Origin of the sequence: Larkinella knui, from assembly GCF_003858645.1 — a bacterium.
GTDB classification, from domain to species: domain Bacteria; phylum Bacteroidota; class Bacteroidia; order Cytophagales; family Spirosomataceae; genus Larkinella; species Larkinella knui.
This window is the reverse complement of sequence record NZ_RQJP01000001.1, coordinates 1,765,158-1,880,500: the sequence shown is the minus strand read 5'-3', so window position 1 is coordinate 1,880,500 and position 115,343 is coordinate 1,765,158. Positions and strand designations below refer to the sequence as shown.

Annotated in this window: 98 protein-coding genes (2 of these 98 cut by a window edge); 51 read left to right on the top strand and 47 right to left on the bottom strand. The window is 54.2% G+C overall.

The genetic code is table 11. The features are described from left to right. The 4 genes from EHT87_RS07655 to EHT87_RS07640 all read right to left on the bottom strand — a co-directional run. A protein-coding gene (locus EHT87_RS07655; RefSeq protein WP_124905434.1) for an alpha-amylase family glycosyl hydrolase crosses the window boundary here: on the bottom strand, positions 1-1,121 show its 5' portion. 487 nt of this gene lie to the left of the window's left edge; the window shows 1,121 of its 1,608 coding nt (coding positions 1-1,121); it begins with the start codon at positions 1,119-1,121; its stop codon lies off the left edge, out of view. A gap of 56 nt (positions 1,122-1,177) precedes the next feature. Further along, positions 1,178-1,483, bottom strand: coding sequence for a plasmid stabilization protein (locus tag EHT87_RS07650; RefSeq protein ID WP_124905432.1), 306 nt, complete (start codon positions 1,481-1,483; stop codon positions 1,178-1,180). A 375-nt stretch (positions 1,484-1,858) separates the two neighbouring features. Further along, positions 1,859-3,322: a RagB/SusD family nutrient uptake outer membrane protein gene (locus EHT87_RS07645; RefSeq protein ID WP_124905430.1), complete on the bottom strand. Its 1,464-nt coding sequence runs from the start codon at positions 3,320-3,322 to the stop codon at positions 1,859-1,861. A 13-nt stretch (positions 3,323-3,335) separates the two neighbouring features. Next, complete coding sequence (locus EHT87_RS07640; protein ID WP_124905428.1) at positions 3,336-6,449, bottom strand: SusC/RagA family TonB-linked outer membrane protein; 3,114 nt, start codon at positions 6,447-6,449, stop codon at positions 3,336-3,338. A gap of 321 nt (positions 6,450-6,770) precedes the next feature. On the opposite strand from EHT87_RS07640, the gene EHT87_RS07635 reads away from it, so the two are divergent. Continuing rightward, positions 6,771-7,745 carry a glycosyltransferase family 4 protein gene (locus EHT87_RS07635; protein WP_124905426.1) on the top strand — a complete coding sequence of 325 codons (975 nt, stop codon included), beginning with the start codon at positions 6,771-6,773 and terminating at the stop codon, positions 7,743-7,745. Here EHT87_RS07635 and EHT87_RS07630 read toward each other — a convergent pair. The 6 genes from EHT87_RS07630 to EHT87_RS07605 are packed head-to-tail and all read right to left on the bottom strand — an operon-like array spanning position 7,651 to position 14,644. Beyond that, on the bottom strand, positions 7,651-8,724 hold the full coding sequence (locus tag EHT87_RS07630) for a glycosyltransferase family 9 protein (RefSeq protein ID WP_124905424.1): 1,074 nt from the start codon (positions 8,722-8,724) through the stop codon (positions 7,651-7,653). The genes EHT87_RS07635 and EHT87_RS07630 overlap by 95 nt on opposite strands. A gap of 58 nt (positions 8,725-8,782) precedes the next feature. Then, positions 8,783-9,757 carry a glycosyltransferase family 2 protein gene (locus EHT87_RS07625; RefSeq protein ID WP_124905422.1) on the bottom strand — a complete coding sequence of 325 codons (975 nt, stop codon included), beginning with the start codon at positions 9,755-9,757 and terminating at the stop codon, positions 8,783-8,785. Continuing rightward, positions 9,754-11,553, bottom strand: a complete 1,800-nt coding sequence (locus EHT87_RS07620; RefSeq protein WP_124905420.1) for a carbamoyltransferase family protein — start codon at positions 11,551-11,553, stop codon at positions 9,754-9,756. The genes EHT87_RS07625 and EHT87_RS07620 overlap by 4 nt, the downstream gene beginning before the upstream one ends. Positions 11,554-11,563: 10 nt before the next feature. After that, a complete protein-coding gene (locus EHT87_RS07615; RefSeq protein WP_124905418.1) occupies positions 11,564-12,739 on the bottom strand; it encodes a glycosyltransferase family 9 protein in 1,176 nt (391 codons plus the stop codon). 15 nt (positions 12,740-12,754) lie between these two features. After that, a complete protein-coding gene (locus EHT87_RS07610) occupies positions 12,755-13,333 on the bottom strand; it encodes a D-glycero-alpha-D-manno-heptose-1,7-bisphosphate 7-phosphatase (protein WP_124905416.1) in 579 nt (192 codons plus the stop codon). A 3-nt stretch (positions 13,334-13,336) separates the two neighbouring features. Then, positions 13,337-14,644 carry a glycosyltransferase family 4 protein gene (locus EHT87_RS07605; RefSeq protein ID WP_124905414.1) on the bottom strand — a complete coding sequence of 436 codons (1,308 nt, stop codon included), beginning with the start codon at positions 14,642-14,644 and terminating at the stop codon, positions 13,337-13,339. Between EHT87_RS07605 and EHT87_RS07600 the strand changes: the two genes are divergently transcribed. Further along, positions 14,644-14,895: a hypothetical protein gene (locus EHT87_RS07600; protein WP_124905412.1), complete on the top strand. Its 252-nt coding sequence runs from the start codon at positions 14,644-14,646 to the stop codon at positions 14,893-14,895. The genes EHT87_RS07605 and EHT87_RS07600 overlap by 1 nt on opposite strands. Before the next feature lie 87 nt (positions 14,896-14,982). Here the strand turns inward: EHT87_RS07600 and EHT87_RS07595 are convergent, their stop codons facing one another. The 3 genes from EHT87_RS07595 to EHT87_RS07585 form a co-directional block, all read right to left on the bottom strand. Beyond that, positions 14,983-16,212: a sialidase family protein gene (locus EHT87_RS07595; RefSeq protein WP_124905410.1), complete on the bottom strand. Its 1,230-nt coding sequence runs from the start codon at positions 16,210-16,212 to the stop codon at positions 14,983-14,985. Positions 16,213-16,306: 94 nt separating this feature from the next. Beyond that, positions 16,307-17,830: a RagB/SusD family nutrient uptake outer membrane protein gene (locus tag EHT87_RS07590; RefSeq protein ID WP_124905408.1), complete on the bottom strand. Its 1,524-nt coding sequence runs from the start codon at positions 17,828-17,830 to the stop codon at positions 16,307-16,309. Between the two features lie 24 nt (positions 17,831-17,854). Next, entirely contained in the window at positions 17,855-20,992 is a 3,138-nt protein-coding gene (locus tag EHT87_RS07585; protein WP_124905406.1) for a SusC/RagA family TonB-linked outer membrane protein, read from the bottom strand. Positions 20,993-21,476: 484 nt separating this feature from the next. Between EHT87_RS07585 and EHT87_RS07580 the strand changes: the two genes are divergently transcribed. Beyond that, on the top strand, positions 21,477-22,229 hold the full coding sequence (locus EHT87_RS07580) for a succinate dehydrogenase/fumarate reductase iron-sulfur subunit (protein WP_124905404.1): 753 nt from the start codon (positions 21,477-21,479) through the stop codon (positions 22,227-22,229). Next, positions 22,222-23,001 carry an OBAP family protein gene (locus tag EHT87_RS07575; RefSeq protein WP_124905402.1) on the top strand — a complete coding sequence of 260 codons (780 nt, stop codon included), beginning with the start codon at positions 22,222-22,224 and terminating at the stop codon, positions 22,999-23,001. Before EHT87_RS07580 ends, EHT87_RS07575 begins: the two co-directional genes overlap by 8 nt. Positions 23,002-23,011: 10 nt before the next feature. On the opposite strand, the gene EHT87_RS07570 is transcribed toward EHT87_RS07575, so the two are convergent. Beyond that, positions 23,012-23,485, bottom strand: a complete 474-nt coding sequence (locus EHT87_RS07570; RefSeq protein ID WP_124905400.1) for a response regulator — start codon at positions 23,483-23,485, stop codon at positions 23,012-23,014. A 212-nt stretch (positions 23,486-23,697) separates the two neighbouring features. Between EHT87_RS07570 and EHT87_RS07565 the strand changes: the two genes are divergently transcribed. The 8 genes from EHT87_RS07565 to EHT87_RS07530 all read left to right on the top strand — a co-directional run bounded on the left by EHT87_RS07565 (position 23,698) and on the right by EHT87_RS07530 (position 30,953). Further along, on the top strand, positions 23,698-24,219 hold the full coding sequence (locus EHT87_RS07565) for a hypothetical protein (RefSeq protein ID WP_124905398.1): 522 nt from the start codon (positions 23,698-23,700) through the stop codon (positions 24,217-24,219). Positions 24,220-24,306: 87 nt separating this feature from the next. Continuing rightward, positions 24,307-24,990 carry an NUDIX hydrolase gene (locus EHT87_RS07560; RefSeq protein ID WP_124905396.1) on the top strand — a complete coding sequence of 228 codons (684 nt, stop codon included), beginning with the start codon at positions 24,307-24,309 and terminating at the stop codon, positions 24,988-24,990. Between the two features lie 35 nt (positions 24,991-25,025). Continuing rightward, on the top strand, positions 25,026-25,820 hold the full coding sequence (locus EHT87_RS07555; protein ID WP_124905394.1) for an FRG domain-containing protein: 795 nt from the start codon (positions 25,026-25,028) through the stop codon (positions 25,818-25,820). A 177-nt stretch (positions 25,821-25,997) separates the two neighbouring features. Beyond that, positions 25,998-27,032 (top strand): SDR family oxidoreductase, encoded by a 1,035-nt coding sequence (locus EHT87_RS07550; protein WP_124905392.1) that lies wholly within the window; start codon positions 25,998-26,000, stop codon positions 27,030-27,032. Positions 27,033-27,077: 45 nt separating this feature from the next. After that, complete coding sequence (locus EHT87_RS07545; RefSeq protein ID WP_124905390.1) at positions 27,078-27,566, top strand: ferritin-like domain-containing protein; 489 nt, start codon at positions 27,078-27,080, stop codon at positions 27,564-27,566. A 99-nt stretch (positions 27,567-27,665) separates the two neighbouring features. Next, a complete protein-coding gene (locus EHT87_RS07540; protein WP_124905388.1) occupies positions 27,666-28,031 on the top strand; it encodes an SPW repeat protein in 366 nt (121 codons plus the stop codon). 37 nt (positions 28,032-28,068) lie between these two features. Next, positions 28,069-29,994: a glycoside hydrolase family 2 protein gene (locus EHT87_RS07535; protein WP_124905386.1), complete on the top strand. Its 1,926-nt coding sequence runs from the start codon at positions 28,069-28,071 to the stop codon at positions 29,992-29,994. A 38-nt stretch (positions 29,995-30,032) separates the two neighbouring features. Next, positions 30,033-30,953 (top strand): isoaspartyl peptidase/L-asparaginase family protein, encoded by a 921-nt coding sequence (locus EHT87_RS07530; RefSeq protein WP_124905384.1) that lies wholly within the window; start codon positions 30,033-30,035, stop codon positions 30,951-30,953. Between the two features lie 3 nt (positions 30,954-30,956). On the opposite strand, the gene EHT87_RS07525 is transcribed toward EHT87_RS07530, so the two are convergent. After that, entirely contained in the window at positions 30,957-31,796 is an 840-nt protein-coding gene (locus EHT87_RS07525; RefSeq protein WP_124905382.1) for a cyanophycinase, read from the bottom strand. Positions 31,797-31,935: 139 nt separating this feature from the next. On the opposite strand from EHT87_RS07525, the gene EHT87_RS07520 reads away from it, so the two are divergent. Then, entirely contained in the window at positions 31,936-32,808 is an 873-nt protein-coding gene (locus EHT87_RS07520; RefSeq protein ID WP_124905380.1) for a cyanophycinase, read from the top strand. A 132-nt stretch (positions 32,809-32,940) separates the two neighbouring features. Here the strand turns inward: EHT87_RS07520 and cphA are convergent, their stop codons facing one another. Together cphA and EHT87_RS07510 are read right to left on the bottom strand one after the other, a co-directional pair. Next, entirely contained in the window at positions 32,941-35,607 is a 2,667-nt protein-coding gene (cphA, locus tag EHT87_RS07515; protein ID WP_124905378.1) for a cyanophycin synthetase, read from the bottom strand. Between the two features lie 143 nt (positions 35,608-35,750). Beyond that, on the bottom strand, positions 35,751-36,218 hold the full coding sequence (locus tag EHT87_RS07510; RefSeq protein WP_124905376.1) for a hypothetical protein: 468 nt from the start codon (positions 36,216-36,218) through the stop codon (positions 35,751-35,753). A 340-nt stretch (positions 36,219-36,558) separates the two neighbouring features. Here EHT87_RS07510 and EHT87_RS07505 point away from each other — a divergent pair, with 340 nt between their 5' ends. Beyond that, entirely contained in the window at positions 36,559-37,656 is a 1,098-nt protein-coding gene (locus EHT87_RS07505) for an alpha/beta fold hydrolase (RefSeq protein WP_124905374.1), read from the top strand. Between the two features lie 108 nt (positions 37,657-37,764). Here the strand turns inward: EHT87_RS07505 and EHT87_RS07500 are convergent, their stop codons facing one another. The 4 genes from EHT87_RS07500 to EHT87_RS07485 all read right to left on the bottom strand — a co-directional run bounded on the left by EHT87_RS07500 (position 37,765) and on the right by EHT87_RS07485 (position 41,473). Continuing rightward, on the bottom strand, positions 37,765-38,280 hold the full coding sequence (locus tag EHT87_RS07500) for a hypothetical protein (protein WP_124905372.1): 516 nt from the start codon (positions 38,278-38,280) through the stop codon (positions 37,765-37,767). A gap of 12 nt (positions 38,281-38,292) precedes the next feature. Beyond that, complete coding sequence (locus EHT87_RS07495; RefSeq protein ID WP_124905371.1) at positions 38,293-39,447, bottom strand: zinc-dependent alcohol dehydrogenase; 1,155 nt, start codon at positions 39,445-39,447, stop codon at positions 38,293-38,295. Between the two features lie 105 nt (positions 39,448-39,552). Further along, positions 39,553-40,353 (bottom strand): hypothetical protein, encoded by an 801-nt coding sequence (locus tag EHT87_RS07490; RefSeq protein ID WP_124905369.1) that lies wholly within the window; start codon positions 40,351-40,353, stop codon positions 39,553-39,555. Positions 40,354-40,486: 133 nt separating this feature from the next. Further along, positions 40,487-41,473 carry a chemotaxis protein CheB gene (locus EHT87_RS07485; RefSeq protein WP_124905367.1) on the bottom strand — a complete coding sequence of 329 codons (987 nt, stop codon included), beginning with the start codon at positions 41,471-41,473 and terminating at the stop codon, positions 40,487-40,489. Between the two features lie 363 nt (positions 41,474-41,836). Between EHT87_RS07485 and EHT87_RS07480 the strand changes: the two genes are divergently transcribed. Further along, positions 41,837-42,523, top strand: coding sequence for a ferritin-like domain-containing protein (locus tag EHT87_RS07480; RefSeq protein ID WP_229320887.1), 687 nt, complete (start codon positions 41,837-41,839; stop codon positions 42,521-42,523). Between the two features lie 11 nt (positions 42,524-42,534). Continuing rightward, entirely contained in the window at positions 42,535-43,347 is an 813-nt protein-coding gene (locus EHT87_RS07475; protein WP_124905363.1) for a ferritin-like domain-containing protein, read from the top strand. A gap of 291 nt (positions 43,348-43,638) precedes the next feature. Here the strand turns inward: EHT87_RS07475 and EHT87_RS07470 are convergent, their stop codons facing one another. Next, a complete protein-coding gene (locus EHT87_RS07470) occupies positions 43,639-45,846 on the bottom strand; it encodes a bifunctional alpha,alpha-trehalose-phosphate synthase (UDP-forming)/trehalose-phosphatase (protein ID WP_124905361.1) in 2,208 nt (735 codons plus the stop codon). Between the two features lie 44 nt (positions 45,847-45,890). Then, a complete protein-coding gene (locus tag EHT87_RS07465; protein WP_124905359.1) occupies positions 45,891-46,487 on the bottom strand; it encodes a DUF4136 domain-containing protein in 597 nt (198 codons plus the stop codon). Between the two features lie 344 nt (positions 46,488-46,831). Here EHT87_RS07465 and EHT87_RS07460 point away from each other — a divergent pair, with 344 nt between their 5' ends. From EHT87_RS07460 to glf, 3 genes are all read left to right on the top strand, one after another. Continuing rightward, entirely contained in the window at positions 46,832-48,067 is a 1,236-nt protein-coding gene (locus EHT87_RS07460) for a glycosyltransferase family 1 protein (protein ID WP_124905357.1), read from the top strand. Beyond that, the gene (locus EHT87_RS07455; protein WP_124905355.1) at positions 48,064-49,389 is read left to right on the top strand and encodes a family 1 glycosylhydrolase; all 1,326 of its coding nucleotides are present in this window, start codon (positions 48,064-48,066) and stop codon (positions 49,387-49,389) included. The genes EHT87_RS07460 and EHT87_RS07455 overlap by 4 nt, the downstream gene beginning before the upstream one ends. Positions 49,390-49,467: 78 nt before the next feature. Continuing rightward, positions 49,468-50,592, top strand: a complete 1,125-nt coding sequence (gene glf / locus EHT87_RS07450; protein WP_124905353.1) for a UDP-galactopyranose mutase — start codon at positions 49,468-49,470, stop codon at positions 50,590-50,592. A 53-nt stretch (positions 50,593-50,645) separates the two neighbouring features. Here the strand turns inward: glf and EHT87_RS07445 are convergent, their stop codons facing one another. Then, positions 50,646-51,617 carry a TIGR03885 family FMN-dependent LLM class oxidoreductase gene (locus EHT87_RS07445; protein WP_124905351.1) on the bottom strand — a complete coding sequence of 324 codons (972 nt, stop codon included), beginning with the start codon at positions 51,615-51,617 and terminating at the stop codon, positions 50,646-50,648. Between the two features lie 26 nt (positions 51,618-51,643). Then, positions 51,644-53,509 carry a malto-oligosyltrehalose trehalohydrolase gene (gene treZ, locus EHT87_RS07440; RefSeq protein ID WP_124905349.1) on the bottom strand — a complete coding sequence of 622 codons (1,866 nt, stop codon included), beginning with the start codon at positions 53,507-53,509 and terminating at the stop codon, positions 51,644-51,646. 293 nt (positions 53,510-53,802) lie between these two features. On the opposite strand from treZ, the gene EHT87_RS07435 reads away from it, so the two are divergent. Continuing rightward, complete coding sequence (locus EHT87_RS07435) at positions 53,803-54,243, top strand: response regulator (RefSeq protein WP_124905347.1); 441 nt, start codon at positions 53,803-53,805, stop codon at positions 54,241-54,243. A gap of 20 nt (positions 54,244-54,263) precedes the next feature. On the opposite strand, the gene EHT87_RS07430 is transcribed toward EHT87_RS07435, so the two are convergent. Further along, the gene (locus tag EHT87_RS07430) at positions 54,264-55,076 is read right to left on the bottom strand and encodes a response regulator transcription factor (RefSeq protein WP_124905345.1); all 813 of its coding nucleotides are present in this window, start codon (positions 55,074-55,076) and stop codon (positions 54,264-54,266) included. Positions 55,077-55,398: 322 nt separating this feature from the next. Between EHT87_RS07430 and EHT87_RS07425 the strand changes: the two genes are divergently transcribed. The 3 genes from EHT87_RS07425 (at position 55,399) to EHT87_RS07415 (ending at position 57,220) form a co-directional block, all read left to right on the top strand. Continuing rightward, positions 55,399-56,403 carry a GRP family sugar transporter gene (locus EHT87_RS07425; protein ID WP_124905343.1) on the top strand — a complete coding sequence of 335 codons (1,005 nt, stop codon included), beginning with the start codon at positions 55,399-55,401 and terminating at the stop codon, positions 56,401-56,403. A gap of 143 nt (positions 56,404-56,546) precedes the next feature. Further along, positions 56,547-56,942 carry a response regulator gene (locus tag EHT87_RS07420; RefSeq protein WP_124905341.1) on the top strand — a complete coding sequence of 132 codons (396 nt, stop codon included), beginning with the start codon at positions 56,547-56,549 and terminating at the stop codon, positions 56,940-56,942. A gap of 29 nt (positions 56,943-56,971) precedes the next feature. Continuing rightward, positions 56,972-57,220, top strand: a complete 249-nt coding sequence (locus tag EHT87_RS07415; protein ID WP_124905339.1) for a hypothetical protein — start codon at positions 56,972-56,974, stop codon at positions 57,218-57,220. Between the two features lie 116 nt (positions 57,221-57,336). On the opposite strand, the gene EHT87_RS07410 is transcribed toward EHT87_RS07415, so the two are convergent. From EHT87_RS07410 to EHT87_RS07395, 4 genes are all read right to left on the bottom strand, one after another. Further along, the gene (locus tag EHT87_RS07410) at positions 57,337-58,185 is read right to left on the bottom strand and encodes a DUF4142 domain-containing protein (protein ID WP_229320885.1); all 849 of its coding nucleotides are present in this window, start codon (positions 58,183-58,185) and stop codon (positions 57,337-57,339) included. A gap of 196 nt (positions 58,186-58,381) precedes the next feature. Continuing rightward, complete coding sequence (locus EHT87_RS07405) at positions 58,382-58,591, bottom strand: hypothetical protein (protein ID WP_124905337.1); 210 nt, start codon at positions 58,589-58,591, stop codon at positions 58,382-58,384. Between the two features lie 477 nt (positions 58,592-59,068). Beyond that, positions 59,069-59,596, bottom strand: a complete 528-nt coding sequence (locus tag EHT87_RS07400) for a YceI family protein (RefSeq protein WP_124905335.1) — start codon at positions 59,594-59,596, stop codon at positions 59,069-59,071. A gap of 2 nt (positions 59,597-59,598) precedes the next feature. Beyond that, positions 59,599-61,155 (bottom strand): hypothetical protein, encoded by a 1,557-nt coding sequence (locus EHT87_RS07395; RefSeq protein WP_229320883.1) that lies wholly within the window; start codon positions 61,153-61,155, stop codon positions 59,599-59,601. 142 nt (positions 61,156-61,297) lie between these two features. Here EHT87_RS07395 and EHT87_RS07390 point away from each other — a divergent pair, with 142 nt between their 5' ends. Continuing rightward, a complete protein-coding gene (locus EHT87_RS07390) occupies positions 61,298-62,197 on the top strand; it encodes an alpha/beta fold hydrolase (RefSeq protein WP_124905333.1) in 900 nt (299 codons plus the stop codon). Positions 62,198-62,333: 136 nt separating this feature from the next. Beyond that, positions 62,334-63,137 carry an NIPSNAP family protein gene (locus tag EHT87_RS07385; protein ID WP_124905331.1) on the top strand — a complete coding sequence of 268 codons (804 nt, stop codon included), beginning with the start codon at positions 62,334-62,336 and terminating at the stop codon, positions 63,135-63,137. A gap of 33 nt (positions 63,138-63,170) precedes the next feature. Here the strand turns inward: EHT87_RS07385 and EHT87_RS07380 are convergent, their stop codons facing one another. Further along, positions 63,171-63,359 carry a hypothetical protein gene (locus tag EHT87_RS07380; protein WP_124905329.1) on the bottom strand — a complete coding sequence of 63 codons (189 nt, stop codon included), beginning with the start codon at positions 63,357-63,359 and terminating at the stop codon, positions 63,171-63,173. Between the two features lie 441 nt (positions 63,360-63,800). On the opposite strand from EHT87_RS07380, the gene EHT87_RS07375 reads away from it, so the two are divergent. The 5 genes from EHT87_RS07375 to EHT87_RS07350 all read left to right on the top strand — a co-directional run bounded on the left by EHT87_RS07375 (position 63,801) and on the right by EHT87_RS07350 (position 72,773). Next, positions 63,801-64,190, top strand: a complete 390-nt coding sequence (locus EHT87_RS07375; RefSeq protein WP_185716158.1) for a YopX family protein — start codon at positions 63,801-63,803, stop codon at positions 64,188-64,190. A 199-nt stretch (positions 64,191-64,389) separates the two neighbouring features. Continuing rightward, entirely contained in the window at positions 64,390-64,776 is a 387-nt protein-coding gene (locus tag EHT87_RS07370) for a hypothetical protein (protein ID WP_124905325.1), read from the top strand. A gap of 205 nt (positions 64,777-64,981) precedes the next feature. Continuing rightward, entirely contained in the window at positions 64,982-69,424 is a 4,443-nt protein-coding gene (locus EHT87_RS07365) for a CusA/CzcA family heavy metal efflux RND transporter (RefSeq protein WP_124905323.1), read from the top strand. A gap of 720 nt (positions 69,425-70,144) precedes the next feature. Next, on the top strand, positions 70,145-70,354 hold the full coding sequence (locus tag EHT87_RS07355) for a hypothetical protein (RefSeq protein ID WP_124905319.1): 210 nt from the start codon (positions 70,145-70,147) through the stop codon (positions 70,352-70,354). Positions 70,355-70,679: 325 nt separating this feature from the next. Next, positions 70,680-72,773, top strand: coding sequence for an acylase (locus tag EHT87_RS07350; protein ID WP_124905317.1), 2,094 nt, complete (start codon positions 70,680-70,682; stop codon positions 72,771-72,773). A gap of 73 nt (positions 72,774-72,846) precedes the next feature. Here the strand turns inward: EHT87_RS07350 and EHT87_RS07345 are convergent, their stop codons facing one another. The 4 genes from EHT87_RS07345 to EHT87_RS31245 all read right to left on the bottom strand — a co-directional run bounded on the left by EHT87_RS07345 (position 72,847) and on the right by EHT87_RS31245 (position 76,267). Continuing rightward, positions 72,847-74,619, bottom strand: coding sequence for a peroxidase family protein (locus EHT87_RS07345; RefSeq protein ID WP_124905315.1), 1,773 nt, complete (start codon positions 74,617-74,619; stop codon positions 72,847-72,849). Between the two features lie 139 nt (positions 74,620-74,758). Further along, a complete protein-coding gene (locus tag EHT87_RS07340) occupies positions 74,759-75,616 on the bottom strand; it encodes a hypothetical protein (protein WP_124905313.1) in 858 nt (285 codons plus the stop codon). 142 nt (positions 75,617-75,758) lie between these two features. After that, a complete protein-coding gene (locus tag EHT87_RS07335) occupies positions 75,759-76,106 on the bottom strand; it encodes a hypothetical protein (protein ID WP_124905311.1) in 348 nt (115 codons plus the stop codon). After that, the gene (locus tag EHT87_RS31245; protein ID WP_185716157.1) at positions 76,103-76,267 is read right to left on the bottom strand and encodes a hypothetical protein; all 165 of its coding nucleotides are present in this window, start codon (positions 76,265-76,267) and stop codon (positions 76,103-76,105) included. The genes EHT87_RS07335 and EHT87_RS31245 overlap by 4 nt, the downstream gene beginning before the upstream one ends. Before the next feature lie 205 nt (positions 76,268-76,472). Between EHT87_RS31245 and EHT87_RS07330 the strand changes: the two genes are divergently transcribed. After that, positions 76,473-78,440: an ATP-binding protein gene (locus EHT87_RS07330; RefSeq protein ID WP_124905309.1), complete on the top strand. Its 1,968-nt coding sequence runs from the start codon at positions 76,473-76,475 to the stop codon at positions 78,438-78,440. 23 nt (positions 78,441-78,463) lie between these two features. On the opposite strand, the gene EHT87_RS07325 is transcribed toward EHT87_RS07330, so the two are convergent. The 4 genes from EHT87_RS07325 to EHT87_RS07310 form a co-directional block, all read right to left on the bottom strand. After that, complete coding sequence (locus tag EHT87_RS07325; protein WP_124905307.1) at positions 78,464-78,805, bottom strand: hypothetical protein; 342 nt, start codon at positions 78,803-78,805, stop codon at positions 78,464-78,466. Positions 78,806-78,838: 33 nt separating this feature from the next. Next, positions 78,839-79,480 carry a response regulator transcription factor gene (locus EHT87_RS07320; RefSeq protein WP_124905305.1) on the bottom strand — a complete coding sequence of 214 codons (642 nt, stop codon included), beginning with the start codon at positions 79,478-79,480 and terminating at the stop codon, positions 78,839-78,841. A gap of 251 nt (positions 79,481-79,731) precedes the next feature. Continuing rightward, positions 79,732-82,392, bottom strand: a complete 2,661-nt coding sequence (locus EHT87_RS07315) for a vWA domain-containing protein (protein WP_124905303.1) — start codon at positions 82,390-82,392, stop codon at positions 79,732-79,734. Between the two features lie 235 nt (positions 82,393-82,627). Further along, positions 82,628-83,584: an L-threonylcarbamoyladenylate synthase gene (locus EHT87_RS07310; RefSeq protein WP_124905301.1), complete on the bottom strand. Its 957-nt coding sequence runs from the start codon at positions 83,582-83,584 to the stop codon at positions 82,628-82,630. A gap of 308 nt (positions 83,585-83,892) precedes the next feature. Here EHT87_RS07310 and EHT87_RS07305 point away from each other — a divergent pair, with 308 nt between their 5' ends. From EHT87_RS07305 to EHT87_RS07280, 6 genes are all read left to right on the top strand, one after another. After that, a complete protein-coding gene (locus EHT87_RS07305) occupies positions 83,893-84,246 on the top strand; it encodes a YciI family protein (protein ID WP_124905299.1) in 354 nt (117 codons plus the stop codon). 91 nt (positions 84,247-84,337) lie between these two features. Next, positions 84,338-85,576 carry an RNA polymerase sigma factor gene (locus tag EHT87_RS07300; protein WP_124905297.1) on the top strand — a complete coding sequence of 413 codons (1,239 nt, stop codon included), beginning with the start codon at positions 84,338-84,340 and terminating at the stop codon, positions 85,574-85,576. Between the two features lie 141 nt (positions 85,577-85,717). Then, positions 85,718-87,460: a GMC oxidoreductase gene (locus tag EHT87_RS07295; RefSeq protein ID WP_124905295.1), complete on the top strand. Its 1,743-nt coding sequence runs from the start codon at positions 85,718-85,720 to the stop codon at positions 87,458-87,460. A gap of 107 nt (positions 87,461-87,567) precedes the next feature. Continuing rightward, positions 87,568-88,194 carry a gluconate 2-dehydrogenase subunit 3 family protein gene (locus tag EHT87_RS07290; RefSeq protein WP_124905293.1) on the top strand — a complete coding sequence of 209 codons (627 nt, stop codon included), beginning with the start codon at positions 87,568-87,570 and terminating at the stop codon, positions 88,192-88,194. A 94-nt stretch (positions 88,195-88,288) separates the two neighbouring features. Then, positions 88,289-89,380: a Gfo/Idh/MocA family protein gene (locus EHT87_RS07285; protein ID WP_124905291.1), complete on the top strand. Its 1,092-nt coding sequence runs from the start codon at positions 88,289-88,291 to the stop codon at positions 89,378-89,380. 17 nt (positions 89,381-89,397) lie between these two features. Beyond that, the gene (locus tag EHT87_RS07280; RefSeq protein ID WP_124905289.1) at positions 89,398-90,582 is read left to right on the top strand and encodes a T9SS type B sorting domain-containing protein; all 1,185 of its coding nucleotides are present in this window, start codon (positions 89,398-89,400) and stop codon (positions 90,580-90,582) included. Here the strand turns inward: EHT87_RS07280 and EHT87_RS07275 are convergent, their stop codons facing one another. The 6 genes from EHT87_RS07275 to EHT87_RS07250 all read right to left on the bottom strand — a co-directional run bounded on the left by EHT87_RS07275 (position 90,583) and on the right by EHT87_RS07250 (position 94,779). Next, positions 90,583-91,140, bottom strand: a complete 558-nt coding sequence (locus EHT87_RS07275) for a pyridoxamine 5'-phosphate oxidase family protein (RefSeq protein ID WP_124905287.1) — start codon at positions 91,138-91,140, stop codon at positions 90,583-90,585. Between the two features lie 8 nt (positions 91,141-91,148). Continuing rightward, positions 91,149-91,730 carry a Uma2 family endonuclease gene (locus tag EHT87_RS07270; RefSeq protein ID WP_124905285.1) on the bottom strand — a complete coding sequence of 194 codons (582 nt, stop codon included), beginning with the start codon at positions 91,728-91,730 and terminating at the stop codon, positions 91,149-91,151. A 43-nt stretch (positions 91,731-91,773) separates the two neighbouring features. Continuing rightward, the gene (locus EHT87_RS07265) at positions 91,774-93,723 is read right to left on the bottom strand and encodes a tetratricopeptide repeat protein (protein ID WP_124905283.1); all 1,950 of its coding nucleotides are present in this window, start codon (positions 93,721-93,723) and stop codon (positions 91,774-91,776) included. 60 nt (positions 93,724-93,783) lie between these two features. Further along, entirely contained in the window at positions 93,784-94,221 is a 438-nt protein-coding gene (locus EHT87_RS07260; RefSeq protein WP_124905281.1) for a hypothetical protein, read from the bottom strand. Continuing rightward, positions 94,218-94,472: a hypothetical protein gene (locus EHT87_RS07255; RefSeq protein ID WP_124905279.1), complete on the bottom strand. Its 255-nt coding sequence runs from the start codon at positions 94,470-94,472 to the stop codon at positions 94,218-94,220. Before EHT87_RS07255 ends, EHT87_RS07260 begins: the two co-directional genes overlap by 4 nt. A gap of 190 nt (positions 94,473-94,662) precedes the next feature. Beyond that, positions 94,663-94,779 (bottom strand): 30S ribosomal protein THX, encoded by a 117-nt coding sequence (locus EHT87_RS07250; protein WP_124905277.1) that lies wholly within the window; start codon positions 94,777-94,779, stop codon positions 94,663-94,665. Between the two features lie 225 nt (positions 94,780-95,004). On the opposite strand from EHT87_RS07250, the gene EHT87_RS07245 reads away from it, so the two are divergent. From EHT87_RS07245 to EHT87_RS07235, 3 genes are all read left to right on the top strand, one after another. Further along, on the top strand, positions 95,005-95,850 hold the full coding sequence (locus tag EHT87_RS07245) for an SRPBCC family protein (RefSeq protein ID WP_124905275.1): 846 nt from the start codon (positions 95,005-95,007) through the stop codon (positions 95,848-95,850). Continuing rightward, the gene (locus tag EHT87_RS07240) at positions 95,831-97,006 is read left to right on the top strand and encodes a zinc-dependent alcohol dehydrogenase (RefSeq protein ID WP_124905273.1); all 1,176 of its coding nucleotides are present in this window, start codon (positions 95,831-95,833) and stop codon (positions 97,004-97,006) included. Before EHT87_RS07245 ends, EHT87_RS07240 begins: the two co-directional genes overlap by 20 nt. A gap of 130 nt (positions 97,007-97,136) precedes the next feature. Beyond that, the gene (locus EHT87_RS07235) at positions 97,137-97,964 is read left to right on the top strand and encodes a sterol desaturase family protein (RefSeq protein ID WP_124905271.1); all 828 of its coding nucleotides are present in this window, start codon (positions 97,137-97,139) and stop codon (positions 97,962-97,964) included. A gap of 5 nt (positions 97,965-97,969) precedes the next feature. Here EHT87_RS07235 and EHT87_RS07230 read toward each other — a convergent pair whose 3' ends face one another. Together EHT87_RS07230 and EHT87_RS07225 are read right to left on the bottom strand one after the other, a co-directional pair. After that, on the bottom strand, positions 97,970-99,547 hold the full coding sequence (locus tag EHT87_RS07230; protein ID WP_124905269.1) for a glycoside hydrolase: 1,578 nt from the start codon (positions 99,545-99,547) through the stop codon (positions 97,970-97,972). Positions 99,548-99,576: 29 nt separating this feature from the next. Continuing rightward, positions 99,577-100,485 carry a sugar phosphate isomerase/epimerase family protein gene (locus tag EHT87_RS07225; protein ID WP_124905267.1) on the bottom strand — a complete coding sequence of 303 codons (909 nt, stop codon included), beginning with the start codon at positions 100,483-100,485 and terminating at the stop codon, positions 99,577-99,579. Between the two features lie 244 nt (positions 100,486-100,729). On the opposite strand from EHT87_RS07225, the gene EHT87_RS07220 reads away from it, so the two are divergent. The 11 genes from EHT87_RS07220 to EHT87_RS07170 form a co-directional block, all read left to right on the top strand. Next, complete coding sequence (locus tag EHT87_RS07220; protein WP_124905265.1) at positions 100,730-101,368, top strand: GntR family transcriptional regulator; 639 nt, start codon at positions 100,730-100,732, stop codon at positions 101,366-101,368. Positions 101,369-101,913: 545 nt separating this feature from the next. Beyond that, positions 101,914-105,105, top strand: a complete 3,192-nt coding sequence (locus EHT87_RS07215; protein ID WP_124905263.1) for a SusC/RagA family TonB-linked outer membrane protein — start codon at positions 101,914-101,916, stop codon at positions 105,103-105,105. Positions 105,106-105,116: 11 nt separating this feature from the next. Next, on the top strand, positions 105,117-106,703 hold the full coding sequence (locus tag EHT87_RS07210; RefSeq protein ID WP_124905261.1) for a SusD/RagB family nutrient-binding outer membrane lipoprotein: 1,587 nt from the start codon (positions 105,117-105,119) through the stop codon (positions 106,701-106,703). A 75-nt stretch (positions 106,704-106,778) separates the two neighbouring features. Continuing rightward, the gene (locus EHT87_RS07205) at positions 106,779-108,683 is read left to right on the top strand and encodes a heparinase II/III domain-containing protein (RefSeq protein ID WP_124905259.1); all 1,905 of its coding nucleotides are present in this window, start codon (positions 106,779-106,781) and stop codon (positions 108,681-108,683) included. A 13-nt stretch (positions 108,684-108,696) separates the two neighbouring features. Further along, the gene (locus EHT87_RS07200) at positions 108,697-110,781 is read left to right on the top strand and encodes a beta-N-acetylhexosaminidase (RefSeq protein ID WP_229320882.1); all 2,085 of its coding nucleotides are present in this window, start codon (positions 108,697-108,699) and stop codon (positions 110,779-110,781) included. 106 nt (positions 110,782-110,887) lie between these two features. Next, a complete protein-coding gene (locus tag EHT87_RS07195) occupies positions 110,888-111,685 on the top strand; it encodes a creatininase family protein (protein ID WP_124905257.1) in 798 nt (265 codons plus the stop codon). Next, positions 111,682-112,074, top strand: coding sequence for a RidA family protein (locus EHT87_RS07190; RefSeq protein WP_124905255.1), 393 nt, complete (start codon positions 111,682-111,684; stop codon positions 112,072-112,074). The genes EHT87_RS07195 and EHT87_RS07190 overlap by 4 nt, the downstream gene beginning before the upstream one ends. After that, positions 112,071-113,033 (top strand): 3-hydroxyacyl-CoA dehydrogenase family protein, encoded by a 963-nt coding sequence (locus tag EHT87_RS07185; RefSeq protein WP_124905253.1) that lies wholly within the window; start codon positions 112,071-112,073, stop codon positions 113,031-113,033. The genes EHT87_RS07190 and EHT87_RS07185 overlap by 4 nt, the downstream gene beginning before the upstream one ends. Beyond that, a complete protein-coding gene (locus tag EHT87_RS07180) occupies positions 113,030-114,163 on the top strand; it encodes a mandelate racemase/muconate lactonizing enzyme family protein (RefSeq protein ID WP_124905251.1) in 1,134 nt (377 codons plus the stop codon). The genes EHT87_RS07185 and EHT87_RS07180 overlap by 4 nt, the downstream gene beginning before the upstream one ends. Further along, positions 114,160-115,095: a DMT family transporter gene (locus EHT87_RS07175; RefSeq protein WP_124905249.1), complete on the top strand. Its 936-nt coding sequence runs from the start codon at positions 114,160-114,162 to the stop codon at positions 115,093-115,095. The genes EHT87_RS07180 and EHT87_RS07175 overlap by 4 nt, the downstream gene beginning before the upstream one ends. A gap of 2 nt (positions 115,096-115,097) precedes the next feature. Continuing rightward, positions 115,098-115,343: the start of a dihydrodipicolinate synthase family protein gene (locus EHT87_RS07170; RefSeq protein WP_124905247.1), read on the top strand. It continues 708 nt past the right edge of the window; the window shows 246 of its 954 coding nt (coding positions 1-246); its start codon is at positions 115,098-115,100; its stop codon lies off the right edge, out of view.

Sequence of the window (115,343 nt, the reverse complement as noted above, 5' to 3'; positions counted from 1 at the left end):
AACGGAATGGGCACATCGCGCATCCCAATTTCATCGCCGTAGTAGATGGTTGGAGTGCCTCGCAGGGTCAACAGCAACAGAGCCGCCACCCGGGCCTGTTCCCGACCCACGCGGCTGGTAATCCGGGGCTGATCGTGGTTGCCCAGCACCCAGTTGGGCCAGCCGTCTGCCGGTAAAAGCGCTTCGTACTGGGCAACGGCTGCTCCAATCTGGCGGGCTTCCCACGGCAGGAGCAGCAATTGAAAATTGAACGGCAGATGGGCACCTTTTCCATTGATCCCGTAATAGGCCACCAGCTGGTGGATGGGCAGATAGATTTCGCCGATCATCATGCGTTCGGAATAGCCGTCCAGCACCTCCCGCATTTGTAAAACCAGGTCGTGTACCTCGGGCTGATCGGTGGAATACACCGGCAAAAGTTGCTCGTAGGTTGCCATGTGCGGCTTGTAATCGGGGTTGGGCGGGTTGTCACGCAACTGGTCATCTTTGATCATGTGCCACATCACATCCACCCGGAAGCCATCGACGCCTTTGTCGAGCCAAAACCGCATCACGTCCAGCATGGCTTTCTGCACCGCCGGATTGCGCCAGTTGAGATCCGGCTGCTCTTTCAGAAAACCGTGGTAATAATACTGTTGGGTAGGTTCGTCCCATTCCCAGCCACTGCCGCCAAATACGCTGAGCCAGTTGTTGGGAACCGACCCGTCGGGGAGCGCATCGTGCCAGATGTACCAGTCGCGCTTGGGATTGTTGCGCGACGACTGGGATTCCAGAAACCACGGGTGCTGGTCGGAGGTGTGGTTGGGCACCAGATCCAGAATCAATTTCATATTCCGCTGATGGACCTCCGCCAGCAGCGTGTCGAAATCGGCCAGTGATCCAAACAGGGGGTGAATACCTTGATAATCAGAGATATCGTAGCCGAAATCGGCCATGGGGGATGGGTAAATGGGGGAAAGCCAGACGGCCGTAACGCCGAGCCATTTTAAATAATCAAGGCGTTGCAGAAGGCCCGGCAGATCGCCGATACCGTCGCCGTTGCTGTCTTGATAAGACCGGGGATAAACCTGGTAAATAACACCTTTCTGCCACCAATAATGGGTTTTCTGACTTTCCTCCATGCCTGTATGCGCTAATCGAACGTTGGTTTAAGGGAATTATAGAACGGATTTACACCTTAACGTTCCGCGTTTTTCTTGCGGGTTGCGGCTGCTTTCCGGGCCGACGCCGAACGCTCTTCGGGCGAGCGGGAAGCCGAAGCGGCTCCGCCTTTTTTCCCGCCAACCTGCGCCGGTTCCGTGTTGACGCCCTGACCCCGACCCGACCCGCTCTTTTTGCCTCCGCCCGACGATTTGTTCACCGTCGCCCAGGCCCGGCGTTCGGCTTCGTCGTCGGGCACTCCGCGTTCTTCATAACTTTCCTCAATGTGTTCGGCTTGCCGTTTTTGCTTATCGGTGTAAGCCGATTTGTCTCCTCGTGGCATAGTTGTACATGATTTGGTTCAGAACTACCGTTTCGTCGCCGGTGGTCGGAGTCGCCGGTTCATCTCGTACCTGTGCAGGCAACCCGCTTCACATACCGGTCGTTTCTGGCAATAAACTACGTTCGAACCATTATGTTTTGCCTGGAACCGGTTTGGTTTGCCGTAACGCCGACATGCGTTCCGGAGGTCACTTTCGTCCTGTTGGCTACAAAGTCCTGCTTTTCAGGGCGATTCGGCATGCTGGGATGAACGCGAAAAAAACACGTTTGTCAACCAAAAAATACGGTTGCCCGGTTTACCAGGCAACCGTATTTTAAAGTGGTTATTCCCTCCAGCTAGTAAAGAAACAGCATAGGGGATGGAGAGTCTGCCCGGTCAATAGCCCGGATTCTGTTGCAGCAGGGCGTTGTTGTTAATCTCGGTTTGCGGAAAAGGAAACAGCAGGTAATTGGCGTCCGGGGTGTTGCGCTGTTGCCGGATCAGGTCCAGTGCCGTGACGGGATGGCTCACCGTTGGCGTTGCCAGTTCCTGCCGCGCATACCGGAGCAGATCGAACCAGCGTTCGCCCTCAAAAGCCAGTTCCAGCCGCCGTTGCCGGTCGACTTCGTTCCGAAACGCCTGTTGCGATGTCAGATTGGCCAGCGTCAGTGCTGGTAAACCCGCCCGCGTTCGAACCGCATTCAACTGGGTCAGCGCAGCCTGATTCGGGCCGTTTTGTTCGTTGGACGCTTCGGCAACCATCAGCATCACATCCGCCAGCCGCAGCACGTAGTAGTTGTCCGGGCTATTGAAAGCGTTGGGATTACTGCGCCATTTATACACGAAATAACCGTTGTCGTTGGCATTCGACGACCGGGACACGACAAAGCTGGCGTGGTTTCGGCCCGCCGGGGTGACTTCACCCGTAAATTTCCACCGCAGATCGGTGTTCGTATCCGCATACTGGATCAACTCGTTGGTGGGGATGTTGAATTTCGGAAAAGAATACGTCGCCGGGGGCGAAGGCAGCAGCAAATCCGGCAGAATAAAACCGCCGTCGGCATTCCCGGCAAACTGCACTTCAAAAATCGATTCGGATTTATTCTCCGGCGGAAACAACTCATTGAAATTGGGCATCAACTGGTACAAACCGCTGGTCAGTACCTTGTTGGCGGCTATCACCGTTTGCGCCCACTGCCTTTGCGTTAAAAATACCCTGGCCTGCAAGGCGTTAACCGCCGTTTTAATGACCCGGATGCGATTGGCTGCCGGACTGCCGAAATTGGCTGCCGTGAGCTGTTCGGCCCGTTGCAAATCACTGACAATTTGGGCGTAGACCTGTTCGGGTGGTGAACTGGCGAGGTTGACGATGCTGTTTTCACCGGATTCGGTAGGCTGAAGCCGCAGCGGAACGCCCCCGTAGAGACGAACCAGGTTGAAGTAATGCAGCGCCCGCAGGAAAGAGGCTTCGCCCAGAATCTGGTTCCGGCGAACGGTATCCATCGCGATAGTCGGCACGTAGTTCAGCACCGCGTTGGCCCGGTTGATGCCGATGTAGGCGGCCTGAAAAACGTTGTTGACCTGGCTGGTCTGGGGCGTCCAGATGATGCGCTCCATCGCGTTGACATCGCCGTTGGTGCTGGTCGCATTGTCGGACGGCATTTCGCCCACCACGTTCAGATCCTGGCCGTAGGTCCCGCCCTGTTGCAGGGCGTCATAGGCCGCCGTGAGGGCCGACTCGGCATCATCGGCATTCTGGAAAAAATTTTCGGGGGTAATGCTGGGCAGCGGGGTTTTGTCGAGGACCTGACAGGCCGCCAGAAACAGAAAAGGAACGCAGGCAAAAAATATCTTTTTCATGATAAGAAATCCGTTAGAACGTGACGTTAATACCGGCGGTGTAGGTCCGGGCCTGGGGATAGACGCCGTAGTCGCGGCCAAAACCGACCGACGAGAAAGGGTCCGCGCTCACCTCGGGATCGTAACCGGAATAGTTGGTAAACGTGAGCAGATTCTGGCCCGTCAGGTAAACCCGGATGCTGCTGACTTTGGCCCGTTGCAGGGTTTTGGCCGGTAGATTGTAGGCCAGCGTCAGGTTTTTCAAGCGGGTGTATGTGCCACTTTCCACAAACCGGCTCGAAAACCGGTTGTTCTGGTTGGGATCGTACCGAACCGCCCGTGGCACGTCCGTCGCCGTGTTGCCGGGACGCCAGCGGTCGAGCACCCGCGTGGTTTGGTTGAACGGGTCGGACAGGCCCTCGATACTCATCCGGTTCTGGTTGTAGATATCATTTCCGAAACTGCCCTGAAACAGAAAACTGAACTCAATGCCCCGGAAGGTGAAGGTGTTGGTCAAGCCCGCAAAAAACTGGGGATTGGGATTTCCGATTACGGTCCGGTCGTTGGCATCGATCACGCCATCGTTGTTGAGGTCCGCAAAGCGAATGTCGCCCGGTTGCGGGTTATTGGGTTGGGTAGCGGCCTGGCTAATTTCGTCGGTCGACTGGAAAATTCCCCGAACCACGTAGCCGTAAAATGCGCCCAGCGGATCGCCCTTGCGGGTAATCGTGTAATCGCCGATAATCTGCCGATCCACTTCCTGCCCGGTTTCGTTCCGGAGCGTTCCAATGTCCAGCACCTTGCTGCGGTTCAGACTCAAATTGAAGTTGGTCGTCCAGTTCAATCCACTGCCTTCGTGCTGGATGTTGGTGCTGTTGATTCCGAGTTCAAGCCCTTTGTTCTGAATATCGCCGATGTTCTGGATAATTTGCGGATTCTGCGCCCCCGCGTTGTAGGGCAGCGGTACGTTGGTCAGCAGGTTGGTCGTCCGCTTGAGGTAGGCGTCCACCGTGGCCGTAATCCGGTTGCTGAACAGGCCCAGGTCAACGCCCGCATTGAACTGCTTGGTGGTTTCCCAACTCAGGTTGTTATTGCCGATTTGCTGGGGTGAAATGCCACCCTGAATACCGCCCGTTCCGGCATAATTGGCCCCTGAGCCGTAGGTGCTAAACCGCTGATATGCCCCAATTTCCTGGTTGCCGTTGGCCCCGTAGCTAAGTCTCAGCTTCAGGTCGTTGATCACTTTTGACTGGGGGAAAAAGCTTTCGCGCGATGCTCGCCAGCCGAGCGAAATTGCCGGGAAATACCCAAACCGGTTGCCCTCCGCAAACCGGCTTGATCCGTCGGCCCGCAAGCTGAGGGTGGCCAGATAGCGTTCCTGGTAATTGTAAATCGCCCGCGCAAAAAAGCTGAGCAAACCCCACTGATCCTGGTAGCTGGAGGGGGCCGTAAACTGCGTACCGGCGGTCAGATACGGCACCGCATTCGATGGAAAACCGGTAACCGAAGCTCGGGACGTAAACCGGTCGGATGCCTGGACCGACTGCCCGGCCAGCAGCGTCAGGTTGTGGTTGTTGCCCAGATTCGGGTCGTACGTCAGCGTGTTTTCCCACAGCCAGACGATCTGCTGATTGGTGGCCGTACTGGCGCTGCCCCGGGTCGCCGGGCTGGCGTTCTGGGTTCCGGGATAGTCGCGGCTGATGAACTGGTTTTCCAGTTGTGTCCGGAAATCCAGACCCAGCGAGCTTTTCAGGGTTAGATTTTTCAGGATGTCCAGCTCGCCATAAACGTTCCCGATGACCTGATAGATGAGGGCCCGGTTGTGGGTTTCGAGCAGGTTCCCCACCGGATTGTCCAGTTGCTGAAACGGATTGGTGCCGTAGCTGCCGTTGGGGTTGCGCACGGGAATGGTCGGAATCTGCGCCAGTGCGCCGAGAACGGTACCGGAGTTTTGCAGACCAAGTTCGCTGCGAACGCTGGTGTTGTTGTTGGTCCGGCTCAGGTTCAGACTGGCCCCCATCCGGAAGCGGTCGCCCATCTGCTGATCGAGGTTCAATTTAAAACTATACCGATCGAAACCGGAGTTGAGCAAAATGCCTTCCTGGTTGAAATAACCGCCGGAAAGGTAATATTTCGTCCGTTCGGTACCGCCACTCAGGCTGAGCTGGTAGTTCTGGATGGCACCGGTGCGGTAGACCGCATCCTGCCAGTCGGTGTTGTAGGGAAGGGTGTCCAGGTTGGAAAACGCGGGGGCATTCCCGGCGGCCACCTGGGCTTCATTGAAATAGTCACCAAATTGCCGGGCGTTGAGCAAATCCAGCTTTTTGCGCAGTTGCTGAACCCCGTAATACACATTCAGACTCACCTGGGGTTTGCCGGTTTTACCCCGTTTGGTGGTAATGACAACCACGCCGTTGGAAGCCCGCAGCCCATAAATAGCCGCTGCGGCCCCATCTTTCAGGACGTCGATGGACTCGATGTCGTTCGGATTGATCGTGTTGAGCGGGTTGGGTCGCTGGTTGCCGATGCCGAGTTCCTGGTCGTAAGTAGGCAGCACCTGAACGCCATCGATGACGTAGAGGGGCGAGTTGGTGAGACTAATCGAGTTATTCCCCCGGATGCGGATGTTGATGCCCGCGCCGGGTGCGCCCGTCGGAGCGGTCACCTGAATACCGGGTGCCTGCCCCTGCAACGCCTGATCGAAGCCCGCAACCGGTTGTCGTTCAATGGCCTGGGAGCCCACGGAGGTCACGGCGGTGGTGAGTTCCTGCCGTCGCTGCGTACCGTAACCCACCACAACCACCTCCGACAACGCCTTGACATCAGCTGCCAGGGTGACATTCAGGGTCGCGCGCCCGCTGATCGGTATTTCCTGCGTTACAAAACCGATGAAACTGAAAACCAGGGTGCCATCCGCAGCGGGTAACCGGAGCGAGTAGTTTCCGTTGACATCGGTCGTCGTACCGGTTGTGGTCCCTTTCAGCAGGATGCTGACGCCGGGTAAGGCGTCGCCGTTATCGCCCACAACCTTGCCTGAGATGCTTTGAGCCAGCGAACAGCTCACGGCAAAAAAAACGCATAGAACTAGTAGTACGGTTCGTTGCATGGATCCGAGGGCCGGTTCACGCATTCGTAGTAGATTTTTCATAGAGTTTTCAACGTAAATTCGATTCAATCACCCCCACACAATGGATTTAAGCCAGTTGTTACACCGAATTCAAGCGTCAGCCCGATTAAGCCAATCGGCACCATACCGACTCCCATAGCCGTATTGTACTGGTTTCTCAACAAACCGGACCCGGGAAAGCAAAGGGTGGTGTACAACGAAATAGTGAGGATTTGGACCGACGCAAATCCGCTGTAAAAAAGGTCGGAAACCGGGCGTTTGGTCCATTGCCTTATTTCCCGCCAACCCCGCGTGAGTCCCTACGCATCCGGGGGTTAATAATGACTACTTACGGGTCTGAAAATGCAAAAACTGACTATTCTCATCTGGCACATCCACGGGGCTTACCTGACGGCCATTACCCAAACCGAACACAACTGGTATCTCCCCACCAAACCCGGTGGCCCGGAAGGCTATGTAGGCCGGGGTGTCGATTCATCACTGCCCGACTACGTTCGGGAAATTCCCGCCGAGGACGTCCGCCATCTGGACCTTGACCTGATTATTTTCCAGACGCCCCAGAATTACCAGACGGACCAGTTTGAGATTCTGTCACCCCGGCAGCTGCGGTTGCCTAAAATCTACCTGGAACATAACGCGCCGGAACCGCACCCGACCCACTCACGGCACCCGGTGGCCGACGACCCGGAGGTGGCACTGGTACACGTGACGCATTACAACCGGCTGATGTGGGATAATGGCCAGACACCCACCACCGTCATCGAACACAGTGTGGCCATCGACCCCACCATTCGCTACAGCGGACAACGCCCGGAAGGAATTGTCGTCATCAATGAAATGCAGCGCCGGGGACGGATGGCCGGTTTTGACATTTTCGAAGACGTCCGCCAGCACGTGCCGGTTACGGTGGTCGGGATGAAATCACAGGATATTGGTGGACTGGGCGAGATTCACTACCGGTATTTACACCGGCGCGTGGCCGACTACCGGTTTTTATTCAGTCCCATGCGGTATAGCAGTTTGCCGCTGGCGGTAATCGAAGCCATGACCATCGGCATGCCCATTGTGGCGCTGGCGACCACCGAATTGCCTACGGTAATCGAAAATAAGGTCCACGGCTTTGTATCGTGCGATCCTGCGGAACTGGTCGAACAGATGAACTGGTTGATCGAGAACCCCGCCGAAGCCAGACGCATGGGCGAGAAGGCCCGCCAGCTGGCTCTCAGTCGTTTTGGACTGGAGCGGTTTGTGCAGGACTGGAACCGGCTGTTGAATGCGGTGGCTTTGCGGCCAGCAGGTTCAATGCTTCGTCGATAACCCGCCGGGAGTCGGTGGCTTCTGCTTCGCGGACGGCCCGGTGCAACTGCTGATTCAACGGTCCCCATTCGTCGGGCCGTGAGGTGGAATAGATAATGACACTGGGGGTTTTAAGAGCGGAAGCAATGTGCGAAACGCCCGTGTCGTTGCTCACCAGCAGGGCGGCCCGGCTCAAAACCCAACCGATGACACCCAGGTCGGTTTTTCCGGCCAGACTGATGGCCGGCGCTTTCATGCGGCTCCTGACGTCCTCGATGATGGGGGCTTCACTGGCGGTTCCGGTTAATACCACCGCGTAGCCGTTCGCTGCCAGGGCATCGGCAACTTCGGCAAACCGGTATTCGGGCCAGCGCCGGGCCGAAATACCGCCCGCATGAATGCAAACGTAGCGGTGAGGCTTTAGCGACTGTAGCTCGGACACCTGCCGGGCGCGCTGGCTGTCGGCTTTGGTAAGCGGAAATTCGAGGTCGTAACCCTGGCCCGGAATACCCAGAAATTCCATGAGCTGCACATGCCGCCGGATTTCGTGCTGCCCTTCCAGATACGGCCTGTAAAACGTAGAATCCAGGCAATACTGCGGTAAACTCTCCGGATAATAACCTGCCGTCAGGCGGGCACCCAGCAGCCCCATCATCGGATTGACACAGGTGCCGTTTCCTTGCAACTGAAGCACGACATCGAATGCTTTTCGTTGCATCCGTTGCAAAAACTGCGTGGTTTTTTGGGCGTCGACCGCCTGTTCGGGCAAACCGGGCCAGCCCGGAAACGGGATGAAAGTATCCAGATACTGCGGAAAGCGTCTCACAAAATCAACGGCCCACGGCAAACTGATGAGGCTGATGCGGGCCTGCGGAAAGGCGTGGCGCAGCGCCCGCAAGGCGGGGATCGATACCAGCAAATCGCCGAGTTTAATGGCCCGGAAAATGGCAATGGTTTCGGGCGGGCGGCCCAGTGCGGCCGTGATTTTATCAGTATCCATTGGTTAATAAACAGATTATAATTTTCTGAACCCGGCTGGCGACCTGACGTAAACCGAATCACCAGTACAACGCCCGGTATTTGATGGCTCCAAAAAGCCGCCAGTAAACCGACAGAAAAGGCGTCACTGCCGACGTTAGCACCGTCTGCCCGAACTGGCTGAACGACCAGGCCGTTCCCCGCAAACGCCGGCCGGTTAACACCAGCAACAATACGCCCCAAATCACCAGCGCAACCGTTGCCGGAAGCAAATTGCCCGCCAGCCACAGGCCGGTTCCTGCCAGAAAACTGAGAACGAACAGGTAATACAGCAGCACCAGACGGCGGTATTTCGGAATGCGTTCGCGGAACAGTTTCGGATGCTGTTTGTAGAGCAAGGCATCATAGGCATTCTTGCGTTCGTCCTTCAGGCAAGCCCACCACGGCGCTTTCCGGCAGGGATGCACAATGACAGCGTCCCGGTTTTTAGTGATGGAAATACCGGTTTCCAGCAATCTGAACTGCAGGTCGCTGTCTTCCCGCCACGCAATATCGAACCGTTCGTCGAGGCCGCCGACCTGTTCCAGCACCGACCGTCGGCAGAAACAGTTGGCGGTCACAAATTCGGCTTCTTCCAGCATCGCCACAATCCGTTCCTGGTCGGTTGGGGGTGTATGAATCGGCACCCGGACGTGTCCGGACACGACGTTCGCACCCTGTTGAAAAGCCACCAGGGCCGCTTTGAGCCAGTTTTCGTCTGGAATGCAATCGTCGTCCGTAAAGGCGATGATCGGTCCCGTCGATGCCCGCCAGCCCCGGTTTCGGGCGGCTGCGGGGCCCCGTCGTTCAGGCTGACGGAGGTACGTAAGGCAGACAGCACTGTTCCGGGCCATCTCTTCAACAACCCGCCGGGTTTCGGCATCGGCCCCGTCGTCGACCACGACGACTTCAAAGTGATCGTGGTCGAAATCCTGACGCATCAACGCTTCCAGGCAGCGTTTCAGCAATACCGGTCGCTGGTAAGTGGGAATAACGATGGAGATCAGGGCGCTCATTGGATTATGACACCGGTCCATTCCTGATTTTCTTTGCGGACTTCCCGGCCCTGCCACGGGGCTGTTTCGTTGGGTAAACGCTGTTTGGTCAGCATAAAGGACCCAATGACCAGCGCATCCAGCGGAGAGGTCCAGAAGGACTCGATGGCATCGCGGGGTGTACAGACGATCGGCTCTCCGCGCGTATTGAATGAGGTGTTGATCAGCACCGGAACGCCCGTTTGCCGGTAAAATGCGTTGATCAAATCGTAATACAAAGCGTTCTGCTGCCGGTTGATGGTCTGAATTCTGGCAGTGCCGTCCGTGTGCCGTACGGCCGGAATGAGGTCGGCTTTTTCGGGGCGGATGTCGTTGATAAACAGCATGAACGGCGATTTTCGGGCATCGACGAAAAACGCATCTGCGCATTCTTCCAGCACCACCGGTGCCACCGGCCGGAAGTCTTCGCGGTCTTTCAGATCGTTCAGGCGACCTTGCATTTCGGCGGGAAAGGGGGCTGCCAGCAGCGACCGCGCACCCAGCGCCCGGGGACCAAATTCCGCTCCAACCTGGTACCAGCCAATGATATGGCCGTCGGCCAGGTAGTCGGCAACCTCTTCCGCGACGTTTTCCAGCCGTTTATACGGTAATTTCGACCAGTTCAGAAACGATTCAATTTCGGTGTCGCTAAACGCCGGGCCGAGGTAAACGTGGTCCATCGTATAAGCCCGTTCGTTCGTCCGGCGCATCTGGGTATCGATCCAGAGGGCGGCACCGAGGGCGGTTCCGGCGTCACCGGCGGCTGGCTGAACCCAGATGTTTTTGAACGGGCCGTGGTCGCGCAGCCGGGCGTTCATAACGCAGTTCAAGGCAACGCCACCCGCCAGGCACAGATTTTCAGCACCGGTTTTTTCGTGGAGCCAGCCAATCAATTCCAAAACCGTCTCTTCCAAAACCGTCTGGACCGAACTGGCTATGTCGAAATGCAGGGCTTCCAGCGGCTCGCCTTTGTCGCGGGCCGGGCCAAATTGCGCTTCCAGTTGCAGGGGCGCAATGGCATAGCGTCCGTTTTCCTGAAGTGTAATCAGGGATCGGAAATAATCAGCGTAAACCGGTTTGCCAAAGGACGCCAGTGCCATGACTTTGTATTCGTCGGACGAATGCAAAAAGCCCAGATACGTAGTCATTTGCTCGTATAACAAGCCCAGCGAATGGGGGAGGGACACTTCGCCGATCAGCGTCATCTGGTTGCCTTCGCCGAGCCAGTAACTGGTCGAAATGGCTTCACCCCGGCCATCGAGCACCAGCACGGCGGCTTTTTCGTAAGGGCTGGGCAAAAACGCACTGGCCGCGTGCGATCGGTGGTGGTTGACGAAATGCCAGCGGTACGGCCCGTTTTGCCGGGCTCCTTTAAACCGTTTGGCCAGATGCAGGGGAACGCCGTCGACCAGATGGCCCGGCGCGTTCAGGATCGACGACAGGAATAAACCGTCGTAGGGATTCATCCAGCCAGGGAGGGACGTCACCCCCGGACGAAGCGGTATCTCGACGGTTTTCTGCCCCTGTGGTGCACCGGGGAAAATTTCGGGATCAAACGAGTAAGCAATATGATCGATGTCAACCAGGTTGATTCCCGCGGTTTTTAGACAGAAATCAATCGCGTGATACGGCAATTCGTAAGTGGAAAATGGAATGGGCCGTTTGCCGTGCTTGACGTGCGTGAAGCGCTCTTCTTCCGCAGCCGCCAGTACGACGCCATCTTTGACCAGAACGGCCGCCGGATCGTGGAAGGCGGCATTAATACCTAAGGTGTACATACGATGTCGTCTAATGAGTTTTCAATTCGGATCGAAACGGATGCGTTTCTAAACTTTTCGGGGCCGTCAATTCCGCAACGGCCTGCACAATACCCGCCACGGAGGCCCGGGGTTCGGCGGGTTCCGGGAAGTGTTGAAGCAGCCGGTTTCGGGAACGCAACGGGCCGGGCACCTCGAAATACAACACCCGGCTGGGTACCATCCACGGCGTATGTTGCGGATTGGTCATGGCGTAGAGCACCACCACCGGCGTTCCCACCGCCGAGGCAATGTGGACCGGACCGGTATTGTTGGAAATCAGCACCGGTGCCTGCGCAACAAGGCCAATGAAGGTTTCCAGCGAAAAATAACCCGCCAGATTAAAGGCGTTTTCGTCCAGGGCCTGACGGATTTCTTCCACGTAATGCCATTCCGACTGGCTGCCGGTCAACACAATCTGGTAGCCCATTTCGGACTGAAGCTGCCGGGCGGCCCGGATGTACTGTTTCTCGCAAAACCGCCTTTTAACTTCGCTGACACCCGCGTGTAAAAGCAGCCAGGGCCGGTTTGGCTGCACCCCGGATTTCCTCAATAAGTCCAGTGCCTGTTGTTGGGCTTCTGCGCTGACGGACAGTGATATACGTTTATGGGTTGTCGTACTGCCGATTGTTTCTACCAGGGCGAGTTGCCGGTCTACTTCGTGCCGGGTCGCCACCAATACCTCCGGATCGGGCACCCAATCGGTCATGAGCCTGTACGGATTTTCCCGACAGTATCCCAGTACCCGGGGAATTTGGGCCATGTAGCAAAGCAGGGCCGAGGGCAGCGGGTTCTGGCTCTGGACGTTGAAAATGATAGCCGCATCGAACTGCTTTTCTTTCAGCTGCCCAATGAACGGTTGCAGTTCGTCACGGCCTTTTTCGTTTGCCGGTTGGACCCACGGCACATCGAACGGAATAATAGCATCGATTTCGGGAATGAACCGGGCAATACCGGCACCTGCCGGGGACGTCAAAAGAGTTAGTTTTCGATCCGGGACCGACTCTTTCAACGCCCGGAATGCCGGGGTGGTCATCAATACATCGCCCATGTTATCGGGCCGGAAACACAGCACATTCTTACACGCCTGCCACACGGACGAATCGCCGGGTGGGCCATCCGGCAGCCGGTTGGTGGGGTCGTGGGTTGCTATTGTATTGATTTCCATAGGGATTAAGCTTTTTCAGGCCGGGGTGATCGTTTCATTTGCCAAATTGCCACGAACCAGTGCGGCCACTTGACGCCAGTCATAAACCGTATGCGTTGGGGTTCTGTACGGCCCCGGTTCCCACTCGGTTTCGTGACCGGTATCGAGCAGGATCGTTCGGCAGCCCGCCCGGTTTCCGGCCTCCACATCATGGAGAATATCCCCGATCATCCACGAAGCCGTCAGGTCGATCGCGTGTTCGCGGGCGGCCCGTAGGAGTAAACCGGGGTGCGGTTTGCGGCACGAACACGCGATGGCATAGCCCGGAACCGTTCCCTCCGGATGGTGCGGGCAGTAATAAAACCCATCGAGATACACCCCAAAAGGTCGCAGCAACTCCTGCAGGCGGTTTTGGACGGCCACCAGGGCGTTTTCCTCAAAATAACCGTGGGCGATTCCCGATTGGTTCGAGATAATCAGAAGCCGATACCCCGCCTGTTGCAGATGCGCCAGCGTACAACCCGCATTCGGGTTTAGGGTAATGCGTTCAGGGTCAACGTTGTAGGGGACATCCTGGATCAGCGTACCGTCTTTATCAATGAATACCGCTTTCATGCGTCAGGCCGACCGGCTCAATTGTGTCGGGGACAAACTCCCGAGCAGACTCTTTTCGACACCCAGCTGGGCCGGGCGGGGCATGCCCATCTTTTCGTACATTTCGGCGGTTTGCTGAGCCACATTCAGCCAGGTAAACTCCCGGTGTATGCGCCGGAGTGCCCGGGCCCGCAGGGCGTTCGTCAATCGGGGATGCTGAATCAGAAGATGAATTTTTTCGGCCAGGGCTTCGGGCTTTTTCGGCGGAACCAGCAAGCCGGTTTGTCCGTCGATAACGGTATGCTGAATGCCGCCGACCCGGGCCCCGACAACCGGTGTTCCACACGCCATGGCCTCCAGTGGAGTAATTCCGAACGGTTCGTACCAGGGCGTGGTCACAAATACATCGGCTGCGCTGTAATAATACCGCAACAAGTTGCGGTCCCGGCGACCCGTAAACGTAACCTGATCGGCAATATCCTCCAGCTCAACCAGCTTTTGCAACCGGCCAATTTCGGGCGTCGATGCCGGATCCGGCAACTCCGATTCACCCCCAACGATCAAGAGCCGGGTTTTGATACCGTATTTTTTTTTCAGACAACTCACGGCCTGAACCACATTGTCAATTCCTTTTCGGGGAACGATCCGGCCCAGTTGCAGAATGATAAATTCATCCGGTTCCAGCTTCAGCAGCGTTCGGGCCAGCATTTTGCCGACCGGATAAAATTCCTGCGGATTAAATCCGTTGCCGATGATGGTTATTTTAGCGGGATCGGCGTCGTAGAAAGAAATCAGATCGTCGCGGTCCTGCGGACAAAGGGCCACCAGGTGATCGGCTTCCCGAATCACCCGCTCTTCGATGGTGAACCGTTCGGCCGGAAATTTGTCCCCGTCGCCCTGACTGATGCGCCGGACTTTGCCCAGGGCATGAAACGTGACGGTAAAGGGAATGTGCAGCTTTTTTTTGACTTCAGCCGCTACCAGCGCCGACATGAAAAAATGGGCGTGAATAAGCCCGTAAGGTTGGGATTCACTTCGGGCAAAACGGATGAGGTTTTCGGTGAATTCGGGCATGAACGGAAGCAGTTGTTCTTTGGGAAGACACTGGATCGGTCCCGCTTTCAGGTGAATGACCCGGATGTTGGATTTCCAGGCAACGATCTGGGGCAAATGGGGGTGTTCCCAGCGGGTAAAAATGTCAATTTTATAGCCCAACCCGGCCAGATGCTGCGCTAACTCCGCAACGGCAATGTTCTGTCCTCCCGCATCGACTCCTCCCACCACCGCCAACGGGGAAGCGTGTTCGCTGATTAAAGCTAGTGTTCGTTTCATTGCGCGACGCCCAACCAGAAAACCGTCCGATGCAGTTCGAAGCGTCCCGGTTGGATGCCATTTTGAACGCCCTTCTTCTGAAAAGGTTACATGAAGAAGGGTTTATGTTCCCGCAAATGAGGAAACGGACCACCGGAAATAACCCGGTTTCCGGCCCTCGGGCGGAAGTCTTTTTTGCTTTTATTTTCCCGAAATCAACAAAAAAATGGCCCGGCCTGTCTACAGGCCGGGCTGAACAAATCTGGTTGTGAAAATAAGTGTAAATAATTGACAATGAATAGATTGGTAGTATAGAAAACGGCGTTAAAAAAATACGTAACGCAAGCTGCAACCGTCCTTCAATACGAAATATGGCCTTCTTTCCAGTAAATTTCACTATGGCCGTCGGCAAAGTTCCGGGTGGTGACCAGCACCGGCGTGGTGTTGTTTTTCAGGAAAAGAGAACTGTAATACGCGCCTTCATTGACCGGCAGATTCGGCCAGGGGTAGGAAATGCCCGTGAAGTTTTTGGCGACGCTGTTGCCCGCCAGCACCAGCATGGTGTTCTTGCGCCAGTCGCTGCTGATGGCGCGTCCGCCCGCATCCTGCGTGGAGAGCAACGTCTGACCGGTTGGCAACTGCACCAGATAGGGTGCGCCCCCCCAAACTTTTTGGGTGGTAGCCAGCCATCGGCGGTTGTTGGCGGAGGTGCCCAGACCCGCATACTGCCACTTGGCGGCCACCGACGACCACAGTATCCAGGGCGACTGCGTGTTGTTGACCGACTCGATGCCAAACACAATGCCTTTGTTGTCTTTTAAAACCAGGGGTGCGGGCATGCCGTCGCGCATACCGGCGGTATAAGCCACGTGGGCCGGTGAGGTCCAGTTCTGGCCGTTATCCGTCGAATGCACCATCAAAATTTCCTGTTGGGGATTGGCACCGGGCCACCAGGCGGCTTCGCTGGAATAAAACAGCTCGATGTCACCGTCAGGAAGTTGTACCATGGCCGGTTCCCAGGAACGGCCGGTTGCCACAATTTTGGGCGCCCCAAAGGTCCAGCCGTGGTCTTTACTGAGTCGAATCTGGATGTTATCGTGGACATTGTCGTCCGGTTTTCCGCGACCCGTGAACGCCAGCATGACCTCGCCGTTCTGCAGGACAATGAGGTCCGGATTGGCAAAACCGTAGTAATTGGGATCGGTATCGGCCATCAGGATTTCCACTGCCGACCAGGTTGTGCCGCCGTCGGTGCTGCGCCGGATGGCGATATTATCCCAGTAATTTTCCCGGTCGCCAAAGTGATAGGTCAGCAGCAGGGTGTCACCCCGCACGCGGTGAATCCGGCCATATTCGGCAAAATAAACATCGTGGGAAAGTTTGCGGGCCGTATTATCCCAGGTAATGGAAAGCGACGGTACGGTTTCGTCGGCCGGGGGCTGATCGTCGGGCGCGACGGTCGACGGCGGTGGCGTAACCGGTGTGGGAGTCTCACCGGAATCACTCTTGCATTGAACCAGAAACAGCAGTCCGATCAGCCAGATCAAGCCATTCAATGGTAAAATGGGGTTGCATTTTTTGGTATACATAGGAAAGTCGTTGCTCAGCGAATCAGGCAGTGACCCAAGTACAGGCCCGCAATTAAAACCGTGGGCCTGTACTTGGGTCACTGCCCTTTGGGTATCAATAACCGGGATTCTGCGTCAAATTGGGGTTCAAATCCCGGTCGGTTTGCGGAATGGGCAATAGCTCGCTCCGGCCTTTAACGAACGTGGAAAAAGCCGGGTCGCGGGTTGCCAGCTGCGGCCCCAGATCACCCCAGCGGGCGAGGTCGTTCCAGCGGTGGCCTTCCCCCGACAGCTCCGTAAGGCGTTCGTGTTTGAGCTGGGCCAGAAACTGGGCCTGGGTCAAACCCGGTTTGACGGCCGACAGCCGGGCCAGACCCGCCCGCTGCCGCACCTGATCGACGAAGGGATACGCCTGGGCGGTTTTTCCCGTAGCGTTCAGGGCTTCGGCATACATCAGCAACACGTCGGCGTAGCGAATGTAGCGCCAGTTGTTGGGCGAACGGTAGCCTTCTTCGTTCTTCCAGTGGTCGTTCTGAAACTTGCGGAACCACACGCGTTTGTTGTCGGTCCCGTAGCGTTGCAGAAACGTCTGGCCGTAGATCATCGTAAAGGCAGGGCCGCGTACATCCGTGGAATCAAACAGAAACGAAGCGTCCAGACGCGGATCGCGGGCACCGGTGGTGGTGGGTTCGTTGAACTCCCGGGTCACCCAGCGCTGGGCCTCGCCGTCGGACCAGCCGATGCCGCTGGGGCCGAAAAACTGCGCGATGGAGGTGCCGTAGTTCTGATTGGGCGTTTCCGTATCGTCATCGGTGTACTCGGCCGGATTCAGCTCAAACTGCCACTCGAACACCGACTCGCGGTTGTTCTCGGTCGAGATCAGAAAATTTTCGCGGTAGTTCGGCATCAGGGCATAAATGCCTTTGCCCTCCCCTTCGGTCAGCCATTGCAGGGGCGTGATGGCTTCCGCATACTTCCGCTGTTGCAGATAGGCCCGGGCCAGCAGCGCGTAGGCCGCGCCTTTGGTGGCCCGACCCAGATCGGCCGGTCCATACGTGGTGGGCAGGCTGGTTGCGGCTTCGGTCAGATCCTTCTCAATCTGCGCAAATACCTGCGCCTGCGTAGCACTGGACGGTTTTTCGCTAATAACCGGAGTGGTCAGAACCAGCGGCACATTCCCCCACAAGGTTGCCAGGTGAAAATAAAACATGGCCCGCAGAAATTTGGCTTCCCCGATATACCGTTGCTTCAGGGCTTCGTCCATCGAAATGGCCGGTACGTTGTCGATCACCTGATTGGCGCGGTTGATCCCGATGTAATTATCGTTCCAGACCGCGTAGGCATTGCCGTAATTGAAATCGGTAATCAGGAACTGGTCCATGTTATTGACAATGTCCGTTGCGGGGCTCTGACTCCGGCCTTCGTCGGAGCGGATGATGTAGTAAAACGGCATCCAGCGCGAAATACCGCCCCGGTGCGTCGTGCTGTAAATGGCATTCACGCCCGCCAGCGCATCATCGGCGGTTTTCCAGAACGATTGGGTCGTTACCTGATTGGGATTGACGATGTCCAGATTTCGGTCGCAGGCTGCCAGGACCGTGGTTGCGGCCATAAGCAGCGAAATAAATCTATTTTTCATGATGAGTTTCGACAAGGAGTTGGCTTAAAAATCAAGATTGACACCGACAGACACCACGCGGGGCGTTGGCCAGTGCCCGTTATCGACTCCGCGTTCCTGAATATTGGCACCCGTAACGTCGGGGTCCAGACCCGAATAACTCGTGATGGTAAACAGGTTCTGTCCGCTGACATACACCCGCGCGCTCCGGATTTTGGCCCGGTTCAGCAGTGCTTTGGGAACCGTATAACCCACCTCGATATTGCGCATCCGGACGTACGATCCATCTTCCAGCCAGCGATCGCTGTAGGCCAGGTTGTTGGAAATAATACCCTGGTCGCCCTCCGCCAGACCAATGCGCGGGTCGGTGGTGCCGGTATTGGTGGCCGACCAGGGGCTAACATCCCGCCGGAAGTTGGTCAGCTGGTAGCTATCCAGACTACGCCGGACATCGTTATACAGCGTATACCCAAATACGCCCACCAACTGCACATTCAGCGAAAACTGTTTGTAGGAAGCGTTGAACTGGGCACCCGCCTGCAGGGTTGGCCAGGGGGAAGAGACAAACTGGCGGTCGTTGACGTCGATGCGGCCGTCGTTGTTCAGGTCTTCATACCGAACATCCCCCGGTTTGGCAAAAGGCTGAACAAGCTTACCATCCGGGCCTTTGTAGTTGTTGATTTCTTCCTGACTCTGGAACAAACCGGCCGTTTTCAGCAAAAACCACTGCCCAACGGGATTGCCCACCTGCGAACGGGTATTTCCGCTCAGGATGTAGTTGATGTTCTGCCCCTGATTTCCCACGTTTTCGACCCGGTTTTTGATGGTTGTGAAGTTTCCCGATACCTCCCACCGAAACGGGTGTTCATTGTTGCGGTAGGTAGCCGCAAACTCGATGCCCCGGTTGCGGATCGATGCGGTATTCACGTACGGATTGCCACGCAGGTTGCCCAGATAACCGGGAACCGTCAGGTTCAGAATGGCATTCGACGACAGCGAATTGTACACGTTGATTTCGGCCGTCAGGCGGTTGCGGAAAAAACCGGCGGTCAGGCCGTAGTTCTGCTGCACCCGTTCTTCCCAACGCAGATCGGGATTCGCCAGCTGGGCCTGATACGCGCCCACGTTTTCACTCTGATCGGCACCAAAAATGGCCCGCGGATTGCTGTTGATGAAAGCCGTATAAGGGAACGACCCCAACGTTGGTACCACAATGCCGAGCTTGCCGTAGGATGCGTTCAGTTTCAGATCCGTTACCCAGTCGACCTTGAAAAACTTCTCCTGGCTGATGCGCCACGCAACGGCAACAGAAGGGAAAAAACCGGTCCGGTTGCTGGCTCCAAATCGGGAATCCTGGTCCACGCGCCCGGTCAGCGTCAGCAGGTAGCGGTCGTTGTAAGTATAGTTGACGCGGCCCAGATACCCCAGAATGCGGTAAAATTCAGGAATGCCGCCGGCTGAAGTCGAGATACCGGTAGCCGCACCGATGGTATTGAAATACTGACCGCCGGCAAAACCGAGGTTGGTGCGCCCGCCGGTGGTTGACTCGCGCCGGTTGGTTTGCTGGCTGATTCCCAGCACGCCGTTGATGCTGTGGGGCCCGAACGTCCGGTTGAAGTTCAGGGTGTGTTCGAACAGCAAACTCGTAAACCGGGAGCGATCTTCCGAAACGGAGGTCGGCACCGGAGCGGCATTGTATTGGTAGGTGCCCAATAACCGCAGATTCTGAATGTAGTCGAAACTCACGTCCAGACCGGCATTGAAGCGGTAGGTGAGCCAGTCGGCAAATTTGAAATCCAGAAAACCGTTGCCGACCAGCCGGGCGAAATTAGTTTTATTGGTCGACAGGTTGCGGGCCGCTACCGGATTGAAGGCATACGTCGGAGCGTCGGGGTACGTACCGATCCCGTAGCCGCCGGGGTTGCCGGCGCTGATGTAGCGCGGGTCCTGCACCGGAATCACCGGCAGATTCGTCGCCATGTCGTAGATCGGATTGATGCCCACGGGAATGTTATTGCCGTTCGAATTGGTCAGCACAATATTTTCCCCAATCGTGAACCGCCCCAGCTCACTCCGGGTATTGATCCGCAGGCTGGCGCGGTTGAAGTCACTGCCCCGAACGTAGCCCGCGTTGTTGAAATAGCTGCCTGAGATGAGATACGTACCGGTTTTGGTCCCACCGGACAGGGACAGGTTGTAATCCTGCAAATTGCCGGTGCGCAGTACCTGATCCTGCCAGTCGGTATTGATGTTCGGATTGAAGGTTGCGGTGGCCACGCTGGACGGGGGCGTTTGCCCCGCATTCTGGTATTGGGTTCGCTGCAGGGCCGCAAAACCGGCTGCGTCCGTCAGATCCCAGCGTTTATACGCCTGTTGAACCCCGTATTTGCCCGAAAACGAAACGCGGATGGGGCCTTCCTTGCCCTGTTTGGTGGTGATGATAATGACGCCGTTGGCCGCCCGCGAACCGTAAATAGCCGCTGCTGACGCGTCTTTCAATACCTGAATCGATTCGATGTCATCCGTATTGATGGTCGGATTGGCGTCGGCGATCATGCCGTCGATGACGTAGAGCGGATCGGTATTGAGGAAACTGGCCACCCCGCGAATCTGGATCGAAGCCTGCTGACCCGGAACCCCGGTATTGCGAACGGTCACACCGGGCGACAACCCCTGGACGGATTCCGCCAGCGACTGGGCCGTCACCCGATTGGCATCCGTCGGACTGATAACGGAATTGGCTCCCGTTACGTCGCGCCTTTTCACCGCCTGGTAGCCAATCACCACCACCTCGTTCAGGGCCGTGGCCGTTGGAGACAAGGTCACATCCACCGTGCTGCGGTTGTTGATGGGCACATCCTGGGAAGCATACCCAATGAAGGAAAAGGTCAGTACACTCGCCCCTTCGGGCACATTCAGGGTGTAAACGCCTTCGGTGTTGGTGGTCGTTCCGTTGCTGGTGCCTTTGATGAGCACCGTTACACCCGGCAGGGGCTGGCCGCGTTCATCGAGAACACGCCCGGTGATGGGTTGCACGACCGGTTTTAGTTTCGCTGTTGGAGTAGCCTGGAGTAAGGAAGGGCTGAATGAACTGAGAATAAGGGCCAGCCATGTCGTTTTTAGTAAACGCAAAGCCGATACGGTTGCCCGTCGGCAGCCGTGGGTCAATACATACTTTTTCATAAGTGAGTTTGATAAATGAATTTCTGACTGTGTTTTTCGACCAGCTACTGACCACCATCGTCCCGCAACCGGAGTTGCTCAGGGTCCGGGATAACCGGCCTTGCTCGTTCACAAACCGCTTTTTTTCATAGGCAAATGGATTATAGGAGTATGCTTCATCGACGGAACCAGCTGGCAAATCATCGCACCGGAACCCGACATTCGTCCGTAAAGGCAACCAACTCCCTAAACTAAATTTTGTCTGTTTTGTATAAAAAAATGGGTTGTTCGTAGATTTTAACAGTAGTTGCTTTTTAGTAATGTACTGTTATTCAGGATTTTAATGATCTTTTAGTTCAATTGTTCGCCCTACGAAAACCAGGAGCCGGGGACCATTCCCTTGTTTACGACCAGCCGCACCGAACATTCACGGCCATCGGTCATTTCATCAGTCAGCGGATTGGCCGATACAACCGGCGTTTACCTCACACTCACTAACCATACTATGGATGTCAAGTTGAAAGTCTGGCGACAAAAAAACAGCCAGACCCCGGGCAAACTGGTCGACTACCAGTTAAAGGATATTTCCCCGGACATGTCGTTTCTGGAGATGTTCGACGTGCTCAACCAGGATCTGATGCTTCGTGGCGACGATCCGGTCGTGTTCGATCACGACTGTCGGGAAGGAATTTGCGGTTCCTGCGCCATGTACATCAACGGCCGGCCCCACGGCCCCCAGACCGGCGGAGCCACCTGTCTGCTGCACATGCGGAGTTTTGCCGACGGTAGTACCATCGTTGTCGAACCCTGGCGGGCGAAGGCTTTTCCCATCATTAAAGACCTGGCCGTCGATCGCTCGGCTTTTGACCGGATTGTTCAGGCGGGGGGCTATATTTCCGTCAATACCGGTGCGGCACCCGATGCCAATGAAATTTTGATTCCCCGCGAAACCCAGGAAACCGCCATGGATGCTGCCGCCTGTATTGCCTGCGGAGCCTGCGTGGCGGCCTGTAAAAATGCGTCGGCCATGTTGTTCACGGCGGCTCAGGTTTCCCGGTATGCGGTTTTGCCACAGGGGCAGCCCGAGCGCCAGCTGCGGGCCGAACGCATGGTGGCGCAAATGGATGCCGAAGGGTTCGGGGCCTGCTCGTTTACGGGGGCCTGCGCGGTGGAATGTCCGGCTTCTATTTCTCTGGACCACATTACCCGTTTAAACCGGGAATACCTGAGTGCCAAACTGACCTCCAACCATGATTGAAACAAACCGGAATGCCTCGCTCTCCGTCTGGCTGCTTCTGGCCTTGCTGACGGCTTGCGGAGGGAAAAATACCGACTCCAACGTAGCGTCGCCCGGGGCCGAAAAGTCGACAAAAACCGGGGTGCTCGAAACCGGGGCCGACCTGCTGCAAAACAAAGCCCCGCTCAATGCGATGAGCATGTACCTCGATGGGTTTCATTTTTACAGTGGCTATATGAAGGGCCAGATGGAAGCGCATCACTACTGCACGCAGGTGAATGACGATCTGGTGCAATGCCTGATTTTTGACGGAAACGGCAAGGATGCCAAGATCATGGGAGTGGAATACATCGTTTCCGAACGGCTTTTTAAATCGCTGCCCGAAGAAGAAAAAAAGCTGTGGCACAGCCACCACCACGAAGTGAAATCGGGCACGCTCATTGCACCCGGTTTGCCGTTGGCGGCCGAACACGAACTGATGGAAAAGTTGGTTTCGACCTACGGCAAGACGTACCACACCTGGCACACGGACCGCGATCTGACCCTGCCGGTTGGGCATCCGATGCTCATGATGGGATTTACGAAGGATGGTCAGCTGGCCGACAGCCTGATTGCCGGGCGGGACAAACGGTTTGGCATTTCCACGGCGGAGAAACGCCGGAACCGGGCGGATATTCCCATGCCGAAGGTTCAGCCCGGGGCCAACGCCTGGGAGAAAGGCGAAATCCGGCAGTTGAAAGTCACGGAGGAAAGCCAGCCCGTGGCGGGTCATTCGCATGACCCGGACAATTAAACAAGAGGATTTACCGGAAATTGGGCAAAGCCGCTACTTCCCACCAGTATTCTTTGAACGCCCGAAAACTCTCGAGCCAATCCTTGAAATCAATGGGCTTGACAACGTACGACGTGACCCCGGAATCGTAGGAGCGGGTGATGTCTTCGACCTGGTTGGAGGCACTCAGCAACACGATGGGCAGATACCCAATGGGCGCCGGCAGCGATCGAATCTGCTGCAAAAGCTGCCAGCCCGTTTCCTTGTCCGGCAGGTAGAGATCCAGGAAAATCAGTAAAGGGGTGCGGATTCCAATCGTCAGACAGTCATTCAGGTACTCCAGCGCTTCCGCCGACGTGCTCGCCCATACCGGCGTGGCCTCCATGAAACTGGATTGCATCGCCTTCTGAATAAAAACCCAATGATCGGGATTGTCTTCAATGACCAGGACCCGGTCATTTTTAAGTGGTTGAGCCGGGTTTCTTTTTTGAGTGTGAATGCCCATGGTTCATCTTCGGTTTCCTTATACTACTCATATTGGTATAGTTTTGTTTGATCATTTAAAGTGGAAAAATACAATTAACGGACCGTTTGTGAGAATAGGGCCGTTGGCTTATTTTAAAAAGAGTTGTCGTTGGCCGATTAAACAAACGTATGGAGGGGATCGTTTTTACAAACAGGGAGTAAGGTTTTCCTCAGCACGTAGGTTTTGGTAGAATGGTTATCGTTTTGAACGGAATTAAGAATGGTGTTAACTGGACGAATCTGACGCTCAGTGTCAAGTCGCACGAGGCTGCGTTCGAAAGTTTATCTACCTACGTCGCCAAAGGCCTGGTTCTGCTCGATGCCTGTCTGATCGATGGGGATAACCGGTTGGAACTCCCGATAGAAGTGTTCGATGGGCAACCGTTTAGATGGCCTTTGCAACAACTCCAAAACGAGTGGGAGCTAATCCTGGGCGACCGTTCGGTCCAGGTCGTTCAGCAGAACAGGCAAAGGGCCAAAGACTGGGATGATCTGCTTATCATCTATTATGAGAAGCAGATAGACCATTTCAGCCGGATTATTGAGCAACTGGAAAAAGCCGCCACAACCAATACGACCAAGCGCTCTTCACCCAAAAAAAATCGCCTGGCTTATCAGTATGAACTCCTGATCCAGCGGCACACGCAGCAACTGGCGGCCATTCAGAAGTCCCATCAAAAAGCCCTTGAGCACCTGCGTCGGCTTCACTCGTAGGGCCGGTCCGAATGCTCATTCGTTCGAGTGCATACCAATCCAGGGCACCTAGGTTCGGTTCTATCAGCAGATAGGAACGGATCGATTATGGAAAAAAAAGAACCTTTTCAGCACGCCTTCAAATACCAGGCCTGGCGCCAGCGACTGCTCGACAATCAAATTCGGCTTCGCGCCGTGGAGGATGCGTATACCCACTATGGGTCCGATGGAACGGTGTTGTATTCGCTGGTAAAGCTCGACGCCCGGACGCCCGAAGGAACGGCCCTCGCTCCCCTGTGTTTTATAAAGGGCGATGCTATTTCGGTGTTGGTGGTGCTGATCGATGAAGAAACCGGAGACAAGTTTGTGCTGCTGGTACGGCAACGGCGCGTCTGCGATGGGTCAGAAACGTATGAACATCCGGCGGGCATGATCGACGAGGGCGAAACCCCGTTCGACGTGGCGCTTCGGGAACTGAAAGAAGAAACCGGCTTGCAAATACCTCCGGACAACCTGATTCCGCTGGGGTCCAAAGCCTGGTTTTCGGCCACCTCGACCAGCGACGAATCCCTCTACTTCTTCTATTGTGAATGCCGGATGCCGGGATCCGACGTTCGGGCTCTGCACGGAAAATCGACCGGCAAAGCTTCCGAACAGGAACACACCCGGCTACACATCGCGACCTTTCCGGAAGCCCACCGGCTCATCAGTAACCTGCACGGCATACTGGGGCATTTTCTGTATGTACAGGCCACCGGCGATTATGAAACCATGAAAGCGCTTTCTTTTTAGGGACAGGCCGTCCTGGCTAAAACCGTCTTGTCAGCATGAAAGAAACACGCGTCAGCAGCTGGAATGAATTGATGGACAGCTTCTATGAGCGGGCCTGGACGCCGAATCTCAACCGGTTTCGACCGACGTTTGCCTTTCGGGGTTTGCCCGATGCGGCCTACACGCTCAGCACGTCGCTGATGCGTCTGGCCGATCACCACGCTCAGCTGGAAGGCCACCTGCTTCGCAATTTTAAAAAATACGCCCACCGGGTGGTTGCCGAGGAGGAGTCGTTCTGGTACTGGCTGTCGGTGGCCCAGCACCACGGCCTACCCACGCGGCTGCTGGACTGGACGTTTTCGCCGTATGTCGCCCTGCATTTTGTGACTGCCTGTGTCGACCTTTTTGATCGTGATGGCGTAATCTGGTGTGTGGATTACAAGGCCGTTCACCGCCACTTGCCTCCGCAGCTGACAGAAAGTCTGGCGAAGGAAGGAGCCGACGTCTTTACCGTAGAGATGTTGCGTCAGATTCCGTCGCTTGCGGAGTTCGACCGGGTATGCGATCCGGCTTGTGCGTTGTTTTTTGAGCCGCCTTCGATGGACGAACGGATCATCAATCAATATGCGCTTTTCTCCGTGGTTTCGTCGCCCACGCTGGGCTTGAACGACTGGCTCGGCGAGCACCCCGAAAGCTACCGGAAAATCATTATTCCGCACGCCCTCAAGTGGGAAATTCGCGACAAGCTGGATCAGGCGAACATCAACGAACGGGTGTTATTTCCGGGCCTGGATGGCCTGAGTCGCTGGCTTCGGCGTCAGTATATTCCCATGAACCTGCAGCCGCCCTGATGCCGGTTTCGGTTGGTCCGAATCCTTACTTTTCAACGGATCGAATCCGGACCGGTAACACTTGGAAAGAAGGCCGGTTGTCAAAGCAGACAAAAGGACTACCGGTCCAGCCTTCCAGCGCTCTTGGGACAAACCGGTATGCTGCACACTCAATTTATACGAAGAATCACAAATCAGATGAAAGTTTCATTCAAGCCCCTGAAAGAGCAGGTCATGGTGATTACCGGAGCGTCAAGCGGAATTGGCCTGGCAACTGCGCATGAAGCGGCAAAACAAGGAGTCAAACTGGTGCTGGCTTCCCGCAACGAAGCCGCGTTGGCCGAGGTGGTGGCGCAAATCAACGGCAGGGGCGGACACGCCGTTTACGTGGTGGCCGATGTGGGTCGCCGGGAGGATGTGCAGCGAATTGCCGAAACCGCCATCGAACACTTTGGCAGCTTCGACACCTGGGTTAACGACGCGGGACTATCCATTTGGGGTCGGCTGGACGAAGTCAGCGACGAAGACCATCACCGGTTGTTCGATACCAATTTCTGGGGCGTGGTATACGGTTCGCTGGTTGCGGTGCCTTACCTGAAAAAACAGGGCGGTACGCTGATCAACCTGGGCAGCGTAGCCTCCGATGTGGCTTTTCCGTTGCAGGGCATGTATTGCGCGAGCAAACACGCCATCAAGGGATTTACCGATGCGCTGCGAATTGAACTGGAAGAAGAAGGTGCTCCGGTTTCGGTGACGCTCATCAAACCCGCAGCCATCAATACGCCCTTTACCGAACACGCCCGCAACTACATGGACAAGGAACCCAAACTGCCCCCTCCGGTCTATGATCCGCAGGAGGTGGTGAACGCCATTCTGCACGCGGCTACGCTCCCCGAACGGGATATTTACATCGGCAGCGGAGGAAAAGCCATGAGTTCATTCAATAAATACGCACCCCGGCTGATGGACCGGGTGAGCGAAACCGTCATGGTTGGCCAGCAGCGACGCAACGAGCCACCGCGCAATCCGGCCGGTGCCTTGCATCAGCCGGGCCGCGACGGCCGGGTTTACGGCGACCATCCCGGCCATGTTATGAAAACCAGTTTTTACACCCGCGCTTCCCTGCACCCTCTGATTACCGGGGCCCTCGTGGCCACGGTCGGGCTGGCCACCGCAGCCCTGCTTCGTCGGGACGGAAAGGGCACAAAGGCTAGATGGAAGGCTCTGGTTTAAGAATGTATAGTCAACCCAACTTTTAACACCAACTTTTTAGTTTCAATGAAAACCATGCAGGATTTTATGGAGCACACGATCCAGGATCTGTACTCCGCCGAAAACCAGGCCCTCGAAGCGATGCCCCAGTTGATGGAGCGGGCACAGACTGACCAGCTGAAAGAAGCGATGGCCGTTCACCAGCGCGAAACCGAGCAACATGTGCGACGCCTGGAGCAGATTGCCCGGCAAATGGGCATCGATCCGGATGGCGAAACCTGCGTGGCAATGCAGGGCCTCATCGAAGAAGCGCAGGATCTGCTGGATCAGCTCGAAGACAATCAACTGGCGGATGCCGCCATTATTGCAGCCGCGCAGAAAATGGAGCACTACGAAATTGCGGCTTATGGAACGGCGCGGACGCTGGCGCAGCAGGCGGGTCAGGATCAAGTTGCGGACCTTTTGCAAACGACGCTGAAGGAAGAAAAAGCAACCGATGAAAAACTGACGACCATTGCCACCGGCACTGTCAATCCGAAGGCGGTTCAGTCGTGACAAAATGCGGAGGCAGACCAGTGGCTCACGCGTGGGCCGTCTGCCTCCGCATTTTTTGTTTTTTGTAGAGACGTGCCTGTTCTTTCATTCGTTACAGCCATGAGACTGATTCCAACCAAAGTCCACGGTATGCTGGACTACATCAGTGGTGTTTTCTTCGCCATCTCTCCCTGGGTTCTGGGCTTCGCCACGGGGGATGCGGCCCAGTGGGTTCCGATCATTCTGGGGGGTATGGCCATCGTTTATTCGGTCTTTACAGACTATGAACTGGGGTTGGTCCGGCGATTGCCCATGCCGGTGCATCTAACACTGGATGTGTTGAGCGGGGTGGTGATGGCGGCTTCTCCCTGGCTTTTCGGCTTTGCCGACCGGGTGTATCTGCCGCACGTTGTTTTCGGTATAATTGAGATAGGAGCGGGATTATTTACCCAACGGGCACCCTATGCCGCGCGTTCTACGCGTTAATGCATGATAGGAAAGATTTTTTCACGATCAAAAATCCATGGAGCTTAAACATCCTAACACCGGGCTTTCGGCCAGCCTTCCCGAAACGAACACAACTTCCGAACCAGAGAATCTGCTCCCCAGAGCGGTTTTACGACCCAACGGGTCTATTTTATTGGATGGCGAGTGGCGCTTTGCCCTCGATCCCGACGACCGGGGGCTGCTGGACCGGTGGTGTCTGGGCCACGACTACGACGATACCGCCCACTGGCCCGGTTCCATTGAAGACCACATGGCTCAGGCCAAAGGCCGCACCTCCTCACCGGGCGGGGCCGGGTGGCAGGACAAAATCGTTGCTTGGTATGAACGGGAATTTACGCTGCCGGTTCGCAGCGAATCGCACGCCCGGAACAGCCTGATCCAGCTTACTTTCGGGGCTTGTGGCTACGAAACCCGCGTGTGGCTCAATGGCCACCCACTCCGTACCATCGAGGATGAGGAGGTGCATTTGGGCGAATACACCTCCTTTTCGTATGAACTACCCGAGAATTGCCTGCGCCCGGTCAACCGGCTCACCGTGCGCATTGCCGACACGATGGATGCCGAAATTCCGCGGGGCAAACAGGAGTCACACGTGTACAAACGGGGCGGTATCTGGTATCAAACCTACACGGGGGCCGTCCGGAGTATCTGGCTGGAAACCGTGGAGCGCAACCGGTTACGAACCCGCGTCGGCGTGGTGAGTATTGTCGAAGACCGGCTCGTTCGGTTCAGCTTCACCACCCGAATCCACGATCCGGGCGATTACGTGCTGCGGCTACAGGCCTTTGCTCCGGGGGCTACTGAGCCGATGGCCACTTCCGATTATCCGTTGCGTCTGGACGCCGGACAAAAGCAGCAACGGGTCGTGCTTGATCTGAATACGGCCCAGTTGTGGTCGCCCGACACGCCGATACGGTATAAGCTCGTGGCCCAACTCATTGATTACGAAGGGTATGTTGCGCAGATAGAAACCCATTTTGGCCTGCGGAAAATCGAAGCGCGTGGTCGCTACGTGTACCTGAACAATGAATCCATTTACCTGGATGGGATTCTGTACCAGCCCGGAACGGCCACCTACGAAGAAATGCGGCTGCACATGCGGGCCATGAAGGAATTAGGCTGTAACCTGGTACGGGTACACATTGCCGGGGTTGACCCCCGAATCTATAATCTGGCCGACGAATTAGGCCTCTTGCTGTGGGTGGAAGTACCCAGTCCGCACGTTTCGACCGCACTCAGCCGAAAAAACCACCAGGCCGAATTGATGCGCATGGTGGCCCTGATCGGAACGCATCCTTCGGTGGTGATCTGGAGCCTGTACAATGAAGACTGGGGCGCTCAGGACATTGCGACCAATCCCGACACCCGGAAATACATTATGGATATGTACCATTTTATGCAACTGGCGTATCCGCAGTTTCTGGTGGTCGATAACGACGGCTGGCAGCATATTTCGTTTGAAGGACGTTTGAAGTCGGACCTGCTGACGGCCCACCTGTATACCCCCGATCTGGCCCGGTGGCGGACTCTGCTCGACCGGCTGGCTTCGGGTGACCTCTCGGGGGTGGCCGCTTTTTCGCTCGTGGTGGGCGACCCGTTTTTCTACCGCAAACAGGTGCCGCTGGTGATCAGTGAATGGGGCGGTTTTGGCTTTGCCGATTATGGTGGCCCCACGGAACTGAACGACCGGGCGGAGCGCATCCGGCAGTTCAAGCATGAATTGCGGCAACACGCCATAGCCGGGGATATTTACACCCAGGCAACCAACATTGAAGACGAGCGCAACGGCCTCATCGACCCGCATACCGGCGAACTCAGTGTGCCCGCCGGGCTGCTTAATTCGAGAACCGCCGATCCGCCAGCGCCCCAACCCGGTATTCAGGTGAAACCGGAAGACGCACCGGCAAAAGTGAACGGAACCGAAAATCGGCCCATCGCCTAGGAGATTCCCCGATTGTTAACTTACCTGATTCAATACGTATGTTCACCATTGCGATACACGGCGGATCCGGAACCATTAACCGGTCGGAAATTACAGCCGAGCAGGAGAAAGCGTTCCGGCAAGGACTGGAAGACGCGCTGGAAGCGGGCTACAAGGAATTAGCCCGGGGGCATAGCGCCCTCGACGCCGTGGAGCAGGCCGTCCGAAGTCTGGAAGACAACGAGCTGTTCAACGCGGGGCGGGGAGCGGTTTTTTCGGCCCGTGGAAAACACGAAATGGACGCATCCATCATGTGTGGGCGGTCGCAGAAAGCGGGCGCGATTGCCGGTGTAACCAACATCCAGAATCCGGTCTCGCTCGCGCGGGCCGTCATGGAGCAGTCCGAAAACGTCTTTTTGCTGGGCTCGGGGGCCGAAGATTTTGCCCGTGAACTCCGGTTGCCTTTTGAACCGGATGCGTATTTCTATACGGACTTCCGTTTCAGGCAACTCAAGGAAGCGCAGAAAGCCAATAAAACCCAACTCGACCACAGTAAAAGTAATACCGGCAAAGGAACCGTTGGCGCAGTAGCCCTCGATAAAGACGGAAATCTGGCCGCGGCCACCTCGACGGGGGGATTGACCAATAAAAAGTATGGCCGCGTGGGCGATACCCCCGTCATCGGGGCCGGAACCTACGCCAGCAACCAGACCTGTGCGGTTTCCTGTACGGGCTACGGCGAGTATTTTATCCGGGCGGTTGTGGCCTACGATATTTCGTGCCTGATGGGCTATAAAGGCCTGTCGCTCAAAGCCGCCTGTGAGTATGTGGTGCAGGAAAAATTAAAAACAATGGGGGGCGAAGGCGGACTGATCGCCGTTGACCGGGCCGGCAATGTGGTATTGCCTTTCAACTCCGAGGGCATGTACCGGGCCTGGCGGAACGAAGCGGGTGAAGGCGAGGTGTCTATTTTTGCATAATTCCTACGTAAACTTCTTGTTGCGCAGCGTAAAGTTATTGCCGTGCGACAGCACATGGACCAGCAGGTTTTCAATGAAAATATCGTGTTTAATCTGCGCAACCGTGTGGTTGGTTTCTTTCAGACTCCGACCGTCGATGAGCGTAACCAGACCTGAGCCAATCGCTTCGAGTTTATTGCCTTTTCGGATGATGATGCCCGTGTCTTCTTCCAGGCCGATGCCGATGTGAGTCGGGTTGCCGGCCACCGAAAACGCCAGGCGACGGAAGCGCCCCCGAACCAGGAAATGGGTGTCGATGATGGCTTCGTGGACCAGCGCCAGACCCGGCAGCAGGTCGACTTCGGGATTCAGGACATGTGCCGGGCCGCGTGGGTAAATCATCAGATCCGACATGGCCATGGCGCCGGCGCTGGTCCCGGCAATAACAAAATGTTCGCGAACATATCGCTCGTGAAGAAGCCGCGCAAAGGCGGTATTGTTAAAAACCGAGGTTAATTTCAGTTGGTCACCACCCGAAAACAAGATGCCGCCACAGGCTCTGATCCGCGCCAGCGTTTCGGGCCGATCGGCTTCTGCGGGCGAGGTGATGTGCATCAGCCGGATGTTTTCATGACCGAGTTTTTTGAAAGCCCGGCTATACTGGTGTGCCACGGCTTTGGGAATACTGGACGCCGTGGTGACGATTTCAAGGACGGCATCGGGGTTGTTGAGTTCGTAAATAATTCGGTATAAAATACCGGAATTCATAAACGAGTGAACGGTATCGTGGACGTGAAGGGGCTGGTTTTGGGTTCCTTTGTCCTCATTTCCTCCAATTGCAATCAATGTACCTCGTATCTGCATACCATGAGCCGGTTATAGAGTCACCGGTAGAACGTACGGTCATTAAACCATGGATTAACCACTCTATTCCTAACACTATACAGGTCGATTGGTTCTGGATTTTAGTAGAAAACAGGCAGCAACGTAAACGGCAGGCGCTATGGAAACACCAAAAGGAAAACTAGTTTCGATTGGAGGCAGTGAGGTAAAAGATTCAGCGGATAACGCAGCTTCGAGTGAGCTTCGGCAGTCCAACTTTTTCGAATCCGGCATACTGGCCGAATTTTTAGACGAGCTAAAAGGCCGGAATGCCCGCATCGAGGTTATTCCGGCAGCTTCGGAGATTCCGCGGGAAATGGGCAAAAACTACCGGGAAGCCTTCCATAAACTGGGGTGTAAAAACGTGCAGGTGATGTACATCGACAGCCAGGAGGAAGCCGATCAGGATGAACACCTGCAACGGATTGAAAAGGCGGATGCGGTTTTGTTTACCGGGGGCGATCAAACCACGCTGATCGATAAGCTGCTGGATACCAAGCTGATCGCTCTGATTCAGAAACGGTACCAGAACGATGATTTCGTCATTGCCGGAACCAGTGCCGGAGCGGCCGCCATGCCCCGGCTGGCCATCAAGGATGGCAAAAGTGCCGAATCGCTGATCAAAGGGATGGTGGAAACCGAAAAGGGCCTTTCCCTCTTGCCGGATGCCATTATCGACACGCATTTTATGCAGCGCAGCCGGTTTCCCCGGCTTACGGAAGCGTTGCTCCGAAATCCGGGTCTGCTCGGCATTGGGCTCTGCATCGACTCGGGCGTCGTGATTTCGCAGGGAAATATCCTGCGGGCAATCGGCTCCGGGGGCGTTTTTATCATCGATACCGATGAGGTGAAAAATACCAACTATTACGAAATTCCCGAACTGCAACCGGTTTTTGTCAGTAACCTGCGCGTAACGATTCTGGCCCGGGGTGGCTCTTTTCACCTCAGGGAACGAATTTTTACAAAAACCGAAGAGACGGCCGTATCGGGATGATGGCCAAAAAGAAATGCATAAGGGTGACTTTCGGCGGCTAATTCCGGGACACTTTCGGCCTTAAAAGCAAAACGCCAACGGTAAAAACAGCGGATTGAAAGCTGTTTTTACCGTTGGCGTTTTGCCTGCTACCTAAACATTTACCAACAAGTCGGGATGCAGTTCAAACCGTTCCTCCAGTTCTTTAAAACCCCGCACCAACTCGACGGATTGGTGAATCCGATCCGACAGGTGAACAATCATTGTCGCATTCTGCACATGCTCGATGGCGTAGGTCAACGCTTCGAGTTCGTCCGGTATGACTTGCACCGGTATGGCCCCGTTGACTTCCCACACGCCCTGCCTGATCAGGTCGGCAATCTGGGCTTTGTCCCGCCCCCGGCTGTCTTCGTCGAAGCGAATGATGAGTTCATCGAAGATTTGCCCGGCCACCCGACCGACGGCACGAATGTCTTCGTCGCGCCGGTCGCCGACGCCGGTCAGAATTCCGATCCTGCGGGCCACACCCGCCTGTTTGATGTATTCACCCAGCGCCGTCAGTCCGTGCGGATTGTGGGCATAATCCACCAGAACGCAGTAATTCCGGAAGCAGAAAAGATTCATCCGGCCGGGCGTATTTTCGAACGACGGCAGGAACGAACGGAGTCCTTCGGCAATCAGGTCCACCGGCAGATTCTGGCAGTAAACCGCCAGCACAGCCGCCAGGATGTTCTCGATCATGAACGGCGCTTTTCCCTCGAAAGCCAGCGGAATATTTTTTATGTTCTCAACCGGTATTCGCTCGTTTCCGCGCCGGATCATTACAAAACCGTCTTCGTAAACAGCCGCCAATCCACCGGCGCGGTAGTGCGCCACCACGCGTTCGTCGGCCGGATTCATGCTGAACAAGGCCACGTTACAACTCAGGTCGTAGTGCATGGCAAAGGTGTAGGGATTATCCGCGTTCAATACCGCGTAGCCATCCTTTTTGACACTCTCGGCCACAATGGCTTTCACCCGGGCCATGTCTTCCACCGAGTTAATACCGCCAAGACCGAGGTGATCGGCGGCCACGTTGGTCACAATACCGACGTCGCACTGGTCGAAAGCCAGGCCGGAACGGAGCATACCGCCCCGGGCACATTCGAGAACCGCAAAATCCACCGACGAGTCCTGAAGCACTTTCTGAGCGCTTTGCGGACCGGTGCAGTCGCCTTCCTCAATGAGCGAATCGCCAATGTAAATTCCCTCCGTGGTCGTAAAACCGACGGTATAACCAGCCTGCCGGACCAGGTGCCGCGTAAGCCGGGTGGTCGTGGTTTTTCCATTCGTGCCCGTAACGGCGATGATCGGAATACGGCCTGCCAGCGGTGTCAATGCCCGTTCCCGGGGTTCAGGAAAGAGCATGTCGGCCACGGCTTTTCCGACGTCGCGCGGCTGGCCCTCCGTAGGGTGTGTGTGCATCCGCAAACCGGGACCCGCGTTTACTTCAATAATGACGGCACCCGACGAGCGCAGCGGACGGGTAATGTCCTTCGCAATCAGATCGATACCGCAAATATCGAGGCCAATCACCCGGGCTGCCCGTTCGGCCATGGCCTTGATTTCGGGATGAACCTGATCGGTTACGTCAACGGACGTACCGCCGGTGCTTAAATTGGCCGTTTTCTTCAGGTAGAGCTCGTGGCCGGCTGGTAAAACCGAGTCCACGGTCAGATTATGTTCTTCCAGAAGCGTAAGAGTCGCCTGATCGAACTTGATTTTAGTCAGCAGATTTGAGTGGCCTTCGCCCCGTCGGGGATCGCGGTTTACCTCCTCGACCAGCTGGCTGATGGTGGACGAGCCGTTGCCCAACACCCGGGCCGGAACACGTCGGGCCACCGCACGGAGTTGATAATCGATAACCAGCAGCCGGTAATCGTCGCCGGACGCAAACTGCTCGATCAGGACTTGATCGCCCTGCGTTTTTGCCAGTTGAAAAGCGTTGAAAAGCGCTTCGATGGTTTGGATGTTGGTGGTGACACCACGCCCGTGATTGCCGTCGAGCGGTTTGACCACCAGCGGAAAATCAAGGCGACGGAGCACGTCTTCGAGTTCATTTTCGGTTTCGATGACTTCGCCGGCTGGCACCGGAATGTTGACGTTGCCCAGCCTTCGTTTCGTCTCGTTTTTATCGGCGGCCAGTTCAACGGCAATCGTACTGGTCTGGCTGGTGACGGTGGCTTGAATCCGTTTTTGCCGCGCTCCGTAACCGAGTTGAACCGTGGAATCGGCGTCGAGCCGCATGTACGGAATCCCTTTCCGGACGCAGGCGTTGACAATGGCCGAAGTGCTCGGTCCCAGGCGATCGGCTTCATACAACTGGCTGAGAAAATCGATATCGGCCTGTAAATCATACGCGGTGCCGTCGATCAGGGCCTGGGCGATATCGACCGCGCAGCGGGCGGCATACAGACCGGCCCGTTCTTCCTGATACGCAAAAACCACGTTGTATACGCCGGGTTCATCCGTTACGCGCGTCCGGCCAAACCCGCACGCCATTCCCGCCAGCGTCTGGATTTCCAGGGCAATGTGTTCGATGACGTGACCCATCCAGGTTCCGGTTTGTACGCGGTAGAAAAAACCGCCCGGGCGGCCTTCCGAACAGCGGTGTTCATACAAACTGGGGATCAACTGCCGCAGACGGTCATAAAATCCGTCGATGGTGTTGGTCGGAAAGTGTTCCAGTTGTTCCAGATCCAACTTCATCACGATCAGCTTGTGACGGCGAACTGACCAGTAATTGGGCCCTCTCAGGGCGCGGATGTCTTTGATTTTCATGGTATGGTTTTCCCAAATTAAACGTATAAAGGCCGGTGGATTTTGTGGTTCCGATTGAGGCATCGAGTAGCAAACCGAACAACAAACGCAGCCAGGACGACCCGGCTGCGTTTGTTGTATTCACTAATCACCTCACTTTGCTATTACCGCTGGGTTCCGCTTTTTGGCGTGCCGCTCGACGATGAACTGCTCCCCGAGGTACTGCTGCCGGACGAACTTCCGCTCTGTTTGTTCGAACGTTTCATCTTTTTGCTGCTCCCCGAGCCGCTGCCCTGCATATCGCCCTGCGTGCTGCTTCCGCTCGAGCCAGAACCTACCGACGAGGACTGCCCGCCCGACCGTTGATTGCGGCTTTGCTGTCCCGTTCCGGTGGTGCCCGACGAACTGCCGGAGCCTGTGCTTCCCTGCCCAACGGAACTTCCGCTGCCCGACGTCCCGGAACTGCCCTGGCTCCCCGACGTGCTGCTGCCACTCGAGCCGCTGGTTTGTCCACTGCCACTGGTGCCGGGCCGTTGCTGGCTCGACGAGCTACTTCCGGATGTTGACTGCGCTTGCGACTGAATGGTGTTCAAAGCCACGATCATCGCTGCTACCATTACTACCTTTTTCATCGTTGAGTTTGATTGCTATTCGTTTGATTATTTTTAATCCGTGAATAATCAAATTAACTCGTATTCATTTCCAGGGTTCATCAAAACAGGTCAAAGAATGAGGATTCGGCCGGGGCAGTTGCCAACGTCCCAAAATCCGCTGCGGGTTCTCTGATACTAACCCGTTCGGGCCGGATTCTCATCCGGTTCAGCCCGTATCAATCGAGGTTGGCCCCGGGCTGTTGTACCAATTGGAATTACATAACGCCGTCCGGCCTGCGCGTGTTTAAGAAAGGCCAACGGATTAACCGAAACCGGGTTGTCAACGGTTTTCCTGAATCGAACCCTATCGCTGATGCCCATGAAAAAGACACTCCGGAATGTAGCGCGAATCCTGGCCGCGGCAATCGGGCTGCTGCTGGCCGGTAGTATAGGCTACATCGCCTGGAACAGCCCCGGAGAAACCGCCCCAATCCTTGACCCGGCGGGTAGGCCACGGCGCAAAAGCATCGCCGTTCTGAAACCGGTATCGATCAATGGAACGCAGCAATGGTTGCTCATTCGGGGTCAGGACCGCACCAAGCCCGTCCTGCTGTTTCTGCACGGTGGACCCGGTTTGCCCGAGCTGTCGATGTTGGTAGGGCATGAACTGGAAAAGCACTTCGTGGTTGTCAACTGGGACCAGCGCGGGGCCGGAAAATCCTATTCGGCGGAGGTGTTTCAGAAACAATCCGGAAACCAGCCCTTTACGACAGACACGTTTGTCGAAGATGCGGCTCAGGTAAGCCGCTATCTGGCCCGGCAATTTCACCAGCCCAAGATTTACCTGATGGCTCATTCCTGGGGCACTTTCCTGGGCGTGCTGGTCGTGAAAAAGCATCCGGAACTTTTCCGGGCGCTGTTCTGCATCAGCCAGATCGCCCGGCAACTGGAAGCGGAACAACGATCGTATGACTGGGTAGTGCAGCAGGCCCGTCAACACCACGCCAGCCGACAGGTCAATCAGCTTCTCAAACAGGGGCGACCGCCTTACCCGCCGGAAGCCTGGCTGGATTACCTGATGTGGCAGCGGGAACTGGTGGCGAGCTACGGCGGAGGAATGTACAAGGCCCACTTCTATCCGCTCTTTATCCGAAGTATTCTGGAATGCCGGGAATATACGCTGATGGACAAAATTCACTATGGGCTGGGAGCCCGGGAGTCGGTGCGGTATTTGTGGCCGGAAGTGGTCGCCACCGACTTAGGGGTGGTGGCTCCCGACTTGAAAGTGCCTTATTATCTGTTCCAGGGTATTCACGATTACCAGACGCCGTATCCTGTCGCGAAGCGGTATTTCAGCCGGTTGAAAGCGCCCCGGAAAAAGCTGTTTACGTTTACCGAATCGGCACATAGCCCCATTTTTGAGGAACCTGCCCGGTTTATGCGATGCCTCGATAGCGCCCTGGTGTCCTCACCCTGAAAGAAGGCTTTTTGGATGGATGATGACTTTCAGGACTTGATCGCCGGCCGGGGATCGTTGCCCAGGAACGGTTTCCCGACCTTTTGCAACGATCCCGCCGGCGGCCGGTTACTCTTCACTCTTATTTCGACGGACCAGGGCAATAACGGCGGTGGTAACGAGCGCACCGATCAGAATTTTTTTGGCCAGGGCCTGCGGATTGTGCTTCCACTCCGCCGGCCAGCCCTTTTCAGCGATGATGTTGGGAATATGACCCCGTTTGAGGTCGTCCACAATCCCTTCCACCGCATTGACCCGATCGGCTAGCAGCAGGGGGAGCCAGTGCCCGTATTCTGACTCACTGAATTTGAACGCAAACCGGCGTATGACTCCGCTAAGCCCGGAAGGCGGAGTTGAGGTTCCAAAAACCGCACTCACGTTCGGGCGTTCGATGGACCGGAGTACTTCGATCGTTACCGGCTGTTGCGTGGGCCGTTCCCAACTGTAGCCCGTTTGCTCGTCGTCGGTCCGGTTTTGTTTCATTGGATACGTGGGATCATTTTTCGGATCCGCATCGATGCCCCAGCCTTTAATGTGGGAATAATCCTTGGCCAGGTTTGAATTCTCTTTGACGGGTGTTTCCATAACAATGGTGCTTTATACGCGGGCTGATGGTGGAATGAGAACGGGTTTGATGCAATTATCCAGCTTATCGGAAAAAATCCGGTAGGCATCGGCAGCGTCCTCCAGGGGTACGCGGTGGGTAATTAGTGCTTTGGGATTCAGAATCCCGTTCTGGACGTGCTCGATCAATCTCGGCAGCAGCCGTTTCACCGACGCCTGATTGGCCCGGATTGTAAGCCCTTTGTTGACGACATTACCGATTGGAACCAGGTTGTCGGTAGGACCGTAGACGCCCACGATCGAAACAATACCGCCTTTCTTGACCGAGTTGATGGCCCAGTGAACCGCCGTGGCCGATCCGGCCTGAATCAGCGTTTTTCGGCCCGTAATGGTTTGCAGCGCGCTGCCGGCGGCTTCGGCACCAACGGCGTCGATGCAGACGTCGGCCCCCATCCAGTCGGTTAACTTTTTGATGAACACCACCGGATCGCTCATTTCCTTGAAATTGTATACTTCACAATTCGCGTAATTGCGCACAAATTCCAGCCGGTAATCATACTGGTCGATCACGATCACGCGACCCGCTCCGAACAACCAGGAACAACGGGCGGCCATAATGCCCACGGGACCCGCACCGAAAACGACCACCGTGTCGCCGGGCTGAATACCGCCCATTTCGGCCGCCTGGTAGCCCGTTGGCACCACATCGGTCAGTAGAACGGCATCGTCGGGGTCCATACCCGGCGGAATAACCGTTGGGCCCACGTCCGCGTACGGTACCCGCACAAATTCTGCCTGTCCGCCATCATAGCCCCCGGCCGTGTGTGAATACCCGTAAATACCGCCAACCGCTGTGGCCTGGGTATTCGATTCGTGGCAATTTCCAAACAATCCCTGCCGGCAGAAATGACATTTACCACAGGCAATATTGAAAGGAACCAGCACGGTATCGCCCACTTTGAGCTTCTGGACTTCCGAACCAATTTCTTCAACAACCCCGATAAATTCATGCCCGAAGGTCATGCCAACGCGGGTGTCCGGCACATTGCCATTGTACAAATGCAAATCGGATCCGCAAATACAGGAACGGGTTACCCGAACGATGGCATCTTCGGGGTGGTTTATTTCCGGCATTGGTTTCTGGCTGACGCGAACCCGGCGGGGTCCGCGGTAATTCATAGCAAGCATAGGCGGTTTCGTTTAAATACATTTTAGAAACTGGGTAATGAGTAGCCAACCGGCTGATGCGTGAGCGGTTCACTTTTAATTAGGGTACGGTCCACCGTTCAGGGATTAATAAACCGGTTTTTCTGTCCCGTTTTCTACCTCCACTTCACCCAGCAGAATGGAAGCCAGTTTGATGGCCTTGGAACGGTCCGCAGCCGGAGTGGGGCCGTGATTGACCATGATGTGAAACACATGCTGGCCATCCAGAATGTGCAGCGTCCGGCTTCGGTTGTCCCACACGGCTTTTTCCCACATGCCCGGAAACGAATTGGGGACCGCCCGCATGGCCTCGTTATCATTGAGTTGGCTGGTTGGCGCTCCCGGACCGGTGTGCGTCCGGGACGAATCATTCAGGGCGGTGGCGGGGGTGGTGCCGGTTCCCTGTGACGGACTGGCGGTGACGCCCGGCTGGGGTGATTCGGCGCCGGTGCCTTCCGGGTTGGGTCCGGTATAGGCATGACGACGTTTCTGGAGCCGCTTCGCAAATTCGGCGGGCTGATACAGGCTGTCAAAATAATATTCGGCGTGGAATACGGACTCAAAAGGGCGAATTCCGGTGGTCGAAAGGCTTACCTGTTTTTTAGAATTCCAGGAGGCCTCGCAGGTCGTCTCGGATTCATTCCAGGTAATGGGCGTATCTTCGTTCAGGTCAAACGTAGAGTGTAAAAAGGATTCAGTGACGTAGGCGCAGGGCATACCGTACTTATAATACTCACTGAGTTGCCGGCTGCCGCTGACAAAGCGACCGAGATCCGACTCTGATTCGACCCGGCGCCCGCCGTCATTGCTGCCGGTGGAGCCTTTGTTCCCGGAATCGCCACAGGCCAGTAGGAGAGAGAGGGGGATGAGGGTCCAATACTTTTTCATACGCGTGTGCTGTTTAATCAGAAAAACCGTTTTCGTGGAACTGGCCACGTTGGGTAGCCATTCCTCACAACCGCATCGGTACACTAGCGTTCCCGGGAAGTAAGCCAACGGACCCGCCAACGGCCGGAATGAATCACCCTACAACCAGGTCGTGAACCCGGCGAGACCGTTCCAGGGCGCGTTTTGCCCGTTCCCGGTGTTCCTGGGCAGCGGTGGTGTCGCCCGCTTCTTCCAGCAGGCTGGCCGTTTTTTCCAACAGCATCACCAGCTCTTCCAGGCTCCGGACGGCATTCCACAGCGATTCCTCGATGCTGTGGGTTACCCCGGCCAGCAGCGATCCCGACGTGAAGCCGTGGCCGGTGTGGCAACGGAAACGCAGGAGCCGCCCTTCTTTGATGCTCACCAGCGAGCCGTGGCATTCGGGGCAGGTAAGGGATGTTAACTCGCCTTCTTCCATGATATTCATTTCAAATGCGTTTCCTGCGGCTGCTATTTTTAGTTCTGTATCCATGCGCTTCTCTTCCAGCTCGGTGAGGGGGGGCTTGCCATCCACCTCCTGCTGAATCAATTCACCCAGTAACGAAGCCAGTTGGGGGATGGCAACGGTATAGTCAACTTCCACGTTTTGCCGAACACTTTCGGGCATGCTGGGATACAGGGCTTCCTCGGGATGCTGAATGACACTCACCCCGCCCAGGCGTTTGATGGACCACATTCCGGATGTGCCATCGTTGAGAAGCCCCGTCAATACGACGCCAATTACGCGGGGGCCATACCCGTAGGCGGCCGAGCGGAACAACGCATCGATCGACGGGCGAAACTGGTTTTCTTTGGGTCCTTTTTTCACCAGAACCGTGTCGTTCTCGATCAGCAGATGATGATCGGGCGGAGCCACGTAGATCCGGCCGTTCTGGAAGCGTTCTCCATCCTTGGGATGGGTGGCCTTTACCTTGCCGGCACGGGTGAGAATGTCCGGTAAAAAGCTTGGAGTGTCGGGAGATAGGTGCTGTACGATAAAAATTGTCGCCGGAAAGTCAGCCGGAAAATTCATAACAAAATCCCGGAGGGCGTAGACGCCACCCGCCGAAGAGCCAATCACAACGATGTCTCGTTTAGCCATGGAATTCGTTCAGTAAAGTGCTGGTATAAAACAGGTTCATAAAAACCAACAGAACCCGGACGGGGGCGGTTTTGCTCCATTCAGGCCGGATTAATGAGGGAACGGGGCGTAACGGTTTTGCGGTTTTTGTTCAAAAAAAACCGCATTTTTTAGGGATTGCACCGGCCCTGGACCATATCCTCATTTGTATGAAGATTGTCTAATTTGTAAAGAACCGGAGGCAGACAACTTAGTTTATTGATCGATCTTCTTCAGAAGATGATTTTCAATCAATAATCTAAAAATTCAATGGAAAAATTTAACACTTTGACCGAGAAAAAAGCGGGGCCAACGATACCGGTAATTCCTTCGGTAGAACGGCGAATGTTTTTACGTAGTCTCGGGCTCGCGTCAGCTTCAGCGCTGGCGCTATTGTCGTCCTGTGCCCAGGAAAAACTCGTAGCACCCAGTACGGGGCTAGGTCGGTCCGGTGCCCGGATGGGGGCTACCATTTTACCCGATGGCACGATTGATCTGGGGCCGGGTGATATCGGTATTTCCAATCTGGCGTATGCGCTCGATCAGCTCGAAGTCGCCTTCTACCACACGGCGGTTGAAAAAGCGTACGGCCTAAATGAAATGGACCGAAAAGTACTCGTTGAACTTCATGATCACGAGATTGTACACAAGGAGTTTTTCAAGGCTCTGCTGGGCGATAACGCCATTCCCATGCTGGACTTCGATTTCAGTGCCATCAATTTCAATGGGCGCAATGACGTGTTCGATGCCGCCCAGAAATTTGAAAGCGTGGGTGTAGGCGCTTTTAACGGCACCGGGCCGCTGATTCAGGATCTGGAAATTTTGAAAATTGCCGGAAAAATGGTTTCCGTCGAAGCGCGCCATGCCACGCTGGCCCGGAACATGATTTATCCACGCACCTACTTTGCGCTCGGTCACGAAATGATCGATGGAAACGGGCTCGACTGGCATTTGACGCCGGATGAAGTGCTGGCAAAGGCACAACCGTTTATCAAACAAAAATTAAGTGCGGCAAATCTTCCAAAAATGTAATCCTGAAACGTATGAACCTGTTAAGAATTTTGTCTGATATTGAAAAGGTTGACGCCGATGCCAGTGAACGTTTCTTGTTTTCACGGCGGAAACTTCTTAAAACAACGTCGGTGGCGGCCCTGGCAACACCGGCTTTTTTCGCAGCCACGGTCAACAAGGCGTTTGCGTCGCATGCCGACGTGGTGGCTGTTTTGAATTTCGCACTGACGCTGGAGTACCTGGAAGCGGAATTTTATAAAATGGGCAACATGACCCCCGGCCTGATTCCCGAAAGTGACAGGCAAGTGTTCATGAAAATCGGGGAACACGAACAGCAGCATGTGAATTTCCTGAAATCCCAATTGGGCGGGGAAGCCATCCCGATGCCGAACTTCGATTTTACGGCGAAAGGCATGTTTCCGAATCCATTTTCGAATTATCAGGTTTTTCTGACCCTGTCGCAGGCTTTCGAAGACCTGGGCGTTCGGGCCTACAAGGGGCAGGCTCCCAAATTGAAAGATGACAAACCGGTTTTGCTGGCAGCTCTGAAAATCCACTCGGTGGAGGCCCGTCATGCGGCTGAAGTACGCCTGATTCGCAACCAGCGCGTCTGGGCATCGGAACAGGAACCCGGTGGTGTGCCTGCCATGGTTTATAAGGATGAAAACAACGTCAAGCATCATGACGCGATCGACCTGATTTCCCTGGTGGATGATCGCCTGCTGCGACAGAATGGTACGCAGCAGATCGCCGAAATGGTGGTGCGTGAATCGTTTGATGAGCCCCTGACCAAAGAAGAAGTGTATATGATTGCCAGTCCCTTTATTCGGGAAAATATGCCTTGATTCAGGGCTTCAAAACATCCAAAAGCCGGGCTGCCAGTCCGGCTTTTGTGTTTAGGTTGCGGAACGGAATCGGTCTTAATCGACCCGTGGCGACGAGCCCGGAAAGAGTTTTTGTAAAGAAATCGTTCACCCCAAAAGCCCGCAGTCTGGAACGTTTAGGGTGAACTAAACGGGGGCGGCTGCCCATACCGCCCGTCAGCCGGACCACTTCGTATCTAGTAATCCTCTGAAAATCAGGTGTTTAAATGAGGTTTTGGCCGTCTTCAATCTGAAGCAAAGCGGTTTGGCCGCCTAACCGACCCGAACGGGTTTAGCGGGTTGCACGAAAGAATCCAGCAGGTTTACCACCTGCTGCACATCCGGTAGCCGATAAGTCGCGGCTGTGGGCCCATGGCCCACTTTAACCGGATACTGGTGTTCCTGGGTCAGCACCGCCAGCATATCTTCGTCGGTCTGGTCGTCGCCCACCGCCAGCACAAAATCATACCGGCTGCCATCGATCAGTCGTCTGGCCAGTTTTCCTTTGTCCCAGTCAACCGATTTTATTTCTATAACCTTGTTGCCGTCGATGATTCGCAGCGTATGGGGGAGCAGGTGGGTCAGCGTGAGCAGCAACTCCCGGGACCGTTCAAAACCGATCTCCTCGTTGGCATTTCGGTAATGCCAGACCAGCGTTGTGGCTTTTTCTTCGATGAAAGACCCCCGGCACCGGTTTACCATCTCGTCCAGCAAAGGGCGAACCCGGTTTTTCCAGGCGGCATTATCCTGGTTATTTTTTTGCCAGCTTCCGTTTTGTTTCTGCTTGTCCCCGTGTTCGGCCACCAGGTCGATGGGCAGCGAGCCAAACCAGCTTTCGAGCGTCGGCTGATCCCGTCCGCTGATGATCACGACTTTGTTTTCGGGCTGGCTGGCCAGCTTCCGCAGCGTTTCCAGCACTCCGGCCGAAGGAGCCGCCAGGCCGGGCTCGGACGTAAATTCCGCCAGGGTGCCGTCATAATCCAGCAGCAACAGGCGCGACCGGGCCCTGGCAAAGTCTTTCAGTACATTTTTTTTGATTTTCCCTTCCAGCAGCGCGCCCGTTCCGGTGTGTTCGGCCGGTGGGGTGGTTACCAACACCTCGATGAAGTCAGAAGCCCATTTTTTTACATCGTACTGCGAAATTCGTTGCTGCATGGCCTCCATTCGGCGGGTCTGTTCGTCCGGTGACATCTCCAGCGCCTGCTTCAGCGCATCGGCGACTTCAAATTCGTCCAGCGGATTGACCCGGAGTGCTTCGCCCAACTCGTTGGCCGCCCCCGTCAGCTCGCTCAGCACCAGAACACCCTGCTGATCCGACCGGGAAGCGATAAATTCTTTGGCTACCAGATTCATTCCGTCCCGAACCGGCGTAATCATGGCCACATCGCAGGCCGTATACAAGCCCATCAATTGCGGAAACGACAACGGAGCATACCGGTAAACGACGGGTAACCACGTCAAGGTGGCAAATTGGCCGTTGATGCGACCGACGGCCTGTTCAATCATTTGTTTGCGCTCCCAATACGATTGAATTTCGTCCCGGGAAGGAATAACCACGAGTAGAAACACAATTTGCTCCTTCCATTCGGGATGCAGGGTCAGAAACGCTTCCAGGGCGTCGAGACGCTGCATCACGCCTTTGGTATAGTCCAGGCGGTCGACGGAAAAAATCATTCGACCGGCGTAGGAGGTCCGGAGTTGCTGCCGTTCCTGCTCGACGTCTTCCTGGTGGTAGGCATCGTGAAAAAGGGAATAGTTGATACCAATGGGAAAAACGCCCGAATCGACCATTCGTTCTCCGCAAACGATCTGTCCAAACGTCGTGGGCAATCCCAGGGCCATCTGAACCGACTGCAAAAAATGAAGGCGGTAATCACTGGTATGAAAACCAACCAGATTGGCACCCAGCAACCCCCGTAGCAGGTAATTCCGGCAGGATTTGGGTAATAACCGCAGGAGTTCGAAGGACGGAAACGGAATATGGAGAAAGAAGCCAATTTGTGCCTCCGGTTGCCGCTCCCGAATCAGTTGCGGGAGCGGAATAAAATGGTAGTCATGCACCCAAACCAGGTCATTGGGCTGTAAGGCTTCCGCCACTTTTTCAGCAACCTGTTCGTTTGCCAGCCGGTAGGCCTTGAAATCGTCGTCGTGGTAGTCGACGTAGGTCGAAAAATAATGAAACAGCGGCCAGAGTACGGAATTGGAAAACCCGTTGTAAAACTTTTTGTGGGTGCGCTTATCGATGAAAACCGGGAGATAAACGAAACTGTCATCCACCAGTCCGTGGTGTTTGTCCCAGGTTCGCTGGGTAAAATCCGCACAGCCAATCCAGAGCGGTTTTTCGGCAAACGAGGATAATTCCAGCGATTTTACGGCCGTCACCAGCCCTCCGGCGGATGGTTTCAGCGTCGTCGTTTTGTTTTCAGTCGTAAACGAAAACGGCAAGCGGTGAGAAATGATCACCAGTCGATTATTTTTCATAGAAAATGGTTACAGGATCGATCCCCAGCCGGGTTTTTACCCGATTAGGAGCGCGATTGAGGGAATTTTTCGGCGATCCGGGCCACTTCCCGCGCCAACTGGCTGGTGATGCGCGATGGGTTACCGACCGCATTCTCCACCCATCCCCGCCAGATGAGCTGTTTGGTCCGGGCGTCGACCATATCGACCACGACGGTTCCGGCTTCGTATTTTTCCTGCGTATACATCGGTCCCCAGGCATTCCAGCCCCACCACGATGGTCCCCAGCCGCGCCAGCCCCAGCGACCCCAGCCGTAATAAGGGCCGTACATGCCGACCGGCCCGCGATTTTGAGCGACGGTCCGGGTTTTCTCCTCCACAAAAAAATGATAGCCAATCAACAGATCGGCCCGGCGGTTCGATTGGCGTAACCCGCGTTGGGCCAGAGCCTGTTCAATGGTTTGCTCGACATTCTGCGTAGCGATCTGGTTGTAATACAGCGGATTCTGCGATCCTTTCACGTCGGGGTCCATCCAGGCATAAGTCTGGTAGCGACTGAAATCGATATTCTGAGCCGTGTCGATCTGTACTTTGGGTGCGCAGTTTGCTAAACCGAACAGCAAACCGGCGGCTACGAGCCCGTTCTTTTTCCAGTTTTTCATCGTTCATTTCTTGTTTTAATCCGTTTGTCGACTACACTTCCTCGGAAGTGCGCCCCGTGTGTTTTGAAACCGAACGAACGCCAATCGGGATAAGAAATGAATAGAGGGAACTAATGAGGTTCCGGCCCCTCCGGAAAAGGGTGGCTGGCGGGGGATAAAATCAGTCATTGGCTCTCTTTTTTAGTTGTACGATCATTTTTTGGGCCGCTTCCTCATTTCTCGCCGACCAAAACTTCCAAGTGCTGTTTTAAAAAGTTACATACGTTGATAGGGATTCGCCGAAACGCTTCACACCCGCGTTTGCCGACTCAGAGGCTACTAACCATTTATTTAATTATTCAAGCATGTCGAATCATCAAACTATAGCCGGAGCTCAGAAAGGGTCCCAGGAAAGCGTTCAGTTGCTTTTAGCGAACACAAAAACTTCAACCCCATCTGTCTATCTGACCCAGGATTTACTTTGCTTTTCCCATTTGCGCTGGAATTTCGTCTACCAGCGACCCCAGCATCTGCTCACCCGGGCCAGTCGGCATTACCGCGTCTGGTTTTGGGAAGAACCGGTTTTCGACAACCACGCCTGGCTGGAAGTGCGGGCCGTAACGTCCCAACTCCACGTCATCGTTCCCCACGTTCCCCACGGAACCGACTCCGAAACCGCTAATGAACTGCAACGCCGGTGGCTGAATGGGTTTCTGGTTCAACACAAGATTGCCGATTTTGTTAGCTGGTATTATACGCCGATGGCGCTGGCCTTTACCGACCATTTGAAACCGCAGGTGACGCTGTATGACTGTATGGACGAACTGTCGGCATTTCAGGGAGCATCACCCCAGTTACGCCAGCGCGAAAAACAACTCATGCAACGCGCCGAAATGGTTTTTACCGGCGGCTACAGCCTGTATGAGGCCAAACAAAAACTCCATCCATCGGTTCACGCCTTCCCCAGCAGCATTGATCATTCACACTTTGCCCAGGCCCGGAAAGGGTTGACCGACCCGGCCGATCAGGAATCGTTGCCCTATCCCCGCATTGGGTACAGTGGGGTAATCGACGAGCGGCTGAATCTGACACTCCTGCGCGAACTGGCCCAGACACGCCCCGACTGGCAGTTTATTCTGCTGGGTCCTGTCGTCAAGATCGATCCGGCAACGCTGCCACAAGGGCCAAACCTGCATTACCTGGGCATGAAGGCGTATGAAGATTTGCCGGCCTATTTCAGCAACTGGCAGGTGGCCTTGCTGCCCTTTGCCCTCAACGATGCCACGCGCTTCATTAGTCCGACCAAAACCCCGGAATACCTCACCGGCGGACTGCCGGTGGTGTCGACGCCGATCCGGGATGTCGTCACGACGTACGGGGGCAGTGGTCCGGTCTGGATTGCCGATACGGTTTCGGCCTTTGAACAGGCCATTGCGGAGGCTTTGCAGAATCAGCCCACGTTGGACTGGAGCCAGATCGATGCGCAACTGGGCCAAAACTCCTGGGAGCAAACCTGGAAGGCCATGCATGAATTGATTGAAGAGCAGGTGCAAGTTCAGGGCGCTTCGGTAGCCGCCGACACCAAAGCCCTTCCTTTATGAGGAACCACAAGGGTACCGCAACGCTGATGAAGAAGGCGTTGCGGCCGCTCGAACTGTGGGGTGGAATCGAGTGTACCGTTAACCGGGTGGGCGAACTGTATCAGGATCAACTGCTGCGAAACGGTCACCACGTCCGTTGTCAGGACCTGGATGAGATAGCCGCTCTGGGCCTCAAAACACTTCGCTATCCCGTGCTTTGGGAACGTACGGCCCCGGAACATATCGACCGGCCCGACTGGCGGTGGCCGGACGAGCGTCTGGGCGCATTGCGGCAACGGGGGATTCGGCCCATTGTGGGGCTGGTTCATCACGGCTGCGGACCTCGCTACGCACTCTTTACGGGCCCCGAATTCGAGCGGCAGCTACCCAGGTATGCCCGGCAGGTAGCCGAGCGGTATCCGTGGGTGGATGCCTATACGCCCATCAACGAACCCTTGACGACGGCCCGGTTTTCCGGCTTGAGTGGCCATTGGTATCCCCACGCCACGAAGCCTCTTGCTTTTGTCCGGATTCTGCTTCGCGAATGCAAAGCTACGATTCTGGCCATGGAGCAGATCCGGCAGGTGCGGCCCGATGCGCAGCTGGTTCAGACGGATGACCTGGGCCAGACCCACAGCACTGCGCGGCTGGCTTACCAGGCGGAGTGGGAGAACCACCGCCGGTGGCTGACCTGGGATCTGCTCTGCGGACGCGTAACGGCTGATCATCCGCTGTGGGGCTACCTGATTTGGATTGGTATCGATCAACGTGAGCTGGCTTTTTTTAGTGACAATCCGTGTCCACCCTCGCTCATTGGCATCAATCATTACATTACCAGTGAACGGTTTCTGGATCATCAGATCTGGCAGTATCCGGCGCATTTAACGGGTGGAAACGGGCGACACCGCTACGTCGATACGGAAGTGGTGCGGGCGGCTCCCGAACAGCGCCTGGGCCTGAGCGGGTTGTTGCAGCAGACGTGGGAACGCTACGGCATTCCCATCGCCGTTACGGAGGCCCATCTGGGTTGCACCGTCGATGAACAGATGCGCTGGTTATGGGATATGTGGCAACAAACGGAGCAGGCCCGGCAAGCCGGGGCGGATGTTCGGGCGGTAACGGCCTGGGCTTTACTGGGTTCCTACGACTGGCATTGCCTGCTGACGCGCCGGGAAGATCACTATGAACCGGGCGCATTTGATGTGGAAACCGGCCACCTGCAGGCCACGGAACTGGCCGGACTGGTGCAGCGGCTGGCTACGGGGCAAAATCCGGGAGAGGTGGTGCCACCCGGACCGGGCTGGTGGCAAACCGTACAGCAGGCCGACCTGGCGGATCCATAAAACCGGTACTACAGCCGCCGACCAGCCACGGTCCGCCTTTTACCTTATTTCACTTATAAACTTTATTTTTTCCCATTTATGCAGCATTACGATTATGTCATTGTTGGTGCCGGTTTTGCCGGAAGTGTATTGGCCGAACGGTTGGCTTCGCAGGCCGGCAAAACCATTCTGCTGATCGATAAACGTTCCCACATCGGCGGTAACGCCTACGATTGTCTCAATGAAGATGGAATTCTGATCCATCAGTACGGGCCCCATATTTTCCATACCAACTCCCCGGAGGTGTTTGCCTACCTCTCGCAGTTTACCGAATGGCGGCCCTACGAACACCGGGTGCTGGCCTCGGTCGATGGCAAGCTGCTGCCCATTCCCATCAACCTGGATACGGTTAACCAACTGTACGGCTATTCGTTTACCTCGGAAGAACTGGCGGATTACTTCAAATCCGTTGGCGAGCCGGTCGAAGATATCCGGACCTCCGAAGATGTCGTTGTCAGTCAGGTGGGACGGGATCTGTACGAGAAATTCTTCCGGGGCTACACCCGCAAGCAGTGGGGCGTCGATCCATCCCAGCTCGACAAAATGGTGACGTCCCGGATTCCAACCCGCACCAATCAGGACGACCGCTATTTTACGGACGAGTTTCAGTACATGCCGCTGCAGGGTTATACGAAGATGTTCGAAAAGATGGTCGATCAACCCTGTATTCATCAATTACTGAGCACCGACTTCAAGGAGGTGAAAGACCAGCTGTCGTTCGATGAACTGATCTACACCGGTCCCGTCGATGAGTATTTTGACTATTGCTACGGCAAGCTGCCGTACCGGTCGCTGCGGTTCGATCACCAGACCCTGGATGTGGCCGATTATCAGCCGGTTTCGGTGGTCAATTATCCCAATGACCACGCGTATACCCGCATTACGGAGTATAAAAAACTAACGGGGCAGGAGCACCCCAAAACGAGCATTACCTTTGAATATCCGCAGGATGAGGGCGATCCGTATTACCCGGTTCCGCGGCCCGAAAACGCGGCTCTGTATCGACGCTACAAACAACTGGCCGACGAGCAGCCGTCGGTTCATTTTGTTGGCCGGTTAGGTACCTACCGGTATTACAACATGGATCAGGTGGTCGCTCAGGCGCTGACCTTGTATAAGAAGCTGGTCGGCATCGAGTCGCTTCAGGAAGCCGTTAAGAGTTAACGGGCTGGTTCAACATCCGATTACTCCGCGGGTAGTCGGATGTTGAATTGGTTTCAGGAAGGTACTTTAAACAGCGACGGCAGAACCTTCTCGCCAAAATCGTCGATATAGCGTTCCTGCTCCCGGTTGACATTGTGCAGAAACAGCTGGTCAAACCCTAATTCAATATCGTCCTGTAGCCAGTCGATGTGCTGGTGGACATCGGACGAAATCCGAACCATTTTATCGACTTCCTTCAGATTGACCAGCGAACCGGCCATATCGAATTGCTCGGGCGTTCGCAGTTCGGTGAGCATGGCATTTGGATAAATATTGGCCCGCCACTGGTCATATGCTCCCTGCCGGGCGGTTTCTTCGGAGGCCGCATACGAAAGTTGTACCTTCAAATGCATCGGTTTTCCTGCTCCGCCCCCGTTCCGAAACGCATCGACCACTTCCCGCAACTGCTCCCGGGGCTGCGAAATCGTGAGCAGGCCATCGGCCCAGCTGCCGACCCATTCGGCGGTTTTACTGGTAACGGCGGCTCCAAAAATCAGGGGTTTAACGACCGGGCGGGTATAAAGCGTGGCTTCCTCCACCGTTACGAGTCCCTTGTGGGATACGGTTTCGCCATTCCACAAGGCCCGGATCACCTCGACGCATTCTTTCAGACGGGCGTTGCGGTCGGCTTTGGCGGGCCACCTCTCGCCGGTGATGTGTTCGTTGAGCGCCTGGCCGGTTCCGACTGCCATCCAGAATCGTTCGGGAAACATTTCGGCCAGTGTCGCTGCGGCCTGGGCAATGATGGCCGGGTGATACCGCTGGCCGGGGGCATTGACGACGCCAAAGGACAGGGTCGTGGCCTGCAAAGCCGCCCCCAGCCAGGACCAGGCAAAACCGCTTTCGCCCTGATTCGGACTCCAGGGGTGAAAGTGGTCCGAGCAGGAAACGGCTGTAAAACCCGCTTGCTGGGCCAATTGCACATAAGACAGTAACGTACTGGGTTTGAATTGTTCGTGGGATGCGTGATAGCCGATTCGGAGCATGAGGGCGATGCAGTTGATGAAAGGAATTAAGCGTTGCCATAAATGACGATTGATTCAGGCTGAACCGTCAGGGTTCCGGCATCGGGGACCTCGTCGGGTGCGGGTTCCCGAAATGCCGGGCCGGGCAATACCGGGGGCTGCCATTCCGGTTCCGACGAGTCGAGCAGTTTATGCCAGTGTTCCCGGAACGCGGGCAGTTGAACGGACTGGGGTTCTTTGGCAAAATTCAGACAGCAAAGCACGTGCTGATCCTGATGCCAGCGGTGCAAAAGTATCGTTTGCTGCTTTTCGAGAACGCTTACGTCCAGATTCGCCCGGTTCAGATGACGCAGGGCCGGGTGCTGTTTCCGCAGGGCAATCAGCGTTTGGTAATACTGAACCAGCGTTTGATGGGGCTCTTCCGTCAACAAATCCCATTGCAGTTTCGACTGCTGAAACGTTGCTTCGGCACTCGGATCGGGGACGTCGCCCTCCGCGTGAAATTCGGAAAATTCTTCCTTCCGGCCCTGGCGCACGGCTTCGACCAGTTCGGTTTCGGTATGACTCACAAAGTACAGGAAGGGGTTGGGTTCGGCCCATTCTTCGCCCATGAACAGCAGGGGCAAATACGGACTCACCATCACGGCTCCCGCCATTAATTTGAGGATGTTGAAGCTATACAGCTGACTCGAACGTTCGCCCAGCATCCGGTTGCCAATCTGGTCGTGATTCTGGGAAAACACGATAAATTGCTGCCCCGGACGGTTTTCAACGCTGCTGCCAAAATACCGCTCGCGGGTAACCGAATACTGCCCGTCATACACATAGGCATCTTTGTACGATTTGGCCAGGTGATTGATGCCGGTAAAATCGGCGTAGTATCCCTTGCGGGCTTCGCCCACCGTCACCCGCAGGGCGTGGTGAAATTCATCCATCCACTGGGCATCCATGCCGTATCCGTGTTCAGACGGCGGACTGATGAACCGGGGATCGTTCAAATCACTCTCGATGATCAGGTAATGCCGCCGTCCGGTGTTTTCCATCAGCAGATCGACCTGTTCCCGAATTTCCTCCAGAATGTGTTTGGGGCTGAAGTCCTTGATGGCATGAACGGCATCCAGGCGCAGGGCATCGATGTGAAAATCCCGCAACCACATGAGCGCATTTTCGGTAAAAAACCGCCGGACGCCATCACACCAGGCATCGTCGAAATTGATGGCTTTCCCCCAGGGCGTACAGTATTTTCCGGTTAGATACGGGCCGTAGTCATTAGTGTAGTTGCCCTCGGGCCCAAAATGGTTATAAACCACATCGAGCACCACCGCCAGGCCCTTTGCATGGCAGGCATTCACCAGATGGTGCAGGCCTTCGACACCGCCGTAGGAGTTTTGGGCCGCAAACGGAAAAACACCGTCGTACCCCCAATTGCGGGTTTCCGGAAACTGCGCAATGGGCATGATTTCGATGGCCGTTACACCGAGTGATTTCAGGTAATCCAACTTCTCTTCAATGGCCGCAAAAGTGCCTTCGGAGGTGAACGTGCCGGTATGCAGTTCATACAACACGTAGTCTTCCAGCGGATGATTGGGCCAATCCTGATCGGTCCAGTCGAAGTGGGCGGTATTGACGGCCTCCGAAGGCCCGTGCACACCCTGCGGCTGGGAGAGCGAGGCCGGGTCCGGCCGTTCGGTTTCACCATCCAGAATGAACGTATACAAATCACCGGGTCTGATGTCATCGGTTTCTGCGCACCAATACCCCAGTTCTTCCGATTTCAGGGGCAGGGCAGTCGGGTGCCCATAGACCTTAATGGCTGCGTGCCGGGCCTGCGGAGCCCATAAAACGATCTCCGCACGGTTTTTAGCTGGAAATGTGATTCCAAGTGATCGTCTGGTGTTGGTTAGCTGATGCATATTTGGGACACTTCCGGCCTGCGTGTAGCGCGTACCGGCAGTGTATTGGTTCTATTTGTGGATGTATGGGTTTAACGGCGGGAATTTTCGATTGTCACCCGCAGCCCGTCAAATGCAAGTGGCAATGAGGCAACGGCACCCGTTTGAGCCGTTTCGACCGGCGGCAGGCCCAATACCGCATCCGAACGGGCCCAGCCGGAAGTCAGAGGTTCGTGGCCATTGCCTCATTTGTCACCTTCCGGGCAGACAATGGACACTTCGGGCAGTAGAACCATTACCTGTACACCGGACCGATGAAACCGAATCCCAATGCCCAAACCACCGACTGGATCGTGGTGGTTGAGAATGGAACCGAAAGTTGGATGAATCTGCAAGCGGCTTTCGGGAAGCTGGAGCCTAAGATCGAAACCGTTCATGCGAGCAATGGCACCACGGCGCTGAGCTATCTGGAAACCTGTTTGCTGGAACAGGAAACGCTGCCCCGGCTGATTCTTACCAATTTATATTTGCCGATGCGGGAAGATGGGCTGCGATTCCTGAGCGCATTGCAGGACAACGCGTCCTTTTGTGTTCTGCCGGTGGTGGTGCTGAGTGCTTCCGACGATCCCGCCGACAGGCAGGAAGCCCATCGGCGGGGAGCCAGTTATCGGGTAATTCCCACGGATCCGGGAAAATGGGATGATTTTCTGCGTTCCATACCGTTACGTTGGAATGAGGGTGCCGCCCGGAAATGAAGGCGCCTTTCCGGGCGGTTTTAGGCATGAGATTGGTATTTTCGGATGGCATACGGTGCCGAAACCGTCGACAGCCAATACCGAAACACCTTTTCCAGCCCCTGAATAAAATAGGTAAAATTAACGGAATGGAGAATGACGGAGTTGGCCCCCAGGGCATACCCGGTTTCCGCCAGGCCCTTGTTACCCAAATCAGCCAGGAGTAAAGTCGGGATCTGACGCAACCGGACACTGCTTTTTATGGACCGCAGCGCCGACAGGCTGAGGTCGGTTTCCTGCCCGGCATGCAACAAGATGACCGCCGGCAAGTCCGTATCCCGACTGGTTGAAAGTGCTTTCAAGAGACTGGTTCCCGTAGAAAAGAAATGGAGATTCCAGTTAGACCATTGATCTATAAGCAGTTGCTCGACCAGTCCGGCTTTGATTTCGTCACCAATGGCAATGTATAACCGCTGCGGAATGGCTTGCTGATCTGTGGGGATGGCCAGAGGCACGGTGGTAACGGTAACCGTATCCTGGGTGGCCGTTGAAATGGATTCTTTAAGCTGATTCCACCGGCGACGACCGACGGGCAACGTCAGGTCATTAATCAGATGAATAGCCCCCTGCATCTTAGTGCGGGGTGGGGGGGTGAATCCCTTGATATAAGTAGGATTGACCATGGCCGTTTTATGCACCCGTATAAATTCTGGCAATCGTTCTTCAAAATATTGCAGTGTTTTTGATAACAGTAATTTACGTCCGTCCCGGTAATACAGCCACGAATAATTATTAGCCCCCTGAATGTGGGTAATCAACGCAGGTTCTTTAATGGCATCGAGGATAAGATTCATTATAAGAATTGATAAATAGTTAATAACGACTTGCCGGCGGAATTCAATTTCAGGCGTCTTGCCACCGGCTTGCTGGATTCTTGTAAGGTTAACCGGGGTTATAAATCAGGGTTGCAAATAGTGAGGCAAGGGACCGCAACCAACCCGGAACCCGCAGAAATCCCCGCCAGGTGGGACCGTTAACTTATTCGTTGTCCGGATTTAGGGCTCAAATTTTCAAATTCTTGTCTTACCTGGCGTGCCCGGAATCGTTTATTCGGCGTGTGGCGACTCACCCGAGCAATCAAATGACCTGATTTTTTGATGGGCCTGCTGAAATCCTATGTTTACCGTTGATCAACCGGCTCTTGCCATTCTGCTTTGTTTACTCACCATGCTGTGCTGGGGTTCCTGGACCAATGGTCAGAAAATCGTAACCGAATCGGCCCCACTCCCTCTTTTTTACCGGGATTACGTATACGGTATTCTGGCTATGGCGCTTCTGCTGGCTTTTACGCTGGGCAGTTTTGGTTCGAAAGGGCGTCCCCTGCTAACCGATGTTGGTCAGGCGGAAATGGCCAATCTGCTGCTGGCGCTGGCGGGTGGGGTGGTCTTCAACGTGGGTAATTCACTGCTCGCGATTGGCATCAGCCGGTCGGGAATCTCGATTGCCATGCCCATCGGAACGGGCCTTTCGCTGGCCGTTGGGCTGGTTGTCAATTACCTGGCCGAGCCGAAGGGCAATTTGCCACTGCTGGCGGTGGGTGGCGGAGCGGTTTTGGCCGCCATTGCCTTTAGCGCCCTGGCTTATCGATCGAAAGAAGAAAAAAACGCCCCGGCCGAACACGACCAGAGCGGCATCTGGATTGCGCTGGCGGGCGGTCTGGTAGCGGGTTTTTTCTTTCGGATTGTTTCCGCATCGATGGCCAAAGAGCCGGCTAATCCGGAAGCCGGTTTGCTCACCCCGTATTCGGCTCTCGTCCTTTTTTCCATTGGCATTACCCTGAGCAATCCGATCATCGAACGCCTGACCCGCCGGTTTGGGTTGGCCGATACCGGTCCTGCGAAAACGGCGGACCGGCGTCTGACGCTTCGCCAGCACGGCATCGGACTGGCCAGTGGTTTGCTCTGGAGTTTGGGCATGGCGGCTCTGTTGCTGGGGTCTCCCCAGGCGGGTGATGCGGTTTCCTACGGCTTGAGTCAGGGGGCCACCATCGTATCGGTTTTGTGGGGTCTCTTCCTGTGGAAAGAGTTTGAAGGTGCCCCTGCCCGGGCCTACCGGTATTTGTGGCTCATGGGAATTGCGTACGTGGTGGGCTTGCTGCTGATCGTACTGGCCCGGTCCTGAGGGTAATTTTCGCGGGATTTCGCAGGGTCTTACGTAGCTGCTTTTCGGGCCTGGGCCGTAGCCTCACTACTTGGAACGGGGTATAACTATTTTTTTTAGCAGTAGTTAATTTCAACTATACAATCACTTCGAATTACCAATCCGTGTCATTTCCCGAAAAAACCGTACCGGGTTACTTAGCTATGGTAGCCCCGATGATCGATAACCGGCCACCCTTTGTGCCCGGCCTGGAAACCTATTTTGCCGCTTATCCGGTGGTCATGTATGAAACCGCCCAAGAGTTATTAGAGAAATTGAGTGGACCTGCCGCACCCGGTTTACCCAAACTGATTGTGATGGATCTGGCCCGGTCGACCGATAGCAGCCTGAGCGTTTTGCGCGTGTTAAAAGCCGACGAACGGTTGCGCTCCATTCCGGTATTGATGCGCCGGTCTGCCCGGGTGTCTTCCGCTTTCCGGACAATTACCAGTAGCGCCCATCCCGAAAAAACGACATCGTTATCCATTGACTGGAGCCATCCGTTACAGTTTGCTTCTTAAGTTAGTTAGTCCGCAACAACCGACGAGTGATGAAGATAGGCGCAGCATTGATGAAGCATCTCGTTAAAAAATACGAGCCGTCCTCCCTGATTTCTTTCACGTTTAATCGCTACGACGTGGCGTTGAAAACGGATGAAGACGGAAACCCGGTTTTGATGTTCATTGGGAAGGCCAACGAGCGGGGGATCATTAAAGGCGACCAGTTTACACGACGCCTGCTCAAAGATGCCGCCGGAGTCGTTGTCAAAGATCATTGGGATTATAAAGGAAAAGTTTAAAGCAACTTCATAAGCAAACCAAAACCGTTCGGATTAAAATAAAAAGACTCCGGTTGTATCAGGAACGGCTTTTCAGCACCTGATGCAACCGGAGTCTTTATCTTGCCAGCGGGCACCTACCGCATCCCGGTACTGCCGCTGCCGCCCATTTTAGTCATCACCTCCTGCGCTACTTTCAGGTGGGTTTTCACCAGGGGATGGGCCGCCTTTTCCACCTCTTTCAGATTGCTGTCCGAAGCGTTCTTCTTTACGTTACTCATGACCGCATCGAGCTTCTCGTGGCCTTTTACGCCACTTTCACTCACGTACATTTTGTCGAATTCCGTCCCCGACATCCCCTGCATTCTCGTCACCATAGCCTGTGTGTCCGCATCGGGCGTGGTGGGCAGGGTAACGCCTTTGGCGTCGGCGATTTCCTTGAGTTTGGCCGATAAACCGGTTTGTTCTTCCACTTCAGCCTGAGCCAGTTGGCGAACTTCCGGGCTGGTGGCCTTCTGAACGGCGGCCCGGCTCACTTCCAGCTGCATCATGCCACCTTTGGCAACTTCCAGCATCAGCGCCTGATCGGCACTCGACAATTTAGCGCTGGTTGGGCGGATGGCCGCCACGGCTTCGGCCCCTTTTTTGTTCAGGCGGTCAAATTTTTCCATACTTTCCTTCCCAACCATCATAGAACCGGATTCGCGAGGTCCCATACCCGTTGAGCCCGAGCCCATACGGGTAGACCCGGTGGTACCACTTCCGGTGGCTCCGGTCGTCCCGGTTCCGGCTGAACCCGAGGTCCCGGTTTCAGTCGACCCGGTTGAACCTGAGGTTCCGGTTGATCCGGTTGTTCCCGATCCGGTGGTGCTAGTGCCGGTGTTCGTACCGCCGGTATTGGTTGTGCCACCCGTTTGCTGGGCAAACGAAAGGCCCGATGCGAATAAGGCCAGCAAGAGGCCCAGCGTAATTGATTTTTTTTTCATGGTTCTTTCCTGGTTGATCATTCCGTACTGTCTTTTTGTAACAGCCTGAAAATGACAACTGTTTGGTAGTTGATTCCACGGGGCGAAAGGGATTAGGCAACGGTCTGCCGAAAGAAAAAAAGAAGCCGCACCCGGGGAGCAATCTGGCCAGGACTGAAAACGGGCATTTTTGAAGTGGGTTCCTGCCAGCCGGTTTTTATCGATTCTTGCTGGAGCTGGTTCGGCTATCCGGAAACTTTTTTCGGCGGAAAACCCGAATTAGGACGTAAACGGCTATCGTAAAAGTCGCAATGAGCAACAGAATGAGCGGCCACAGGGCCTGGCTCATGTCGCCATTTTCGGCCAGGTACGTATATACCAATACGGCAATGGTGACCGGAATAAAGGCTTTTAGGAAATCTTTCATCTCACGGGTACGTTTTATGGGACACTACCTGACTGCGGAGCGGTCAGCTCATTTCGCTTTTATAACCTGCGCTCCGGCCAATGGATACCCGCTAGTGAGGCAACGGACCGCTTTCAACGGCTGATTTCGACTAGTTTCCAACCATCTTTTCGGCTCCCGAGTTACTGGAAAAAAGTGTTCATTAACCCGTTTTAACGAATCTAAACAAGATGGCTGACGAGGATTTGAAGGCGTATGAGGAGATGCTTGGCGGTGGAGAAGCCGGCGACAAGCAGAACAATGGAGCCCATCACGGCTCGACGGGCGGGCGCAGAGGCACGTCGAAACCAAGTGGTAGCAAAGGAAAACACAGTGGTGGCAGCGCATCGGGCGGCACCAAGGGTGGGCACAAGAGTTGATCCGCGAAGACTGCGCAACACACAAAATGATCCCTGTAAAACGCCAAAGCGGGTGGGATCATTTTGTGTTTATACGGGGTTACGAACCACCCGCTACTTTCACGCGAATGCTTATGAAAACCTCATTGGCTAAAACCAGACTGGATTTCCCCACGTCAAAATCCAGTCGATTGATTTGTAAATTTCCCACAAACTCATTTTTCGGCGATACGCTAAACGGCATTTTTACGTCGCGGTGAATGGCCTTTATTCCCAAATCAAAAAGACCTTCGTACGTATCCCGACCGGTTTTTCGAATGGTTTTTGATTGCAGGGTAATAACCGGATTTTGTTCCGCATTAAAATAATCCGGTTTTTGCAAATGCCGGTCCCGAAACGAAAGACCGGTTTTGATGGTATTCACCGGCACCGAGGCCCGGATGCTGGCCTGTTCGGGGTGCACCGGGTCAAACCGGATGTCGGCTTCCAGACCCGTCAGACTTCCCTGCACGGTTAACCCGGCGTTGACAATCTGAAAGCGGATTTCCGACTCTTCGACGGTTGGTCCTGCCGTAGTGAAACTGATCAACGCACCAAGTGCCAAACCAATCCAGATGAATCGTTTCATGGTTACAGGGTGTTGAGAAATGCCAGCAAGGCCGAGCGGTCGGCAGCGGAAAGCTCCAGACCAAACTCGTGGCCCCGCACGGCGCGGGTGCTGACATTGGCGCCTTTAAAACCGGTAGGAACGTAGTCGTCACGAACGCGTTTGGGATCGAGCAGATCGTCGAGCTTCGCCAGTGAACCATCGTGCAGAAAAGGCCCCCGATACCAAACGCCTTTCAGCGACGGCACTTTGTAATACCCCGTACCACGCCGGGTTTTTAGCGCATAGCCGGGGTCGGTACCCACCGATATTTCAAAAATATCGTACTTTTTACGATGGTCGTCCGGCACCTCAAAACCGTCGACGGGCGTTAGCATATTGTTGGTATACAGCGGGGGCGTATGGCAGGTCACACAGCCCTGTTCAATAAAAATCCGCTCCCCGCGTTTGGATTGTCCACTGGGTTTGTTAGGATTAACCGGCGGTTTCAACGCGTAAATGTACTTCGACAGGGCGTAGAGCTGCGCTTCACTGTGGCGGTCGTAGGTGCCGACAAACCGGCTTTTTCCGGCTTCGGGCCGGGTTTTGTTTTTGATTCCGACCGGAATGTAGCCGTCGTAGTCGCTCAGGAAATCCATCGCCTGGTTAACCGCAATGTACCGCATCATATCGCCAATGCCACGGTGCCGAGCCAGGCCGCCGTGATCCAGGTACGTACGGTCTTTCACCCCGATCAGGTCAGGAACCGACGGCGGAAACAGAATACTGGTGCCCTGACGGCCCATCGTGCCGGCCGGAACCGCTTCGAAGGCTTTTATGATTTCGGCGCTGGACTGTTGACTCAGCTGCGTATTGGGATCATCCTTCACAAAAGGAGCGTTGAACATCAGGCTGGTAAAAAAACGAATGCCTGCTTCGGGCGTATCGGCTTTGCGAAGCCCCCAGGCCGTAGCCCGATCGCCCGGAAAATTGCCCTGCGCGCCTTTCAGCACCAGGCCGTTCGGTTCGACCCGGGTATGACACATGCCACAGGAAATATTGCCGACGAGCACTTTGCCTCTCTCCGAAATAACATACCGGGCATACGGCATAATCCCGTCTTTGGTCAACGGCATTTTAGTATACGCATAAAAAGCCGGGTCACGCACATCCTCGTTGGTTAAAATGGCACCCTGGTTGTCGATAGGAGAATCAAATAGCAACTCCCCGGCTTTAATCCAGTCGGCTTCAGTTTTGAGTTTCGCCGGGTCAAATACAATTTGCGGTTCCTGTTTGTGGAGCCATTCCCAGTATCCTGCCGGTTCGCGGCCCGGGGCATAAACCGGATAGGTTTTATAAATTACCCGCTCCGGGAGCCGGTAATAGTAGGCTGTCGGCACATGCCGCGGAGAGGCTTTGGGAGTTGCCAGCGGTAGCTCAAAATCCGCCATAGCCGTACTGTCCCAGGTCCGCGGAATATCCGCCGTAGCCCGGAGCGATACCGTTGCATTCTCACCGTTCAGCGGGTTGGGGTTACGAACGAGACTCGCCAACACACTGGCAATGAAGAGGAAAAACGATAAGGAAGTAAACAGCTTCATAAGCAATCGGTTTTGAGCAAAATAGGTAAAAAGGCGTTGGAAATGGCTACATTTTGAGCATTCGGTCGTCGGCAATACGGAGAATACTCAAAAAGCCGCTTATTTAGTAGTTCGTTTTCATTCGATTACCGCAAAAACCGATATGGCACGTCCCCACGGCCTGCTCCGCTCGTTTCGTTTGCCCTTTTTCCGGTTCGCCTGTGTCGTACTGCTGGTTCAACCGGTTGCCGGGCAGGTAGTTAAGAAGCATCGTATTCCCATCGCCGATTCGAAGTTGTACGTGGAAGAAAGCGGCAAAGGCCCGGCTTTGCTGTTGTTGCACGGGGGCATGATAGACCATCGGATGTGGGAAAACCAAGTGGCTGAGTTCCGGAAGTATTTTCGGGTTTTAAACTGCGATATGCGTAAACACGGGCTCACGCAGGATGGCGATTCCACGTTTTACAACGCTTCGGCCATTGCCCTGATTCTGGATTCGTTCGGTATTGCTAAAGCGCACGTCATGGGTTTGTCGCTGGGGGCCGTTGCTGCCACTGACTTTGTGCTGGCCCATCCGCAGCGCGTGGATAAATTGATTTTGGCGGCTCCCGGACTTATTGGCTATGATCTTAACCACGACTCGGTTTTGGTGGCCAATACCAGGCAGCAGATCGCTGCCTACCAGCGCAGGGATACGGTGGCTTTTGCCGAGTATTTCGTTCGCTCGTGGACGGACCCCCGGCGCATCCCGGGGGCCGTCGATCCCAAAGTGCGCGGTTTCGTACTGAAAATGGTTCGGGATAATTTAAAATTTCACCGCTGGAACACGGCATTGCGGTTCGATGAAAACCCACCGGCTAGCGAGCGGCTGAGCCGCATTCAGTCCCCGACGCTGGTGCTGGTGGGGGATCTGGACATGGTCGATATTCTCAGCATCAGTGACAAATTGAAACGCCACATTCCGAACGTGAAAAAAGTCGTCATTCCGAATGCGGCTCATATGCTAAACCTGGAACAGCCGGTGGTTTTTAACCGGGAAGTAAAAAACTTTCTGCTCAACTAAAATTACCGGAAGAGAAACAGATACGAAGAGGGCACCGGAAAGACCGGCGAAATAGGGAGGAACGGAGGTAGAAAAGACCAATTTTCTGCTTTTGTGGGAGAATGCCAATCGTTGCTAATCGATGAATCAAATTCCCATGAAAAGACGCACGTTCGTTAAAGCATCCCTCGTTACGAGTTCCGCTGCCGGTTTACTGAGCCCGCTGAATCAGGCTTCGGCCCAGGCCAATCCCCGGCAAAATGCCAGCCGCGAGTTTTATGAACTACGGATTTATACCTTAAAAAGTGGCAAACAGCAGAAGATGGTGGAAAGCTATTTTCAAAATGCCGCCATTCCGGCTTTCAATCGCCTGGGAAGTAAAGCGATTGGCGTCTTTACCGAATACCTCCCGCAGGGATTTACCAAACTGGTGGCCGTCATCCCGTTCAATTCCCTGGAAGATTATTTCAATGCGCCGGATAAACTGGCCGGCGATTCGGCCTATCAACAGGCTTCAGCGGATTATTTAAATGCTCAGGCCACCGATCCGGCCTATGAACGCATTGAAAGTTCGTTGCTGAAATCGTTTTCGAACATGCCCAAACTCGAAGCACCGGAAAAAAAACCACGGATTTTTGAATTGCGTCGCTACGAAAGCCACAACGAAACGGCCGGAAAGAAAAAAATCGAGATGTTTAACGAGGGGGGCGAAATTGCTATTTTCAAGCGCGTCGGACTGACGCCGGTTTTCTTCGGCGAAACGTTGATTGGTCCCATGCGCCCGAACCTGACGTACATGCTGACCTTCGATTCCATGGAAGAACACGACCAGAACTGGAAAACTTTTGGCAGTGATCCGGAATGGAAGAAAATCAGTTCCATGCCCGAATACGCCAACGCCCGAATCGTCTCCAACATCACCCGGACGTTCCTGATTCCGACCGCCTTTTCCCAGATTTAAAACCGCCTGGTTTTGCCGCAATTCCTGACTCGATCAGGGGTGATGGGTGGCCAGGTAAATCAGAATCGTTGAGAAAAGCAGGGCGGCCATGAAAAACATCGCAGACTGGATGTAGGTATAAAGCCGGTTTGCTGATTGGATGCTTTCTTTTCGGGCTCTGAAAAGTAAACGGCATCCGTAGCCGATGTAGACGACCGTTATCGTTGCGATCAGAACAATCATACGCCTGTTATGCTTCTTGGATGGCTGCGCGCCAAAACCTGGTGGATACAATAGACTGCCGATGCGATCAGAAATTTTGACTCATGCAGTTCCGCATCAGAAAGGAACTGCATGAGTAACAGGTGGTTCTATGTAGCCCAAACCCCATCCCGGCCCATAACGTGCCCCAACCCGTCATTAGTGAGACAACGGCCCACCGATAAAATTGAATCCGGCCCGATGACGTCCCAGCTACCCTATACGTTGGGAATAGATAATTTTTAAAATAGGTGTCCAAACTCAGGATGCCGTAAACTAAAAGTGTTAAAAATAATATAAGTAAGTGACTTTTGGCTGTTTTCTTTCCTTTTTATGACATATATTTGCTATTCGTTATAGCATAACTTAATTATAGGAAGAACGATGCAACCCATCCAATCTCGAATTTGGGACGGCCAAAAAATGCTCTACCTGGCCGGGCTGCCCATGACCCCTGAGCCTTACCTGACCATCTGGCTACAGGAGGCCATTTCGCTTGTCAGTCAGGTGCCTGAAGCCCCCGAAGTTGTGCCGCCGACCAGTTTTTCCTGGCGGCTGATGCGCACGATCGGCCAGTCGGACCGGCAAGGTATTTTACTCTACGAAAGTGATCTGGTGGAATGGGATGGGCGAATTTTTGAGATTGGCTGGTCGAGCCACCGGTGTGGGTACGCCCTGTTTCAGCCTTTGGGAACGGGCGAGTTTCCGGCTTTTTCGCTCAGCGCCCTTCACGCCCGCCAACTGCGCGTGCTGGGAAACCGGTACGAACATCCGCACCTGTTGGAGCAGCGGTTTTTGTCACAGGCGGCCTGAACCCGCCTGCCGACGTGTCCACACCCATATATGCAGCCCGCTAAATCGCGGATAGGCTCGCTCTAAGAGTCCTGATCATCAATCGACTAGCTGGCTTTCGAGGTAGCTGGTATTAGATTATTTCCAAATTGAGCGAATTGGTTCCGGGCGGGAAACTTTCGCCCGTCAGCTTTGTTCTTCGGGTATTGGCAAAGCGATCATGAAACCATTCGTTGCTCTTGTGTTAGCATGCTGGATGCTGGGTGGCAGTTTGCTTCCCGGTTTCAGCATCGACCAGTCGGCCCACTGGGGCGATCTGGTGCAACATTATGAGCAACATCGAAAAACGGATGCCCAGCTGAGTTTCATTAACTTTATCAAAATGCATTATGGCGCTGATTCTGAGCACCATAAACACCCCAATCATAGTCACCAGAATTTGCCTTCCGTTAGCCACCTGACACCGGTTTTTACGCCCAGCATCGTGTGGCTGCCAGCACCCGTACGCTGCCCGGTGTCGATCGTGCCCAAAGCCGGTTTCTTTTGCAAGGCGGACCTCTATTCTTTTCTCGCGGTTTTCGCGCTGATCAATCCCCCCCGACGGTAATTTCGGTTCGCCCCCGTCCGAAGTGTGTCCATTCAAAAATGGCGGTATTTGTCCTGTCAGGAGCGATTTATTCCTAAATCCCCTGCTTGAGACTTGAGACTGGCCCTATCGGACGTTCCATGTATAGGATTTAGGGGTGAAATCGCTTCAAGCTGATTCATTCTATTGATTTTTTGGTAATCAATCCCCTCATCCTGAATGCCGTATGCTCAATGCAATTATTCATTTCTCGATTCACAACAAGCTGATTACGGGCCTGTTTACGCTGGCACTAGTGGGGTGGGGAGCCTGGTCGGTGTCCCAACTGCCCATTGATGCCGTGCCTGATATTACCAATAACCAGGTGCAGGTTATCACCAGCAGTCCATCGCTGGCCGCCGAAGACATCGAGCGGCTGGTGACGTTTCCAATTGAAGTAAGCCTGTCCAATATTCCGGGCATTACCGAACTGCGGTCGTTTTCGCGCTTTGGTCTGTCGATTGTCACCGTCGTTTTTACCGATGCAACCGACGTTTACTGGGCCCGCCAGCAGATTGCCGAACGCTTGCAAAAGGTAGTTGGTGAAATTCCGCCCGGAGTTGGAACGCCCGTCATGGCACCAGTGACCACCGGACTGGGCGAAATTTTCCAGTATGCGGTTTTAGCCAGGAAAGGCTACGAAAACAACTACTCACTCACCGACCTGCGAACCATTCAGGACTGGACCATCCGGCGCGGCTTGCTGGGAACCCCCGGTGTGGCCGACATCAGCGGTTTTGGCGGACTCCTGAAGCAATACGAAATTGAGATCGACCCCGACCGGCTGCGCAGTATGGGCATCGCCATCTCCGATATTTTTACGGCCCTGGAGCAGAACAATCAGAATACGGGTGGGGCCTACATCGACAAAAAGCCCAATGCGTATTTCATCCGTTCCGAAGGTCTGATTACCTCTACCGGCGACATTTCAGATATTATCATTCGGCTGAATGAACAGGGATTACCGGTTCGGATTGGTGATGTGGCCCGGATTCGCATCGGCTCGGCGGTGCGGTATGGGGCCGTCACCCGCAATGGAGAGGGTGAAACCGTGGGCGCGGTGGTGATGATGATCAAAGGTGAAAATTCGTCGGCCGTAATCAAACGGGTCAAAGCAAAGATCGCTGAGATTCAGAAAACCCTGCCCGAAGGGGTTCAGATTGTTCCGTTTCTGGACCGCACCAAAATGGTCAACAGTGCCATTGGTACCGTAGAACGAAACCTGCTCGAAGGAGCCACAATTGTCATTTTCGTTCTCGTCCTGTTGCTGGGCAACTTCCGGGCGGGTTTTGTCGTGGCGTCGGTCATTCCCCTGGCATTGCTTTTTGCCATTGCCATGATGAATCTCTTTGGGGTTTCGGGAAATCTGATGAGTCTGGGTGCCATCGACTTCGGGCTGATTGTCGATGGTGCCGTGATCATTGTCGAGGCAACCCTGCATCACCTGCAAAACCGGGTGACGGGGCCGTTGGGCGATGAAACGGGAAAAGATCCCAAAGCCACAACGGGTTCACAGCGTCATGCCATTGAACTTTCGCAGGCACAAATGGACGACGAGGTTTTTCAGTCAGCGGGCCGGATCCGGTCATCGGCGGCTTTTGGTGAGATCATTATTTTGATCGTTTACCTGCCCATTCTGGCACTTTCCGGCATCGAAGGCAAGATGTTTCGCCCTATGGCGCTGACAGTTGCCTTCGCCATTCTGGGAGCCTTCATTTTGTCACTAACCTACGTCCCCATGATTTCGGCGCTGTTTCTAAACAAGAAATTAGCAAAGAAAGAAACGTTTTCAGATCAGATTATGAAGCGGATTCAGCGCGTTTACGAGCCGCTGTTACTGAAGGCACTGAAACACCGTCTCATCATTCTGACCAGCGCCGTTGCCTTACTGGCCGTTGCGGTTTTCTTGTTTATGCGGATGGGAGGGGAGTTCATTCCCCAACTCGATGAAGGCGATTTTGCCGTCGATACCCGGACGTTGACGGGAAGCTCACTTTCCGAAACCGTGGAAGCTACTTTGAAGGCCGAGCGGGTTTTGCTCAAACAGTTTCCCGAAGTCGAGCAGGTGGTTGCCAAGATCGGTTCCGGCGAAATTCCGACCGACCCGATGCCCATCGAAGCCTCGGATTTAATGGTTATTCTGAAGCCACGCGACCAGTGGACGTCGGCTGCCACGCGTGACGAGCTGGCGGGAAAAATGGCTGAAGCCCTGTCAATCATTCCGGGGGTGACGTTTGGCTTTCAACAGCCGGTGCAGATGCGGTTTAACGAACTGATGACCGGAGCCCGGCAGGACGTTGCGCTCAAGATTTATGGCGAAGATTTGGGTCAGTTGACCAAACTGGCCGCAGAAGTGGGCCGGCTGATTGCCACCCTCGACGGCGCGAAAGACCTGTATGTGGAGCAGGTGGCCGGGCTTTCCCAGATTTTAATCAAACTCGATCGGGCACAGATTGCGAAATATGGCCTGAACGTAACCGATGTCAACCGGGTCATCAACACGGCTTTTGCCGGACAGTCGGCGGGGCTGGTGTTCGAGGGCGAAAAACGGTTTGATCTGGTGGTTCGATTGGAGGCCAGCAAACGGCAAAGCGTGGAGGATGTCCGGAATGTGTACGTGACCACACCGGCGGGCGCATCCGGTCGGGGACAACAAATACCGCTCGGCCAGATTGCCCGGGTCAGCATCGAACAGGCTCCCAATCAAATCCAGCGTGACAACACGCACCGGCGCATCACGCTGGGCTTCAACGTGCGGGGGCGTGATGTGGAAAGCATCGTCACGGAATTGCAGCAGAAAGTTAGCCACCGGATTCCGTTCCCACCCGGCTATTCCATCACCTACGGCGGTCAGTTTGAAAATCTGGTCGATGCGAAAAAGCGGCTGGCCATTGCGGTTCCCATTGCGCTGGGCCTGATTTTTGCCCTCCTCTATTTTACCTTCGGGTCCGTTCGCCAGAGTGTGTTAATTTTTATGGCCATTCCGATGGCCGCCATCGGGGGCGTTTTTGCCTTGTTGCTGCGCGGCATGCCGTTCAGTATTTCGGCGGGCGTGGGTTTCATCGCCCTGTTTGGGGTTGCCGTGCTCAATGGCATCGTATTAATTGCCGAGTTTAACCGGCTGCGTCATGACGAAGGGCTGACGGATTTGACGGAAATCATCCGGCTTGGTACCGAAATCCGGCTACGCCCGGTGATTATGACCGCTTTGGTGGCTTCGTTTGGGTTTCTCCCCATGGCGCTCTCCAATTCGGCCGGGGCCGAAGTACAAAAACCGCTGGCCACCGTCGTGATTGGTGGTTTGCTCACGGCTACGCTGCTGACGCTGATCGTCCTGCCCATTTTGTATTCCCTATCGGAAAAAAAAGCGGTGGAGAACGAAGCGGCCCAAAAATCGGGCCGTCAGAAAACCGTGGCGTCAACCACGGTCGCTAGTCTGTTCTTTCTACTGCCATCGCTGCTTCTGCTGACGGGCTGTAGTTCGGGCGGACGCGGGGAGGAAACCCCTGGCGCCGGGCAGTCGGTAACGGTAGATTCCACGGCAACGGCGAGTGATTCGGGCCACACGGCCCCGATTCGGGTATCGCTCACCCGGGCGCAGTTCGAGATGGCGGGTATTGCGCTGGGTCAACCGGTTTTCCGTACCCTCCGTACCACGCTGAAAGTCACCGGAACAATCGACGTTCCGGCCCAGAACCGGGTATCGGTTTCCGTTCCATTCGGCGGCTATGTCCGGCAAATCAATCTGGAACCGGGCTTGCGAATTCGGAAAGGCCAGCCGCTCGTGGTGTTGGAAAATCCCGATTATATCCAGCTTCAACAGGAGTACCTGGATACGAGAGCAAAACTGGAATTTGCCGATCTGGAGTTTGCCCGGCAACAGGAGTTGAGCCGCGATAACGTCACCGCACTGAAGACGTTCCAGCAAATCCGGTCGAATCGGCAGAGTTTACAGGCCCAGTTGGCGGGTATGGCGCAACGTCTGGCCATTTTGCAGATCGATCCGGCCAAACTCAGCCCCGGTCGGCTTACCCGGACGGTAACCATTCCTTCGCCCGTATCCGGTTTTATAACCAGCGTTCCGGTCAACAACGGCCGGTTTGTGAACCCCGCCGATGTGGTGGCTGAAATTATAAACGTCGATCACCTGCACGTTCAATTGAGTATTTTTGAGAAAGACATCAGCCGGATTCAGACCGGGCAAACCGTGCGTTTTGGCGTTGGGGGCGATTCGTCGCTGCTGCACCGGGGGACTATTTTTCTGATTGGAAAATCCCTCTCGGCCGATCGTACGGTTTCCGTGCTGGCCCATCCGGAAGGGTTTTCCCGTGATTTTATTCCGGGGGGCTACGTGTCAGCGCAGGTGGAGGTGGAAACCCAGCCGTTACTGGCTTTGCCTGAATCGGCGGTGGTTCGTTTCGGCGGCCTGTCGTACCTGTATGTACTGGAGCAAAAACGGGCCAATCCGACACTTTATCAGTTTCGCCAGATCGAGGTAAAAACGGGCGTTCGGCAAAATGGGTATGTGGCCATTACGTTGCCGCCGGATCTGGAGCCGAAGCAAACGCCGATTGTCGTTCAGGGGGCCTACAGCTTACTCTCCAAACTGAACAACAGCGAAGAAGAATGAGCTGAACGGACAAGGAGAACCTTACGGTATTACCAGATAGGGTCCATAGAATAAAAGAATTAAATTTCTTATTCTATGGATCAAGTTATTAATTGAACAATTCTTATCTTTCATTCATTAATTGTATAATTAAATGGAGAATAGAAGCGTTGACAGTACCAAAAGAAGTCGTATTCTACTGCAAATCCCTTTCTGGATCTCTACGGATGACGCCGTCGAAATTTTAAAAGAACCGTAGGATGAGGCCAGGACGGTTTTTCGGACGGAAAAGCCCATAGCCCCGTTTATCCAGCCTTCTGACCACCTTCCAACCCAACGCCTATCTGTTTTTTTACACATCGTGCACAGACATCTTACTTACGGTTCGGTATATTGACTAGTACACCAATGAATATTTCGCGTGAAGAATATGATCGCCAACCCCTGCTGATCCGTGAAGGGGCGATAAAATTGTGGGGCGTTCCTTTAGCCAGGAGTGTGGATTTGTGCCGAACCCGTCAGTTATTCAGTTTCAATGATTTCTTTGTTGAAATCTGCCACGATAATTCGGATCAAAAGCTCACCTGTATCTGCTCGTTTTCGAGGGTTCAACGGCTGGATCTATACCTTGAACAGATGGACCTCAGCCCGTTAGTTACGTAGTATTTTATAACATCGGTGCCGGGATTTCAGTTGATTGTGTATTTGAACAGGTTTTCAACGCTCAACTACCAAACCAGCATGCGCCAATCCAGATGGGTTATTCTGATCCTGCTCAGTAGTTTACTTTGTCTGATTGCCTACGGCCTGTCGGTGATTGACTGGGTACAGGACATGCAAACCGGCGTTTACAGCCAAAACCGGTTGGAGGGTTTTCTCGAAACGTCTGCTCAGGTTAGCTACCTCTATTTCGCCATTCGCTTCCTGCGAAGCCACATCAATATTTCGTAAACGACCCAAAAAGGTTCTTTCGGGGTGATCCGGAAGCGAGTGGTCGAAAGAGCAGATTCGGTGTCTGATAATTCCATTCGTTGATGGACAAGTCAACATGGCCGACCTTACCGATGAACGCCAGGTGTAGCGTACGTGCCAGATAGCTTCTTTGTGTAAATACAGTAAAAGAAAAATAATGCTTGGTTTTTTGTGGGAAAATGCCGGTTTGATTAGGGAAATTGCAGATATTGTAAAATAGTATGCAAGTGTTATTTTGGCACGCCTGGCTTCCTGTTTTGCTTAAGCGGGTTGGCGTTGGCCACTGGACCTCAAATCAGATTCCATGAAAAAAATTGTACTCCTGGTAAGTAGTATTCTTTCTTTTTTCTCCGCCATAAGTCAATCCCGATTACCCTACAAACAGGCTGAAATTCTGTGGGATACGTGGGGCGTCCCCCATATTTATGCCAAAAATGATGAGAGCCTGTTCTACGCGTACGGCTGGGCACAGACCCGGAATCACGGCGATTTGCTGCTGCACTTATACGGTCAGGCGCGCGGAAAAGGAGCCGAATACTGGGGTGAGTCATACGCCGAAGCCGACCGCTGGGTGATTACCAACGGCGTATATGAGCGGGCGGAAGCGTGGCTGAAAGCGCAAAAGCCGCCTTTTAGGGCTAATCTGGAAGCCTTTGCCAAAGGGGTCAACGAATACGTGATCCAGAATCCCGATCAGATCGATCCGGCGGCCAAAGCGGCCTTGCCCATTACCGCCGTTGACATCCTGGCGCACATGCAGCGGATTACGCATTTTGTTTTTGTGGCCCCATCGTCCCGGCTGAATTCGGCGTTGAAAGGCGCAGACAACGGCTCGAACGCCTGGGCCGTAGCACCCCGGAAATCCGCCAGTGGAAATACGCTTTTGCTGACGAATCCGCACCTGCCGTGGGCCGATTTTTACCTGTATATGGAAGTGCAACTGGTTTCACCGAACATCAACGCTTACGGCATTGCCCGCATGGGTTTCCCGATGCTAACGATGGCTTTCAACGGAAATGCCGGGTATTCGCAGACCGTTAACACCCACGATGGACAGGATTTTTACGAACTCAAACCGGTGGAAGGCGGCTATCGGTTCGATGGTCAGGTAAAAACGTTTACCACCAGAGTGCACACGCTGAAAATCAAGCAAACCGATGGGAGCCTGAAAGAAGAAAAAATGGTGGTCCGGCATTCGGTGCACGGGCCCGTGGTGAGCGACAAAGGAGGAAAAACCATCGCCATGCGCGTGGTCGGGCTGGATCAGCCGGGTATGTTCGAGCAATACTGGGACATGGCCCGCGCTAAAAACGTCACTGAATTTCAGGCGGCTGTCAGTCGTTTGCAGGTGCCGATGTATACGCTGATGTTTGCCGACAATTCCGGCAACATTTTCAACCTCTTCAACGGGCAGGTACCGGTGCGGTCGCAGGGCGACTGGAACTACTGGTCGGGGATTGTACGGGGTGATACGTCGGCGACCCTCTGGACTAAAACGCACCCGTACAAAGACTTGCCGAAAGTACTGAACCCGCCGACCGGCTGGCTCCAGAACACGAATGAGCCGCCCTGGACAGCCACCTGGCCGATGGTGAACCAAGCCGCCGATTTTCCGCCTTATCTGGCTCCGGTGCCAAACATGTCGCTCCGGACGCAGCGGTCGATCAAGATGTTGATGGGATATGATAAAATTACGCTCGATGAATTCATTGCGTATAAATTATCGACCCGCATGGAACTGGCCGACCGCCTTGTGGATGACCTGCTGCTGGCCGCGAAAAAGGAGGGGAGCCCCGAAGCGACGGAAGCCGCCGAGGTGCTGGCCGCCTGGGATCATCAGACCGAAACCGACAGCAAAGGCGCTTTCCTTTTCGACCGGTTTGTGCGGTTGTGGGCTCCGGGGTTAACCGACCTGGGGACCGCTTCGAAACGATTTGCCAGGCCCTGGGACCATGCTGATCCGGTGAACACCCCCGACGGACTGGCTGATCCTGGGGCTGCTGTGAAATTTCTGGTGGCAGCCGCCAAAGAAGTGAAGCAAAAATACGGTCGGCTGGACATTCCCTGGGGTGACGTGTTCCGGTTTCGGATTGGCGACGTCGATTTGCCGGGCAACGGCGGTCCCGAGCCGATGGGCGTTTTCCGATCCATGACGCTGAGCCCGGCGGGCGTCGACGGTACGTTTACGCCGGTGCACGGGGACACGTATGTAGCCGCCATTGAATTCTCCAAACCGCTCAAGGCCCGGGTTCTGACCAGCTACAGCAATGCCAGCCAACCCGGTTCCAAACACCGCACGGATCAGTTACCGTTGCTTTCCCGGAAGAAAATGCGCCCGGTCTGGTTTTTAAGGAAAGAAACGGAGGAGCATTTGGAGGAGCGGACGGTTTTTAAATGAAACGGTTTTACCGCAAGGGAACGGAAAATCTGGCATCGCCTACTCCAGTAGGCGATGCCAGTCAACTGAAACGTTACAGCAACTCAAGGGCATATTTAATGAAGTCGGGCATGTCGAATTTCTCTTTTTTACCAATTTCCGGTGTCCACGCCGGGGCTTGCCGTAAGAAAGAATGGCCATCTTCGAGAAGGAGACCCACAAAGGTTTCAACGACAATACGGCTACCGACCTCACCGAGTTGAACGGGTGTTTCGGGCAATCCGCCATTTAGCAGCCAATCATGCTGAGCTTCAGCCAGAACGTAGTACCAGAGAGGAGCTTTCCCGATGAAATCCTTGTGGATAGACCTGAGGGTAGGCAAGTTGTTGTATTCCAGTGCATTGGTGGCTTTTCCGACTTTGAGTTCCTCATCCTTAAGAGGAGTTAACCCCATTGCCCGGGCCACATCCTGGCCCGAAGGCAGCGACATGGCCATGCCACGAAGCAGATTCCGCAGAGCGAGGTTGTTTGGAATATGTTTGTCTTTGGCATGAGCCTGTAGCTTCCCAACATCGTCCAGGGGTGGTTTTTGGTCAATTTTCGAAAATTCAGGCAGAAAGGCCAACGGGTTGACTATCGAAGTGTCAATTTTGTACGCCGGTTGGGTGCGGTCTTTGCCAAAACGGGTAGCCTTGTCGTCGGTCAGGTCAAAGAAAAGGTTCCAGTCGATTCCCCATTCCTTAGGAAATGAATCGAAACCGTTCAGACCCCGTCCGGGCAAACCGGCAAAAATGAACTGGCGTCCGTCGATTCCCCGGGCAATTTCGTTGGGATCCGTGGTGTCGGGATTATTGCCACCCGTTAAGGTGGTATTTAACCGGTAAATGGGCCGGACCATTGAGTGTCCAAAACGGTAGACGGCTGCGGCAAATTCAATCGGAATAAAGGCGTCGTTTTTCGGATGGAAAAACCGGAGCTTAGGCGAATCTTCTAAAATAGATCGACGGGAGGCCAAATGGGGCAGTACACTATAGAGCACACTTTGCTTTGCAATTTTAAACAGAAAGTCATGCAAAATGACATACTGGTAATGCCAGCGGACCCAACGCTGCACTTGCTGGAACGATAAGTCGGAATGATCGGTGGCATACCGGTTGTGGAATTTCAGGAAAATACCGTGCAACTGGCTAATAATGACGTTTTCATCGTTTCGTTTATCGCCAATCAACGCCCGGTTGAATTGGACGTCTTCCAGTTTTCCCTTGTGCTCATTCCAGATGGTTTCGTGCCACGAATGGCGGGGAAGATCATTCGATCTGATTCCTCCGGTCAGTGCGTTTCCGATCTGAAACAACCGCCCGTCTGACGAATACATGTAGGGTTGATCTTCCGGGCCCCGGCCATACACCGAATCCAGATCGAGCCGGGGCGTCCGGAAATCGACCAGCGCATTGACATCGTTCTGACCTTGCAAACTGCTGGCGGGGTCGAACGTCATGTCGTGGTCGATAAACTGGCCCAGATACGTATACCCCGCGTCGATGCCTTCGTTTTCTTCGTCATCGTGCAGGCGGTTTTGACGAGGCTGGTTGGAATCATCGACATCTTCGCGCGGAGCTAAAGGCAGAAATACTGGTTTTGAATCCAGGGTGCCTATCACCGTCTCCGGCTCTGCGGCCATGCGGTTTTCGGCGTGCCCATCGCCGGCAAGTTCTTTTAGAGCTGCTTCAGACCAGGTAGCGGCTGGCAAACTCCGAAAAATCCGGCCGAAAAGACCTTCAAATTGCGAAGAACGACGATCGAGGTTATCACCCCGAATACCGCCGTGCGGACGGAAAGGGCCAATTTTGTGAGGCTGTTTAATCATGAGATAGAGGAGGGTTTTCAATTAGTAAAGCTGAAGAGATTGTTTTCTATTTACAATGGGAAATTTCCCGGTATTTTGTAGGGTTTTCCTTTTTTAGTTGCATTTAAATTGAGACTAAAAGTTTAATAATGATGGCCATTTAAAATTTAAAACTGCCTCCAACGCTTAATCTGGGGATTAATGCATCGTTTGTTTTGTACATTGTTTTCGTTACTTTATCAACTACAACAGCACTAAAGTCCAGATAAATATTCAGGGGTTTATCCGCGCCGTTTGCTATGAAAAACCGTGTTCCAAGTGTGATAAAATTATTCGATCCTCTTTTCATATCCGTGTTATACTTTAATAAGGGATCTCTATTTACAACAGGTAATAGAAAATTTATGTCGCCGTAAAAACTCAATATATTTGTGATTGGAATGACTTGTAATCCTAACTTCAGGTGTGCGACATCAGAAGTAAAACGAAGCGTATCTCCAACGGTTTTATCGTCCTCGGAAATACCCTGAAGGTTTTTTCCGAGGTAGTTTGCTTTAAAATAAGCGCAAAACCATTCAACTTCCTGCTTTTCGCCGTTGGCTTTTATAAAGTTTACTTTTTTAAATGGAAGCCAGTTGAAACTCATTGAAATGCCGTATACACTGGTTTCCGGGAAGAATAAACTTAGATTCGAAAAACTTTTCAGTGCAAAGGCGGACGTGAAAATCTTAATATCGCCGTAAAAGGAATCATGGGTGTTAAAATTAGTCATTCCATTTAATTCAATCTGTGGAAGTAGTATATTTTTGCCTAATAAACTAGTAAAATTTGGCAGCGCACTCATTTTATTGATTGCATTATTCGAATCGGGTTCACTTTGTCCTTTGGCTTTAGCGTCTTCTTTAGCATCTTCATCTTGCTTTTCCTTTTCCTCATAGGCCTGGTTAAATTCCTGCATCTGCTGGGCGTTTGCGGTGAACGATACCAGGAATAGAATTGAAAGTATAAATGGTTTCATGAGTGAAAGATGGTTTGGTTGGTTACTGGATAGTCTGGGTTACGTATCGGCTGGAATCGTATAGCAGATATGTTTCTCAGGCGGAAGGATAAAATAGCTGCCGGTTTTGGAGGGCAAGAACATCTAACGTGAAAAAAGCGCGTTATTTTTTGGGTAAAAGCTTATTAAAAGCGCCTTCGATAAAATCCGCTCCGGCGTACCCGGCGGCTATGATAGCTAGCTGAACCTCCGGAGTAAATTCGCCTTTGGGGCGGCCCAGATTAGCCAGACAGCCAGCGATAAATCCAATAAACAGCGAGAGCCAGAGCTGGCGGACGTCGAACTTGTCGTCAAAAGCCGCCTTGGGATTGGGGGCGTTCTCGGCTGCGGCTTCTTCACGCAGTTTCTTCAAGCCGACAATGACACGGATACCTTGTCCGATCAAACCAAGCAGTCCGCTCAGAAGAAGGGTGATAAGAATACATTCGGGACTTGTACAGTTTGTAGTCATGGTTTTAGAAAAAATTGAGGTAGAGGTAGATACCGGGCAAAACGGAATGAAATGCGGGCGTCATCGACGGCGTGTTCGTGGCCGCCGGGATTGATAACTTCCTGGCTGTCGATGAGGTCGATCTGACGATTGGTGATCAGGTAATGGGTAACGATTGCCATAAAGGGTAGGGAACAAGTTTGCACCAGCTCTTTTTACTGTCCGGCTGACGGAGAATGGGTCAGTTGTACCGGTAGCTCAAAGGTCTGCATGTAACTTTTGTAACCAAATCCTTGATTATGATGATATTGTATCCTGAAATTTGAGGATATTTACCTGTTCTGATTTCTACTTATATGTAATTAGCCTGATCTGCTCCCGCTTTTTATGAAAAATCTGCTCCTTTGCCTGATTCTGGTTGCACACGCCGGGTTTTCTCAGAAGCTGAAGATCGATAGCCTGAAACGGGAGTTGAGAAGTTTGCAGAGGCAACCCGCCGGATACCGCACCGACACGCTCCGCGGTGAGGTTTTAAAAGAACTCATGCGTGCCTATTCGGATGTAAATATTGATACCTCGGCTTACTACAATGCGCAGTTGATTAAACTTTGTGAAGATTCAAAGCGGACGAAAGAACTTATCTATGCCTATCAGTATGCCGGGTATCTATACCAAATCCGGGGGAACCACCACCAGAGTATTCTGATCTATTATAAAGCACTGACCCTGGCTGAAAAACTAGAACAATACGCCCGGGTGGTGAGATGTTATAGCGGGTTGGCCCACGCCTATACCAGTCTCAAAGAATATGAAAAAGCCATAACGCTCTGTCAACAGGGGCTGGCGGTTTTGGGCAAACATCCGGACGTGACCATACAGTTATCCATTCTGAACGTACTGGGGGCCATTTACCGGGAACAGGGCAAGTTGGATGCCGCCTTGAAGGTAAATCAGCACCTGTATAAGCTCGCACGGCGTGAGCATAAATCGTGGTTTGAATCGCAGGGGATGCACGCCATCGGATGGGTCTATCAAAAGATGGGCAAGCCCACACAAGCGCTGGAATATTATAAAAAAGCACTGGCCCTGTGCCGGCAAATAGGCAGTGTCGATCTGGAAGGCAGCATCCTGCTTCATATTGCCGAAGTATACGTTCTGCAGAAAAACTGGCCGCAGGCCTTATCCTACTGCACCAGAGCCCGACAAACGGCGGTGCTCGTGAAGAATAGCGGTATTGCTGCCGAATCGGAAGAGACGTTCTATAAAATTTTCAAGCAAACCGGTCAGCCTGCCCGGGCCCTGAAGGCGCACGAAAGCTATGTTCAGTTGAAAGACAGCCTTTCCAAAGAAAATAATCAGCAGCGGATCGGCTTGCTAAAGGCTGATTATGACAATATTGAGAAAACCAATGAGCTGAGAAAAGTGCGGGTGATTCAGCTGCAGCAGGAGAACGAGAATCAGCGAATGGCGCAAACCCAAAGCCTGCTGTTTGGAGGAATCGGGGTCATCATGCTCGTTGCGGTTTTACTCTATTGGAACAACAAGCGGCTGCAAGCTAAAAACCGGGAGATCGACCGGCAGAAGGCTTTGCTGGAAACCGCCCGGGAGCAGCTGGCCGACAGTAATAAAACGCTGGAGATTCGGGTCGAAGAGCGGACGGCAGAACTTGTCAAAGCCAATCGGGAACTTGCCAGTCAAAATGAGAAAATAAAAGAGGCTATTTACAAAGGACAAACCATTGAGCGCAAACGGGTTGCCCTGGAACTGCACGACAACCTGAGCGGCCTCCTGAGTGCGGTTAACATGAGCATTCAGTCGATTAATCCCATCAATCTGTCGGAGTCCGAACAGTCCGTGTATGGGAACCTGAAACACCTGATCCAAAACGCGTATGCCGAAGTTCGGAATATCTCACACAACATTCTTCCGGCCGAATTGGAGCGGGAAGGGTTGTCGTTCGCACTGCATACGCTTATCGATCAGTTAAGGCAAAGTTTACCGCTGGATTTCTCGCTCACCATCACCGGTTTACAAAACCGGCTACCGGTAGAAATCGAGTTCAATATCTACAGTATTGTGTTCGAATTGATCAATAACGTCATCAAGCACGCCAAAGCTACCACCGTTGCCATTACCTTATTCCGAACCGATACCGGAGTGGATTTGTCCGTGATGGACGACGGCATCGGGCTGCTGCTGCATCAGCCCAAACGGGGCGTAGGGCTGCAAAACATTCAGACGCGTTTGGATTCACTGGGCGGCACCTTCAACACGGTATTGCCACCGGAAAAAGGCACCTGGATACTGATAAAAATTCCCATTGAAACCGTTCGTTCCAATGGGAATGTCGCTTGAACAAAATCCGGACCCGGTTTTGATTAGCCCCGTCCGATTGGGGGATCAGGCGGATTCATAACATTTCGGTTTAGGTCGGTTTCTGTAATTTTGTAGTAGGTCTTCGGAAAATATTGGTTCACTTCCCCGCTTCGTTCGAGCGCTTCGAAGTTGGCCTTATCACATTGTAGTATCAGGTCTAACGAAGCTGCTTTGAACATAAGCGGCTTCGTTTCGCCCGTATCTGGATCTTTGGTGGCGCTGAAGGTGATGGCCCTTTTCGTGGGATTTCCATTATCATCCAGAAAAATAAGCTCAAGCTTTTCGGCACTGACAGGCTTAAGTTGTGCTGAACCCTGGAATAGGACATAGATTTCATTTTCCATTAGGAAAGCGGGGTTTAAAGTGAAACAACTGGGTTAAATAAGATTGTATTTGATCGCGTACTTTACTAAACCAACCGTCGTCTGCACGCCCAGTTTCTGCATCAGGTGTTTGCGGTGCGTTTCAACGGTGGTCGGGCTGATGAACAGTTTTTCGGCAATCTGCGTCCCCGAAAATTCCTGCGCAATTAATCTCAACACATCCAGTTCACGCGCAGTGATCGCAATTTTCTGCGGTTTATCAGGATCGGTCGTAATTTCCAGGCCCGTATCGTGGGCCAACTGCATCAGTACCTGTTCGCTGTAAAATTTATTGCCCCGCATGATCGTGTTCAAAGCGGTTTCCAGTTCGCTCCGTTCGGCACTCTTCAGCACATATCCGTCCGCTCCGGCCCGAATGGCCTCTTTGATGGCTTCGGGCTGGTCGGCCACCGTCAGCAAACAGATCTTGACATGCGGAAACCGTGCGCGGAGTTGAAGCGTCAGCTCAATACCGCCCATGATGGGCATTTGTACGTCCGATACGACGAGATCGATGGTTGGCTCAATTTCCAGCCTGGTCAGCACTTGCCGGCCATTCGTGTGTTTCGATACAACCTCGACACCCTCTATTGTCGACAAAAGCAGGGCAAGGCTGTCCAGAATAATTCGGTGATCTTCAGCAACGAGAATACGCATGGGTGTGAGTATCGACGACAAACCGGTTGCAATCGGATCAATATACAATCAAAAGTCAACAATCTGTCAATCAATGTAATCGGATCGGGAATAAATGTGCTAAACCGTAAAACGCTGTAAAGGTCGGGGCTTTTGTGTCACCTGACCATCCACAATTTCAGGGATTTTATATCCTGTAATTTGAGGATATTACCGAATTCGATGCCGGGCTTCCGCCGGATTGAAAGGCAACTGCGAAATCGCTCAGGTTTTTAGGGTACCTTTTTGGCCTGAGCTTCCAGAATCAATTGTAACTGAGCCTTTGATTCAGTAACATGCTCGTAATTACCTTGGCCTAAGGCCGCTAGCCTTTTTAGATTTACTGAATTAATCACATTTCGACTAAAGGTTAACACTGTAAGATTGATGTCTTTACGGGCCGATTGTCCGACTAATTCATAAACCGATTCGCTGATCGGAAATTCGCCGTCGGTTGCCAGAATAATCCGGTTGTTGCCCGACGGTATGAAGTGTTTCCCGACCACCTTATACGCCGTTCGGATGCCGTCGTTCCCGTCGGTTTCGCCCGTCGATTTGAGCTGGTCGATGGCCTGGGCAATTTCGGTCGTCTTTGTGCCGGAGGTTGGCGGCAAAACCACCCGGGCTTTTCCCGAATACACGACAATCGAGACCTGATCTTCGGAACGCAGCAGCGGCAGCAGCGATTTAATGGATTTTTTCAGCAGCGGCAATTTATACGGCGACTCCATGGATGCCGACACGTCGAGGAGCAACACCAGGTTGTTGATTGCAAAGCCGTCCAGCGTTGGAGCGGCTTCGGTTGGTGCCGGATTGGCCGGTTTCGGGATGGTTGGCTCGGTTTTCTCAACAACCGGATTGGCCGGTTTCGGGGCCGTCGGCTCCACGTTTGCCATAACCACGGCGTCCGGTTTAGCGCCAATCGGACGCCGGAACGCAAACACGTTGGGTTCCAGGATCGTTTTCAAAACACCGGTTTTGGCCAGTTCGCTGAACTTGTTGTACTGATAAACCAACTCGTTATTGTAGAAATAATAAAACGATTCGTAGGGGTGGGAGCCGGTCGATGAAACCGGTTTTACCTTCTGCGCCATCTCCCCGAACCGCCCGGAATTTTCGGCCAAATCCTCGTACGGCGAGTAGGGGCAAAGGCCGTTGCTGCGACCGTAACGGGTCAGCCCTTTCAGGTTTTTATATTCATCCGTGATCAGCGAACGGCGGTCCGCAGCCACGTTATCCGTGGGCGGAATCTGGGCGGTTTCTCCTTTCAAAAACGACCGGACACCAAACAGAACCGCTTTGGTATCGTCGATCGTTTTGAGCAACGCATTCCCCGCCAGGTGCCAGGAACTGGCCGGATTGGCGGGTTTATAGCTTTCGTGAACCCGGCGCACATCGGTATACAACTGTTCTTTTTTCTGATCGAACATGTCGAACAAAACCGCATACCGATCCAGAATCTCATCGGAGCGTTTTAGCCCATCCTGCTCATAGTGTTTCGCCTGCGTATAACCTACCAGCTCACTGCTCAAGCCATCCATTTCCTTCAAAATAGCCATTAAAACCTCAGCCTGAACGTTGAGGGCTGTCCGGTAAACAGCCGGAATCGTCTTGCTTCCGCTGACTAAAAGTTGATAGTCGGCCGACGGTATTTCAAATGCCTTGTGCGAATAGGTCAACGGACTGTGTCGCCGGTTCCGCTCCGAATCGCGGTGGTATTCCGCCGTCGACTGGTAGTCGCGCACCTGATTCTGCAAGTGATTCATCTGCCGAAGGGATTCATTGATGAAGTCGACATAGGCGTTCAGCGCGTGGAAAGTGGCTTCGGAGGCCGGGGCGGCTGACGGGTTGGTTTTGAACGGAATCAGCGGAAGGTCATTGAACGGTGGTGTTCGCGTCGTTTTCGGCGTGTTTTTTTCGGTCGATTCCAGCGCGAAAACCGGGCAGAATTTGGGATACTCCAGCAGGCGTTTGGCCGGAATGCTGTACTTGACAAAGGCCTGATACGAAGCTAGTAAATCATTATTATAGTGATTAATAAGGCTCAGATAAACCGCATTACCGTGCCGCGCCGTCTGTCTGGCGGTAAACGTATAGGCATTGACGGCGTTCTGTTTAAGTTCCAGAATCGATTGCAGTGCGTTCCTGAAACCGCTAATCATGCCGGAAGCCGGATAGTCGATAGCCGATGCATTTTTGCCAAAATCGGCCAGCCGTTCGGCCTCGGTCACCAGGCTGTCCCGGATGCTGTCGACCGGCCAGCCCGACCCGGTTTCTTCGTTGAGAAAATACGGCCAGCCCGCCAGCGTCTGTTTCTCCCGAATCAGAATCTGGACCATTTCCCGTTCCATTTTCAGGTACACATCGCCGGGATCGTAGGGTTGATGGATGCGGTAAATACGCTGAATCTGGCGGTAAAAAGCTTCCCGCTTCCGGCTGATCTGGCCCACCTGTTTCTGCATTTCCGCCAGCAGCACATCGGATTTTTTCAACCCGTCGCGCTGGTAATCATTCAGCCGGACATACGTTTCCAGCGATTTTCCCGTCTGGTCGAAGGCTTCCAGGAGTTGCCAGAGTGCTTCGGCTTCGGCGTTCAGCTGCTGGGTTTCCCGCGCACTCAGGCGGCTGTTGGCGGTTTCAAGGGCTTTCCGGTAATAAAATTCCTCCAGCGGCCCCGAAGAAGGCAATCGCAGGAGCATCGATGGATGGGTGCGGTACTGTTTCGTGGCGGCATAATACGGCTGCAGTAGCTGAAACCGGTCGGCCACCACATCCACCGACTGATTCAGGAAGGCAACGTATTGATTGAGCGTTTGCTGGGGTGGATCCGCCTGTGAGAAAGCCGAACTATACGCTGCCACGAACAACATGGCGAGAAAAAGAGAGGTATGCATGGTGGGTGTAGATGCCGCAGAAGGTTCGTTCAAAAACCGTTCAACTAATTTATCCTGCAAGATCTAACCTTTGATGCAAGTTACCGTTACCGTTCACGAAAAACGGGACGAATACTGGGTGAAACGGCTTGCGTAGCAGCCTGATGCGGTGTGAATGACCTGATTTGGCGCAGCAAAAAACCGTTGCGGTTCAGGTGTCGCAAGAAAAGATGAGTTTTTGACTTTTCTTTCATCCCTACTTGAAAGCCGCCCGGCGCAGCCGGTCGTTTACCGCCCTGCCCAGACCCATCTCGGGCAGCAACTCCGTAATAATGACGTCGATATCGAACGCATCCAGGGCGCGCATGGCCGCAAACAGGTTCTTGGCCGCTTCAGAAACATCCCCCGTAACCGACAGAATCTGCTGGTGCTCCACCGGAATCAGCCGCGTAATTTCTTCAAAGGCCAGCACGCCAATTCGCTCGGGCTTGTAGGTTGCCAGGGCTTCCTCCGGTTTTTTTAGCAAAAGCGGCTTGCGGGGTGCGTAGTGACTGCTCAACATCCCCGGCGCTTTGGGATTGGACGTCGAGTGACTGCGAACGGAAACCCGCCCGACAATCGCTTCCAGCTTTTCCAGCGTCATCCCGCCCAGCCGGTAAACAATCGGCCCGCCTTCGGCAAAACCGATGATGGTCGATTCGATGCCGACCTGCGACGAGCCGCCGTCCAGTACGTACGGAATCTGGTGGCCCAACTGCTCGGCGACGTGCCGGGCCGTGGTTGGACTGATGTAGCCGAATGGATTGGCACTCGGAGCTGCCAGCGGGAAATCCAGCATGGCGAGCAGTTTGAGCGCCAGCGGGTGGTTGGGAATCCGGATGGCAACGGTTTCCAGACCCGACGAAACCAGGTCGGGAATGATGGCTTTTTTGGGCAATAAAATCGTCAATGGACCCGGCCAGAACCGTTCCGCAAGGCGTCGGGCTGGTTCCGGTATTTGGGTGACAAACGACTCAACTTTATCGATCGAATCGGTATGGACGATGAGTGGATCGAAGGAGGGGCGGTTTTTTACCTTGAAAATTTGCAGAACCGCATCCGGATTCAGGGCATTTCCTGCCAGTCCATAAACCGTTTCGGTGGGTATGCCGATCACCTGCCCCGACTCCAGATAGTCTTTTGCTTTTTGTACGTCCGTTCCAATTTGTACCATACTGTAAAGGTACGATTTTGATTGGGAACGCGGATTAAACGGATTGAACAGATTCACCTGGATTAAAATCCGGATGGATCCATTCATTCCGTTTAGTCCGCGTTCTGACTTTATCAGTTAGTTCCGAAAGGTAGTATTCACAAATAAATAAACTACTGATAATAAGTTGGTTATTGGTTTGGGTGTTCCTGTTGACGCAGGAAAAACGGCCGACTGAAAAAAAGTTTTGAATTTCCTGTCCGGTTTCCATTTCTTCGTTCGTCTTACCGTCAAAAATGAATTAATCACCTCAAACTTTACGTACGCACATGGAAAAATTTATGCTCATCTTCCACGGACAACGAATGGATGAAACGATGTTTCAGGCGTTGTCGCCCGAAGATTTTCAGGCCGAAATTGAAAAATGGAACACCTGGATTGGCGGGATTGCCGCCCAGGGAAAACTGGTCGGAACCGAAGGGCTGTTGCCGGAAGGTAAAGTGCTGACCGGGGGCGGGAAAGTGGTTACGGACGGCCCGTATACGGAAGGCAAAGAAATTGTGGGCGGATACATGGTTTTCAACGCCGACAGTTTCGACGAAGCCATTTCCCTCGCCCAAGGCTGCCCCATGTTTGATACCGGTGGAAAAGTGGAAGTGCGGCAGATTCAGAAATTCATGTAATTGAATGATGAGTTATGAATGATGAACGATGAATTTTGATGCGTCAGCACATTCATCGTTCATCATTCATAACTCATCATTTTTTAACCCCATGTCTGAACCGCACACCCTTGTTGCTCACCTTTTCCGGCATGAAGCAGGCCGGATGGTATCGGTATTGGCAACGATGCTGGGTTTCGACCGCATCGGGATCGCGGAGGATATTGTGCAGGATGCGATGGTTCAGGCGCTGCGAAACTGGCCGTTCCAGGGCATTCCCGAAAACCCGTCGGCCTGGCTGTATCGGGTGGCAAAAAATAAAGCCCTGGATCTGGTTCGTCGCGAAAAGCTTTTCCGGCAAATCAGCGGAGAGTTGGCCAGTGAACACCAGCAAGCAGAAATGATGGAGCGGTTTTTTTTCGAAGAGGAGATCAACGACAGCCAGTTGCGCATGTTGTTTGCCTGCTGCCATCCGTCGCTACCGTTCGAGTCGCAGGTGGCGATGTGTCTGAAAATTCTGTGTGGATTAAGTATTCGTGAGATTGCCAATGCCTTTCTGACCAGCGAAGAAACCATAACCAAGCGGCTTTACCGCGCCAAAGAAAAGGTTCGCTCGAACGAAATCCGGCTCGAAGTACCGTCCGGTCCACAACTGCCCATCCGCGTTGATGCGGTTTTAAAAAGTATTTATCTGTTGTTTAACGAAGGCTATACCTCATCGCATCCTGACACGCTCATCCGGCAGGATTTGTGCGAAGAAGCCATGCGGCTGGCACTCCTGCTCACGCAAAATCCGCAAACGACCGTGCCGGCTGCGCATGCCTTACTGGCGCTCATGTGCTTTCAGGTGGCCCGTTTCGACGCCCGGACGGATGCGTCAGGAGCGATCGTTCTGTTAAAAGATCAGGATCGGACCCACTGGAACCGGGACCTCATTGCGCAGGGTAAACACCAGCTGGCGGCTTCGGCAGCGGGCAATGACCTGACCGAATACCACCTTGAAGCGATCATTGCCATGCAGCATTGCATCGCACCAAGCTACCAGGCAACGAGCTGGAGTGACATTCTGCGGTATTACAATATCTTGCTTGAACGAAAACCCAGCCCGGTTGTGGCCCTGAATCGGGCGGTGGCGCTGGCCGAAGCAGAAGGACCCATGGAGGGTTTGCTGGCGGTTTTGCAAATCAAAGGACTGGATACCAGCCAGTATTACCACTCCATCCTGGGCGACCTGTACGCTCAGCTTCACCAGGCCGACCGCGCGCGGCAACATTATCAGGCCGCCATCCAACTGACTTCATCGCTGGCCGAAAAGCAACTGCTGCAGAAAAAAAACGAGCAGCTCCCGTAGTCTCCCCGAAGTGGTTCAACGTATAAAAGAGAGGATATTTGCTTTTCTGTTAAAAAAATGGATATTTAACGTATTCAGTATTACTTTTAACGGCTAATTCAGGTATTCATTTCAGTGACCTACTCACTAAACCAAAAATCAATGGATGTTCCACAAATAAAGAAGGCAGCGAAGGTTTACGACGTTGTTATTGTAGGCTCAGGAGCCGGGGGCGGAATGGCGGCTTATCAACTTTCCAAAGCGGGTGCCACTGTTTGTTTGCTCGAAGCCGGGGGGTATTTCGATCCTGCTGATCCTAAGTATATTAACCAGCTGAAATGGTCGTATGAGTCGCCCCGTCGTGGTGCCGGAACAACCCGTGCCTTTGGTGATTTTGATGCCGCCTGGGGTGGTTGGGAAATTGACGGTGAACCGTATTCGGCCGTAAAAGGGACCGAATTTCACTGGTTCCGTTCCCGGATGCTCGGCGGACGAACGAACCACTGGGGCCGGATTTCTCTGCGGATGGGACCCGATGATTTTAAACGGAGAAGCTTGACGGGAATTGGTGAAGACTGGCCGATTGGCTACGAGGACTTATCGCCCTATTATGACAAAGTAGACGATCTGATTGGGGTTTTTGGTTCCAAAGAAGGTCTTCGGGATGCTCCCGATGGCCGGTTTTTGCCGCCACCCAAACCGCGTCTGCACGAATTGATGATCAAGAAAGCCGGCAAAAGCATTGGCGTACCGGTTATTCCGTCGCGGCTTTCGATTCTGACCAAACCCATTCATGACCGCGGGGGCTGTTTTTACTGCGCCCAGTGCGGCCGGGCCTGTCAGGCCTATGCCGACTTCTCATCGTCGTCGGTATTGTGTATTCCGGCGGTGAAAACCGGTCGGGTAACGCTGATCAACGGCGCCATGGCCCGGGAAGTGATTACGGACCCCAAAACCGGTCTGGCATCCGGCGTATCGTACGTCGATGTGCCCACCATGACGGAACAGTCGGTGATGGGGAAAGTGGTCGTTCTGGCCGCCAGTACCTGCGAAACGGCGCGGTTGCTGCTCAACTCCAAGTCGGCCCGGTTCCAGAACGGTCTGGCCAACTCCAGCGGTGTGGTTGGAAAATACCTCAATGACTCCACCGGTGCGTCGCGCGGAGCCTTCATTCCTGCGCTCATGGACCGCAAACGGTACAACGAAGACGGCGTCGGCGGGGCCCACGTTTACTCGCCCTGGTGGCTGGATAACAAGAAACTGGACTTCCCGCGCGGTTACCACATCGAATACGGTGGCGGTATGGGAATGCCGATGTACGGCTTCGGATTCGGCATGGAAGGACGCAACAGCATTGTTCCGGGCCGCGATGGAAAACCGAGAGAAGCGGGTGGTTACGGTGAAAGTCTGAAGGATGATTTCCGCCGGTTCTACGGTGCCAACATCGGAATGGCCGGTCGCGGAGAACCCGTTCCGCTGGAAAGCAATTATTGCGAAATTGACCCGAACACGGTCGATAAATACGGGATTCCGACGCTGCGTTTCAATTACAAATGGGGCGAAGCCGAAATCAAACAGGCCAAGCACATGCAGGATACGTTCGAGGAAATCATCCACGCAATGGGCGGTATTGCCCTGGGCAAAAAACCGGGTCCGGAAACGAACTACGGTCTGGAAGCTCCCGGAAAAATCATCCACGAAATCGGTACGGCGCGGATGGGCAACGACCCGAAAAACTCGGTGTTGAACAAGTATTCGCAGGCCCACGACGTGAAAAACCTGTTCGTCGTCGACGCAGCGGCTTTCCCGTCGCAAGGTGACAAGAACGTTACGTGGACGATCCTGGCCAACTCCTGGCGGACTTCCGACTACATCATCGATCAGGTCAAGCAAAAAAACATCTAAACCTCCGCCAAACTCCCTTTTTCTCCGCTTACCTCCGCGAAACAAGTTAAAGCTATTTCGCAGAGTTGAGCGGAGAAAAGAGAGGTAAGCGGGGAAAATCTCAGACTATGAAACGTAGAGATTCCCTTAAAGCCATCACCTTGAGCAGCCTCGGGTTTGCCGGTTTGAACCCGCAGATTTCCGCTGCTGAATCCCTGTCGCCACCGGATGTCAAACCGCTGAAAGTGCCCGGCGGCCGGCAGAAGTTTGAAGCCGAGCGCGACGCCAAACTGAATGCGGACAAGTTTTTTACCCCGCACGAACTGAAAACCGTAACGGTGCTGGGCGACATCATCATTCCGGCCGATGCCAAATCCGGCAGTGCATCCCAGGCGGGAGTACCGGCTTTTATCGAATTTATGATGAAAGACCAACCCCAGTGGCAGACGCCGATGCGCGGTGGAATCCGGTGGCTCGACAATGTATGTGTGAAGCGTTTTGGCAAGAAGTTTGCCGATTGCCTCAAAGCGCAACAAATTGAAATTGTCGATGAAATCGCCTATCCGGCCAAAGCCAAACCGGACATGTCGCAGGGCGTTACCTTTTTCAATACCATGCGCGGTTTCGTAGCCACCGGCTTTTTCACCAGCCAGATGGGCATCAAAGACCTCGGCTACGTGGGCAACACTCCCAACCAGTGGGAAGGCGTCCCCGCCGATGTTCTGAAGCAATACAATTTAAGCTACGACGAATAAATTAAGAGTGAAGAGTGCAGGGTTGGCTGTCGCAAGCTGAAAACAAATGCGTCAGCCAACGCTGCACTCTTAACTCATAATTCATAACTCATCTATGGCATCTCGACGTTTGTTTCTTCAGCAATCGGGTTTGATTGCTTCTTCGCTGGCTTTTTCGCCGTTGACCATTGCGCAAGCTCCTAAAAAAGATCGCCTGGGTATTGCCCTCGTCGGCCTGGGCTATTACAGTACGGACCTGCTGGCACCGGCTTTGCAGCTGACCAAAAATTGCTACCTCGCCGGTATTGTAACCGGTACGCCATCGAAAGCCGAGCAGTGGATGAAGAAGTACAACATTCCCGAGAAGAATGTGTACAACTACGAGAATTTCGACAAGATTGCCAACAACCCCGATATCGACGTCGTGTATGTCGTTTTGCCACCGTCGATGCACCGCGAGTATGTGGTGCGGGCGGCCAGGGCGGGCAAGCACGTCTGGGTGGAAAAACCGATGGCCGTCACGGAGAAAGAATGCCAGGCCATGATCGATGCCTGCAAGCAGAACAAGCGGCTGCTGACGGTGGGCTACCGGTTGCAGCACGAACCCAACACCCAGGAATACATTAAATTTTTGCGCGAAGGCAAGATCGGGAAGATTAAAATGGTCAGCTGTTCGGCGGGCTATTACGACGCCCGGACGGACCACTGGAAGCAAAAGAAGGAAATGGGCGGGGGCGTGATGTACGACATGGGCGTTTACGTCTTGCAGGGCGCGCGTCTGGCAACAGGCGAAGAGCCGATTTCGCTCACGGCCCAGCAGTATACAACCCGGCCGGAAGTCTACAAAAATGGCCTCGACGAGACCACGATGGCTCAACTGGTGTTTCCCAGCGGGGCGCGGGCGGCCGTGCAAACCAGCTACGGAATGAACATGAATTTTCTGCATGTTACCGGCGAAAAAGGCTTCCTGAAAATGGAACCCTATTCAGCTTACAACGGGCAAAAAGGCGAAGCATCGGGCGGGGTCAAAATTGAGCATAAGTATGATGTTCCGCGGCAGCAGGCCATGCAAATGGACGACGATGCCGACGCCATCATGAACAACAAACCGGTCATCGCGCCGGGTGAAGAAGGACTCCGGGACATCCGGATTGTGGAAGCAATTTACCGGGCGGCCAAATCCGGTCAGTCGGTTAAATTGACGTAATCGCACGCAACAGACCGATGAATCTCGCCAGAACCGCACCGCATTTTTCCGGGATTCTCCTGTTTTTTTTATTTTTCAGTTTCTCCATTAGTCAGGCCCAAACGGACCAGTGCGCACCTGCGGGACAATTTACCGGTTCACTCCAGGTTGACCTGGGAGTTGGTTGTCTGCCCTTGAAAGTTAAAGCCTCCAGCGGTCTTCGGGATGCAACAAATATCCGGTACGTATTTGATTATCAGGGCGGCACGGTAAAAGAATCCGACTTGACCCGTGACCCGGTTTTTACCTATCGAAAGCCCGGTTTGTTCCGGATTCTTCAGTATTCCGAACAGGCGGGCCGCCAGCTCCGCGCGTGTGCCATCATTCAGGTATACGATACGCTTCAACCGGAAGTTGTGCTGACAGGGTGTTTGACAAAAGTCACCCTGAGCATTCCAAAAGCGGCTGAGTATCAATACGACTGGTATTCCATCGACTGGGGCGACGGCAGCCAGGAGCGGTTGGCCGGTGGTGCAGCTCCTTCGGTTAGTCATACGTACTCAACGGCTACTCAACGGGTTATTTCGGTTCGCGGCCTCCATTTATATGGGAATTGCGGGGGAACGACGCGGGTTGCTTTTCGGCCCGATACGCAGGCATCTGCGCCCGTTATTGATCAGGTACGGGCCATTAGTGCAAACGCCATCGACCTGAGTATCAGGAATTCAAACGGAAACCGCTTCTACATTGAGCAGCGGGTGCCCGGTGGTGCCTACGTGCGAACCACTACTCGACCAGAAACCACCAATCCGGTGATTCGCGTTACCGCCGATACAACAACCGCCGTCTGTTTTCGGCTCGTATTGGCCGATACCTGCCTGCAGGCTACGCCTTCTGCCGAGGTTTGTTATGCACCACCCAAACCACCCGATCCGGTTCCGGTGGCCGATTCGACCGTGTTTATGCCCGATGCGTTCAGCCCCAATGCCGACGGCATCAACGACCGGTTTCAGTTGCAGGGGCTGTTGAGCGGAACCGCCCGGCTGACGGTATACAACCGGTGGGGCGAAGTCGTCTTTTTTACCACCGATGTCCTGACGGGCTGGGATGGGAAACAGAAGGATCAGGCAGTGCCGCCGGGTTCGTATTCGTACCTGCTGGATGTGGAAAAACCGGGCGGTAACCGGATACAAAAACGGGGGGCGGTTCTTGTTATGAAGTAATTAGCTGATTTTCAATCCCAAATTCGTCGGCAAACCATCCAGACTTTTCAGGTTTTTTTCCGTGATATACTCCTGAAGTCCTTCTTCGCCTTTCTTCTTTGCCCAGTCAAAATGGATGTCGCGCTCACCAACGTAGTCGAACAGGGGCACGCCGTAACCGCAGGAGGTTTGTACCAAATCGATTTCGGCCAGGATGAGTTGGCGGGTACTCGGGTAAATGGTGAAGTGTGGGGCAAAAACCGCCCATTCTTCCGAATCGGGCAAAACCGTACGTCCTTTTCCGTATAACCTCAGAATCAGGGGCGCACCGGCAAACGAGCAGAACATGAGGGTGATGCGGCCGTTTTCCAGCGTATGCGCAGACGTCTCGTTTCCGCTGCTGATCAAATCCATGTAGCCAACCCGGTTGTCCGACAGTATCCGGAAACAATCCAGCCCTTTGGGTGACAGATTGACGCGTCCATCGGCACTCAGCGGAGCCGTACTGACGAAAAAAACGTGCTGTTTTTTGATAAAAGCCTGGTGGGGAAGCTTAATGGTGTCGTGAAATTTACCCATAGATTTACTTAAATTTTCAGTAATTCGTTGACTGTCAAGGTCAGGTCGGGTACAACTGGAGCCGCACTAATTAAATCATCCTCCGTGCAGATCACAACGGTTTTGGGCGATGTATACACCGAAACCGTTCGAATATCCGGAATGATTCGCCAGACCACTTGTACACCCGCCTTAAAATATTCGATCAACTTCCGCTCTACTTTCCGAATATCGTCATACTCCGAAATGATTTCGATGACAAAAGCAGGAATTACATTTTTACCAGCCGCCGTTTCCCGAATTTGTTCAGCCGTATACAATGACAGATCAGGTCGGCGCATTTGCTCATCGGTAACCCAGCAGTTTATTTCAGAAACCAGTTCAGAAAACTGTTCATAAGCGACAGTTCCGGTGAATCGACGTGTAATTCGCTGGATAATATACAATTCGTCCTGCTTCATGCCATAGGTGGGTTCCAGTACGCCATTACTCCATTCGTAGACAAAACCATCGTCCGGTTTCCAATTCAGGAAGTCGGTTTTGCTCATCGACTGTCCGGCATAGACCGGGAGCCATTTTTTTGCTTCGTTCGGCACTTCTATCGTTTCCATCGCTCGTTGAATAGGCGTTCGTTCGTAAATATACCAAAAAAGCCTATTGCCCGGCCTGCTCCAGTTGCCGCAGGTTATTCCTGGCTTCGTCGTAATCCGGTTTCAGCGCAACGGCCCGTCGAATGTCGGCCAGTGCACCGGCGCGGTCGCCGAGGTAAAACCGGTCGACACCGCGGTTGTGCAAAGCCGTCGGATCGTTGGGTTTATGCTGAAGATAGCGTTGGTAATCGGCCAGTGATTCCCGGTATTGTTTGAGTTGCAGATAGGTGAAACCGCGTGCCGTCAACACGGTGGTATCTTTGCCGGGTGCCAGCGCCAGCGCTTTATTGAAATCGCCGAGGGCGTCCTGGAAACGGTTGGTTTTGTTGTATGTCAGCCCCCGGTTATAATACACATCGCTCTTGGTCGAATCCAGCCGGATGGCCTGATTATACATTTCCAGCGCCTTCGGAAAATCATTTTTCAGACCGTAGGCATTGCCCAGTCCCTCGTAACAGTGGTAACGACTGCTGCCATTGTCAACGGCCGCCCTGAACTGCTGCAGGGCTTCGTCGATGCGGTTATTTTTGCCGTAATAATCGCCCAGCCCTTCACGCATCTGGTCGTTGTCGGGATAGTATTGCAGGGCGTTTAGCCAGAGCGTTTCCGTGTTTTTCCAGACTTTCACCTGCTGCGTGGTCCGGTAAAAACACAAAATCAAAAAAGCACTTAAACCAAGGGTCGCCAGTCGAAACCGGGCGGGAGACAGGCTGGTTGACCGGTATAAGCTATAGACAATCAGGAATATAAGGCCGAAGTAGGAGAGGTAGCTGTACCGGTCTGCCATGATGGCGGCCCCAACCGTCATGAATTGTAAAACCAGAATAATCGTAATCAGAAAAAAGCCGATGCCGAAAACCACCAGTCGCTGCCGTTCAGTTTTGGCGGTAAATAACTGCCAGACTGCATAGCCAGCGATGCACAGAAAAGCGACCGGCCCCAGCCAGTGCTGCGGTTCGATGTTTCGGACGTTTTCGGGATAGGGATAAAAGGCCGACAACCGGAACGGCGCGACGAGTTTGACCAGATACATCAGAAAGCCGTAGCTGCCGTAGACGAACCACCGGGCGGCAAACGGCTCCTGCCCAACGGCGTCTTTTTTCTCCGCAATCCGCAGTAGCCAGCCGTGAAAATCGCCCCCGGCCTGCACGTTCGTTGCCACCAGACCCACCCCAACCGCAACCAGCAGAAACGGTATTTTTTCGATAAAAACGGAGGTTTTCCAGCCTTGCGTGGTGCCCGAATTTCCGTTTTCCCAGTAGTCGATCAGCAACAAAACCAGGGGGAGTACCACGGCCATGGCCTTGGTCATGCATGATGCGACAAACAAACAAAAAGTCAGCATGAGCCACAAAACAGCGTTTGATTTCCGGTAGCGGAGGTAGGCGAGGCAGGCCGAAAGGAAGAAAAACGTGTAAAGAACGTCTTTGCGCTCCGAAACCCAGATAACCGACTCAACGTGCATGGGATGCAGCCCCCATAAAGCCGCCACAAAAAGCGCAACCCACTGATTTTTACGGCTTAGCTGGTAAGCCAGACCAAACACCAGCAGCGTATTCAGGGCATGGAAGAAGGTGTTGGTAACGATAAACGAAGTGGCTCCGGGGCCAAAAAGGGCCGAATTAGCCGCCAGCGACAGCATTGTTAGCGGGTGGAAGTTGAGGGCGACGACCGATGTTAACAACCGGCGAACATGCTCGCCGGTGGGTTCCAGAACATACGGGTTTCCGAAAACGTATTCCGAATCGTCCCAATCCACAAAGCCGTTGCCAAACCCGAACGCATAGGCGACGAAGACGGCCACCAGCACCAGTGCGAGCCAGCCATACGCTTTAAAACCGGTGTTGGCCGACGGTGGCTGAATGGTGGCTGCGGGTGTGGATTGCCGGGGCGGGTTGTCGGCGGCTGACGAACGAGGATGGGGACGCGGGCTGGGCGGTTTTTGTTTGGCCATGATAGGATCAAGTTACGGAAAATGTTCCGCAAAAGGCGTACCACACGGCACTGTGATGAATCAGGAATCGATGGTGGTTTCCAGAAAGGTCATTTCGTGGTGGCGGATCACCTCGTCGCACTGGGCGCAGGCGGTTGCTCCGCGTTGGTGGAACCACCGGCACCGGCTGCGGATCGGGCAACCGGGCAGATTTTCAACTGCGGTTTTCTCCAGTTGATCGATCAGCCGGTCGACCAGCGTGCAGACCTGCTTCGCTTCGCTCCATTGGTGACAGCCGTTCCGAACGCATTTGCCGGCAAACCGGAATCGCTCTTCGGGCGGGCGTCCCCGGCGGGCGGCTGCAACGAATGTGGCGTCGATGACAAGGGGCTGTTGGAGAAACGAAACCCGCCCGTCGGCTCGTACGATGCCAAAAAGTCGAACACCCGGTTTGGCCAGGTAACTCGGGCAAAGAAGTGACGCTTCTTTGCCCGGTTGCCGATTTTCAGGCGTAATCATCCGTTGAAGAGGCCCTTTTGGACCAGTTTCAGCCGAACGCCATTGATCAAATCGCCGGGGCGAATGGTAGCCGAACCAAATTTGAAGCGTTTGGCGATGGCGATATCGGCTTGGGTGTCGATGTGCGCTAATTCCCGCATCACCACTTCCTGAATACCGGATGAGATGCGTTCGTGCTGTTCTTTCGTCAGTTCGATTCCTTCCAGCGCGGCTACAAAATGAGCGGCTTTGGTTTCTGTATTTGGCTCCATGATACAAAGGTGAAGTTTAAGATAATTGACTGAATCAAAGGTAGATAAGTGCTTTGCCTGATCATAGAGCAGGACTACGCATTTTATCGGGCAGGTACCTATACGGGCCTGGGCGTAGTTCTTCGGGCGTAGATCCGGCAACAAAAAAAGCCCCGCATCGATGCGGGGCTTTATGACTGGAAAATGGCGGTTATTCTTTGACAACTTTCGCTATTTTTCCTTTTTGATCTTTCAGTCTGGGGCGCGTCACGCCGTAAGAACCGCGCCAGATTTTACCGCGCTTGGTTTTAACATCTCCTTTACCCATGTTCAGTTAGAATTTAGTTTGACTCTAAAACGGACTATAAATCGGGTTTATAGTCAATAAGAAATCCTAGTTAATCATTTAATCGCACAAATCAAAGTCCGGGGGACTTCAGCACCACGCCCGTGCCTAAAATTTCAGGCCTGTGTCCGCTCTTGCCTCGGATTTCCAAACAACTGCCAGCGGAACGGGTTAGCCTATGAAAGTTCAACATTAAAACTGCAAGGTATGGCAAATGAAAAAAGACCGGTTTCGGACGTACTCGGAATGGGTCAAATTGAACCGGAGGCAAGTGGGTCGAGCCAGATTAATGTCGGCGCTTCCGAGCGGATTTTGTCGGCAGCCGGTGGGGCGCTACTCCTGTCCTACGGTCTTCGAAAAGCGTCGTTCGGCGGGTTGCTGCTGGCGGCTGTCGGTGGGTATCTGACGTACCGGGGCACCTCAGGGTATTGTCCGATGAATGAGCGGCTGGGGCGAAACACGGCGCAGGAAGATGAAATTGTGGATGCCATTGAGATTTCGAAAAGCCTGACCATCAATAAACCGCGCGAAGAAGTATTCAAATACTGGCGACAGCTGGAAAACCTGCCGCGGTTTATGTTCCACCTGAAGGAGATAAAACAGATTGATCCGAAACGGTCACACTGGGTAGCTCAGTTGGCCGACAACCCGTTCGCCAAAGTGCTGGGTTCGGTGGAGTGGGATGCGCAGATCATCGATGAGGTTGAGAATGAGCGCATTGTCTGGAAATCGGTGGAAGGTGCCCGCATCGACAACGCCGGAGAAGTGCGGTTTATCGATGCGCCCGGTGGCCGCGGAACGGAGGTTCACGCCACGATTCAATACCGCCCGCCCGCCGGACAGTTGGGCGGGACGATCATGAAGTTGTTCAATCCGACCTTCAAACAGATGGTCAAACAGGACCTTCGGCGGTTTAAGCAGTTGCTGGAAACCGGTGAAATTGCCACCATCAAAGGCCAGTCCTCCGGCCGGACCAAAGAGAATGAATCTTTAGAAAAACCGTCATCTGAATACGCAACCGTCCAGGAAAAGCATGAAAGCCTTATGTTATAACGGCGTGGGCGATCTGCGCACCGAACGGGTGCCCGATCCCGCCATTCTCAATCCGAAAGACGCCATTCTGCGCGTCATTTATTCGTCCGTCTGCGGTTCCGATCTGCACCTGATCAACGGCTACGTCCCCACCGTGATGCAGGGCGACATTCTGGGCCATGAGTTCATGGGCGAGGTGGTCGAGGTCGGAACGGAAGTGAAAAAACTGAAAAAAGGCGACCGCGTGGTGGTGGGTTCCATCATTGCCTGCGGAGAATGTTCGTACTGTCAGTCGCAGGCATTTTCGCTTTGCGACAACTCCAACCCGCACGCCTGGATGCTCGAAAAAGCCTATGGCGATTCATCCGCCGGTATTTTTGGGTACTCACACGCCTTCGGCGGCTATGCCGGTTCCCACGCGGATTACATCCGGGTGCCGTTTGCCGACCGTGGTGCGTTTGTCATTCCGGAGGGCATTTCGGATGAATCGGCGGTGTTTGTTTCCGACGCCGTTCCGACGGGCTACATGGCCGCCGACATGGCCGACATTCAACCCGGCGATACCGTGGCCATCTGGGGCTGCGGGGGCGTGGGGCAAATGGCCATTCAGTCGGCCTGGATCAAGGGTGCGGCCCGGGTGATTGCCATCGACCGTGAACCGGAACGGCTAAGGTTGGCCAGGGAACACGGAAAAGCCGAAACGCTGGACTTTTCCAAAGTGAACTTGCAGGAAGCTCTGCGCGAAATGACGGGCGGGCGTGGTCCCGATCGGTGCATCGATTGTGTGGGCATGGAAGCGGTTTCGGACAGTTTTGCCTATTATTATGACAAAGCAAAGCAATACGTGCGGCTCGAAAGCGACCGTCCGCTGGTGTTGCGCGATGCCATTATGGCGTGCCGGAAGGGCGGAACCGTCTCGATCGTCGGGGTGTACGGCGGTCTGGTTGACAGCATTCCGATGGGAGCGGCCATGAATAAAGCCCTGACGTTTAAAATGGGTCAGCAGCACTCCCAAAAATACATCCCTGAGTTGTTCGACCACATGCAAAACGGCCGATTGGACCCGTCCTTTCTGTTCACCCAGAAAATGTCGCTGGACGACGGGATGAAAGGCTACGATCTGTTCAATAAGAAGCAAACGATGCGCGTGGTGTTTGCCCCGGGCGGAGTGGCTTAGGGTTCAGAATGATGAAGTTAATTGGCTGTTTATCAGCAAATTTTGAAATTTCTTATTCATTTTTCAGGATCTAAAATAGGGGTGAGGTTGCTTACGATTGTCATTGGTTCGAACAGTAAACAACGAACGAATGGATTTGCAGCAACTGGAGCAGGACTTGCTCCCCCTGACCGCCTATGCCGCTCCGGTGGTGTTTGGGTCGGTATTTCTGGAATACTGGCTGACCCGTCATGACGAAGAACACCGGTATCAAAGCCGGGATTTCTGGTCATCCGTCGGAATTGGCCTGGGCAGTTTGCTCATCAATGCCATTCTGAAAACGAGCGTTTTCGGAATGGCATTGTTTTTCTACAAAATCGTCCCCTGGCGCATCGAAACCCACTGGTGGACGTGGCTGGTAGCCTACGCACTGATTGATCTCTGCAATTACTTTGCCCATTTCATCGCCCACAAACAGCGGGTCTGGTGGGCCACCCACGTCACCCACCATTCCTCCGAACACCTCAATTTTTCGACGGCCTTCCGAAATTCGTGGACGCAGCATTTAAAGCTGATTTTTTTCGTTCCGGCCTGGGTATCGGGTATCAATCCGGTGGTGATTCTGACGTGTTACCAGATCGATTTGCTGTACCAGTTCTGGATTCATACCGAAGTGATCCGCAAAATGCCGCGCTGGTTTGAATTTTTCTTCGTCACGCCCTCGCACCACCGCGTTCACCACGGCAGCAACGACCGGTATCTCGACAAAAACTTCGGTTCGTCGCTCATCATCTGGGACCGGATCTTCGGAACGTTTCAGGAAGAAGATGAGGAACCGGTTTACGGCCTGACCAAACCGGTGGCGTCTTTCAACCCGGTTTATCTCAACTTTCACGTCTGGGTAGACATTGGCCGGGATTTGCGGAAGGCGAAATCGGCCCGCGAGGTTTGGGAAATCCTGTTCGGCCCACCCGTCTGACCCGGCTATTGGTACGTTCCGACCAGGGTCAGGACCGACTTCGGTTCCAGCCGAACCTGGTTGGTTGGTACGGTGGATCGGGTCAGGGTTTTCGTTGCCGAAGTCGTGTAACCGGCCCATTGATTCTTTCGGATTTTCAGACCGGGAAGCACCAGCGGCTGGGTGTCGGATGTCATGTTGATGCAGACCAGCACGATCTGGTTACGCCGGGAATCTTTGTAAGCCGATACCATACACTGACCGGCCTCCGTCACCGGGTTGCTGGCCGTACCGATGCGAACCGCAACCCGTTTCATACCCGGACGCACAAACCGGGCATAATTACCCAACGCCCAGAGCTGTTTCGAGTCGATTACCTGCCCATCGTGCCGGGCGTTATTATGCGCTTTGTAGGTGCCGTCGGGACCGTTGATATAGACGAGTCCGTCGCTGTAATCGTACGGATTGATGGCCAGCCACCACTGCCACGACGTTACGTTAGCCAGTGTCAGGTCGTGGTGAATCACTTTGGCCACATACAGGCCATAGGCGATGTCGGTGTGGCGCGGACTGCCGTTGTATTGCCCGCAAATGTCGCCCAGCACCCCGAACTCACTTTGCCAGAGCTGCGGATTGCCAATGGTTTTCACGCGTTGCGCTACTGTCTGACGCATGGCCACCAGGGCCGAATCCCGGCAGGTTGAAAAGTAGCTGTGATAGGTCCAGATGGGTTCAACGTTGGGAAGTTTGGCCAGAGAAGTGGGTTGCCTGAAAAAATAATCAAGCTGATTTCCCCGGCCGCTCTCGGCTTTCCCGTAGAGATAATCCAGCTGGCCCGCTTCTCCGGTCACCACCGTTGTCCGGGCTTTGCCGGCCGCCAGTTTTTCCGATAAGGCTCTGGCGACAGCCGCAATATCGGTGTTTTCGGCCGGTGAACCTTCCTGGTTGGCTTTGCCATTTTTACCCGCGGTCCAGTCCCACTGCGGTTCGTTGATCGGACTTAGGTAATCGAGTTTGAAATGGTCGGCCACGGTCGCCAGAAAATCGGCGAATGGGCCGAGAGCCGCCGGTTTGAGATTAAAGCTTTTCCCGCCGGGCGAAAACGCTTTGCCGTTGCGGGTCATTTGAACGGGCGGAGAGTTCGTAAAGCCCAGCGTATAGCGAACCCCGCGCTTTTTGGCCGCCTGCAAAAACCACTGATTGCCAGCCTGTTTACTCCAGTCATACCGTCCGTCGGGGGTCAGGAAACATTCTTCCCGGCGCCATTCATCGCGAATCGCGCTGCTGTCTTTCTGTTCAAAACTGCCCGCTCCGATGTTGACGCGCCACAGTGAAAGGCCGATTCCTTTGGGTTGCCCGTTGGCCAGCGTATCGAGGCTGAACAGCAGATCGGCGATCTGATTCTTTTTCGTCTCATCGCGCCAGGTTCCGATAAACTTGGCCGACCAGCAGTCGGATGCTCCGAAACTGTGAATGGTCTGGAATTCCTCTTTTAAATCAACCGTAACCGTTTGGGCCAGCGGTGGCGCAGGCTCGACAAGGGGACGACTCGCGCTGGTAAGAATAACCAGGTTGAACAGAGCGGCTTTTGCAAGTAGTTTCATCGCATCGACTAATGCTATTATGACCGGATTCAGACTTCCGACAATTGTTTCTTTACCACTTCGATTCCGCGCGCTACTTCGGTGTCAAAATCGGTCCAGTTGCACTCCAGCGACAATCCGCCCTGGTACCTGATCTGTTTCAGGGCCCGGAAATAGGGTCTGAAATCATCACCTTTTACGCCGGGGGCGGTTCGGCTTTGTTTCTCGGCAATATGGCAATGCGTGATGAAGTCGGCATATTTAATGATTTCCTCCGGTTTTTCATCCTCTTTCAGCATGTGGTAAATATCACATTGCAACTTAAACCAGGGATTGTTTACAGCCTGAATAATTTCGACGCCGTCGGCCAGGCTGTTAATAAAGTTGGTTTCGCCCCGGTTCAGCGGTTCGACCGCCAGGGTTACGCCGTGTTTTTCGGCCAGCGGAGCCATTTTCTGGCACAGGGTGATATGTTGTGCTTTGGCGGTGGCCCGGTCGAATCCGTCGGGAATGGCCCGCGAACCACCGCTGCCAAACACGATGTTTTTGGAACCGCATTCCTTCGCCCGGCGGAGCGCCAGATCGGCCCGCTTTAAAATGGCTTCGTGGTGGAGGTCCGGCCCAACCGACTTTAAGCTACCCGGAAAAAAATAGATGTAGGACCGAACCGGTAACCCGCCCGACTGGAGCGCGACCCGGTTTTTTTCGTACTGTTCATCTCCGGCGTCCGGGATTAAAAACCGCCCGACGCTTTCCTCCACAAACGAAAAACCCATACTTTTTAATAAACCGGCCTTGTCATAGGAGGTGCAAACGCCCAGCGGCAGGGATAAACCGGCGGTCATTTCACCCGCCAGAGCACCTTTAACCAGCGTAGTAGCTCCGGCGATACCGGCAACCAGACCGGTGGTACGCTTGAGAAAAGATCTTCGGGAAGTCTGTTTTTCGACTAAATTCATGGGTACGGAGCCAATCAGATGCTTTACAAAGGAATATAACTGAATAAACCGTTTTCCCGGATATTCTACCTATCTACCACCCGCAAAAGGAAATTTGACATAAAATCAATGCATTTGGCCAGGTGATGGAGAGCAAAGTAGAGGGGGCTTCGCTAACTTTTTTTAGGAAGATGATGGGCTACTCTTTACTTTTAGGAGATTATTCTATTTGTTAGCGTATTAATTCCTTTTTTGTTTATAAAATATGAAAGTTGATTCGCAGGCCAATAAAGTATATAGTGAATTAAGGCGGAAAATTCTGTCCAATCAATTGGTGGCCGGCACTCGCTTGAAGGAAGATATTTGGGCCAAAAAGCTGGAAGTCAACCGGATTGCGGTTCGCGAAGCCCTCACCCGGCTTCAAGGAGAGCAACTGATCGTTCCCGGTGAGAAAGGCGGTTATTTTGTGAAGATGATGACCGCGGCCGATATCAAAGAAATCCGGGAGTTGCGGGAGATTCTGGAATTGGGGGCCATCCGGCTGGCCATTCAGAAAATAACCGCCGAACAACTGGCTAAACTGGAGGAAATCTGCCATGATTTTACGTCGATGGTGGAGCGGGGGTATTTTGGCGGAGCGTGTGAAGCCGACGTCAAGTTCCACGAAACGCTGATCGATATTGCGCAGAATGATAAACTGAAAAGCATCTACGAAAACAGTAATGTTCCGCTGTTCCATCAAAAACTCGGCAAAACGCAGATTTACATGGATGATTACGAGCAAACCGATCAGGAACATCGGCTGATTTTGAAGTCCTTACAAGAAAAAGATTTGCAACTCGCCCAGGATGCGCTGACCAAACATCTGCTGCGCGGTGAGGCCGCTTCATTGGAAATTGAGTAAAAAAGCCCCAAAGCGGGTTTAACTGCACGGTTTTGAATCGGATACGTCGATGAGAGTCAACCCGCTGGCTCTGATCCCCGATCCGCATCCGGTCTTTCCCTTCTACACGCCGGAATTTCCCCTTTCCTCATTATCCATTCCATTCTCGTACGTACGCTCCCCGTTTTTGAATTGGGTGATCCTATTGTCAGACCTAATTTTTAATCCGGCTGTCCGAATCAGATTTTCGGAAGAAAATTATTTTATTTTCTATTTCTATTTTGTTTACAAAATTTGCTTTTATTTGTAATCAAAATCAGGACGGAATTGCATTGCCTTTTTGTCGATCAGCCGAATAAAAGATGCTATCCGCATCAGTGGCCCAAATACGATAGGGGTCGACACCAACGGTTTTTCGACCGCTAGTGATTCGAATGGCAAACGGAAAACCGGTGGTGCTACCCGAAAGCCCCGGATACGTTCGGACCCCGGCGCATCCCATTCTTCAGCGTACGCTTAACTCATTCATACACCCTTTATTATGCGATTTTGAGAACAACTACCTTATGAAAACACAAGCCAAATCATCTGTCATTGGTCCTGATCGCTTTCCCGGCAAGCGCATCCGACGGGTTTTCCGTCTAACCCTCTTCCTGCTGGGGATCGAAGGGACCATGAGTCTGGTCAGTTTGCCGACGGCGAACCAGGCGATGGCCCAACAAACGAAACAGATTACGGGTCGGGTGCTGGATAATCAGAAAAATGCTGTTCCGGGGGCATCGGTCGTGGCCAAAGGCAGCAACACGGGCGTGACCACCGACGCGGAGGGCAAGTTTTCGCTTTCCGTTTCCAGCACCATCAGCACGCTCGTCATTTCCTACATCGGAATGACCCCGCAGGAAATTGAAATCGGCAGCCGCTCGGCGCTGGGCGACATCACCCTTTCCGAAAGCAGCATGGTTCTGCGCGAAGTGGTCGTAACGGCGCTCGGAATCGAACGGGCGGCCAAAACGATTACGTATTCGATCCAGAAAATCGGCGGGGAACAGATCAACGAGGTGCGGGACGCCAACTTTACCAACACACTTTCGGGCAAAATCGCCGGGTTAACCATTACACCATCGGCCAACGGCCCCGGTGGTGCCACCCGGATTGTGCTGCGGGGCAACCGGTCGATTCAGGGCTCAAACAATGCGCTGATCGTGGTGGATGGCGTGCCCGTCGATAACTCAACGCCCGCCGGTCAGATTCGCACGGATGCCGGAGGGCAGAGTGGGAGCGACGGTGCGTCGAGCATCAACCCCGATGATATTGAGTCGATTAACGTATTGAAAGGCGCGGCTGGCGCGGCCCTGTATGGCAGCCGGGCAGCCAACGGTGTGATCATCATTACGACGAAAAAAGGCAGAAGCGGCAAGATCGACGTGAACATCAATTCCGGCGTAACGATGGACCAGGCGCTGACCACACCGGATTTGCAGAATTCGTATGGCCAGGGCGCGGGCGGTAAATACTCGACGCAGACCAACGGAAGCTGGGGACCGGCCATTGCCGGACAAAGTGTGACCGACTGGCAGGGCAATACCGTGGGCCTTCAGGCGTATCCGAACAACATCAGTGACTTTTTCCGGACGGCCGTTTCAACCAACAATTCGATTGGCGTCAGCGGTGGTTCCGACAAAATACAGACTTACCTCTCGTACTCCAACAACTACATCAACGGCATCGTACCGAATAACCACCTGGCCCGAAATACCTTCAACGGGCGGTTGAGCGTGGATTTGACGAGCCGCCTGACCGTCGATGCGAAACTGACCTACATGCTCCAGAATATCTACGACAAACCCGGTGTCGGCGGAGATGGCCTGGTGGTCGCCAATATTTTCAGAATACCGCGGAGTGTCGATCCGGCCACCCTGAAGACCTATAAGAACGTGAGCCTGAGCGGGGTCGAAACGCCGACCTACTGGACCAGCCCCGATCCGGTATACATGAATCCGTACTGGACCATCAACAACACGCACCACGACGAAAACCGGAGCCGGATGACCGGTTTAATGGTGATGCGCTACAAACTGACGGACTGGCTGAACATCCAGGGACGCATCAGTTCCGATAGTTACAACGATTTTATCAGCCAGAAATACGCCAACAATACGGTTAATTACGCCCGTCAGCCGGGTGGTTTTTACTCGGAAGGCAACGATTACGTGGCCGAACGAAATGCCGATATTCTTTTGACGGGCACGAACCGCCTGACGTCTGATCTGAAAATCAACTACAATCTGGGTGGGTCGCTGCTGAACCGCAGCCTGCGCCACCGCGTCAACATTGCCGATGGACTGGGTTTTCCCAACAAATACGACCTGAGTTACGCCACGACGCTGAAGGTGGAAACCGCAACCACCAAACGGCAACTTCAGTCGCTCTACGGAACGGCCCAGCTTTCGTACCGGGATTATCTGTTTCTGGATCTGACCGCCCGCAACGACTGGTCGAGCACGCTGCCCGCACCGTATTCCTACTTCTATCCCTCGGTTGGCGTATCGGCCATCCTGTCCGAAATGTTCAAATTGCCCACCTGGGTTAGTCTGGGAAAAATCCGGGCCTCCGTCACCAAAGTGGGGAACGACGCCAATCCGTACCTGCTGGGCCAGACGTATACGTACATCCGGGGCGGTTTCGGCGGGTATGTTGCCAGCAGCAGCACCAAGGCGATTGCCGATCTGAAGCCCGAATTGACCCAGTCGCTCGAACTCGGAACGGAATGGCGGTTTTACGAAAACCGCCTGGGAATCGATCTGACGTATTACAAAACCAACTCCGAAAACCAGCTGCTGCAGGTGGCATCGCCGGCTTCTTCCGGGTATTCGACGCTCAATGTGAACGCGGGCAACATTCAGAATACCGGCTTTGAGGTCATGCTGACGGGCAAACCGGTCGTGAAAAAAGATTTTGCCTGGAATGTCGGGTTGAACTACGCGCTCAATAAAAATAAGGTGATTGCGCTCTACGAAGGCGTGAGCCTGTTCTACCTCGGTTCGTCGGCCAACGTGCGCATGGCAACGCCGGTGATCAAGGAAGGCGGTTCGTACGGCGATCTGTACGGGTATACCTGGAAAAAGCTGAACGGTGAACACGTGGTCAATGCCAATGGCGTACCGGTAAAAAGTGACGCGATCGAAAGGCTGGGCAACTACAACCCCAAATTCACGCTGGGCTTCAGCAACAGTTTTACCTACAAAAACTGGAACCTGTCCGTTCTGGTCGATGGTAAATTTGGTGGAATCGTTACCTCGGGGACGGCCGCCCAGATGGCCTACGCCGGTACGGCCGCCAGCACCGTGGCCAATCGGGAAGGCACTTCCTGGGTGCTTCCCGGTGTGACGCCCGAAGGCAAGGCCAATGCCGTTGCCATTAATGGTGAGAAATTCTGGCAAACCGTCGCGCAGGGCGATTACTCCTGGGGCGAATTCTTTACCTACGATGCCACCAATGTTCGGGTGCGTGAACTGACGTTTGGCTATAACTTCAAAAACCTGCCCGGTTTCTTCAAAATGGCCCGGTTGTCGTTCGTGGCCCGCAACGCGTTTTTCCTGTACCGCGGCAATGCGCTTCTGGACATTCCGGGCGTCGGCAAACGGAAAATGGATTTCGATCCGGAAGTTAGCTTCGGCAACAGCAACTACCAGGGCGTGGAATATTACAACCTGCCTTCGACCCGCAACATTGGCGTGAACCTCAAACTGTCATTCTAACCGCTATTCCCATGTTAAAACGGCTCAATTTCCTTTATTCGGCAACCACGCGGCTCGTGGTGATTGCCCTGGCAGGCATTGGCCTGGCCAGTTGTACCGATCAGTTCGATACGATGAATACCGATCCGACCAAGATCAGCAGCGTGGGCACCACGGAATACCCGTTTCTGTTTGCCTATGCCCTGATGACGCCAACGCTTAGCCCCGACAATTTTGAAGTGGGCGAGGGTACGATAGCGTCGGTGTATTCCCAGTTTTTTGCCCAGGCCGCGCAGTCGTTTCCCACCGACCGGTATGTGGTTCGGCAGGACTGGATGCCGGCCTGCTGGAACCCGGTGTATACCTCGGCGGCCCCGCAGCTGAAAACGATTCTGAATGGAACGTCGGCGCAATCGTCCGAAAACGCCCTGGCCAACATCTGGTGGGTGTGGATGTTCCACCGCGTGACCGATTATTTCGGACCGGTTCCGTATTTCGATGCCGCTTCGGGCAAACGCTACATTGCCTACACGCCCCAGGATTCCATCTATTATGATTTCTTCAAAAAGCTGGAAACCGCAGCGACGGTATTGAAGGCGCATCCAACCGAAAAACCGTTCGGTACCTACGATCTGGTTTACAACAAAAACGCCAGCCCGGCTACGGCCTGGATGAAATTTGCCAACACCCTGCGGTTGCGACTCGCCCTGCGAATCTCGAAAGTGAACCCCGCGCTGGCCAAACAGCAGGCCGAAGCGGCCGTGGCGGCCGGGGTGTTGACGGATGTCGCCGATGACGCGTACATGCCGAAATCGACCACGACCTACAACGAATACAATGGGCTGGCGGTTACGGCCGGGTGGGACGACATCCGGATGAGTGCCACGATGGAATCCATTCTGAAAGGCTACAACGATCCGCGACTGCCCATTTATTTTCAGCCTGCGGTCGCCACCGGTACACACGAAGGCGTTCGGAACGGGCTGTTTACGTCCGAAAAAATCATCGACATCAATTCCCGGCCTTATACGTCCAACATGGGTACGCGCTGGGTCAACCGGGTGGCGAATGACTGGAAAACCAATTACAACGTTTCGCAGGACCTCATGCATACCGCCGAAGCGTATTTCCTGCGGGCCGAAGGTGCACTGAACGGCTGGAACATGGGCGGTACGGCAGAAGAGTTCTATAAAAAAGGGATCGAAATGTCGATGACCCAATGGGGCATTACCGACCAGGCCGCCATCAGTGCCTACATTGCCAGTACGGCGGTTCCCATTGCGCCGAAGGACGGCATGAATTCTCCCGCCGTCAATGATTATCCGATCAAATGGAGCGGTTCTGCCGACATGCAGCGGAAACAGATTGCCCAGCAGAAATGGCTCGCGCTGTTTCCGGACGGTATGGAAGGCTGGGCGGAAGTACGCCGAACCGGTTTGCCCAAATTATACCCGGTTGTTCACACCGAAAACACGGATTTGCCCGCCGGTACGTTCATTCGGCGAATGCCGTTTCTGGATGCTGAAAAGCAGACGAACGCTGCCGAAGTGGCCAAAGCCGTCAAGATGCTGAATGGCCCCGACAATGCGGCAACGCCCTTGTGGTGGGATAAAAATTAAGCTGGTTTTCGTCGTGTCAGGCTCAGTAGCCTGACACGACGAACCCGTTTTGTGCCACCTGAACCCATCTTTAACATGCGAATTCTTTCCGCGCTTGTTGTTTTTCTGCTGGCTGTAGGGGCGGTCCGGGCTCAGGTAGCGGCCCTGGATACCCCCCGGTTTTTACCGGCGGGCCTGGTCCTGCCCGAACATCCCAGGCTGCTGTTGGCGAAGGGGGAAGAAAAAGCGATTCTTCAGAAAATCAGGACCAATACCACCTGGGCGGCCGTTCACGCTCACATCCTGCAGCAATGCGACAGCCTGCTGCCGACCAGGCCCGTGGAGCGGGTACTGTACGGCGTTCGTCTGCTCGACAAATCCAGAACCTGTCTGTTTCGGGTATTCCACCTCAGCTACGCCTGGCGGACGACCCGCGACCGGAAATACCTGCAACGGGCCGAGCAGGAATTGCTGGCAGTGGCGGCTTTTTCGGACTGGAATCCGAGCCATTACCTCGATGTGGCCGAAATGACGATGGGCGTGGCCATTGGCTACGACTGGCTCTACCCGGAACTTTCGGAAACGTCCCGGACCAAAATTCGGACGGCCTTGCTGACCAAAGGCGTACAAACGGCTTTTGATCCGGCCTTTCCGCATTACCGCAAGTGGCTGACCGTGACCAACAACTGGAATCAGGTGTGCAATGCCGGACTCAGCTTCGGGGCGCTGGCCCTTTATGAAGACGCTCCCGAACTGGCTTCCCGGCTCATCAACCGATCGATTGCCAGCGTGGCAATTGCCATGAAGGATTACGAACCCGATGGCGCTTTTGCGGAAGGGTACACGTATTGGGGCTACGGCACCACGTTCAACGTGCTGTTCCTGAATGCATTGGAGAAGGTATTTAAAACGAATTTTGGGCTGGAAAAAAACCGGGGATTCTATAAAACCGCCGATTACCTGCTGCACGTCGTGGGACCCGCCGGCCAGTCGTTCAACTATTCCGATGCCACCGAACGAAGCACGTTGCAACCCGCCATGTTCTGGTTTGCCCACCAGCGGAACGACCCCTCGCTTTTGTGGTCGGAACGCCATTTTCTGACCAATCCCGCCCGATTGAAGCAGGTTTCCGAGCGGCTGTTACCGGCTTTGATGATTTGGGCGGACACCACTAGGCTCGACCGCATCGAAGCCCCCAAAACAACCTTCTGGACCGGTGCCGGACGAAATCCCGTGGCCCTGATGCGCACCTCCTGGACCGATTCGAGTGCTTTGTTCGTCGGGATAAAAGGCGGTTCTCCGCTGGTAACGCACGGGCACATGGATGCCGGTTCGTTTGTCATGGATGCCGATGGCGTTCGCTGGGCGATGGATTTCGGGTTTCAGGATTACACCCCGCTGGAACTTAAAAACGTAGATCTGTGGGATGATCGGCAGCACGGTCAGCGCTGGCAGATTTTCAGGTACAACAATTTTTCCCATAACACCCTCACCGTCAATGATTCCCTGCAACGGGTGAAAGGCATTGCCCGAATTACCCGGTTTTCTGACCAGCCGCATTTCAGAAATGCCGTCGTTGACCTGAGTTCGTTGTATCAGGGGCAGTTGGCCAACGCCAGACGGGGCATCGCCCTCCTTAAAAACACCGGCGTCCTGATCCGGGATGAAGTGGAAACCGGGTCGGCCCCGGCCACGGTTCGCTGGAGTATGCTGACCGCAGCTTCGGTAAAAATGATCAGCAACAACCAGGCGGAATTGACCCGAAACGGAAAAAAATTAACCCTGTTTAGTCCCGATGGCGACATCCGGATCCAAACCTGGCCGACAACGGCACCCCGTGCGTATGACGAACCGAATCCGGGTACGATTCGGGTTGGATTCGATACGCGGGTTCCGGCCCATACAAAAAAAGCCGTTCAGGTTTTCCTGATTCCCGGCTCAGTTCCGACAACGAATGCCCGCCAAACGAGCCTTCCGTTGCAGGACTGGCCGGGAAAGTAACCAGTAGTCAAAAATGAAAAAGTGTAGCATGCGATTTCTGCTCTATCTGGGGGTTGCCAGCCTGCTGGTTACCTCGGTTCTGGCCCAAACCCGACCGGTTTTGTTTCCCGAACCGCAGTCGGTTCACTACGGAACGGGCCGTTTTTCCGTGTCGAATCTGGCGGTTTTTCTACCGGTATCGGCCCCGAAAGACGTTTCATTCGCTTTAACCACGCTTAATCAGTATGTTCGGGAGCGAACCGGAAAACCCCTCAAAAAAGCCAGCTCATCCGCAACAGCAACGCTGACGTGGGTCATTGCCGAACCGGGCCGCGAGCTGCCGGAAGTGGCCGACCGAGAGGGCGCCAGTCGCCGGGAGCAGTACCGCATTCGGCTAACGGCCCGGAAAATCGAGATCACGGCCCAGACTTCAACGGGGCTTTTTTACGCCATTCAGACCCTCCGGCAGTTGATGCAGGGGTCGGGGGAGGAGGCTGCCTGGCCCGTCGTGTCGATCGACGATGCGCCGAAACTGACCTACCGCGGCATCATGATGGATTTTGCCCACGGCGGTTTGCTGACGCTGGACGAAATAAAACGCCAGATCGATTTTCTGGCCCGCTGGAAGACCAACCAGTATTATTTCTACAACGAAGTCAGCATTGAACTGGACGGTTTTCCGACGCTGGGCTATAAATCGGGCTACACCAAAAAAGAGATCCGGGAAATTATTGCGTACGGCAAGCAGCGGCACATCGACGTCATTCCGTTTCTGAACCTCTACGGCCATTTGCACGAACTTCTGCGCAAGGAACACTATGCTGATCTGGCCATCGGTGCCTACGGGCACGAACTCGACCCGCGCCAGCCCGCCGTGAATGCGCTGCTCAAAAACTGGCTCCGGCAATATACCGCGCTGTTTCCCAGCCCTTTTATCCACGTTGGCTTCGATGAAACCTGGGAAACCAAACGCATCGCCGACGACAAAGACCACGCCATCAACTCCGAGAATCTGTGGTTGCAACAGCTCGATTTTGTTCAGACGGAGCTGAGGCAGTACGGCAAAACCGTCATGGCCTGGACGGATATGAACAACTATTATCCGGACATTATGAAAAAACTGCCGCCGGACGTGATACCGGTTATCTGGGAATACAAACCCGATACGGTCGAAATAAACCGGTACCTGAATCCGGTATTGAGTGAAAAGAAACCGTTCCTGATTCAGCCTGCCGTATCGGGCTGGGGCCATATTTACCCCGATGCCGACTATACCTACACCAACATTGATCTGTGCCTGCGGGCCGGAATGCGTCATAAAACGCTGGGGTTCATCAACTCGGTCTGGACCGATCCCGTCGAGCCGTTTGTGCGGGCTTCGTGGCTGTTTATGGCCTACGGCAGCATTGGCGCCTGGCAGGGAAAAAGCCCTGCTAAACAAGCGTTTGCCCGATCGTATGCCGCGATCGTGTACCCTTCCGTTGCCGCCAGTCTCGACTCGGCCTTCAACGATCTGGCCCAGGCCAATGTGTATCTTGATCGGTGCCTGGGGCGCAACACCAACGGCATGCCGCGGGGAACGCTGGTCGAAAGCTGGGCCAACCCGTTTTTGCCCTACTACCTTAAAAACACGCAGGAGCACCTCAGCGATTTCAAAAAAGCGCGCAAACTGAGCGAAAAGGCGCAGGGCGAGCTCATTACGGCGCTCCGCAACTGTGATCCGGCCGATGCCGGTATGATCAATTCACTGCTGGTTTCGGCCCGGCTGATTGCGTATTCCACGACCCGTTTTTTGTGGGCGAAAACCATCTGCGACCGCTGGAATCAATCGATGCTCGATAAAAAGAAAAATGACTTTGTTGTCTACGACCTGACCTATCCCTGTCACGGTCTGCTGGTCGACCTGATGGATGAAAACGGGGCCTTAAAATCGGAATACGAGCAAGCCTGGAAATCGGAGTATTTGCCCTACCGGCTCAACACGATTCTGGGGCGGTTTGACGTAGAACACGCGTTCTGGCAGAAATTAGCGCAGAAAGTAAACGACTACCGGATTCAAAACCCGCCCCAGCACGTAGCCACCCAGCCGTTTGAAGAGCTGTTTAAACCCGACTTTTAACACCACAGCCGCCCAACTTTTCTGGAAGACCGATTAAAATTGGTGAATTTGTTTATTTGTTAACAAAAATATGCTTTTTTTGTAGTCAAAAATCAGTGACCCATTTATGCTCTTTTTTGCGTCTACCTATCGTGACATTCAGCAGGCTGGTAAAGACAAGGTTATCTTGCTGCCTTTGGGCGCTGTGGAGCAGCATGGTCTGCATCTTTCTGTTTCCACCGATACCGATCTGGTAACAGAACTGGCGCAACAGGCCGAAAAAGCCTTGCCCGATACGGTATTGCTCTGCCCGACGCTACCGTTCGGGTCGAGCCACCACCACCTGTCGTTCGGCGGTACCCTCAGTCTGAATCCGGAATTGTATACGCAGGTCGTGATCGATCTGGTCCATTCGCTGGTAGGGTCCGGTTGTCAACGCATTGTGTTGCTGAATGGCCACGGTGGCAACATCACGCCGGTCCGGCAGGCGCTGGCGGTATTGTGTCACCGGTTCGACGCGAGTCACCAGCCCACCATTGCCCTGGCGACCTACTGGGAACTGGCGGGAAAAGCCTTCGCCGGGGATCCGCCGATGGAAAGTCCGGCCTTGAGCCATGCCTGCGAATACGAAACCAGCCTGATGCTACACCTTTTTCCCGAAAAAGTCTGGATGGATCGGGTCGAGCGGGCGCAACGCCCCCCCAGCAACGGCTACGTTCCCTGGGAAGACGACGAGCCCTACCGGGGCATCACGGTGTTCAAGCAGACGGCGTTTGTCTCCGGCAACGGCAGCAGTGGCGAACCCCAGCTGGCAACCGCCCGGAAAGGGGAGCACCTGTTCGGGCACGCGCTGACGGCGCTGGTCCGGTTTCTGGAAGCGTTTCAAACCTGGCCCTTATCCCACAATTTAGCCGAAAAGTCATGAGTAAACTGGAAATTAAACACCCCGATAAAGCCACCCATACCGGCTCGTATTCAGCGGGTGTACTGGCGGGCGACCTGCTGTTCATCAGCGGACAAGGCCCGCTGGACCTAACAACGGGGGAGGTGATTCACGGTACGATCGAGGAAGAAACACTCCACACCCTGGCCCATATTCAGACGATTGTCGAGGTGGCCGGTGGCACGATCGATGATATCGTAAAATGCACCGTACACCTGGAAAATATCGGCGACTTCGACCGCTACGATGCGGCTTACGGCTCGTTTTTTACCGGAATCCGCCCGGCCCGCACCACCGTTCAGTCGGTGCTGGCCGACGGCATCAAAATCGAAATCGACGCCATCGCGCGAATAACCCCAAAAGCCCCATGAGCCCAAAAATACGCATCGGAACCGTGGGCCTGGGACTCATGGGCAGCAGCATCGCTACCTGCATTCTGGCGGCTGGCCACGAGGTCACCGCCCTGGTGAAAGAACTGGACCAGGCCGACGAAGCCCGGGTCCGCATCCGGGAATACCTGCACCAACTTCGGGACGAAAACCTGCTGAAGGCCAGCCCCGACGACGTGCTGCAAAAGTTGGCCATCACCGATGACGTCACGCAGCTGCGCGACCATTCTGTTGTCATTGAGTCGATTACCGAAAGTGTAGACGAAAAAAAGCTTGTCTACCAACAACTCGAAACCGTATTGGCACCCACGGCCATCATTGGCAGCAATACGTCGGCGATTCCGGTGACGGTGCTGCAACAGGGCCTGAACCATCCGGATCGGCTGCTGGGCATTCACTGGGCCGAACCCGCCCACATCACCCGGTTTATGGAAGTGATTTGCGGCCACGAAACCGACGTGCGGTATGCGCACCAGATCAGCGAACTGGCCGAAAGCTGGGGCAAGGAGCCGTCGCTGCTGAAAAAAGACATTCGCGGTTTTATCACCAACCGGATCATGTACGCCATGCTCCGCGAAGCGTTCAACCTGGTCGAAAACGGATACGCCACCGTCGAAGACGTCGACCGCTCCCTGCGCAACGATCTGGGCTACTGGATCACGTTTGCCGGACCGTTTCGGTTCATGGACCTGACCGGTATTCCGGCCTACCTGACCGTGATGAAGGACCTGTTTCCCGACCTGAGCAACACGATCACGACGCCAAAAATGATGGAAGAACTCGTGGCCGGAGGAGCCAGAGGGGTACAGAATGCCCACGGCTTTTACGCCTACACGCCCGAATCGGCGCGGCAGTGGGAAGAACAGTTCATCCGCTTTAGTTACGACATCCGGAAGCTGGCCCAAAGCTACCGGCCCACGTTCACCGACCCCGAAAAATGAGCCGTATTCAATCGATCAAAGCCACCGAAGTTGTGGTTCCGGCCAAACCCAACAGCCTGAACTCGGAGGAAGTACGGGACCGGGATGCGGCTTTCGCCCGGAAATTCCTGACCGGCGAAAGCTGGACTGAATTTGCCAACCAGCCCAAATGGATTCTGGAACTGACGCTGGAAAACGGCCTGACGGGCATTGGCGAAACCTACCGCAGTGCCTCGGAACCCCTGCTTCACGAAGCCATGAAGCAGTTGGTGGGGCAGGATGTGCGGCAGCTGAACTGGCGACGGCTGCCGGTTTCCGACCAGCGGATATACGAAGCGTTCGAGTCGGCGATTCTGGATGTGGTGGGCAAATGGCTGACGGTTCCGGTGTGCCAGTTGCTCGGCGGAGCCTACCGCGACCGGGTCGACTGTTTCGGCTGGACGGGTCGGCGGACGCCCGAAGATGCCGCGCAGAAAGCTTGGGAAGCGATGCAGAAAGGCCATAAAGCGTTCAAATTCAAATGCTCCGACGAAGACCCCGTTCGGTTGTGGACGGAAGAAATCCGGAAGAAATGTGGCGACGGTATCAAAGTTTTGCTCGACCCGAACCAGCGGTGGACCGACGTGGAAACGACCCTCCGGCTGATGGAGGGTGTGGAAAAAGACCTCATGCTGGGCCTGGAAGATCCGGTTCTGCACACTGATCTAACGGGTTTCAAGTACCTCCGCGAAACGCTGGGTATGCCGATTTACCGCCATATTTCGCTACCCTACACGCAGGACATCCGCGACATCATCGCCTTTGTTCGTGCCGACGCCGTCGATGGCTACAACATCAACGGTTCGGCGTACAACTCGGTTTTACTGGCCGAAATCGCCCACCTGGAAGGCAAATCCTGCTGGCGGGGATCGGAGGTCGATCTGGGCATTTCGGAAACGATGGGGCTGCACATTGCGGCTGCCAGCATCAACTGCACGCTGCCGTCCGATCTGTTTGGCGAACTGGTCCGCACCGACGATCTTATTGTGGAACCCATCCGGTTTGAGAACGGGGCGGCTTTGGTTCCATCGGGAGCGGGGCTGGGCATCGAACTGGATTACAGTGCCTTAACTACCTACACCACCCACCGGAATTTACGCGTCAGCCTATGAAAAAATCGCTTTTGTCGTGGGGCATTCTGTTTTTCTGCAATGTCATCTGGGCCTTTCATTTTACGAGTATCAAGCTCACCCAGGCTCAGGTAAAACCGTATTTCACGGTATGGGCACCGATGTTGCTGGCCACGCTTTTTCTGGCACCGTTCGTGGTTCGGGATTTTCGCAAAGGCGGTAAAAAGCTGTCCGACGCCTTGATTTTCGTGCAGCTGGCGGCCGTTGGGGCGTTTCCGTCGCAGGTGCTCATGACCTGGGGAACGCAGTATTCGCTCGCCAGCAATGCCGCCATTCTGGTGATGACGCTGCCCATCATTACCGCCGTTTTTGCCTTTCTGATTCTGAAAGAAAAAATGAATACCGCCCGGTGGATCAGCTTCGGCATTGCCATTGTCGGCGTCGCCCTGTGCTCGACCAACGACATCAAGCAGGTGGATCTGGGTTCGCGATACGCGCTGGGCAACCTGCTGATTTTTCTGGCGATCCTCGGAAATGCTTATTACAACGTGGGTTGCAAAAAAATCGCCGACCGGTTTACCGAAATGGAGATGGTGTTTTACACCTACCTGGTGATGTCGATTCTGCTGACTCCGCTGGTCCTGTATTACGAACCGGACATGTTTGCGCGCATTCCCGAATTTACCACCAACACCTGGATCGGCATGATTTCGCTGACCTTGTTTCACAATTTCCTGTCGATGCTCCTGTTTTTCAAGGCGCTCAAAAATCTGGATGCCACCCAGGTTGCCCTATCCAACTACCTGATCACGTTTATGGGACTACCGATTGCGGCCATCTGGCTCGGCGAAACGCTCAACGAGCAGGCCATCATCGGCGGGGTGCTCGTTCTGGCTTCCACCTTGCTTCTGTCCATTGTCGATTACCGGGTCCAGCAAAAGAAAACAACTGTAATTAAAAGAGAACCAGCATAGTTATGACAAACCAAGACAATGCACTTTTTGGGGTTGTACCGATTATTCCTACCCCGTTTACGGAAAATGAGGAGATTGACGAAGCAGCCCTTTGCCGGTTGGTGGATTTTGCCATCGACGGCGGCATCCGGGCGGCCTGTCTGCCCGCCTACGCCAGCGAGTTCTATAAACTGACCGACGATGAAAAACTTCAGGTCGTTCGCGTGGCGGTGAAACACGCAGCCGGGCGGCTGAAGATCGTGGCCCAG

Bases quoted from the DNA above. Each gene is read 5' to 3' on its own strand.
- EHT87_RS07210 (WP_124905261.1), top strand. From the start codon at position 105,117: ATGTTAAAACGGCTCAATTTCCTTTATTCGGCAACCACGCGGCTCGTG.
- EHT87_RS07580 (WP_124905404.1), top strand. From the start codon at position 21,477: ATGGATGTCAAGTTGAAAGTCTGGCGACAAAAAAACAGCCAGACCCCG.
- cphA (WP_124905378.1), bottom strand. From the start codon at position 35,607: ATGAAAATCAAAGACATCCGCGCCCTGAGAGGGCCCAATTACTGGTCA.
- EHT87_RS07455 (WP_124905355.1), top strand. From the start codon at position 48,064: ATGAGGAACCACAAGGGTACCGCAACGCTGATGAAGAAGGCGTTGCGG.
- EHT87_RS07175 (WP_124905249.1), top strand. From the start codon at position 114,160: ATGAAAAAATCGCTTTTGTCGTGGGGCATTCTGTTTTTCTGCAATGTC.
- EHT87_RS07245 (WP_124905275.1), top strand. From the start codon at position 95,005: ATGGCAAATGAAAAAAGACCGGTTTCGGACGTACTCGGAATGGGTCAA.
- EHT87_RS07635 (WP_124905426.1), top strand. From the start codon at position 6,771: ATGCAAAAACTGACTATTCTCATCTGGCACATCCACGGGGCTTACCTG.
- EHT87_RS07260 (WP_124905281.1), bottom strand. From the start codon at position 94,221: ATGATTACGCCTGAAAATCGGCAACCGGGCAAAGAAGCGTCACTTCTT.
- EHT87_RS07390 (WP_124905333.1), top strand. From the start codon at position 61,298: ATGGCACGTCCCCACGGCCTGCTCCGCTCGTTTCGTTTGCCCTTTTTC.
- EHT87_RS07380 (WP_124905329.1), bottom strand. From the start codon at position 63,359: ATGATTGTTCTGATCGCAACGATAACGGTCGTCTACATCGGCTACGGA.
- EHT87_RS07405 (WP_124905337.1), bottom strand. From the start codon at position 58,591: ATGAAAGATTTCCTAAAAGCCTTTATTCCGGTCACCATTGCCGTATTG.
- EHT87_RS07265 (WP_124905283.1), bottom strand. From the start codon at position 93,723: ATGGCCAAACAAAAACCGCCCAGCCCGCGTCCCCATCCTCGTTCGTCA.
- EHT87_RS07410 (WP_229320885.1), bottom strand. From the start codon at position 58,185: ATGAAAAAAAAATCAATTACGCTGGGCCTCTTGCTGGCCTTATTCGCA.
- EHT87_RS07545 (WP_124905390.1), top strand. From the start codon at position 27,078: ATGAAAACCATGCAGGATTTTATGGAGCACACGATCCAGGATCTGTAC.
- EHT87_RS07430 (WP_124905345.1), bottom strand. From the start codon at position 55,076: ATGAATCTTATCCTCGATGCCATTAAAGAACCTGCGTTGATTACCCAC.
- EHT87_RS07465 (WP_124905359.1), bottom strand. From the start codon at position 46,487: ATGAAAAACTGGAAAAAGAACGGGCTCGTAGCCGCCGGTTTGCTGTTC.
- EHT87_RS07510 (WP_124905376.1), bottom strand. From the start codon at position 36,218: ATGAAAAAGGTAGTAATGGTAGCAGCGATGATCGTGGCTTTGAACACC.
- EHT87_RS07190 (WP_124905255.1), top strand. From the start codon at position 111,682: ATGAGTAAACTGGAAATTAAACACCCCGATAAAGCCACCCATACCGGC.
- EHT87_RS07195 (WP_124905257.1), top strand. From the start codon at position 110,888: ATGCTCTTTTTTGCGTCTACCTATCGTGACATTCAGCAGGCTGGTAAA.
- EHT87_RS07585 (WP_124905406.1), bottom strand. From the start codon at position 20,992: ATGAAAAAGTATGTATTGACCCACGGCTGCCGACGGGCAACCGTATCG.
- EHT87_RS07315 (WP_124905303.1), bottom strand. From the start codon at position 82,392: ATGCATACCTCTCTTTTTCTCGCCATGTTGTTCGTGGCAGCGTATAGT.
- EHT87_RS07415 (WP_124905339.1), top strand. From the start codon at position 56,972: ATGAAGATAGGCGCAGCATTGATGAAGCATCTCGTTAAAAAATACGAG.
- EHT87_RS07630 (WP_124905424.1), bottom strand. From the start codon at position 8,724: ATGGATACTGATAAAATCACGGCCGCACTGGGCCGCCCGCCCGAAACC.
- EHT87_RS07215 (WP_124905263.1), top strand. From the start codon at position 101,914: ATGAAAACACAAGCCAAATCATCTGTCATTGGTCCTGATCGCTTTCCC.
- EHT87_RS07595 (WP_124905410.1), bottom strand. From the start codon at position 16,212: ATGTATACCAAAAAATGCAACCCCATTTTACCATTGAATGGCTTGATC.
- EHT87_RS07610 (WP_124905416.1), bottom strand. From the start codon at position 13,333: ATGAAAGCGGTATTCATTGATAAAGACGGTACGCTGATCCAGGATGTC.
- EHT87_RS07185 (WP_124905253.1), top strand. From the start codon at position 112,071: ATGAGCCCAAAAATACGCATCGGAACCGTGGGCCTGGGACTCATGGGC.
- EHT87_RS07555 (WP_124905394.1), top strand. From the start codon at position 25,026: ATGAAAGAAACACGCGTCAGCAGCTGGAATGAATTGATGGACAGCTTC.
- EHT87_RS07535 (WP_124905386.1), top strand. From the start codon at position 28,069: ATGGAGCTTAAACATCCTAACACCGGGCTTTCGGCCAGCCTTCCCGAA.
- EHT87_RS07280 (WP_124905289.1), top strand. From the start codon at position 89,398: ATGAATCTCGCCAGAACCGCACCGCATTTTTCCGGGATTCTCCTGTTT.
- EHT87_RS07590 (WP_124905408.1), bottom strand. From the start codon at position 17,830: ATGAAAAATAGATTTATTTCGCTGCTTATGGCCGCAACCACGGTCCTG.
- EHT87_RS07565 (WP_124905398.1), top strand. From the start codon at position 23,698: ATGGTTATCGTTTTGAACGGAATTAAGAATGGTGTTAACTGGACGAAT.
- EHT87_RS07445 (WP_124905351.1), bottom strand. From the start codon at position 51,617: ATGCTCCGAATCGGCTATCACGCATCCCACGAACAATTCAAACCCAGT.
- EHT87_RS07435 (WP_124905347.1), top strand. From the start codon at position 53,803: ATGAAACCGAATCCCAATGCCCAAACCACCGACTGGATCGTGGTGGTT.
- EHT87_RS07400 (WP_124905335.1), bottom strand. From the start codon at position 59,596: ATGAAACGATTCATCTGGATTGGTTTGGCACTTGGTGCGTTGATCAGT.
- EHT87_RS07230 (WP_124905269.1), bottom strand. From the start codon at position 99,547: ATGAAACTACTTGCAAAAGCCGCTCTGTTCAACCTGGTTATTCTTACC.
- EHT87_RS07525 (WP_124905382.1), bottom strand. From the start codon at position 31,796: ATGCAGATACGAGGTACATTGATTGCAATTGGAGGAAATGAGGACAAA.
- EHT87_RS07470 (WP_124905361.1), bottom strand. From the start codon at position 45,846: ATGAAAAATAATCGACTGGTGATCATTTCTCACCGCTTGCCGTTTTCG.
- EHT87_RS07220 (WP_124905265.1), top strand. From the start codon at position 100,730: ATGAAAGTTGATTCGCAGGCCAATAAAGTATATAGTGAATTAAGGCGG.
- EHT87_RS07180 (WP_124905251.1), top strand. From the start codon at position 113,030: ATGAGCCGTATTCAATCGATCAAAGCCACCGAAGTTGTGGTTCCGGCC.
- EHT87_RS07300 (WP_124905297.1), top strand. From the start codon at position 84,338: ATGTCTGAACCGCACACCCTTGTTGCTCACCTTTTCCGGCATGAAGCA.
- EHT87_RS07475 (WP_124905363.1), top strand. From the start codon at position 42,535: ATGAACCTGTTAAGAATTTTGTCTGATATTGAAAAGGTTGACGCCGAT.
- EHT87_RS07480 (WP_229320887.1), top strand. From the start codon at position 41,837: ATGTTTTTACGTAGTCTCGGGCTCGCGTCAGCTTCAGCGCTGGCGCTA.
- EHT87_RS07310 (WP_124905301.1), bottom strand. From the start codon at position 83,584: ATGGTACAAATTGGAACGGACGTACAAAAAGCAAAAGACTATCTGGAG.
- EHT87_RS07200 (WP_229320882.1), top strand. From the start codon at position 108,697: ATGAAAAAGTGTAGCATGCGATTTCTGCTCTATCTGGGGGTTGCCAGC.
- EHT87_RS07205 (WP_124905259.1), top strand. From the start codon at position 106,779: ATGCGAATTCTTTCCGCGCTTGTTGTTTTTCTGCTGGCTGTAGGGGCG.
- EHT87_RS07575 (WP_124905402.1), top strand. From the start codon at position 22,222: ATGATTGAAACAAACCGGAATGCCTCGCTCTCCGTCTGGCTGCTTCTG.
- EHT87_RS07255 (WP_124905279.1), bottom strand. From the start codon at position 94,472: ATGGAGCCAAATACAGAAACCAAAGCCGCTCATTTTGTAGCCGCGCTG.
- EHT87_RS07320 (WP_124905305.1), bottom strand. From the start codon at position 79,480: ATGCGTATTCTCGTTGCTGAAGATCACCGAATTATTCTGGACAGCCTT.
- EHT87_RS07270 (WP_124905285.1), bottom strand. From the start codon at position 91,730: ATGGAAACGATAGAAGTGCCGAACGAAGCAAAAAAATGGCTCCCGGTC.
- EHT87_RS07375 (WP_185716158.1), top strand. From the start codon at position 63,801: ATGCTCTACCTGGCCGGGCTGCCCATGACCCCTGAGCCTTACCTGACC.
- EHT87_RS07425 (WP_124905343.1), top strand. From the start codon at position 55,399: ATGTTTACCGTTGATCAACCGGCTCTTGCCATTCTGCTTTGTTTACTC.
- EHT87_RS07560 (WP_124905396.1), top strand. From the start codon at position 24,307: ATGGAAAAAAAAGAACCTTTTCAGCACGCCTTCAAATACCAGGCCTGG.
- EHT87_RS07225 (WP_124905267.1), bottom strand. From the start codon at position 100,485: ATGAATTTAGTCGAAAAACAGACTTCCCGAAGATCTTTTCTCAAGCGT.
- EHT87_RS07530 (WP_124905384.1), top strand. From the start codon at position 30,033: ATGTTCACCATTGCGATACACGGCGGATCCGGAACCATTAACCGGTCG.
- EHT87_RS31245 (WP_185716157.1), bottom strand. From the start codon at position 76,267: ATGGCAATCGTTACCCATTACCTGATCACCAATCGTCAGATCGACCTC.
- EHT87_RS07250 (WP_124905277.1), bottom strand. From the start codon at position 94,779: ATGGGTAAAGGAGATGTTAAAACCAAGCGCGGTAAAATCTGGCGCGGT.
- EHT87_RS07340 (WP_124905313.1), bottom strand. From the start codon at position 75,616: ATGAAACCATTTATACTTTCAATTCTATTCCTGGTATCGTTCACCGCA.
- EHT87_RS07285 (WP_124905291.1), top strand. From the start codon at position 88,289: ATGGCATCTCGACGTTTGTTTCTTCAGCAATCGGGTTTGATTGCTTCT.
- EHT87_RS07335 (WP_124905311.1), bottom strand. From the start codon at position 76,106: ATGACTACAAACTGTACAAGTCCCGAATGTATTCTTATCACCCTTCTT.
- EHT87_RS07345 (WP_124905315.1), bottom strand. From the start codon at position 74,619: ATGATTAAACAGCCTCACAAAATTGGCCCTTTCCGTCCGCACGGCGGT.
- EHT87_RS07365 (WP_124905323.1), top strand. From the start codon at position 64,982: ATGCTCAATGCAATTATTCATTTCTCGATTCACAACAAGCTGATTACG.
- EHT87_RS07645 (WP_124905430.1), bottom strand. From the start codon at position 3,322: ATGAAAAAGATATTTTTTGCCTGCGTTCCTTTTCTGTTTCTGGCGGCC.
- treZ (WP_124905349.1), bottom strand. From the start codon at position 53,509: ATGCATCAGCTAACCAACACCAGACGATCACTTGGAATCACATTTCCA.
- EHT87_RS07485 (WP_124905367.1), bottom strand. From the start codon at position 41,473: ATGGCTAAACGAGACATCGTTGTGATTGGCTCTTCGGCGGGTGGCGTC.
- EHT87_RS07305 (WP_124905299.1), top strand. From the start codon at position 83,893: ATGGAAAAATTTATGCTCATCTTCCACGGACAACGAATGGATGAAACG.
- EHT87_RS07355 (WP_124905319.1), top strand. From the start codon at position 70,145: ATGCGCCAATCCAGATGGGTTATTCTGATCCTGCTCAGTAGTTTACTT.
- EHT87_RS07495 (WP_124905371.1), bottom strand. From the start codon at position 39,447: ATGCTTGCTATGAATTACCGCGGACCCCGCCGGGTTCGCGTCAGCCAG.
- EHT87_RS07350 (WP_124905317.1), top strand. From the start codon at position 70,680: ATGAAAAAAATTGTACTCCTGGTAAGTAGTATTCTTTCTTTTTTCTCC.
- EHT87_RS07615 (WP_124905418.1), bottom strand. From the start codon at position 12,739: ATGGAAATCAATACAATAGCAACCCACGACCCCACCAACCGGCTGCCG.
- EHT87_RS07275 (WP_124905287.1), bottom strand. From the start codon at position 91,140: ATGGGTAAATTTCACGACACCATTAAGCTTCCCCACCAGGCTTTTATC.
- EHT87_RS07370 (WP_124905325.1), top strand. From the start codon at position 64,390: ATGAAACCATTCGTTGCTCTTGTGTTAGCATGCTGGATGCTGGGTGGC.
- EHT87_RS07460 (WP_124905357.1), top strand. From the start codon at position 46,832: ATGTCGAATCATCAAACTATAGCCGGAGCTCAGAAAGGGTCCCAGGAA.
- EHT87_RS07540 (WP_124905388.1), top strand. From the start codon at position 27,666: ATGAGACTGATTCCAACCAAAGTCCACGGTATGCTGGACTACATCAGT.
- EHT87_RS07500 (WP_124905372.1), bottom strand. From the start codon at position 38,280: ATGGAAACACCCGTCAAAGAGAATTCAAACCTGGCCAAGGATTATTCC.
- EHT87_RS07570 (WP_124905400.1), bottom strand. From the start codon at position 23,485: ATGGGCATTCACACTCAAAAAAGAAACCCGGCTCAACCACTTAAAAAT.
- EHT87_RS07395 (WP_229320883.1), bottom strand. From the start codon at position 61,155: ATGAAGCTGTTTACTTCCTTATCGTTTTTCCTCTTCATTGCCAGTGTG.
- EHT87_RS07640 (WP_124905428.1), bottom strand. From the start codon at position 6,449: ATGAAAAATCTACTACGAATGCGTGAACCGGCCCTCGGATCCATGCAA.
- EHT87_RS07505 (WP_124905374.1), top strand. From the start codon at position 36,559: ATGAAAAAGACACTCCGGAATGTAGCGCGAATCCTGGCCGCGGCAATC.
- EHT87_RS07290 (WP_124905293.1), top strand. From the start codon at position 87,568: ATGAAACGTAGAGATTCCCTTAAAGCCATCACCTTGAGCAGCCTCGGG.
- EHT87_RS07325 (WP_124905307.1), bottom strand. From the start codon at position 78,805: ATGGAAAATGAAATCTATGTCCTATTCCAGGGTTCAGCACAACTTAAG.
- EHT87_RS07490 (WP_124905369.1), bottom strand. From the start codon at position 40,353: ATGAAAAAGTATTGGACCCTCATCCCCCTCTCTCTCCTACTGGCCTGT.
- EHT87_RS07620 (WP_124905420.1), bottom strand. From the start codon at position 11,553: ATGTACACCTTAGGTATTAATGCCGCCTTCCACGATCCGGCGGCCGTT.
- EHT87_RS07235 (WP_124905271.1), top strand. From the start codon at position 97,137: ATGGATTTGCAGCAACTGGAGCAGGACTTGCTCCCCCTGACCGCCTAT.
- EHT87_RS07605 (WP_124905414.1), bottom strand. From the start codon at position 14,644: ATGAAACGAACACTAGCTTTAATCAGCGAACACGCTTCCCCGTTGGCG.
- EHT87_RS07650 (WP_124905432.1), bottom strand. From the start codon at position 1,483: ATGCCACGAGGAGACAAATCGGCTTACACCGATAAGCAAAAACGGCAA.
- EHT87_RS07625 (WP_124905422.1), bottom strand. From the start codon at position 9,757: ATGAGCGCCCTGATCTCCATCGTTATTCCCACTTACCAGCGACCGGTA.
- EHT87_RS07385 (WP_124905331.1), top strand. From the start codon at position 62,334: ATGAAAAGACGCACGTTCGTTAAAGCATCCCTCGTTACGAGTTCCGCT.
- glf (WP_124905353.1), top strand. From the start codon at position 49,468: ATGCAGCATTACGATTATGTCATTGTTGGTGCCGGTTTTGCCGGAAGT.
- EHT87_RS07550 (WP_124905392.1), top strand. From the start codon at position 25,998: ATGAAAGTTTCATTCAAGCCCCTGAAAGAGCAGGTCATGGTGATTACC.
- EHT87_RS07520 (WP_124905380.1), top strand. From the start codon at position 31,936: ATGGAAACACCAAAAGGAAAACTAGTTTCGATTGGAGGCAGTGAGGTA.
- EHT87_RS07330 (WP_124905309.1), top strand. From the start codon at position 76,473: ATGAAAAATCTGCTCCTTTGCCTGATTCTGGTTGCACACGCCGGGTTT.
- EHT87_RS07295 (WP_124905295.1), top strand. From the start codon at position 85,718: ATGGATGTTCCACAAATAAAGAAGGCAGCGAAGGTTTACGACGTTGTT.
- EHT87_RS07240 (WP_124905273.1), top strand. From the start codon at position 95,831: ATGAAAGCCTTATGTTATAACGGCGTGGGCGATCTGCGCACCGAACGG.